Origin of the sequence: Morganella psychrotolerans (genome assembly GCF_001676055.1) — a bacterium.
In the GTDB taxonomy this organism is placed as follows: domain Bacteria; phylum Pseudomonadota; class Gammaproteobacteria; order Enterobacterales; family Enterobacteriaceae; genus Morganella; species Morganella psychrotolerans_B.
In genome coordinates this window covers 115,343-230,685 of record NZ_LZEX01000012.1, presented here as the reverse complement: position 1 = coordinate 230,685, position 115,343 = coordinate 115,343, and the positions used below count along the sequence as shown (strand labels likewise).

108 protein-coding genes, 2 pseudogenes, 1 riboswitch and 1 other annotated feature (2 of these 112 running past the window's edge) are annotated in these 115,343 nt (G+C 48.7%); of the genes and pseudogenes, 59 read left to right on the top strand and 51 right to left on the bottom strand.

All coding sequences use genetic code 11. From position 1 onward, the window contains the following. The 3 genes in view from artJ to artM are tightly spaced (at most 16 nt apart) and all read left to right on the top strand, a layout consistent with a single transcriptional unit that may run on beyond the window. Nucleotides 1-42, top strand: the final stretch of a protein-coding gene (gene artJ / locus AYY17_RS09590; protein ID WP_067423275.1) for an arginine ABC transporter substrate-binding protein. Its footprint begins 693 nt before the window's first position; only the last 42 of its 735 coding nucleotides appear in the window; its start codon lies beyond the left edge, outside the window; its stop codon occupies nt 40-42. 16 nt (nt 43-58) lie between these two features. Continuing rightward, nucleotides 59-763: an arginine ABC transporter permease ArtQ gene (gene artQ / locus AYY17_RS09585; RefSeq protein WP_067423273.1), complete on the top strand. Its 705-nt coding sequence runs from the start codon at nt 59-61 to the stop codon at nt 761-763. A 2-nt stretch (nt 764-765) separates the two neighbouring features. After that, nucleotides 766-1,434 (top strand): arginine ABC transporter permease ArtM, encoded by a 669-nt coding sequence (gene artM, locus AYY17_RS09580; RefSeq protein WP_067423539.1) that lies wholly within the window; start codon nt 766-768, stop codon nt 1,432-1,434. A gap of 74 nt (nt 1,435-1,508) precedes the next feature. On the opposite strand, the gene rlmC is transcribed toward artM, so the two are convergent. The 3 genes from rlmC to AYY17_RS09565 form a co-directional block, all read right to left on the bottom strand. Beyond that, nucleotides 1,509-2,633, bottom strand: coding sequence for a 23S rRNA (uracil(747)-C(5))-methyltransferase RlmC (gene rlmC, locus AYY17_RS09575; RefSeq protein ID WP_067423271.1), 1,125 nt, complete (start codon nt 2,631-2,633; stop codon nt 1,509-1,511). 36 nt (nt 2,634-2,669) lie between these two features. Next, complete coding sequence (locus AYY17_RS09570) at nt 2,670-3,182, bottom strand: type III secretion system chaperone family protein (protein ID WP_067423269.1); 513 nt, start codon at nt 3,180-3,182, stop codon at nt 2,670-2,672. A 108-nt stretch (nt 3,183-3,290) separates the two neighbouring features. Continuing rightward, nucleotides 3,291-3,602, bottom strand: coding sequence for a YbjC family protein (locus AYY17_RS09565; RefSeq protein WP_067423267.1), 312 nt, complete (start codon nt 3,600-3,602; stop codon nt 3,291-3,293). A gap of 92 nt (nt 3,603-3,694) precedes the next feature. Between AYY17_RS09565 and AYY17_RS22535 the strand changes: the two genes are divergently transcribed. The 6 genes from AYY17_RS22535 (at nt 3,695) to AYY17_RS09535 (ending at nt 11,399) form a co-directional block, all read left to right on the top strand. Continuing rightward, nucleotides 3,695-3,826 (top strand): hypothetical protein, encoded by a 132-nt coding sequence (locus AYY17_RS22535; RefSeq protein WP_268873020.1) that lies wholly within the window; start codon nt 3,695-3,697, stop codon nt 3,824-3,826. Between the two features lie 11 nt (nt 3,827-3,837). Beyond that, a complete protein-coding gene (locus tag AYY17_RS09560) occupies nt 3,838-4,101 on the top strand; it encodes a GrxA family glutaredoxin (RefSeq protein WP_067423265.1) in 264 nt (87 codons plus the stop codon). 517 nt (nt 4,102-4,618) lie between these two features. Continuing rightward, nucleotides 4,619-5,227 (top strand): undecaprenyl-diphosphate phosphatase, encoded by a 609-nt coding sequence (gene ybjG / locus AYY17_RS09555; protein WP_067423537.1) that lies wholly within the window; start codon nt 4,619-4,621, stop codon nt 5,225-5,227. Nucleotides 5,228-6,111: 884 nt separating this feature from the next. Continuing rightward, nucleotides 6,112-7,431, top strand: coding sequence for an HAAAP family serine/threonine permease (locus AYY17_RS09550; RefSeq protein WP_067423263.1), 1,320 nt, complete (start codon nt 6,112-6,114; stop codon nt 7,429-7,431). A gap of 1,139 nt (nt 7,432-8,570) precedes the next feature. Continuing rightward, the gene (locus AYY17_RS09540; RefSeq protein ID WP_067423260.1) at nt 8,571-9,890 is read left to right on the top strand and encodes an HAAAP family serine/threonine permease; all 1,320 of its coding nucleotides are present in this window, start codon (nt 8,571-8,573) and stop codon (nt 9,888-9,890) included. Nucleotides 9,891-10,034: 144 nt separating this feature from the next. Continuing rightward, nucleotides 10,035-11,399: an L-serine ammonia-lyase gene (locus AYY17_RS09535; RefSeq protein ID WP_067423258.1), complete on the top strand. Its 1,365-nt coding sequence runs from the start codon at nt 10,035-10,037 to the stop codon at nt 11,397-11,399. Nucleotides 11,400-11,492: 93 nt separating this feature from the next. Here AYY17_RS09535 and AYY17_RS09530 read toward each other — a convergent pair whose 3' ends face one another. From AYY17_RS09530 to AYY17_RS09515, 4 genes are all read right to left on the bottom strand, one after another. Continuing rightward, nucleotides 11,493-12,014 carry a LemA family protein gene (locus tag AYY17_RS09530; RefSeq protein WP_067423256.1) on the bottom strand — a complete coding sequence of 174 codons (522 nt, stop codon included), beginning with the start codon at nt 12,012-12,014 and terminating at the stop codon, nt 11,493-11,495. 280 nt (nt 12,015-12,294) lie between these two features. Then, nucleotides 12,295-13,062 carry an alpha/beta fold hydrolase gene (locus AYY17_RS09525; protein ID WP_067423254.1) on the bottom strand — a complete coding sequence of 256 codons (768 nt, stop codon included), beginning with the start codon at nt 13,060-13,062 and terminating at the stop codon, nt 12,295-12,297. Nucleotides 13,063-13,106: 44 nt separating this feature from the next. After that, nucleotides 13,107-14,072: a 23S rRNA (adenine(1618)-N(6))-methyltransferase RlmF gene (rlmF, locus tag AYY17_RS09520; RefSeq protein WP_202906399.1), complete on the bottom strand. Its 966-nt coding sequence runs from the start codon at nt 14,070-14,072 to the stop codon at nt 13,107-13,109. Nucleotides 14,073-14,207: 135 nt separating this feature from the next. After that, entirely contained in the window at nt 14,208-15,410 is a 1,203-nt protein-coding gene (locus AYY17_RS09515) for a serine hydrolase (RefSeq protein WP_067423249.1), read from the bottom strand. 318 nt (nt 15,411-15,728) lie between these two features. Here AYY17_RS09515 and AYY17_RS09510 point away from each other — a divergent pair, with 318 nt between their 5' ends. After that, nucleotides 15,729-16,304, top strand: a complete 576-nt coding sequence (locus AYY17_RS09510; protein ID WP_328585538.1) for a glutathione S-transferase family protein — start codon at nt 15,729-15,731, stop codon at nt 16,302-16,304. A 3-nt stretch (nt 16,305-16,307) separates the two neighbouring features. On the opposite strand, the gene AYY17_RS09505 is transcribed toward AYY17_RS09510, so the two are convergent. Continuing rightward, nucleotides 16,308-17,135, bottom strand: coding sequence for an SDR family oxidoreductase (locus AYY17_RS09505; RefSeq protein WP_067405245.1), 828 nt, complete (start codon nt 17,133-17,135; stop codon nt 16,308-16,310). A gap of 160 nt (nt 17,136-17,295) precedes the next feature. On the opposite strand from AYY17_RS09505, the gene hisL reads away from it, so the two are divergent. The 11 genes from hisL (at nt 17,296) to AYY17_RS09455 (ending at nt 25,847) form a co-directional block, all read left to right on the top strand. Next, nucleotides 17,296-17,343 carry a his operon leader peptide gene (gene hisL, locus AYY17_RS21535; protein ID WP_101495319.1) on the top strand — a complete coding sequence of 16 codons (48 nt, stop codon included), beginning with the start codon at nt 17,296-17,298 and terminating at the stop codon, nt 17,341-17,343. Then, nucleotides 17,319-17,442, top strand: a sequence feature (His leader region). It overlaps the preceding gene by 25 nt. A 34-nt stretch (nt 17,443-17,476) precedes the next feature. Beyond that, nucleotides 17,477-18,376 carry an ATP phosphoribosyltransferase gene (hisG, locus tag AYY17_RS09500; RefSeq protein WP_067423247.1) on the top strand — a complete coding sequence of 300 codons (900 nt, stop codon included), beginning with the start codon at nt 17,477-17,479 and terminating at the stop codon, nt 18,374-18,376. 5 nt (nt 18,377-18,381) lie between these two features. Further along, a complete protein-coding gene (gene hisD, locus AYY17_RS09495; RefSeq protein ID WP_067423244.1) occupies nt 18,382-19,701 on the top strand; it encodes a histidinol dehydrogenase in 1,320 nt (439 codons plus the stop codon). Further along, nucleotides 19,701-20,777: a histidinol-phosphate transaminase gene (hisC, locus tag AYY17_RS09490; protein ID WP_067423242.1), complete on the top strand. Its 1,077-nt coding sequence runs from the start codon at nt 19,701-19,703 to the stop codon at nt 20,775-20,777. The genes hisD and hisC overlap by 1 nt, the downstream gene beginning before the upstream one ends. 19 nt (nt 20,778-20,796) lie before the next feature. Next, nucleotides 20,797-21,864 (top strand): bifunctional histidinol-phosphatase/imidazoleglycerol-phosphate dehydratase HisB, encoded by a 1,068-nt coding sequence (gene hisB, locus AYY17_RS09485; protein ID WP_067423240.1) that lies wholly within the window; start codon nt 20,797-20,799, stop codon nt 21,862-21,864. Continuing rightward, nucleotides 21,864-22,460 (top strand): imidazole glycerol phosphate synthase subunit HisH, encoded by a 597-nt coding sequence (hisH, locus tag AYY17_RS09480; RefSeq protein WP_067423238.1) that lies wholly within the window; start codon nt 21,864-21,866, stop codon nt 22,458-22,460. The genes hisB and hisH overlap by 1 nt, the downstream gene beginning before the upstream one ends. Continuing rightward, the gene (gene hisA, locus AYY17_RS09475; protein WP_067423236.1) at nt 22,457-23,194 is read left to right on the top strand and encodes a 1-(5-phosphoribosyl)-5-[(5-phosphoribosylamino)methylideneamino]imidazole-4-carboxamide isomerase; all 738 of its coding nucleotides are present in this window, start codon (nt 22,457-22,459) and stop codon (nt 23,192-23,194) included. The genes hisH and hisA overlap by 4 nt, the downstream gene beginning before the upstream one ends. Next, nucleotides 23,176-23,958 carry an imidazole glycerol phosphate synthase subunit HisF gene (hisF, locus tag AYY17_RS09470; protein ID WP_067423234.1) on the top strand — a complete coding sequence of 261 codons (783 nt, stop codon included), beginning with the start codon at nt 23,176-23,178 and terminating at the stop codon, nt 23,956-23,958. Before hisA ends, hisF begins: the two co-directional genes overlap by 19 nt. 3 nt (nt 23,959-23,961) lie before the next feature. Further along, a complete protein-coding gene (gene hisIE / locus AYY17_RS09465) occupies nt 23,962-24,573 on the top strand; it encodes a bifunctional phosphoribosyl-AMP cyclohydrolase/phosphoribosyl-ATP diphosphatase HisIE (RefSeq protein WP_067423232.1) in 612 nt (203 codons plus the stop codon). Between the two features lie 71 nt (nt 24,574-24,644). Next, nucleotides 24,645-25,157 carry a YbaK/prolyl-tRNA synthetase associated domain-containing protein gene (locus AYY17_RS09460; RefSeq protein WP_328585532.1) on the top strand — a complete coding sequence of 171 codons (513 nt, stop codon included), beginning with the start codon at nt 24,645-24,647 and terminating at the stop codon, nt 25,155-25,157. Nucleotides 25,158-25,178: 21 nt separating this feature from the next. Beyond that, nucleotides 25,179-25,847 carry a hypothetical protein gene (locus AYY17_RS09455; protein WP_067423230.1) on the top strand — a complete coding sequence of 223 codons (669 nt, stop codon included), beginning with the start codon at nt 25,179-25,181 and terminating at the stop codon, nt 25,845-25,847. Nucleotides 25,848-25,886: 39 nt separating this feature from the next. On the opposite strand, the gene AYY17_RS09450 is transcribed toward AYY17_RS09455, so the two are convergent. Next, nucleotides 25,887-26,327, bottom strand: coding sequence for a winged helix-turn-helix transcriptional regulator (locus tag AYY17_RS09450; protein ID WP_067423228.1), 441 nt, complete (start codon nt 26,325-26,327; stop codon nt 25,887-25,889). 99 nt (nt 26,328-26,426) lie between these two features. Between AYY17_RS09450 and AYY17_RS09445 the strand changes: the two genes are divergently transcribed. Beyond that, a complete protein-coding gene (locus AYY17_RS09445) occupies nt 26,427-27,623 on the top strand; it encodes an MFS transporter (RefSeq protein ID WP_067423227.1) in 1,197 nt (398 codons plus the stop codon). 68 nt (nt 27,624-27,691) lie between these two features. Here the strand turns inward: AYY17_RS09445 and AYY17_RS09440 are convergent, their stop codons facing one another. Continuing rightward, on the bottom strand, nt 27,692-29,260 hold the full coding sequence (locus AYY17_RS09440) for a TerC family protein (RefSeq protein ID WP_067423225.1): 1,569 nt from the start codon (nt 29,258-29,260) through the stop codon (nt 27,692-27,694). Nucleotides 29,261-29,485: 225 nt separating this feature from the next. On the opposite strand from AYY17_RS09440, the gene gndA reads away from it, so the two are divergent. After that, nucleotides 29,486-30,898, top strand: a complete 1,413-nt coding sequence (gndA, locus tag AYY17_RS09435) for an NADP-dependent phosphogluconate dehydrogenase (protein WP_067423223.1) — start codon at nt 29,486-29,488, stop codon at nt 30,896-30,898. Between the two features lie 224 nt (nt 30,899-31,122). Further along, nucleotides 31,123-31,311 carry a hypothetical protein gene (locus AYY17_RS09430; protein WP_235843795.1) on the top strand — a complete coding sequence of 63 codons (189 nt, stop codon included), beginning with the start codon at nt 31,123-31,125 and terminating at the stop codon, nt 31,309-31,311. 95 nt (nt 31,312-31,406) lie between these two features. Here the strand turns inward: AYY17_RS09430 and AYY17_RS09425 are convergent, their stop codons facing one another. From AYY17_RS09425 to apbC, 6 genes are all read right to left on the bottom strand, one after another. Beyond that, nucleotides 31,407-31,685 (bottom strand): riboflavin synthase, encoded by a 279-nt coding sequence (locus AYY17_RS09425; RefSeq protein ID WP_067364972.1) that lies wholly within the window; start codon nt 31,683-31,685, stop codon nt 31,407-31,409. A gap of 67 nt (nt 31,686-31,752) precedes the next feature. Beyond that, nucleotides 31,753-33,153 (bottom strand): anaerobic C4-dicarboxylate transporter DcuC, encoded by a 1,401-nt coding sequence (gene dcuC, locus AYY17_RS09420; RefSeq protein ID WP_067405283.1) that lies wholly within the window; start codon nt 33,151-33,153, stop codon nt 31,753-31,755. A 322-nt stretch (nt 33,154-33,475) separates the two neighbouring features. After that, on the bottom strand, nt 33,476-35,350 hold the full coding sequence (gene asmA, locus AYY17_RS09415; protein ID WP_067423221.1) for an outer membrane assembly protein AsmA: 1,875 nt from the start codon (nt 35,348-35,350) through the stop codon (nt 33,476-33,478). A 60-nt stretch (nt 35,351-35,410) separates the two neighbouring features. Beyond that, complete coding sequence (dcd, locus tag AYY17_RS09410) at nt 35,411-35,992, bottom strand: dCTP deaminase (protein WP_067405289.1); 582 nt, start codon at nt 35,990-35,992, stop codon at nt 35,411-35,413. A 66-nt stretch (nt 35,993-36,058) separates the two neighbouring features. Further along, nucleotides 36,059-36,703: a uridine kinase gene (gene udk, locus AYY17_RS09405; protein ID WP_067423220.1), complete on the bottom strand. Its 645-nt coding sequence runs from the start codon at nt 36,701-36,703 to the stop codon at nt 36,059-36,061. A 286-nt stretch (nt 36,704-36,989) separates the two neighbouring features. After that, a complete protein-coding gene (gene apbC / locus AYY17_RS09400) occupies nt 36,990-38,102 on the bottom strand; it encodes an iron-sulfur cluster carrier protein ApbC (RefSeq protein ID WP_067423219.1) in 1,113 nt (370 codons plus the stop codon). A 275-nt stretch (nt 38,103-38,377) separates the two neighbouring features. Between apbC and metG the strand changes: the two genes are divergently transcribed. From metG to sanA, 6 genes are all read left to right on the top strand, one after another. Then, nucleotides 38,378-40,411 (top strand): methionine--tRNA ligase, encoded by a 2,034-nt coding sequence (metG, locus tag AYY17_RS09395; RefSeq protein ID WP_067423217.1) that lies wholly within the window; start codon nt 38,378-38,380, stop codon nt 40,409-40,411. 125 nt (nt 40,412-40,536) lie between these two features. Further along, nucleotides 40,537-40,983 carry a CidA/LrgA family protein gene (locus AYY17_RS09390; RefSeq protein WP_067423215.1) on the top strand — a complete coding sequence of 149 codons (447 nt, stop codon included), beginning with the start codon at nt 40,537-40,539 and terminating at the stop codon, nt 40,981-40,983. Further along, nucleotides 40,977-41,672: a CidB/LrgB family autolysis modulator gene (locus tag AYY17_RS09385; protein WP_067423213.1), complete on the top strand. Its 696-nt coding sequence runs from the start codon at nt 40,977-40,979 to the stop codon at nt 41,670-41,672. The genes AYY17_RS09390 and AYY17_RS09385 overlap by 7 nt, the downstream gene beginning before the upstream one ends. Before the next feature lie 196 nt (nt 41,673-41,868). Then, nucleotides 41,869-42,753, top strand: coding sequence for a cytidine deaminase (gene cdd / locus AYY17_RS09380; protein ID WP_067423211.1), 885 nt, complete (start codon nt 41,869-41,871; stop codon nt 42,751-42,753). A 203-nt stretch (nt 42,754-42,956) separates the two neighbouring features. Next, entirely contained in the window at nt 42,957-44,654 is a 1,698-nt protein-coding gene (locus tag AYY17_RS09375) for an NAD-dependent malic enzyme (RefSeq protein WP_067405309.1), read from the top strand. A gap of 147 nt (nt 44,655-44,801) precedes the next feature. Then, nucleotides 44,802-45,560, top strand: a complete 759-nt coding sequence (sanA, locus tag AYY17_RS09370) for an outer membrane permeability protein SanA (protein ID WP_067423534.1) — start codon at nt 44,802-44,804, stop codon at nt 45,558-45,560. A gap of 6 nt (nt 45,561-45,566) precedes the next feature. Here sanA and yeiB read toward each other — a convergent pair whose 3' ends face one another. From yeiB to AYY17_RS09335, 6 genes are all read right to left on the bottom strand, one after another. Next, a complete protein-coding gene (gene yeiB / locus AYY17_RS09365) occupies nt 45,567-46,718 on the bottom strand; it encodes a DUF418 domain-containing protein YeiB (RefSeq protein WP_067423209.1) in 1,152 nt (383 codons plus the stop codon). A 3-nt stretch (nt 46,719-46,721) separates the two neighbouring features. Then, nucleotides 46,722-47,381: a GTP cyclohydrolase I FolE gene (folE, locus tag AYY17_RS09360; RefSeq protein ID WP_067364330.1), complete on the bottom strand. Its 660-nt coding sequence runs from the start codon at nt 47,379-47,381 to the stop codon at nt 46,722-46,724. Nucleotides 47,382-48,282: 901 nt separating this feature from the next. After that, the gene (locus AYY17_RS09350) at nt 48,283-48,852 is read right to left on the bottom strand and encodes a hypothetical protein (RefSeq protein ID WP_156656673.1); all 570 of its coding nucleotides are present in this window, start codon (nt 48,850-48,852) and stop codon (nt 48,283-48,285) included. Between the two features lie 13 nt (nt 48,853-48,865). Beyond that, nucleotides 48,866-49,597 (bottom strand): enterotoxin A family protein, encoded by a 732-nt coding sequence (locus AYY17_RS09345; RefSeq protein ID WP_067423203.1) that lies wholly within the window; start codon nt 49,595-49,597, stop codon nt 48,866-48,868. Beyond that, a complete protein-coding gene (locus AYY17_RS09340) occupies nt 49,594-49,929 on the bottom strand; it encodes a hypothetical protein (RefSeq protein WP_156656672.1) in 336 nt (111 codons plus the stop codon). Before AYY17_RS09340 ends, AYY17_RS09345 begins: the two co-directional genes overlap by 4 nt. Before the next feature lie 455 nt (nt 49,930-50,384). Continuing rightward, the gene (locus AYY17_RS09335; protein ID WP_067423199.1) at nt 50,385-51,551 is read right to left on the bottom strand and encodes a YbfB/YjiJ family MFS transporter; all 1,167 of its coding nucleotides are present in this window, start codon (nt 51,549-51,551) and stop codon (nt 50,385-50,387) included. A 327-nt stretch (nt 51,552-51,878) separates the two neighbouring features. Between AYY17_RS09335 and moeA the strand changes: the two genes are divergently transcribed. Both moeA and moeB read left to right on the top strand, forming a co-directional pair. Then, nucleotides 51,879-53,129, top strand: coding sequence for a molybdopterin molybdotransferase MoeA (moeA, locus tag AYY17_RS09330; protein ID WP_067423197.1), 1,251 nt, complete (start codon nt 51,879-51,881; stop codon nt 53,127-53,129). Continuing rightward, nucleotides 53,129-53,902 (top strand): molybdopterin-synthase adenylyltransferase MoeB, encoded by a 774-nt coding sequence (moeB, locus tag AYY17_RS09325; protein WP_067423196.1) that lies wholly within the window; start codon nt 53,129-53,131, stop codon nt 53,900-53,902. The genes moeA and moeB overlap by 1 nt, the downstream gene beginning before the upstream one ends. Here the strand turns inward: moeB and AYY17_RS09320 are convergent. Together AYY17_RS09320 and codB are read right to left on the bottom strand one after the other, a co-directional pair. Next, the gene (locus tag AYY17_RS09320; RefSeq protein ID WP_067423194.1) at nt 53,859-55,163 is read right to left on the bottom strand and encodes a cytosine deaminase; all 1,305 of its coding nucleotides are present in this window, start codon (nt 55,161-55,163) and stop codon (nt 53,859-53,861) included. The genes moeB and AYY17_RS09320 overlap by 44 nt on opposite strands. Further along, nucleotides 55,156-56,403 (bottom strand): cytosine permease, encoded by a 1,248-nt coding sequence (codB, locus tag AYY17_RS09315; protein ID WP_067423191.1) that lies wholly within the window; start codon nt 56,401-56,403, stop codon nt 55,156-55,158. The genes AYY17_RS09320 and codB overlap by 8 nt, the downstream gene beginning before the upstream one ends. A gap of 921 nt (nt 56,404-57,324) precedes the next feature. Here codB and AYY17_RS09310 point away from each other — a divergent pair. The 6 genes from AYY17_RS09310 to AYY17_RS09285 all read left to right on the top strand — a co-directional run bounded on the left by AYY17_RS09310 (nt 57,325) and on the right by AYY17_RS09285 (nt 66,172). After that, on the top strand, nt 57,325-58,491 hold the full coding sequence (locus tag AYY17_RS09310; protein ID WP_067423189.1) for an efflux RND transporter periplasmic adaptor subunit: 1,167 nt from the start codon (nt 57,325-57,327) through the stop codon (nt 58,489-58,491). Further along, nucleotides 58,488-60,413 carry a MacB family efflux pump subunit gene (locus tag AYY17_RS09305; RefSeq protein ID WP_067423187.1) on the top strand — a complete coding sequence of 642 codons (1,926 nt, stop codon included), beginning with the start codon at nt 58,488-58,490 and terminating at the stop codon, nt 60,411-60,413. Before AYY17_RS09310 ends, AYY17_RS09305 begins: the two co-directional genes overlap by 4 nt. An 18-nt stretch (nt 60,414-60,431) precedes the next feature. Continuing rightward, entirely contained in the window at nt 60,432-61,799 is a 1,368-nt protein-coding gene (locus AYY17_RS09300) for an efflux transporter outer membrane subunit (protein ID WP_067423185.1), read from the top strand. Nucleotides 61,800-62,108: 309 nt separating this feature from the next. After that, nucleotides 62,109-63,461 carry an APC family permease gene (locus AYY17_RS09295; protein WP_067423182.1) on the top strand — a complete coding sequence of 451 codons (1,353 nt, stop codon included), beginning with the start codon at nt 62,109-62,111 and terminating at the stop codon, nt 63,459-63,461. 30 nt (nt 63,462-63,491) lie between these two features. Next, nucleotides 63,492-65,213 (top strand): amidohydrolase, encoded by a 1,722-nt coding sequence (locus AYY17_RS09290; RefSeq protein ID WP_067423180.1) that lies wholly within the window; start codon nt 63,492-63,494, stop codon nt 65,211-65,213. 206 nt (nt 65,214-65,419) lie between these two features. Then, nucleotides 65,420-66,172, top strand: coding sequence for a tetratricopeptide repeat protein (locus AYY17_RS09285; RefSeq protein ID WP_067423179.1), 753 nt, complete (start codon nt 65,420-65,422; stop codon nt 66,170-66,172). Between the two features lie 83 nt (nt 66,173-66,255). Here the strand turns inward: AYY17_RS09285 and AYY17_RS09280 are convergent, their stop codons facing one another. The 3 genes from AYY17_RS09280 to AYY17_RS09270 form a co-directional block, all read right to left on the bottom strand. Next, the gene (locus tag AYY17_RS09280; protein ID WP_067423177.1) at nt 66,256-66,717 is read right to left on the bottom strand and encodes a GNAT family N-acetyltransferase; all 462 of its coding nucleotides are present in this window, start codon (nt 66,715-66,717) and stop codon (nt 66,256-66,258) included. Between the two features lie 14 nt (nt 66,718-66,731). Continuing rightward, the gene (locus tag AYY17_RS09275; RefSeq protein WP_067423175.1) at nt 66,732-67,307 is read right to left on the bottom strand and encodes an LOG family protein; all 576 of its coding nucleotides are present in this window, start codon (nt 67,305-67,307) and stop codon (nt 66,732-66,734) included. A 105-nt stretch (nt 67,308-67,412) separates the two neighbouring features. Next, nucleotides 67,413-68,330 carry an HPP family protein gene (locus AYY17_RS09270; RefSeq protein ID WP_067423173.1) on the bottom strand — a complete coding sequence of 306 codons (918 nt, stop codon included), beginning with the start codon at nt 68,328-68,330 and terminating at the stop codon, nt 67,413-67,415. Between the two features lie 241 nt (nt 68,331-68,571). On the opposite strand from AYY17_RS09270, the gene rhtA reads away from it, so the two are divergent. The 6 genes from rhtA to AYY17_RS09240 all read left to right on the top strand — a co-directional run bounded on the left by rhtA (nt 68,572) and on the right by AYY17_RS09240 (nt 75,973). Then, complete coding sequence (rhtA, locus tag AYY17_RS09265) at nt 68,572-69,471, top strand: threonine/homoserine exporter RhtA (protein WP_067423171.1); 900 nt, start codon at nt 68,572-68,574, stop codon at nt 69,469-69,471. Between the two features lie 169 nt (nt 69,472-69,640). Beyond that, nucleotides 69,641-70,144 carry a DNA starvation/stationary phase protection protein Dps gene (gene dps, locus AYY17_RS09260; RefSeq protein ID WP_067405378.1) on the top strand — a complete coding sequence of 168 codons (504 nt, stop codon included), beginning with the start codon at nt 69,641-69,643 and terminating at the stop codon, nt 70,142-70,144. Nucleotides 70,145-71,088: 944 nt separating this feature from the next. Continuing rightward, the gene (locus AYY17_RS09255; RefSeq protein WP_067423169.1) at nt 71,089-71,709 is read left to right on the top strand and encodes a fimbrial protein; all 621 of its coding nucleotides are present in this window, start codon (nt 71,089-71,091) and stop codon (nt 71,707-71,709) included. Between the two features lie 76 nt (nt 71,710-71,785). Further along, nucleotides 71,786-72,487, top strand: coding sequence for a fimbrial biogenesis chaperone (locus AYY17_RS09250; protein ID WP_067423167.1), 702 nt, complete (start codon nt 71,786-71,788; stop codon nt 72,485-72,487). An 82-nt stretch (nt 72,488-72,569) separates the two neighbouring features. Then, complete coding sequence (locus AYY17_RS09245; protein WP_162271107.1) at nt 72,570-74,975, top strand: fimbria/pilus outer membrane usher protein; 2,406 nt, start codon at nt 72,570-72,572, stop codon at nt 74,973-74,975. Then, nucleotides 74,966-75,973 (top strand): fimbrial protein, encoded by a 1,008-nt coding sequence (locus AYY17_RS09240; protein ID WP_067423165.1) that lies wholly within the window; start codon nt 74,966-74,968, stop codon nt 75,971-75,973. Before AYY17_RS09245 ends, AYY17_RS09240 begins: the two co-directional genes overlap by 10 nt. A 46-nt stretch (nt 75,974-76,019) precedes the next feature. Here AYY17_RS09240 and dinG read toward each other — a convergent pair whose 3' ends face one another. Beyond that, entirely contained in the window at nt 76,020-78,119 is a 2,100-nt protein-coding gene (dinG, locus tag AYY17_RS09235) for an ATP-dependent DNA helicase DinG (RefSeq protein ID WP_067423163.1), read from the bottom strand. Nucleotides 78,120-78,286: 167 nt separating this feature from the next. Here dinG and AYY17_RS21860 point away from each other — a divergent pair, with 167 nt between their 5' ends. After that, on the top strand, nt 78,287-78,436 hold the full coding sequence (locus tag AYY17_RS21860) for a hypothetical protein (protein ID WP_166417021.1): 150 nt from the start codon (nt 78,287-78,289) through the stop codon (nt 78,434-78,436). A 32-nt stretch (nt 78,437-78,468) separates the two neighbouring features. Then, a complete protein-coding gene (sseA, locus tag AYY17_RS09225; RefSeq protein ID WP_067423159.1) occupies nt 78,469-79,308 on the top strand; it encodes a 3-mercaptopyruvate sulfurtransferase in 840 nt (279 codons plus the stop codon). A gap of 138 nt (nt 79,309-79,446) precedes the next feature. On the opposite strand, the gene AYY17_RS09220 is transcribed toward sseA, so the two are convergent. From AYY17_RS09220 to rhlE, 3 genes are all read right to left on the bottom strand, one after another. Beyond that, on the bottom strand, nt 79,447-79,695 hold the full coding sequence (locus AYY17_RS09220; RefSeq protein ID WP_067423157.1) for a GlsB/YeaQ/YmgE family stress response membrane protein: 249 nt from the start codon (nt 79,693-79,695) through the stop codon (nt 79,447-79,449). A 198-nt stretch (nt 79,696-79,893) separates the two neighbouring features. Beyond that, nucleotides 79,894-80,880, bottom strand: a complete 987-nt coding sequence (gene dusC / locus AYY17_RS09215; RefSeq protein WP_067423155.1) for a tRNA dihydrouridine(16) synthase DusC — start codon at nt 80,878-80,880, stop codon at nt 79,894-79,896. Between the two features lie 15 nt (nt 80,881-80,895). After that, nucleotides 80,896-82,251 (bottom strand): ATP-dependent RNA helicase RhlE, encoded by a 1,356-nt coding sequence (gene rhlE / locus AYY17_RS09210; protein ID WP_067423153.1) that lies wholly within the window; start codon nt 82,249-82,251, stop codon nt 80,896-80,898. 215 nt (nt 82,252-82,466) lie between these two features. Between rhlE and AYY17_RS09205 the strand changes: the two genes are divergently transcribed. The 8 genes from AYY17_RS09205 (at nt 82,467) to AYY17_RS09170 (ending at nt 91,560) form a co-directional block, all read left to right on the top strand. After that, nucleotides 82,467-83,153 (top strand): CerR family C-terminal domain-containing protein, encoded by a 687-nt coding sequence (locus tag AYY17_RS09205; protein WP_067405405.1) that lies wholly within the window; start codon nt 82,467-82,469, stop codon nt 83,151-83,153. 47 nt (nt 83,154-83,200) lie between these two features. Next, on the top strand, nt 83,201-84,190 hold the full coding sequence (hlyD, locus tag AYY17_RS09200; RefSeq protein WP_235845349.1) for a secretion protein HlyD: 990 nt from the start codon (nt 83,201-83,203) through the stop codon (nt 84,188-84,190). A 3-nt stretch (nt 84,191-84,193) separates the two neighbouring features. Further along, nucleotides 84,194-85,939, top strand: a complete 1,746-nt coding sequence (locus tag AYY17_RS09195) for an ATP-binding cassette domain-containing protein (protein ID WP_067423149.1) — start codon at nt 84,194-84,196, stop codon at nt 85,937-85,939. After that, nucleotides 85,936-87,084: an ABC transporter permease gene (locus AYY17_RS09190; RefSeq protein WP_156656671.1), complete on the top strand. Its 1,149-nt coding sequence runs from the start codon at nt 85,936-85,938 to the stop codon at nt 87,082-87,084. Before AYY17_RS09195 ends, AYY17_RS09190 begins: the two co-directional genes overlap by 4 nt. Before the next feature lie 10 nt (nt 87,085-87,094). Continuing rightward, the gene (locus tag AYY17_RS09185) at nt 87,095-88,192 is read left to right on the top strand and encodes an ABC transporter permease (protein ID WP_067423145.1); all 1,098 of its coding nucleotides are present in this window, start codon (nt 87,095-87,097) and stop codon (nt 88,190-88,192) included. A 37-nt stretch (nt 88,193-88,229) separates the two neighbouring features. Beyond that, entirely contained in the window at nt 88,230-89,099 is an 870-nt protein-coding gene (locus AYY17_RS09180) for an aminoglycoside phosphotransferase family protein (RefSeq protein WP_202906398.1), read from the top strand. Between the two features lie 502 nt (nt 89,100-89,601). Further along, entirely contained in the window at nt 89,602-90,801 is a 1,200-nt protein-coding gene (locus tag AYY17_RS09175) for a hypothetical protein (protein WP_067423141.1), read from the top strand. Between the two features lie 333 nt (nt 90,802-91,134). Next, complete coding sequence (locus tag AYY17_RS09170; protein WP_067423139.1) at nt 91,135-91,560, top strand: SEL1-like repeat protein; 426 nt, start codon at nt 91,135-91,137, stop codon at nt 91,558-91,560. Nucleotides 91,561-91,693: 133 nt separating this feature from the next. Here the strand turns inward: AYY17_RS09170 and AYY17_RS09165 are convergent, their stop codons facing one another. The 6 genes from AYY17_RS09165 to AYY17_RS09140 all read right to left on the bottom strand — a co-directional run bounded on the left by AYY17_RS09165 (nt 91,694) and on the right by AYY17_RS09140 (nt 95,776). Then, nucleotides 91,694-92,404: a Bax inhibitor-1/YccA family protein gene (locus tag AYY17_RS09165; RefSeq protein WP_067364399.1), complete on the bottom strand. Its 711-nt coding sequence runs from the start codon at nt 92,402-92,404 to the stop codon at nt 91,694-91,696. A gap of 200 nt (nt 92,405-92,604) precedes the next feature. Then, entirely contained in the window at nt 92,605-93,060 is a 456-nt protein-coding gene (moaE, locus tag AYY17_RS09160) for a molybdopterin synthase catalytic subunit MoaE (protein ID WP_067423137.1), read from the bottom strand. 3 nt (nt 93,061-93,063) lie between these two features. Beyond that, entirely contained in the window at nt 93,064-93,309 is a 246-nt protein-coding gene (gene moaD, locus AYY17_RS09155; RefSeq protein WP_067423135.1) for a molybdopterin synthase sulfur carrier subunit, read from the bottom strand. Further along, the gene (gene moaC, locus AYY17_RS09150) at nt 93,306-93,785 is read right to left on the bottom strand and encodes a cyclic pyranopterin monophosphate synthase MoaC (protein WP_067405422.1); all 480 of its coding nucleotides are present in this window, start codon (nt 93,783-93,785) and stop codon (nt 93,306-93,308) included. Before moaC ends, moaD begins: the two co-directional genes overlap by 4 nt. A 25-nt stretch (nt 93,786-93,810) precedes the next feature. After that, on the bottom strand, nt 93,811-94,794 hold the full coding sequence (gene moaA, locus AYY17_RS09145) for a GTP 3',8-cyclase MoaA (RefSeq protein WP_067423133.1): 984 nt from the start codon (nt 94,792-94,794) through the stop codon (nt 93,811-93,813). Next, a riboswitch (molybdenum cofactor riboswitch) is annotated at nt 94,782-94,932 on the bottom strand. It overlaps the preceding gene by 13 nt. Nucleotides 94,933-95,233: 301 nt before the next feature. Further along, nucleotides 95,234-95,776, bottom strand: coding sequence for a GNAT family N-acetyltransferase (locus tag AYY17_RS09140; protein ID WP_067423131.1), 543 nt, complete (start codon nt 95,774-95,776; stop codon nt 95,234-95,236). A 151-nt stretch (nt 95,777-95,927) separates the two neighbouring features. Here AYY17_RS09140 and AYY17_RS09135 point away from each other — a divergent pair, with 151 nt between their 5' ends. Together AYY17_RS09135 and AYY17_RS09130 are read left to right on the top strand one after the other, a co-directional pair. Next, nucleotides 95,928-96,875, top strand: a complete 948-nt coding sequence (locus AYY17_RS09135; protein WP_067423129.1) for an AEC family transporter — start codon at nt 95,928-95,930, stop codon at nt 96,873-96,875. A gap of 131 nt (nt 96,876-97,006) precedes the next feature. Further along, nucleotides 97,007-97,915: a gluconeogenesis factor YvcK family protein gene (locus AYY17_RS09130; RefSeq protein WP_067423127.1), complete on the top strand. Its 909-nt coding sequence runs from the start codon at nt 97,007-97,009 to the stop codon at nt 97,913-97,915. Here AYY17_RS09130 and uvrB read toward each other — a convergent pair whose 3' ends face one another. The 5 genes from uvrB to bioB form a co-directional block, all read right to left on the bottom strand. Beyond that, nucleotides 97,916-99,931, bottom strand: a complete 2,016-nt coding sequence (uvrB, locus tag AYY17_RS09125) for an excinuclease ABC subunit UvrB (RefSeq protein ID WP_067405436.1) — start codon at nt 99,929-99,931, stop codon at nt 97,916-97,918. A 550-nt stretch (nt 99,932-100,481) separates the two neighbouring features. Beyond that, nucleotides 100,482-101,162: a dethiobiotin synthase gene (gene bioD, locus AYY17_RS09120; protein WP_235845348.1), complete on the bottom strand. Its 681-nt coding sequence runs from the start codon at nt 101,160-101,162 to the stop codon at nt 100,482-100,484. Then, nucleotides 101,152-101,946 (bottom strand): malonyl-ACP O-methyltransferase BioC, encoded by a 795-nt coding sequence (bioC, locus tag AYY17_RS09115; RefSeq protein ID WP_067423530.1) that lies wholly within the window; start codon nt 101,944-101,946, stop codon nt 101,152-101,154. The genes bioD and bioC overlap by 11 nt, the downstream gene beginning before the upstream one ends. After that, entirely contained in the window at nt 101,912-103,084 is a 1,173-nt protein-coding gene (gene bioF / locus AYY17_RS09110; RefSeq protein ID WP_067423123.1) for an 8-amino-7-oxononanoate synthase, read from the bottom strand. The genes bioC and bioF overlap by 35 nt, the downstream gene beginning before the upstream one ends. A 14-nt stretch (nt 103,085-103,098) precedes the next feature. Continuing rightward, nucleotides 103,099-104,136 (bottom strand): biotin synthase BioB, encoded by a 1,038-nt coding sequence (bioB, locus tag AYY17_RS09105; RefSeq protein ID WP_067423121.1) that lies wholly within the window; start codon nt 104,134-104,136, stop codon nt 103,099-103,101. Nucleotides 104,137-104,222: 86 nt separating this feature from the next. On the opposite strand from bioB, the gene bioA reads away from it, so the two are divergent. Further along, nucleotides 104,223-105,527, top strand: coding sequence for an adenosylmethionine--8-amino-7-oxononanoate transaminase (gene bioA / locus AYY17_RS09100; protein ID WP_067423119.1), 1,305 nt, complete (start codon nt 104,223-104,225; stop codon nt 105,525-105,527). A gap of 242 nt (nt 105,528-105,769) precedes the next feature. Here the strand turns inward: bioA and pgl are convergent, their stop codons facing one another. Beyond that, entirely contained in the window at nt 105,770-106,759 is a 990-nt protein-coding gene (gene pgl, locus AYY17_RS09095) for a 6-phosphogluconolactonase (RefSeq protein ID WP_067423117.1), read from the bottom strand. Nucleotides 106,760-107,008: 249 nt separating this feature from the next. Between pgl and AYY17_RS09090 the strand changes: the two genes are divergently transcribed. Continuing rightward, entirely contained in the window at nt 107,009-107,830 is an 822-nt protein-coding gene (locus AYY17_RS09090; RefSeq protein WP_067423115.1) for a pyridoxal phosphatase, read from the top strand. A gap of 127 nt (nt 107,831-107,957) precedes the next feature. On the opposite strand, the gene AYY17_RS09085 is transcribed toward AYY17_RS09090, so the two are convergent. From AYY17_RS09085 to AYY17_RS09065, 6 genes and pseudogenes are all read right to left on the bottom strand, one after another. Then, nucleotides 107,958-108,314 carry a hypothetical protein gene (locus AYY17_RS09085; RefSeq protein WP_067423113.1) on the bottom strand — a complete coding sequence of 119 codons (357 nt, stop codon included), beginning with the start codon at nt 108,312-108,314 and terminating at the stop codon, nt 107,958-107,960. A 215-nt stretch (nt 108,315-108,529) separates the two neighbouring features. Beyond that, a pseudogene (modC, locus tag AYY17_RS09080) lies at nt 108,530-109,596 on the bottom strand (molybdenum ABC transporter ATP-binding protein ModC). After that, nucleotides 109,590-110,286 (bottom strand): annotated as a pseudogene (modB, locus tag AYY17_RS09075) (molybdate ABC transporter permease subunit). The pseudogenes modC and modB overlap by 7 nt, the downstream one beginning before the upstream one ends. A gap of 22 nt (nt 110,287-110,308) precedes the next feature. Beyond that, on the bottom strand, nt 110,309-111,079 hold the full coding sequence (modA, locus tag AYY17_RS09070) for a molybdate ABC transporter substrate-binding protein (RefSeq protein ID WP_067423111.1): 771 nt from the start codon (nt 111,077-111,079) through the stop codon (nt 110,309-110,311). Nucleotides 111,080-111,274: 195 nt separating this feature from the next. Then, a complete protein-coding gene (locus AYY17_RS21190; RefSeq protein WP_082970642.1) occupies nt 111,275-111,415 on the bottom strand; it encodes an AcrZ family multidrug efflux pump-associated protein in 141 nt (46 codons plus the stop codon). Nucleotides 111,416-111,557: 142 nt separating this feature from the next. Further along, on the bottom strand, nt 111,558-112,142 hold the full coding sequence (locus AYY17_RS09065; protein ID WP_067423109.1) for a hypothetical protein: 585 nt from the start codon (nt 112,140-112,142) through the stop codon (nt 111,558-111,560). A 270-nt stretch (nt 112,143-112,412) separates the two neighbouring features. Between AYY17_RS09065 and modE the strand changes: the two genes are divergently transcribed. After that, nucleotides 112,413-113,198 carry a molybdenum-dependent transcriptional regulator gene (modE, locus tag AYY17_RS09060; RefSeq protein ID WP_067423107.1) on the top strand — a complete coding sequence of 262 codons (786 nt, stop codon included), beginning with the start codon at nt 112,413-112,415 and terminating at the stop codon, nt 113,196-113,198. Nucleotides 113,199-113,250: 52 nt separating this feature from the next. Here modE and AYY17_RS09055 read toward each other — a convergent pair whose 3' ends face one another. Then, a complete protein-coding gene (locus AYY17_RS09055) occupies nt 113,251-114,108 on the bottom strand; it encodes a hypothetical protein (RefSeq protein WP_067423105.1) in 858 nt (285 codons plus the stop codon). A gap of 97 nt (nt 114,109-114,205) precedes the next feature. Then, nucleotides 114,206-115,343 carry the 3' portion of a bifunctional 2',3'-cyclic-nucleotide 2'-phosphodiesterase/3'-nucleotidase gene (locus tag AYY17_RS09050; protein WP_067423103.1) on the bottom strand. 815 nt of this gene lie beyond the right edge of the window, so the window shows 1,138 of its 1,953 coding nt (coding positions 816-1,953); its start codon lies off the right edge, out of view — the gene reads right to left on this strand; it ends in the stop codon at nt 114,206-114,208.

The following is a 115,343-nucleotide window of genomic DNA, read 5'->3' as shown; positions in this document are numbered from 1 at the left end:
GACGGAACGTACGATACCCTCTACAAGAAATGGTTTGAGTAATTACATATAAGAACTAATGGCTGATTTTCTCTCTTTATCAAGTGCCGCCGGGATAACCGTCGGCCTTGCTGTTTCTGCGCTCATCCTGGGGCTTATCCTCGCTATGCTGTTTACGGCATGGGAAACTGCGCGCCTGAAACCACTCGCCTTTATTGGCACCTGTCTTGTCACCCTGATCCGTGGTCTTCCTGAGCTGCTGGTTGTGCTGTTTGTGTATTACGGCACACTGGAAGTGATAATGCGCCTCGGTGATGGTATTGACCTCGGTTTATTCACTTTACAGGCTGATATTGAAAATTTTGATTATATACCGCTGTTCAGCGGGGTAATCGCGCTCTCCCTGCTCTATGCCTCTTATGCTTCACAAACACTGCGCGGCGCACTGAAAGCGGTGCCGGACGGGCAGAGGGAAGCAGGACAGGCACTGGGGCTGAGCCGCCCGGCTATCTTTTTCCGCTTTATTATGCCGCAGATGTGGCGTCATGCACTGCCGGGGCTGGGAAATCAGTGGCTGGTGCTGCTCAAAGATACCGCGCTGGTCTCACTCATCAGTGTTAATGACCTGATGCTTCAGACAAAAAGTATTGCCACCCGTACCCAGGAGCCCTTTACCTGGTATTGCATCGTGGCACTGATTTACCTCGCCATTACGCTGGTAAGCCAGTTTATCCTCAAACGCATTGAGCTCCATACCACGCGTTTTGAACGGAGCGCCATGTAATGTTGATGGATTATATTCTCGATATCCTGCCCGGTCTGCCGGTCAGTCTGTCACTGACCTTTGCGGCACTGCTGGTGGCATTTATGCTGTCGGTGCTGTTTACATTAGTGCTGTCTCTTAAACCTAAGATACTGACACCGATAGTAAAAATTTATATCACCCTGTTTACCGGCACACCGCTGCTGGTACAGTTTTTCCTTATCTATTACGGACCGGGGCAGTTTCCTGCGCTGAAAGCCTGGCCGCTGCTGTGGGAACTGATGTCCTCACCGTGGCTGTGTGCGCTGGTAACCCTGGCGCTGAACAGTGCGGCATACTCGACATTATTATTCCATGGTGCGGTAAGAGCGATTCCGCAGGGACAGTGGCAGTCCTGTCAGTCGCTGGGGATGTCACGCGGACAAACGATGCGGATTATCCTGCCTTACGCTTTTAAACGCGCGCTCTCTTCGTACTCAAATGAAGTAGTGCTGATTTTCAAAAGTACCTCACTCGCCAGTACGATCACACTGCTGGAAGTGATGGGTTACAGTCAGCGCCTGTTTGGTCAGAATTATGATGTGATGGTGTTTGTGGCGGCAGGGATTATTTATCTCGGGGTCAATGGCTGTCTGACTCTTGCGATGCGCCTGATTGAGCACCGCGCGCTGGCATTTGAGCGGCGCAACTGATCCGCTGACCGTTGTTGTTAATCAAAAGAAATTACGCCCTGTAAACGGTGCCGCATTGCAAAATGCGGTGCCGTTTATTTTTTGGTCAGCAGAACCAACACTTCATAGTGCGCGGTGTGCGGGAACATATCAAAAAGCTGTACTCGTTCCGGCTGATAAAGCGGAAGATGCATCAGATCCTGCGCCAGGCTCTGTGCGTTACAACTGGAGTAGATGATAGTATCCGGCGCCATGGTATTGAGATAATCACACAGCGCTTTGCCAATGCCCCGGCGCGGCGGATTAACCAGCACCAGCTCAGGTACAGCCGATTTTCCGAGGGCAAACTGTGAGGAGTCCAGCGCCTGAAACGTGACATTCTCCAGTCCCATTTTTTCAGCTGAACGCGTGGCACAGGCAATCGCCTCCGGGCTTATCTCAATACCGGTCAGGTGTGTGGTTTTATCCGCACAATGCAGTCCGAAACCTCCTGCGCCGCAGAACAGATCCCATAAACGACTGATCTTGCGCTCGCGCACCCATTGCCCTGCGGTGTGATACAAGTGTGCGGCAACCACTGGGTTGGTCTGGAAAAAACTGTGCGGGCGGATATAGAGCGGAATACCGTTGAAAATTTCTTCCAGCGCCTGTTCAGGCGTAAAAATAATCTCCTGCTCCCCTTCCAGAATCGCCATATGCACCGGCTGAATATTGGCGGAAATAACGGTCAGTTTCGGGCACAGAGTCTGTAATTCGGGTAAAGCGGCCTGTAACTGAGCGATTTTCTTATCTGAGCGCAATACAAAGCGCAGCATCATGTCACCGGTGGCACGGCTTTGTGTCAGCAACAGAAACTTCAGTTCACCCCGGCGGCGCGTCACATTATAAGGCGTCAGCCCGGCGCGGGCGATAAAGGGTTTCAGTGCGGCGAAGACATCTGAAAATTGCGGCGGATAAAGCGGGCAATCTGATAAATCCACCGGCTCGTTATCGGTCACAATACCGAATACCGGGCGCTCAACGCTGCCGCTGACCACCATTTTGGCTTTGTTCCGGAATTGAGTTTCTTCACTGCGGGCAGGTGTTAACCAGCTCTGTACAGCAAACGGTGATAACAGCGCGTGCAGATCCTGCTGTTTATCATCAAGTTGCTGACTGTATGATTTATCAAGCCACTGACAGGAGCGACAGCGGCCGGCTGAATATTGAGGGCAATGCATGGTGATTTCCCGGGACAACAAATTCTGGGCAGGCAGTTAATGGATAACCGGAGAAGGCGCATCATCAGCGTGAAAACTCTCTTCACCTTCCTCTTCTGATTCATCTCCCGGCTCAGGCTCCGTGTCATTCGGGTCAAACAGCATGTTATTGCTGAATAACTCAAAAACAACCGCCCCGACCTGCTCTTCCATTTGCTGAAGATACAGAGAGAATTGCTCAAACGTCAGTCCGGCTGCCAGCGGCACGGAGTAACAAACGACCAGTTTCGGCATGGCAGAATCCTGGATATCCATAAATGTTTTCACCAGCAGAGAGCTGGCGTTGATCTGACTCAGGTTTGCCATCAGCGGGATAATCGCGGTCGGTCTGACCTCGGCAAGTGCCGAAAAAACCAGCGTGTCATCAAGAATGTCAATTTTCGCATCAAACACACCATCCACATTCTGCATGTGGGGTAAATGCAGCGCCTCGCAGGAGTCGCATTCAAAGCAGGTGTGTTGTAGCTGATCCAGCCATTTACGTAATACCGGAAGATCGGGAATGATCATGAATCTGAAGCCTTTTAACCAAAAAAACGAACAGCACGGCGCGCATGATACTCCAACCCGCCGACCAATGAACGATCTTAGCTGAAAAATGAGAAGGGGAATAACATTTTATTGCCTTTTTTCATTTTTATCCTGCGGTTCTTTTTTTTCTGTCTTTGTTTTACTGTCAATGCCAATCGCCGGAAGCGTACTTACTGCCCGCCAGACAATATTTACCGCCGCAGGGATAAGACACGCCAATCCGGTAAATGCCATCGCCATCAGTGCGTTTTTGCTGCGCAAAAATTCAGGCAGTGCAATATGATCATTGACCGCCAGATACACCAGGATCAGTAAAATAACACCAATAACTTCGCAGATAATCACCCCGCGCGGCATATCCCCGAGCGATCGCATCTGCCGTGGCTGTTTTTTTTCCATTTTACCCTCTGTCGTTATCTCATTATGCCTATACCCAACGTCATTCAGGATGCAGGCAGGCGGCAAGGGAAGCCAACGATCCTGCAGTTTGAATGAATAAGGATATAGCTGAACCATTGATGCTGCCGACCGCACAAATCGTCACAAGCTGCTTTCTTATCATTGATGATACAGGCATAATTTATCCCATCAAAGCACCGCTTGCGGTGATCACTAATGAATGAAGGAGCTTTTCATGTATACCGTTATTTTCGGCCGTCCTGGTTGTCCTTATTGCGTGCGTGCGAAAGAGATCGCAGAAAAACTGAAAACTGAGCGTGAAGACTTTGATTATCGCTACATTGATATTCAGGCCGAAGGCATCAGCAAAGCTGATTTATCCAAAACTGTGGGTAAACCGGTGGAAACCGTTCCTCAGATCTTCATCGACGAGCAGCACATCGGCGGTTGTACTGAGTTCGAAGCCTACGCAAAAGCTAACCTCGGTCTGTTCAACTAATATTTCCGGCCGTTTCTCTCCGGGAAACGGCTTTTTTACTCCCCGCATCCTGTTGATTTATCATATCAAAAAAATATTTTCATTTTTTTTAATAATATTTCGAACTTTCCCTCTCCCGCGCAGTCTGAATTAGTGCCACTGCTTTTCTTTGAATATCCTCAAGATTGAGATAGCCCGATAGTCACCAATTTGGTTTTACTATCGGGTTTTTTATTGCCTGCCATTTATACCCTTATTCATTCAAACCGCAGGTTCGTTGGCTGCGCTCAGCCAGCTGGGTCACATACCTATGTATGCTCCCCATCTATCTTCCCTTGCCGCCTTCCTGCAACTTGAATGACGTTGGGTATACCCCGCCACCAACTTGTTTCAGGTTTTGTCAGTTTTATGCAATTTTACGTAATAGCACGATTAACCAAGACATTTTTTCTTTACCTTACTGTGTAAGACGGATAACCTGACCCGTCATTTTATGTCAGGCTGTATATTTTCACAGGTGAGTATTAAGGAATTTATTGTGCTGGAAAATCTGAATCATTCATTGTTTCTTCTGATCAATGCCACGCCGGAAACCCCGCATTCCGCAATTGTGCTCGCCACACTGGCAGCAAAATATCTGGTTCTGCTGTTTCCGCTGGTGACCGCCGGGTTCTGGCTGTGCGGAGCGCCTGACAATATGCCGCGCCAGCGCCGCTTTGTATGTAAAAGTGCCGTGACCTTACTGATTGGCCTGACGCTTTCATGGATTATCGGAACACTGTATCCGCACGCCCGTCCGTTTGCCGAACCTTTCGGTTACAGTTTCCTTGAACATGCTCCGACACCATCGTTCCCGAGCAACCACGGCATTATTGTGTTTACCTTTACGCTGGGCTGCCTGTTCTGGGGCAATCTCCGGACAGGTCTTCTGCTGCTGATCCCGGCGCTGATTGTTGCCTGGTCGCGGGTTTTCCTCGGCGTTCACTGGCCGGTTGATATGTTGGGCGCACTAATTACTGTCCTTATCGCATGCGCACTGACCGAGCTTCTCTGGAGCCGGTTTGGTCAGCCACTGCAAAATCTGCTCCAGTCACTTTACCGGCGCTGTTTTGCCCTGCCTATCCGTAAAGGCTGGGTTCAGAGATAGTTGAACAAATATAACGCAGAGAATACCGGCAAATGTGCCGGTATTTTTTTATCTGCATTTAATTATTTCCGCTACCGGTGATCTTTTGACAGTATTATTTTTGTTCGCAAACTATTACTCTGCCATTTATTTAACATTTCTGTTCTGCCTGACGCCCGTATCACTCAGGTTACTTAATTCGCAATTAAAATAATTATTTTAATCATCCGGGATGCGTAATGTGACTATTATATAGTTCGCTATTGCATACTACCGGACCCCCTGTATACACCCTGTGTCACCACAAGCTCTATAGTGAAATTATTTTGTGTTTAAAAACAACAAGTAATACACTAAAACTCTATTGTTATAATGGTTTTTATCCGCTGACAATCCGGTTATCTCTATTTTGTAATAATACGATATTGTTCAGCACATATACTAATTAACATCTGAACAAATAAATTTGTTTAAATAAAAAACAGGCGAAAATGACATTATTGCAGAATATCTAATCCTCTATGCCATTTCGGCATCCCCCATTCCGCAAAAAAGGATTAACAACATTATTAAATGTTGCAACATGGCTATCTTTAATGCTATTTATAGCAATTGAGACGATGATCACAGTGTTTTGCACTGAAAAACTGTACATTTTCACTACAAAAACACAGTAACCAATCTCATATTCTTTTATATATGAATTAATGCAGAGACCTTATTTGTCCATTGCAGATATCAGGTAACTCTTGTTTATTATTTTTACCGGTAAGCAATTACAGGTAACTTTCCCGTTTTACTTATTTTTATCCGGTTGCGTACATAGACCCTGCCCCAGAGACACATTTCGTGCACAGGTAACCGTGCAATTTTTAGTTGTTATTGTTGTAAATTTGGAGACATCTATGGAAACAACACAACCGCAGGTCGTGGTCAGCAAGACTGACACCAGCAATGATTACCGCAAATGGCGTAAATCCGATACCGTCTGGATGCTCGGACTGTACGGTACGGCCATTGGTGCCGGTATACTGTTTCTGCCGATTAACGCCGGTATCGGCGGGCTGATCCCGCTTATCATTATGGCCGTGCTGGCCTTCCCGATGACCTTTTTCGCGCACCGCGGCATGTGCCGCTTTATATTATCCGGCAAAAATCCGGGTGACGATATTACCGAAGTGGTTGAAGAGCATTTCGGCGCCAGAGCAGGGAACCTTATCACCCTGCTCTATTTCTTTGCTATTTATCCAATCCTGCTGGTTTACAGTGTGGCTATCACCAATACGGTGGAAAGCTTTATTGTCAACCAGATGCATATGACAGCACCGCCGCGCATTATTCTGTCACTGGTACTGATCCTCGGGATTATGAGTATTATCCGCCTCGGTGAAGCCACGATTGTCAAAGCAATGAGTGTGCTGGTATTCCCGTTTGTGGCCGTTCTGATGGTATTGGCGCTTTATCTGATCCCGCACTGGAATACGGCAATATTTGATACGCTCTCTTTCAGCAGTCACTCTGCCGGTGAGACCGGCCGTGGTCTGATGGTGACGATGTGGCTGGCGATTCCGGTGATGGTATTCTCGTTCAACCATTCTCCGGTTATTTCAGCATTCAGTGTCGCAAAACGTCAGGAATATGGTGAAAATGCGGAGAAAAAATGCGCCCGCATTCTGGCATGCGCCCACATAATGATGGTACTGACAGTGATGTTCTTTGTGTTCAGTTGTGTACTGAGCCTGTCACCACTCAATTTACAGGAAGCGAAAGATCAGAATATATCCATTCTGTCTTACCTGGCGAACTACTTCCAAAACCCGATGATTGCGTATATCGCGCCATTAGTCGCATTTATTGCTATCACCAACGCATTCCTGGGACACTACATGGGTGCCCGTGAAGGCTTTAACGGCTTGGTTAACAAAGCATTACGCGCCAGAGGTAAAAGCATTGCACCGTCTAAGCTGAATAAACTGACGGCACTGTTTATGCTGGTAACGTCCTGGATTGTTGCCACACTGGATCCGAGCATTCTGGGAATGATTGAAACCCTGGGCGGCCCGGTTATCGCCATGCTGCTGTTTATCATGCCGATGTATGCTATCCGCAAAGTCCCTGCGATGCGTAAATATGCCGGTCACCTGAGTAATCTGTTTGTGGTTGTGATTGGCCTCATTGCCATTTCGGCTGTGTTTTACAATCTGTATCAGCTGTTTTTTGGTTAATAAATATATGACTGCTGCCCTCTCCGGCGGGTTCCCGCATGGTCGGTCCGGGACCGGGCTTTATCAGGGATGCTGAAGAGCGAACGCCTTTTACCGGTAAACCAACGCCATAAAGGATGAATCAGAGAATACCGGCAAATGTGCCGGTATTTTTTTGGACGGAGGTTTTAATATATACCTAACCGGTGTTTTATTTTCCTGCTGTTTTACACCAAAAATGATGCTGATTTCGTCAACAGAATATAATGCTGGTGTTTATTTAACATTTCAGCTTTGTACGGCACCAATATCACTCACGCCACTTAATTCGCGACAGAAATAATTATTTTAACCATCGGGTTATTATGCGAAAATCTGACGGTAAATTCACAATGGACCGGCAGAATCATTCACTCAGAAACGGACACAGAATGACACCGTTGACTGAATTTATTTTTCGCTGAAAAACAACAGATTATAGATAAAACCCCTACAATTAATCAGGTTTTTATACCCTAAAAACAGACCTGTTCTCTATTGAGAAACAGAGTCTGAATTTATTCTTTATATATTTATTAATATATAAATAAATTAATTTGATTAAATAAAAAGCAGAGGAAACTATCATTATCTGCCATTTTTTTTGCCTGCATGCCTTTTTGATATGCTCCATTCCGTAAATATGGATTAACAATTTTATCAAATTTTGCAACAGGTGCCGTTTCACTTGGATTTATAGCATTTGAGACTATGATCACGGTGTTTTCGACTGAAAAAAGGTACATTTTCGCTATCAGAAAGAGAGTTATCAATTTCTGGTTATTGTTAAATACGACATTAAAGCGGAGACCCTTTTTATCAATTTAAGATATCAGGTCACTGCTGTTTATTATTTTTTGCCGGTAAGCAATTACAGGCATATTTTTGCTTCACTATTTTTATACTCTAAATAATTCGGGATGCATGAAGGCGACAAACGAAGACTGACAGGGAGCATACATAAGTATGTGACCAGGCGGGCTGAGCGCAGTCAACACACAGGCATTCTGAAGTATGACGAGTATCTGGTTACGTACATAGACCCTATTTCAGAGACGCATTCCTGCACAGCTTATCGTGCAAAATTTTAGTTGTTATTGTTGTAAATTTTGGAGACTTCTATGGATACAACACAACCGCAGGTTGTGGTCAGCAAGACTGACACCAGCAATGATTACCGGAAATGGCGCAAATCCGATACTGTCTGGATGCTCGGACTGTACGGAACCGCTATCGGCGCAGGCGTACTTTTTCTGCCTATTAATGCCGGTATCGGCGGATTGATTCCGCTTATTATCATGGCGATTCTGGCCTTCCCGATGACGTTTTTCGCACACCGCGGCATGTGCCGCTTTGTGTTATCCGGTAAAAATCCGGGCGAAGATATCACGGAAGTCGTTGAAGAACATTTCGGCTCACGCGCCGGTGGTCTGATAACCCTGCTCTATTTTTTCGCTATTTACCCGATTCTGCTGGTGTACGCTGTAGCTATCACCAACACCGTCGACAGCTTTATCGTCAACCAGATGCACATGACGGCACCGCCGCGCATTATTTTGTCACTGGTACTGATTATCGGGATTATGTGTATTGTCCGTTTCGGTGAAGCCGCTATCGTCAAAGCGATGAGTGTGCTGGTATTCCCGTTTGTGGCGGTTCTGATGGTACTGGCGCTGTATCTGGTTCCGCACTGGAGCACCGATGTATTCAAAACGCTCACATTTGACAGCAATACCGTCAGTGTGACCGGCCATGGTCTGCTGGTGACATTGTGGCTGGCGATTCCGGTCATGGTGTTCTCTTTCAACCACTCACCTATCATCTCTGCATTTGCTGTCGCAAAACGTGAAGAATATGGTGAGAACGCAGAGAAAAAATGCTCACGCATCCTGGCGTATGCTCACATCATGATGGTGCTGACCGTCATGTTCTTTGTATTCAGTTGCGTACTAAGCCTGTCACCACAAAACCTGCAGGAAGCAAAAGATCAGAATATTTCCATTCTGTCTTATCTGGCGAACCACTTCCAAAACCCGATGATTGCGTATATCGCACCATTCATCGCATTTATTGCTATCACCAAATCATTCCTGGGTCACTACCTCGGCGCGCGTGAAGGCTTTAATGGTCTGGTTAATAAAGCATTACGTACCAAAGGCAAAAGCATTGCACCGTCTAAACTGAATAAACTGACGGCGCTGTTTATGTTAGTTACCACCTGGATTGTCGCGACGTTAGATCCGAGCATTCTGGGAATGATTGAAACTCTGGGCGGCCCGGTTATTGCTATGTTGCTGTTTATTATGCCGATGTATGCCATCAGCAAAGTACCGGCAATGCGCAAATATGCCGGTCACCTGAGTAATGTGTTTGTGGTCGGAATGGGTCTTATTGCCATTTCAGCTGTGTTCTACAATTTGTATCAGATGATTTTCGCATAATCGTTCGTATAACAGCAGGATTGCTGTTGCTCTCTCCGGCGGGCAACAGCAAACAAAAATAATTAGCCGGAACTGAAAAGTAACGGCTTCGTGAATCTTCACGACACTATTCATTTACGCCTTAACAAATAGGGGGCGAGCAATATGGTCAGTGTATTTGACATCTTCAAAATTGGTATTGGTCCATCAAGTTCTCACACTGTCGGTCCGATGAAAGCAGGTAAACAATTCGCTGATGATCTTATCGCAGCCGGATTGCTGGAAAAAACAACCCGTGTTCAGGTTGATGTATACGGCTCTTTGTCTCTGACCGGGAAAGGTCATGCGACAGACATTGCCATCATCATGGGACTCGCGGGGAACCTGCCGGATGCGGTTGATATTGACGCGATACCGGGCTTTATCAGGGATGTTGAAGAACGTGAACGCCTTTTGCTGGCAAACCTGCGCCACGAAGTGGATTTTCCGCGTGATAACGGGATGAACTTCCACAAAGAAAACCTGCCGCTGCATGAAAACGGCATGTCAATCAGTGCATTTAACGGTGATGAATTACTGTCGAAGAAAACCTATTACTCTGTCGGCGGTGGTTTTATCGTCGATGAAGAGCATTTCGGTCAGTCTGCGGACAACGCAACGCCGGTACCTTATCCGTATAAATTCGCTGCCGATTTACAAAAGTATTGCAATGAAACAGGGCTTTCTCTCTCAGCCCTGGTGATGAAAAACGAACTGGCACTGCACACTAAAGAAGAGTTATCCGCTCACCTGCTGGCAGTCTGGGATGTGATGAAAGCCGGTATCGAGCGCGGAGTGACCACTGAAGGCTTATTACCGGGTCCGTTGCGTGTACCGCGCCGTGCAGCTGCACTGCGTCGTCAGCTGGTCACCAGTGATAACACCACCACCGATCCGATGCAGGTTATTGACTGGATCAATATGTACGCGCTGGCTGTAAACGAAGAAAATGCTGCCGGTGGACGTGTGGTTACCGCTCCGACAAACGGCGCATGCGGGATAATCCCGGCTGTGCTGTCATATTATGATAAATTTATCCGTCCGGTGAATGAAAACGCGTATACCCGTTATTTCCTGGTATCCAGTGTGATTGGTTCACTGTATAAGATGAATGCCTCCATTTCCGGTGCGGAAGTCGGCTGTCAGGGCGAGGTGGGTGTTGCCTGTTCAATGGCGGCTGCGGGCCTGACTGAGCTGTTGGGCGGTAGCCCGATGCAGGTCTTTATTGCGGCTGAAATTGCGATGGAGCATAACCTCGGTCTGACTTGTGATCCGGTTGCCGGACAGGTTCAGGTGCCGTGTATTGAGCGTAATGCTATCGCTGCAGTACAGTCCGTCAATGCGGCCCGTATGGCGCTGCGTCGTACCAGTGAGCCGCGCGTCTGCCTCGATAAAGTTATCGAAACCATGTATGAAACCGGTAAAGATATGAATGCCAAATACCGCGAAACCTCTCAGGGCGGTCTGGCCATTAAAGTACAGTGTGACTGATTAGTACATTAATCTTCTCAGTCAGCTGAAAAAGCCCTGCAACTATCTGTGTTGCAGGGCTTTTTAATTTCAGAACTGTTTTCCGGTGGTGGCTCAGGAGAGTTCCAGCCATACTTTGGGACCGAAACCAAACAGGTGTGCTATCAGCACATCGGGGTAGCGCTGAACTGACTGATTATAATGAATAACTGCGTCATTGAATGCATCCACACCCGGACGCAATGCATCATCAATATCACATATAACCAACTGAAGCCGGACGAACTGCGGATCAGCAATTAATGCCGGATGTGTCTGCACCAGTGTCATAATATGATAAAACGTATTATTGATGTCATTAGCGGCGCTGACACTGTCATTGAGTGTCGCGGCTTGTGCATAGCGCGAATACACATCCTGCCATGTGATAAACAGCAGACCGTCCTGAATACCGTTTTTTTCGGTGACAGCCACCAGCTGTGCAATTTTATCTGCCCGCTGACGCAACTTACCGTCTATCTCTGCATACGACTCACTGAGCGGCTCCTGAAGACAGTTAATCCTGCACCAGACCCGGCGACACCATAACAGCACGCCCGCAGCAATAACCAGCGCAATAATAAATACAATCCCCATTTCCGTAATCCCTTATTAACCGGTACATATATCCTTATTCATTCAAACCGCAGGTTCGTTGGCTACGTAAAGATCGCCGGGTCACATAGTTTATCTATGCTCCCCGTCGATCTTCCCTTGCCGCCTGCCTGCAATTCGAATGACGTTGGGTATAAAATACCGGCTATTTTTCATAAAAAAAATCCGATATCAGGAGTAATATCGGATCTTATACGGATTTCAACAGGGTAATTTAACGGATACCGCGATAAATTACAGGTTAAAAACACAATGGCGGGGGTTATACCGCCAGAAATTGCGTAATAATGTCGCCGGTCACAGCCGGATATTCTTCATGTATTGCATGGCCGGCAAACGGCAGATTAAATAACACCGCAGACTCCACGCGCTCCGCAAGCGCAAACGCGTGTTCCCGCGACATAAGAAAATCCTCATCACCCCGGATAATCAACAGCGGAACAGACAGGTTATCAATGTCATTGCCCGGATACCCTTTTTCACTCATATCCGTCCAGAGTGAGACTAATTCACTGATCAGATGGCTTAAATCCGGCGCCGGGTTCAGTGCTTCATATTCAGCGACATTCTCAGGAAATTGCGCCTGCCATGCTTCGGCAGTCAGCGTGTCATAAATTTCAAGTGCCGGGTCATCCTCTGCCATATTCCACTGAGAACCGATACAAACAATTTTGCTGACCTTCACTACACCTGACAATGCCATTCTCAGTGCCGCTGTTCCGCCGTCACTATGACCAATAATAATGCACTCATCCACATTAAGGTGTTGCAAGACCGCTTCTGTATCCGTCTGAATATCAGCATAGCTCAGCGGACCATTCAGTGTGGAACGCCCGTGTCCGCGCGTATCTATTCCGATATACCGCAATCCTGACGACGGCAAATAATTGAGTAACGGATTAAATGACGCGATTGACTGCATACCGCCATGCAGGAAAACAACCGCTTTTCCTGTTTCATCACCGGTACTTTCAAAATAGATCTGATTACCGCTTTGGGTTAACAAAGCCCCTTTTTTATGATCAAACATAAATTACCCATCCGCATAATTTAAAAGAACCGGCACCGGGGGAATTAACGCCAGCGTTCTGCTGCCCAGGCCGCCTGCTGTTGTGCGTCGTGGAAAGTCCAGGCCACGAAGCGGCTGATTTTTTGCCCCTGCGCCATTTCGATGGTCCGGACTTCGGCCGCACCCGCCAGCTTCAGCGCGTGATAAACCGCAGGCAGGGTCGTGTTTTTAGAAATCAACGAGGTGAACCACAGGCAGTTTTGTGCCTTACTGACGCTCTCCTCTGCCATTTTACACACAAAGGCTTCTTCACCGCCTTCACACCACAGCTCTTTATTTTTGCCGCCAAAGTTCTGTACCGGTATGTCGGCTACGTCACCTTTACCCAGCTTGTGCAGTTTACGGCGGGTACTGGCCTGCGCTTCCTGTTCAGAGCTGTGGAACGGTGGATTACACAGTGTGGCATCAAATTTCTCCGCCACACCGATGATGCCGTTCAAAATAGATTCGGGTTGTTTTTGCAAACGCAGACGCACGCTGTTTCTCAGCGTCGGGTTCATCTCCACGATCATTTTGGCGGCATTGAGTGATACCGGATCAATCTCCGAACCGGTAAAACGCCAGCCGTATTCACGCAAACCGATAATCGGATAAATACAGTTGGCACCAACGCCGACATCAAGGATAGCCACGCTTTTACCACAGGGGATCTCACCGCCGTTGCTGGTTGCCAGCAGGTCGGCAAGATGGTGTAAATAATCGGCACGCCCCGGGATCGGCGGGCACAGATAATCGGCGGGAATATCCCAGTGTTCAATACCATAAAAATGTTGCAGCAACGCACGGTTGAGCATTTTAACCGCCGCAGGGTCGGCAAAATCTACCGAGATATCGCCCCAGGCGTTCGGCTTGACGAACGGCTCCAGTGCAGGGCAACTGGCAATCAGCGCCGGGAAATCATAGCGCGAGCGATGACGGTTACGCGGGTGCAAACCGCTTTTCTGCTGCGGGAAGGTTTTCTTTTTTTCCACCGTGACGGGCTCTCTTAACGATATTTTTGACGCGTACGATACCATATACCCTATAGCTTTCAAATTGCAGCGGACACAAACAATAAAGCCGGGCGAAGTAAGCTCCGTCCGGCTTTATTTTAATCAAAAATACGATTAACCAAAGATTGAGCTCCACAGCCCGGCAAAGAAGCGGACAATATAGTCCCAGATGCGGCCAAAGAAGCCGGCTTCCTCAACTTGCTGCTGAACCACTAACGGGCGCTGCTCAATTACCTGACCATCGAGGATAAAATTAATTTTCCCGACCACCTGGTTTTTCGCCAGCGGCGCTTCTAACGTTGTGCTGTCCAGCTCAAAAGAGGCTTTCAGATCTTTCAGTTTGCCTTTCGGGATAGTGACATAGATATCTTTTTCAGCGCCCAGCGGCACTTTTGAGATATCCCCGAACCAGACACGTTCAGTGGTCAGCGGTGTATCTGCTTTAACCGGGGTGACGGTTTCAAAGAAACGAAAGCCCCAGGTCAGCACTTTTTCACTCTCGGCAAACCGGACACGGTCACTCGGTGCGCCCAGAACCACAGAAATCAGGCGCATCGGGCCATCCGTTGCAGATGCCACCAGATTGTGTCCCGCGCCGTTGGTATGCCCGGTTTTCACGCCATCCACATTCAGATTGGTACTCCACAGCAGGCGGTTACGGTTCGGCTGGCGGATCTTATTAAAGGTATATTCTTTCTCTTTATGAATACTGTATTCATCCGGCACATCAGTTATCAGTGCCTGGGCCAGCAGCGCCATATCCCGCGCGGTACTGTACTGCCCTTCGGAATCCAGTCCGTGAACAGTTTTAAAGTAGGTATTTGTCAGGCCGATTTGTTTTGCATCGATATTCATCTGGGAAACAAATGTTTCCTGGCTGCCCGATACATATTCTGCCAGCGCAATGCTCGCATCATTACCCGACTGAATAACCATACCTCTGTTGAGATCGATTAATTTTACGCGGTCATCCGGTTTGAGGAACATCAGGGAGGAGCCTTTCAGTACCGGGTTGCCGGTCGCCCAGGCATTTTTGCCGACAGTGACAATGTCATCAGGGCTGATTTTCCCGGCTTTGATCGCCTGCCCGACCACATAACTGCTCATTATTTTTGTCAGTGACGCAGGATCCAGGCGCTCATCGGCATTATGTGATGCCAATATCTTTCCGCTGTTATAATCCATCAGGACATAAGCTTTTGCATCCACTTCCGGAGCCGCCGGTGTTTCAACCGCGAACGCATTACTGATACTTAAAAATCCGAAAGCCAGCCCGCTGAACAAACCGGTTACGCGTAAACTGCTTACTGTCTGCATTACTTCTCCCTCTTTTGACCCTGTACATCGTGACAAAATAGTATATACCCAACGTCATTCAAATTGCCGCCAACGAACCTGCGGTTTGAATGAATAAAGGGTATAGATAACTCAGTGATAATGAATACTATATTCATTTACTAAATAGTACACCACCGACAATTTAGCGCGATTCTTCCTATTAAGGTGATTTCATGTGAATATTTACATTTCATGACACAAAATCATCCGTATATATCCATGTCATTGCATTTTCATCAACAGGAGTCACTATGATAACCGTCTGGGGCAGAAAAAAACTCGTCTAACGTCAAGAAAATCTTATGGTGCCTGACTGAACTGAAGCTGACTTATCAGCAAAAAGATATCGGCGGGCCTTTCGGCGGTCTGGATACCCCGGAATACGCCGCGATGAACCCGAATAAAAGCATTCCGACCTATCAGGATGGTGAATTTATTCTGTGGGAATCGAATGCCATCCTCAGTTATCTTGCGGATAAATACGATGACGGCACACTGCTGACGCACAATGCAGAGTTCCGGGCCCGTGCGGCGCAATGGATGTACTGGGCAGACGGCAGTCTGTTTCCGTATATCAAAGCCATGATGGGATTGCTGGTGAGAACCCCGCCGGAGCAACGTGATCCTGTAAAAGCGGAGGAACTGAAGCAGGCACTGAATCACCTGATTGCCATGCTCGATAATGCATTGTCACAGCAAAACTATATCGCCGGGGATACCTTCAGTATTGCTGATATCGCCCTGGTGCCACTGCTTTATCCGTGGCGGGAAGTGTGTCAGGACAGACCGGACTTCCCGCATCTTGAACGCTGGTATGCGCAGATAATGAGCCGTCCGGCATACAAAGATATTGTTGCTCTGCCGGTCAGTTAAGGCTTACTCACTCATTGGCATCCGTCCGGGATCAGGGTACTGATACTCAAAACCCAGTTCCCGGCAGATCAGGCTGCCGTCAATAATTTTTCCCTCAGAGTGATCGTCTTCCCTGAAAGTCGGTGGCAGCAAATTAATCTGACGGGAGACATCCGGATAAAATTCTGCCCGCGACGGGTGCTGCGGCGCACACAGATTATAGGTATGCCCGCCCTGCGGACGCTGAATAAGCAGCCGGATAGCCGCGATCACATCATCCTGATGCACCAGGTTTACCGCCTGTTCCCCGCCTTTTACCTCTGTTTTTCCTGCCAGAAAGCGCCCTGCATGGCGAAATTCGCCCACCAGCCCCGCCAGCCGTAAAATATCCGCAGAGACACCCGGCAGTGCATTCAGCCAATATTCAATATCGACTATCGCTTTCGCTGATTCCGTTACCGGCTGCAACGGGCTTTTTTCTGTCAGCCGTCCGGTCTGATTGCCGTAAACCGCCGTTGAGCCGGTAAAGATAACCCGTGATACCCCCCGCGCCACAGCAGTATCCACCAGGTTTTGGACTGCACGCACATACTGATATCCGCCGCCCGCTGTTTTGGATGCCGGTAATGTGATAACCAGAATATCTGTCTCCAGAAAGGCATCCAGGTCGTCAGCATCACATTCCGGCTCCGGTGTTAAATTAAGCAGATAACACTCAATACCGCACATGGTTGCCGCTTCCACACCATCGGGTGTGGTTTTCGTCCCTTTGACATGAATACCGATATCTGTCAGTTGCTGTGCCAGCGGCATTCCGAGCCAGCCCAGCCCTGCAATTGAAACTGTTTTCATCGTGATTGACCTCTCAGTGGCTTATTTTTTAAGAAAAAAAGAAGTTGCAAAGTACGGACGAGTTCTATAGGTTGAAAGACAAGCAAATTAATAGCACCGTTATCATCATCGTGACAAATAGTATTCATGATGACAACTAAATCAATAGTGAGAGATTACCATGACACGCATTCAGTTCAGCCATCACCACCACCATCATCCTGACTAGTCTTTCAGGCAATTGGTGCTGGGAGACTATGTAAAGTCTTCCGGTGGCATGCGTGCAAAAGAGAACCCCCGGAAGCTTACCTTCCGGGGGTTTTTTTATACCCGGAGAATAATAAAATTAAAGGATAATCAAAATGTTAGATAAATCGCGCTTACGGATAGCCATTCAGAAGTCAGGTCGTTTAAGTGAAGACTCCCGCGAGTTGCTGTCACGCTGCGGCATAAAAATTAATTTACAACAGCAGCGCCTGATCGCTTTTGCCGAAAATATGCCAATCGATATTCTGCGTGTCCGCGATGACGATATCCCCGGGCTGGTGATGGATGGCGTGGTTGATCTCGGCATTATCGGGGAAAACGTACTGGAAGAGGAATTATTAAGCCGTCAGGCTCAGGGACAAAACCCGCGCTATTTCACACTGCGCCGCCTGGACTTCGGCACCTGCCGCCTCTCTCTCGCCGCACCTGTGGATTTTACTTACAGCGGTGTTGAATGCCTTCAGGACAGCCGCATCGCAACCTCTTACCCCTTCCTGCTCAAGCGCTATTTAGATCAGAAAGGCATCCGTTTCAAATCCTGCCTGCTGAACGGCTCTGTGGAAGTTGCCCCGCGCGCCGGGCTGGCTGATGCCATCTGTGACCTGGTCTCCACCGGTGCCACACTCGAAGCGAACGGTCTGCGTGAAGTGGAAGTGATTTACCGCTCCAAAGCCTGCCTTATCCAGCGTGACGGCGAAATGGCGGAAGAGAAACAACAGCTTATCGACAAGATGATGACCCGTATCTGCGGTGTTATCCAGGCGCGTGAGTCCAAATACATCATGATGCACGCCCCGGCAAACCGTCTGGATGATGTGATAGCCCTGCTGCCCGGTGCTGAGCGTCCGACTCTGTTACCGCTCGCCGGCGAGCCGGATCTGCTGGCAATGCACATGGTCAGCAGTGAAACCCTGTTCTGGGAAACCATGGAGAAACTGAAAGCACTCGGGTGCAGCTCCATTCTGGTTCTGCCGATTGAAAAAATGATGGAGTGACACTGATGCCTGCAACTATCTTTAACACCCTGATCCGCTGGGAAGACCTGAATACACAGCAACAGGCGGATGTTCTTCTGCGCCCGGCAATGGCGGCGTCCGCTGATATCAGCCGTGTGGTGACGGATATTATCAGTGATGTGCGCCAACAGGGTGATGCCGCACTGCGTGAACTGAGCGCCCGCTTTGATAAAACGCAGATAACGGAACTGCAAATCAGTGCCGCCGATATCGCCGCTGCCGCAGATCGGTTAACGGATGACCTGAAAATCGCCATGGCGACCGCGAAACGCAATATTACCCGTTTCCATGAAGCACAAATTCCACAGGTTATTGATGTGGAAACCCAGCCCGGCGTCAGTTGCCAGTTAGTTACACGTCCGGTGGACAGTGTCGGGCTGTATATCCCGGGCGGCAGCGCACCGCTTATATCAACGGTACTGATGCTGGCAATACCGGCAAAAATCGCCGGATGCCGCCGGATAATTCTGTGCTCTCCGCCGCCGGTTGCTGATGAAATTTTATATGCCGCGCAGTTATGCGGTGTGGAAACGATTTATCAGGTCGGTGGTGCGCAGGCCATTGCCGCTATGGCGTTCGGAACAGAAAGTATCACGAAAACAGATAAAATTTTCGGACCGGGCAATGCGTATGTCACAGAAGCAAAACGTCAGGTCAGCCAGGCTATCGGCGGCGCGGCTATTGATATGCCGGCAGGCCCTTCAGAAGTGCTGGTGATAGCAGACAGCGGTGCAAACCCGGCATTTGTGGCAGCCGATTTGCTTTCTCAGGCTGAGCATGGTCCGGATTCTCAGGTGGTGCTGGTCACACCGGATGAAACGCTGGCGCTGCGGGTGACAGAAGAAACGAACAAGCAACTGGCATTATTATCACGCAAAGAGATTGCCCGCCAGGCACTCGCCGCCAGCCGGATTATTATTGCCCGCGACCTCGATACCTGTGTGGCGATCAGCAATCAGTATGGTCCGGAGCACTTGATTATCCAGACCCGTGACCCGGATGCCCTGCTTCCTGCTATCGACAGCGCGGGGTCGGTTTTCCTCGGCGACTGGTCGCCGGAATCAGCGGGTGATTACGCCTCCGGCACCAATCACGTGTTACCGACCTACGGTTATACCTCAACCTATTCAAGCCTGGGTCTGGCTGATTTTATGAAACGCATGACAGTGCAGAAATTAACCCCTGCCGGGTTAGCCGGTCTGGCGCACGCCGTTGAAACCCTGGCGGCGGCTGAGTTACTCACCGCACACAAGAACGCCGTGACACTGCGCATGAACGCCCTGCGCTCTGAGGAGAAAAAATAATGAACAAACCATTCAGTGCAATGGATATGGCCCGCGAAAATGTGCAGTTACTGACCCCGTACATGTCGGCGCGTCGTCTGGGCGGCAACGGGGATGTCTGGCTGAACGCCAACGAATATCCTCAGGCGCCCGATTTTACCTTTACTGATCGCAATCTCAACCGCTATCCGGAGTGTCAGCCCGCCGATGTCATTAACCGCTATGCGGCTTATGCAGGGGTTAATCCTGATCAGGTGATAGCCGGGCGCGGTGCCGATGAAAGTATTGAACTGCTGATCCGTGCGTTTTGTGAGCCGGGTCAGGATGCGGTGATGTACTGCCCGCCGACCTACGGCATGTACAGTGTCAGCGCAGAAACCTTTGGTATTCCTCAGAAAATCGTCCCGACACTGGATGGCTGGCAGTTGGATTTAGACAGCATCGCTGCCAATCTGCACGGCGTAAAACTGCTGTATGTCTGTCACCCGAACAACCCGACCGGTAATCCTGTCCGCGAACAGGATCTACGCTATCTGTTTGAAATCGTCAATAACCGGGCACTGATTGTTATTGATGAAGCCTATATTGAGTTCTGTCCGCAGTTCAGTGTCGCGTCATGGCTGAAAGAGTATCCGAACCTGGTTATTCTGCGCACACTCTCCAAAGCCTTTGCACTGGCAGGGCTGCGCTGTGGTTTTACCCTCTCATCACCGGAGATTATTAATGTGCTGATGAAAGTGATCGCACCTTATCCGCTCTCTTCGCCGGTTGCCGCGATTGCAGCGCAGGCACTGCTGCCGGAAGGTATTGAGATGATGCGTGAGCGGGTGGCTGAGATCACCCGCAACCGGCAGATGCTGTGTGATGAGCTGAGAAAGCTGCCGCTGACAAAAACTGTTTTCCCGAGTGAAACCAATTACATCCTCGTACGGTTCCGTGATTGTGAGCGCGTGTTCCGCAGTCTGTGGAATGACGGGATCATTTTGCGTGACCAGCGCAAACAGCGCGGACTGGATGACTGCCTGCGTATTACCATCGGTACCCGTGCCGAATGTCTGCGGGTAATTGCCGCTATCGCCACCCTTGAAATGCCTTAATCTGAGGACGACGGATATCATGACACAGAAAGTCTTATTTATTGATCGCGACGGCACTCTGATCAGCGAACCACCGGTGGATTTTCAGGTAGACCGGCTTGATAAACTGGTTTTTGAGGAAAATGTTATCCCTGCACTGCTGAAACTGAAAGCCGCCGGATACCGCTTTGTGATGGTGACAAACCAGGACGGGCTGGGTACAGAGAGCTTCCCGCAGGCTGATTTCGACGCGCCGCACCAATTGATGATGCAGGTCTTTACCTCACAGGGCATTACCTTTGATGAAGTACTGATTTGTCCGCACAAACCGGCAGATAACTGCAACTGCCGCAAACCGAAAATCACCCTGGTGAAAAACTACCTGCTGCCGGACGTGATCGATCCGCAGAACAGTTATGTCATCGGCGATCGTGAAACCGATATTCAGCTCGCGGAAAATATGGGGATTACCGGTCTGCGTTATGGTCAGCCGGGTATGGACTGGAACAGTATCGCAGAGCAGCTTACACGCCGCGACCGTTACAGCCGCGTGGAGCGCAAAACAAAAGAGACGGATATTGTGACCGAAGTCTGGCTTGATCGTGAAGGCGGCAGCACTATCCGCACCGGTGTGGGTTTCTTTGACCACATGCTGGATCAGATTGCGACTCACGGCGGATTCCGGCTTAATATTCAGGTCAGCGGCGACCTGGTGATTGACGATCACCACTCGGTGGAAGATACCGGGCTGGCGCTCGGTGAAGCACTGAAACTGGCACTCGGTGATAAGCGCGGTATCACCCGTTTCGGATTCACCCTGCCAATGGATGAATGTCTCGCCCGCTGCGCACTGGATATCTCCGGGCGCCCGCACCTTGAATACAAAGCCGATTTTAAATTTCAGCGTGTCGGTGACCTGAGCACAGAGATGATAGAGCACTTCTTCAGCTCACTCTCCTACACTATGGGCTGCACATTACACCTGAAGACCAAAGGGAAAAACGATCACCACCGCGCCGAAAGCCTGTTTAAAGTGTTCGGACGGACACTGCGCCAGGCTATCCGCGTGGAAGGCGATGTCCTGCCGAGCTCGAAAGGAGTGTTGTGATGAACATTGTCATTACCGACACCGGCTGCGCCAATATCGCCTCTGTCCGCTATGCGATTGAGCGCCTGGGCTACAAGCCGGTGGTTACCGCAGACAGTAACCTTATCCGTCAGGCAGACAAAGTGTTTCTGCCGGGCGTCGGAACGGCTGGTGCGGCGATGGAAAATCTGGCTGAGCGCGGGCTTATCAGCACTGTCCGCGCACTGACACAACCGGTGCTCGGTATCTGTTTAGGCATGCAGCTTCTCGCCGCCACCAGCGAAGAAAATAATATTTCCCTGCTCGGATTGATTGATACCCCGGTCAGAAAAATGACCCCGCAGGGTCTGCCGGTGCCGCACATGGGCTGGAACACGGTAGATTTTACTGCTGATTCACCGCTGTTCCGCGATATCGCACCACAGAGTTATTTCTATTTTGTACACAGTTATGCCTGTCCGGTGAGTGACGCCACTATCGCCACCACCACTTACGGCGATACCTTCACCAGTATCCTGCGCCGCGATAACTTTTACGGGGTACAATTTCATCCTGAGCGTTCGGGCAAAACAGGGATCACACTGATTAAAAATTTTCTGGAGATGGATGCCTTATGATCATTCCGGCACTGGATTTAATCGACGGACAAGTCGTGCGCCTTCACCAGGGCGATTATGCAAAGCAGCGCGATTACGGCGCAGATCCGCTCAGCCGTTTACAGGCGTATGAGAATGAGGGTGCGACACTGCTGCACCTTGTGGATTTAACCGGTGCGAAAGACCCGGCAAAACGCCAGATCCCGTTACTGAAAACCCTGCTTGCAGGCGTCAGTGTACCGGTTCAGGTCGGCGGCGGAATTCGTACTGAAGAGGATGTTACCGCACTGTTTGATGCAGGTGCCGCCCGCGTGGTTATCGGCTCCACCGCCATCCGCTCTCCGGCAATGGTTAAAGCCTGGTTTGAGCGCTATGGTGCGGAGCGTATTGTGCTGGCGCTGGATGTGCGCATCAGTGCTGACGGGCAAAAACGTATTGCCATCAGCGGCTGGCAGGAAGATTCACAACAGACACTGGAAGAGGTTATCCGTGATTTTTCCTCTGTCGGTCTGCGTCACGTCTTGTGTACCGATATCTCAAAAGACGGCACCCTTGCAGGCTCCAATGTTGCGCTGTATCAGGAAATCTGCGCGACATTTCCGGATATTGCTTTTCAGGCATCCGGCGGCATCGGCGGACTGAGTGATATCGCGCCGCTGCCTGCAACCGGCGTTGCCGGTGTGATCGTCGGACGCGCTCTGCTCGACGGCAAAATGACTTTACCGGAGGCAATCTCATGCTGGCAAAACGCATAATTCCCTGCCTGGACGTCCGCGACGGACAAGTGGTTAAAGGGGTGCAGTTCCGTAATCACGAAATTATCGGCGATATTGTACCTCTCGCCCGGCGCTATGCGCAGGAAGGTGCGGACGAACTGGTGTTTTATGATATCACCGCCTCATCTGACGGGCGCGTGGTGGATAAAAGCTGGGTCGCCAAAGTAGCGGAAGTGATTGATATTCCGTTCTGTGTGGCAGGCGGGATCCGCAGTACAGAAGATGCTGCAGCTATCCTCAATTTCGGCGCAGACAAAATCTCGGTCAACTCCCCCGCGCTTGCCGATCCGTCACTTATCACACGTCTTGCCGATCGTTTCGGCGTACAGTGTATTGTAGTCGGTATTGATACCTGGCACGATGAAGAAACCGGAAATTATCATGTATATCAGTTTACCGGTGATGAAAAACGCACTGTCGCCACCACATGGAACACGCTTGACTGGGTGAAAGAAGCCCAGAAACGCGGCGCGGGTGAAATCGTTCTGAATATGATGAATCAGGACGGCGTGCGTAACGGTTACGATCTGGTGCAGCTCGCGAAAGTCCGTGAAGTGTGTCAGGTGCCTCTGATAGCCTCCGGCGGCGCCGGTCAGATTGACCATTTCCGTGATGCGTTTTTAAAAACCAATGTGGATGGCGCACTTGCTGCCTCCGTATTCCACAAACAGATTATTAATATCGGCGAACTCAAACGCGAACTCGCCCGTGCCGGTATTGTTGTCAGAACTCAGGAGTTATAAGCCATGCTTACGGAACAGGAAATCGCACAACTCGACTGGCAGAAAACCGGGGATTTAATGCCGGTTATCGTACAACACGCAGTCTCTGGTGATGTGCTGATGCTGGGCTATATGAACCGCGCCGCACTGGATAAAACCCTCAGTGAAAAACGTGTGACATTTTATTCACGCACCAAACAGCGGCTGTGGACCAAAGGTGAATCCTCAGGGAATTACCTCAATCTGGTTGATGTGTTTAAAGACTGTGACAACGACACTCTGCTTGCATTAGTTGATCCCATCGGTCCCACCTGCCATCAGGGCACAAACAGTTGTTTTGCCCCGGCTCAGACAGCACAGGGTTTCCTGTATGAACTGGAATCGGTGATTAAATCACGGAAAACCGCCGACCCGGATAGCTCTTATACGGCAAAACTGTACGCCAGCGGAACAAAACGGATCGCACAAAAAGTGGGTGAGGAAGGCGTGGAAACCGCACTGGCGGCAACCGTCAGAGACAAAACCGAACTGACCAGTGAATCTGCTGACCTTATCTATCACCTGCTGGTGCTGCTCCAGGATGCAGATCTCGATTTACAGACTGTTATTGAAAAACTCAAATCCCGCCACCGGTAATTCAGAACGCCGGACAAATCCTTTTTTGTCCGCTGTTTTTGTTGCCATAACCCTTTATACTGAACAAGAGTATGGCAACAGAGATAACCACTATGATCAACCCTGTTTTTGAGAAACTGACAGCCCGGCTGGATGAAAACCACGCCCGCTACCGTGTGGTTCAGCATGCATCCGCCGGGAAAACCGAAGAGGTTGCCAAAGTCCGCGGAACTCACCACGGACAAGGTGCAAAAGCCCTTGTGTGTCATGTCAAAGGAAACGGATTGCGTCAGTATGTTCTTGCCATTCTGCCGTCTGATCAACAGGCAGATTTACAGGCACTGGCAAAAAAAATCGGCGGCACCCGCGCCTCTCTCGCCAGTCCGAAAGAGACGACGGAGCTGACACACTGTGTTTTTGGTGCTATTCCGCCGTTCAGTTTTCATCCCGCTCTGCGTCTGGTTGCTGACCCGATGCTGTTTGAACGTTTCAGTGAGCTGGCGTTTAATGCCGGCAGCCTTGAATGCTCTGTCATTTTAAATACTCAGGATTATCAGCGGATTGCTGATCCTGATATTATGTCGTTTGTCCGTCGTGAACTGTAATTTTTGCTCAGGGAGGCGCTTATGCAGGATGAACTTTTAGACACCATTTACTATGTATTGTTACTTAGTTTACTTATCTATCTGTCGCGCCACCGCTGGCGCCGGTGGTTTAAAACACAGAAATTCCGTCCGCGTTTTGTCAGTTCGCCTGAAGAAGATGAGCAATCACTGCGCCAGCAGCTGAGCGCACCTTATCTGAACGGTAGTCAGTTTCATAAAACAGATCACTTTTTTGCAGTCAGCGCTCTGCTGCGCGAAGTGCTGATGCACTATGAAGAGCAACAGATCCGCCTTGATGGCGCGCTTTTTTCCCGTGAAGATACCTATAATTTCACCTGCCTCGGTACCCCGCTGCCTGAGCCGCTGACCGCCACACTGGCGGAGCGTCTGGCGCTGCGCGATGATTATCAGTACACCGGCAGTGAGCGGATGAACCGCTACTGCCTGACCTCTCCGGCAGGAAAACCGCTGAACCACCAGATTGGTTTGTGGATTGATATGATGCAATCCCTGCTGGATACTGAGCTGGTGCTGCTTCTGGAAGAGAATAACCAACAGGACAGAGACTGCCCGGCAATGCAACTCAGTACTGAACAAATCCATCACTGGCTTGATGAGGTCAATGACACTATGGTTCAGGTTGCCTCACGTGTATTACAGGCCCGTATTCACAGTACCTTTGAATCGTAAATAATGCCTGTTTTTCCGTTGCACCTGCGGGTGCAACTTTCACTGCGTGACTTTGCGCACCTGCGTTTCTGACGGTGACAAAATGTCGCCGTCCTCAGTCAGCAGTGCCACCGGCAGAACCGGTTTGCCGGTCTGTTTGTCAATCAGCACAGAGTGCGGTTCATCTTCCCGGAACAAATTATCTTCCCCCCACTGACGCAACGCCACAATCACCGTAAAAAGATGCTCACCTTTATCCGTCAGAACATATTCCTGATAGGCCGTACCGTCTGAGGCCGGTTTCATTGCCAGAATACCTGCATCGGTCAGTTTTTTCAGACGATCAGACAAGATATTGCGGGCAACCCCCAGGTTTTGCTGAAAGTCTTTAAACCGGCAGATACCATCAAACGTATCGCGGATAATCAGCAATGACCAGCGGTCACCTATCAGATTAAGTGTTCTGGCGACCGGGCAATATTCGGGAGCAACGGTTGTCATAGTTCGTCCTGTTATCAGTGGCTGAATAATCTGGTTGCATTTTAAAACCAGATTGATTAGGCTGCAACCAGTTTCATTTTAAAACTGGTTACTTACCCTATGGACATAACAGCCTGCTCAAATTCGTCGTCCCGCCTCTCTGCATCACTCACGCGGCTGTTTGCCGTTGCCGCCGGCCTGAGTGTTGCCAATGTGTATTATGCCCAGCCTCTGCTGGATATTTTATCGCGGGATTTTTCCGTCAGTCCGGCGGCAATCGGTGGTGTGATCACTGCCACGCAGCTCGGGTGTGCAGCGGCACTGTTATTTGTTGTTCCGCTGGGAGACAAACTTAACCGCCGTTTTTTAATGCAGATCCAGTTTGCCGGATTACTTGCCGCACTCTTGGTGGTAGGGCTGGCGCAATCCGCATTTATGCTGCTTGCCGGTATGCTGGCAACCGGACTGGCAGGAACCGCCATGACGCAGGGATTAATCGCTTATGCCGCAAGTGCGGCAGCGCCCGGCGAACAGGGGCGGGTTGTCGGGACAACACAGGGCGGTGTTTTTATCGGTTTATTACTGGCGCGCGTTTTTTCAGGCGGTGTCAGTGATATTGCGGGCTGGCGGGCTGTTTATATACTCCCGGCGATTGTGATGGTACTGATCGCCATTCCGCTTTTCCGGCGGTTGCCGGATGTGCCGCAATCCGCAGAAAAACTGAGCTATCCGCAACTGGTTGCATCCCTGTTCACACTGCTGCTGCGCGAAAAAGTATTGCAGATAAGAGGTATGCTGGCTTTTCTGATGTTTGCCTCATTCAGTATTTTCTGGAGTGCGCTGGTGTTACCACTGAGCGCTCCGCCTTATCAGCTTTCACATACCCTCACCGGGGCATTCGGACTTGCCGGTGTCGCTGGTGCGCTGATCGCCGCCCGGGCAGGAAAATGGGCTGATCAGGGATATGCCGGACGAACAAGTGCATATGCGCTGATCATCATGCTGCTTTCCTGGTGGCCGCTCTCGATGCCCGGTCATTCACTGATCGCACTTATCATCGGGATAATTTTGCTTGATGCGGGAGGTCAGGCAATGCATGTGACAAATCAGAGTCTGATTTTCCGCGCCCGCAGTGATGCACCCGCCAGGTTAACCGGCGCGTATATGCTGTTTTATGCCACCGGCAGTGGTCTGGGGGCAATCAGTGCCACCATGACATACAGCGCTGCCGGCTGGACGGGGATCTGCCTGCTGGGAGCAGGGGTAAGCAGTATTGCTCTGCTGTTCTGGTGGTTTACGCGCAATATTATCCGCTGATTCTTTTTAATCATATAAAAAACACCGCCGGGGCGGTGTTTTTTATGATTAACTAACTGAATAATAGCTTATTCATTATATCCCTGCTCACCTGCCAGGGTAATTTTTACCCGGCTGATGCGGTGATTCTGAATATCCAGCGGCTCAAATATGCAATCATCGATTTTAATCTGCTCGCCCACTTTCGGCAGGCGTTGCAGATGCTCCATCAGCAATCCGGCAACTGTTTCGTATTCACGTTTTTCATCCAGCGTCAGCGGCACATAGTTGATTAAATCTTCCAGCGGCATAAAGCCGTTGGTAATCCAGCTGTTATCATCCATACACTGAATATCATGGCGCGCATCATTCTCGACACCATTTACCGGCAGATTTCCGGCAATGGTTTCCATCACATCCGTTAAGGTAACCACCCCTTCAACATACCCGAACTCATCCACCACAAAGGCAAAGTGAGTTTGCGCCTGGCGGAACTGCTCCAGTGCTTTGAGCAATGAGAGTTGTTCCGGGAAGATAAGCGGCTGTTTCAGCAATGCACGTAAATCCAGGTGGTCCTGATGCAGACGCTGATGCAGTAAATCAATTACATGCACCACACCCAGCAGTTCGTCATCTTCATTTGTGCCTTTAATCACGACACGGGTGTGCGGATTTTTTGTCAGCAGCTCCGAGATTTCGTCTGTCGTCGCATCAATACTCAGCATCTCGACATCATGACGCGACGTCATAATACTGTTGATATTGCGCTGAGACAGCCCCAGAACACGGACAATCATCTGGCGCTCTTCCGGGTCAAAAATTTCCTGATTATCTGAGATAAGATCGGCGGTGCGGTTATCCAGTTCAGGTGATCCGCGCTTGCCGCTCAGAATACGTAAAACAGCTTCTGCCGTGCGCTGACGCAGAGAGTGTTTACCCCGCAGGTATTTGCGGCGGTTAAACATGGATACCTGATTGAGCATTTCAATCATGATAGAGAAACCAATCGCGGCATAAAGGTAGCCTTTCGGAATATGATAACCGAAACCTTCCGCCACCAGGCTGAAACCTATCATCAGTAAGAAACTGAGGCACAGAATAACAATAGTCGGGTGCTCATTGACAAAACGGGTCAGCGGACGGCTGCCCCAGATCATCAGCAGCATCGCAATAATTACGGCAGTTACCATTACGCCGATATGATCCACCATCCCGACCGCCGTAATCACGGAGTCGAGTGAGAAGACCGCATCCAGCACGATAATTTGTGCGACTACTGCCCAGAATTTTGAGGTTTTTCGCTGCTGACCATCATTATGATCCTCGCCCTCAAGCCGCTCATTGAGTTCCATTGTGGCTTTAAAGAGGAGGAATATCCCGCCAACCAGCATGATCAGATCACGCGCACTGAACGGATGCCCGAACATCGTAAACATCGGTTTGGTCAGTGTGATAAGCCAGGAGAGGCAGAACAACAGAATAACACGCATGACTAATGCGCACAGAAGACCCGTTATGCGGGCTTTGTCGCGTTGCGCAGGAGGAAGTTTATCCGCAAGAATGGCAATGAAAACGAGGTTATCGATGCCAAGAACAATTTCGAGTACGATTAATGTAGCCAGGCCGGCCCAAATCGACGGATCAGCGATCCATTCCATACAGTTGGTTTTACCTTTTAGTCACACAGCTTATGCTGCAAACGAATAATGCGGATTGTCAGCTGAAATAGCAACAGAAAATTCCCTGCTTTCCCTCTGTTCCGGGTGTGCGCTTTTGGCGTTATCGTTTGCATCAATCGCTACCACGCTGCTGCCACATGCGCTAAACTGTGATGCAATTAACACTCAGCTAACGAATCACTGAAAAATCCTGAAGGAGTCTTCATGTCCAAACAACAAATTGGTGTTGTCGGTATGGCCGTCATGGGCCGTAATCTCGCACTGAATATCGAAAGCCGCGGTTACTCTGTTTCCGTCTTCAACCGCTCTTCAGATAAAACCGATGAAGTGATTGCTGAAAACCCGGGGAAAAAACTGGTTCCCAACTACAGCATTGAAGAGTTTGTTGACTCCCTCGAAAAACCCCGCCGTATTTTACTGATGGTCAAAGCCGGTGAAGCGACGGATAAAACTATCGCCTCTCTCACCCCGCACCTTGATAAAGGCGATATTCTGATCGACGGTGGTAATACCTTCTTTCAGGACACTATCCGCCGTAATAAAGAGTTGTCTGCACAGGGCTTTAATTTTATCGGTACCGGCGTTTCCGGTGGCGAGGAAGGCGCGCTGAAAGGCCCTTCTATTATGCCGGGCGGACAAAAAGAAGCCTATGAACTGGTCGCACCGATTCTGAAACAGATTGCCGCACAGGTTGATGGTGAGCCGTGTGTGACCTATATCGGTGCAAACGGTGCGGGCCATTATGTGAAAATGGTCCATAACGGCATCGAATACGGCGATATGCAGCTTATTGCAGAAGCCTATTCAGTCATGAAAAATGCGCTGGGGATCAGTAATGATGAACTGGCAGCGGCGTTCACTGAGTGGAATAAAGGCGAACTGAGCAGCTACCTGATTGAAATCACCGCTGATATCTTCCGTAAAAAAGATGAAGACGGCAACTACCTGGTTGATGTGATCCTCGATGAAGCCGCCAATAAAGGCACCGGTAAATGGACCAGCCAGAGCGCGCTGGATCTGGGTGTTCCGCTGACACTTATTACTGAATCTGTTTTTGCCCGCTATATCTCTTTCCTGAAAGACCAGCGTGTTGCGGCATCGAAAGTGCTGAAAGGACCAAAAACAGCGGCATTCAGCGGTGATAAAGGCGAATTTATTGAGAAAGTACGCCGCGCACTGTATCTGGGTAAAATCGTGTCTTATGCACAGGGCTTTTCACAACTGCGTGTGGCATCAGATGAATATGACTGGGATCTGAACTACGGCGAAATTGCAAAAATCTTCCGTGCAGGGTGCATCATCCGCGCGCAGTTCCTGCAAAAAATCACTGATGCGTATGCTGAAAACCCGGCACTGGCTAATTTACTGCTGGCACCTTACTTCACACAGATTGCTGACGAGTACCAGCAGGCACTGCGTGATGTTGTCTGCTACGGCGTTCAGCACGGGATCCCGACGCCGACCTTCTCTGCCGCTATCGCGTATTATGACAGCTACCGCAGCGCAGTACTGCCGGCAAATCTTATCCAGGCACAGCGCGACTATTTCGGCGCACATACCTATAAGCGCACGGATAAAGATGGCGTGTTCCACACAGAATGGTTAGATAATAACTGATATTGTCAGTTCTCTTTCCGGCAAACCGCGCAGGCCTGAAACTTGCGCGGTTTTTTATTGATGCTGTTTTATTGTACTGACTTACCCGTTAAGAATTGTGAGCAATAAGAGAGAAAAAAAGATCTGCGGCAAGAAGAGAGTGAAATGGTTGATTTTGGTCACATTAATCGGTGTGGTAAATCGCTATGGTGATCAGACGATTAATTACAGAAGCAGGTGATGATATGGATTATTGGTTTGTGTCGTACAAAGTGCGTGCCCGTAACGGAGATACCTTGCAGGGGCATCAGATCACAGAAACTGCCGCAGGTGTTTCTCCCCTCGTTGCTTTAGAAGAAGCTACTCAGAAAATTGCTGATGAGTCACAGGCTGACCTGCGCTCAGTACGCGTTCTTGCCTTCAACCGCGTGTAATTAACAGTTATTCGTTATAAAAACCTCGTGAAAACGAGGTTTTTTTCTTTCTGAACTGCAACTCTTTCTGTACTGCCACACTTCCATACCGCCACTTATACCGCCACTCTTTCAATATTGACATAATCCCCGGTCACTAACCGGCCGAGTGCGGTTTTCAGCAACGTATCGGTAAAGAGATAAAAACCGACATGGCTGTTATCAATCGCGGCGACAGTCAGGCAACAGCCGTTATAAGACACGGAATCGCCGATGATTAAACCGGGCAGTAAATCCTCCGGAAACTGAACAATATGAATCAGATGATCATTGTTTTCTTCAATTTTTAAAATCAGCGCGGTGCCCGCTACAACTCCGGTAAATATCTTATCCAAAGCCAACCTCATAATCCGTATTGATAAAAAAAAGCCGCACGGGATAACCCTGCGCGGCTTTTGATGCTTACAGTACGACCGGTACCATTAATTCAGTCGCGATAATCACAACCAGCAAGCCGACCAGCACCGGAACGGAGGTGCGTTTGACGACTTCAAACGGTGAAATTTTCGCCATACCGGCAACCGCGACCACCACACCGGAAACCGGTGACATGGTACGGCCCAGGTTTGATGCCTGAAGCATCGGGATAACCAGGTACGCCGGGTTAATCCCCATTTGCTGTGCCAGACGCGGGATAAGCTCGACAAACGCATAGAATGGCGCATTACCAGAGCCGGTGGTCATTGCCGCCAGCATGGTAATAATCACCAGTGCAATCATCATGATGATCGCCCCGGAGCCAAAGGATTGCGCAAGATCGATAAGGCCGGAGATAAAACCGACTGTGCTCAGACCCTGGGCAAATACGCCTGCCGCAACCAACAGCATAACAACCGTGGCAAACGCGTCAGCCATACCGCGATAGCAGACATCCAGCCCGGCATAGACTTTCTTGCCGTCAAATCCGCGCACAAATTCAATAATGGCGGAAAGAATAATACAGCCGACAATAATCGTGACGATGTGTAACTCAGGCAGAACGATGCCCTTTAAGAAATCCATGCCGAAATAAGATCCGAATGGTTTTCCGTCAAACAACAGCACGCCGATAATCGGCAGGAACGGCAGAATGGCATAGAATTTCGGCGCATTTGTCGTGATTTCTTTCACATCGAGGATTTCAGATTTGATATCTTCTTTGCGATCGAGATAGCGCTGCCAGAAAAAGTGAGCAATCGCCATCGCAATAATGGCCACAATGGAGATAGGCAGAGTCAGACTGAACGCAAACTCTTTCAGCGCAATATTCGACGCTTCAGCCGCAATCACCACGTCACCGGATGTCGGTGCGAGAATAATCGCTGCCGGAGAAGCACAGATAGCAGCTGCCGCACCACGGCTGATACCGACGTTAACCATCACCGGGAACAGTGTTGCCATCAGTAACACGCCAAGACCGGTTGCAGATGACACCGCAAGTGACATCAGGCAGGCAATGAAATAGGCCACGATCATCAGGATATAAGGTGAATTCACCACCTGAAGCGGTTTGGACACCAGTTTGATAACCACATCGTTCGCGCCGATGTGAGTCATATAGGCGGCAAAACCACACAGCACCATAATCATCATACCGAGGTCGCCGCCACGGTTCATGAGCAGGTACTTAACGTATTCGATGATGTTTGTCGGGCCCCAGCCGGTTGTGGCAGCGGCGGCCGGCAGAATATTTTTGCCCATCAGGACACTCACGATCAGAAGCAGTAAACCCCCGACCATTAATACCCCTGTAGCTGAATACCCCTTAATAATATAGCGCCCGACGCCGACGGCGACGGCTGCACCAATGAGAAGATCTAACATTTATACTCCTGTCTGCATGTTTTTATTTATAAGAATAATTAAAGCACTCTGCCGAAAGTCAGAGACAGATTAAATGATGTACATCAATAAACAGGTGTTATTGCGTACACTATTTATACCCTTATTCATTCAAACTGCAGGTTCGTTGGCTGCGGGAAGCCAGCCGGGTCACATACTAATGTATGCTCTCCGTCTGACTTCCCTTGCCGCCTGCCTGCACCCTGAATGACGTTGGGTATACACCGCCCGGCTGTCAACATGAAAAAAGCAGTGACAATATAATTTATCGTCACTGCTCTGTTTTTATAAATTAACCGGAAATTTATAACCGGTTAATTAAAGACTCTACCGCATTAAGCTCTTTACCGGTTTTGTCATTAATGAGTCCCCCGATAGCCTGCTTGGCCCGCTGTTGTAACTGATTACGCAACAGCGTTTCAACCTCAAATTTATATTGCAGATTTTCCCAACTGCCAAACAATACAACCGGAATGCGGATAGATTGCAGCCAGGTCACAAAGTCGTTGGATTTTCCCCAGCCTTTTAATATCTGAACGCCGAGGTTTATATTCAGGTTCTGTTTTACCAGATTTGTCCGTCCGCTGCCGGTAATATTAAAGGCATCCGACACGGCAAGAATTTTACTGATTTTCACTTCACCGTTATTCAGCGTACCAATCACATCCAGCTTTTTCGCCTCGGTCAGGGCATCCATGGATTCCGGTGAACTGACTTTATCTGTTGTCTGGGAAAGTGACTGCTGAATAAGATACGGAATATTCAGCCCGAGCATTTTGACATCCACAATACTCAGCGCCACATCACCACGCCAGGCATTTAAAATAGCATCCTGGTCATAGCCGGTTCCGCGCAGATCGCCGTCAAAACTCAGACGTCCGGTAAATTTCTCCGGCATTTTAAACGCTGTCAGCATCGGGCGGACATCAATATTTTGCAGCAACGGTTTAATCCGTACCTTTGCCGGCGCTGTTTCAGAATAGATAGTCATCGGCAGAGAGAAACGTCCGCCGAACACATTGCCGGTCATTTTTGAAATTTCAGTCACGCTGCCGAGATTTTCAGCTTTCACTGTCAGCTGGCTTATCTCCATTCCCTGATAAATCAGTGAATCCACATTCAGCGCCAGTGTGGCATTGAAATAATTCATGATAGTCAGGTCATATTTATTCAGTGAATCACTGCCATTGGTGACAATCGCCGGCCTGGTTGCCACCGGGGCTGTTTTGTTCTCACCGTTTTCCGCTCCCGTCACCGCGCGTTCATAGCCCAGCAGGTTATCCAGATTCAGTTTTGGTGATGTCAGCTGGACATCATAACGGGGAGTATCACCCAGCGCGGCTTCAATCGTTCCGCTCAGCTGGCTTTCATTGGCGCTCAGTTTCAGGCTTTCCAGGATAAGTGACTGCGGTGCCTGGCCCACGGCTTCATGCCAGGTAAAGGCTGTCGTGCCATTGCCGTTAATACCGTTGGCATACAGACCCGCACCGGAAAGGCGATAATTCAGGCGGTTAATATTACCGCTGACCTGTACCGGGTACTGTGAGATATCAATATCAGAGCTGAGACTGAAAGAGAGTTCCTGCTGATTACGCAGAATATTGCTGCTGAGCGCCACAACATAACGTTCCGGCGTATTGCGTTCCAGAGAGAAATTAATATCACGCATATTAATTTGTGCGCCGTCATCTGTCTGCCAGACCAGTAAACTGTTGGCTATGCGGATGCGATCCACATCAAATGACCATTTATTTTCCTTCGACACCGCCACAGGTCTGGCTTTCTGATTGCCCGGCGCTATCGGTTCACTTTTTTGTACTCTGGACTCAGTTTCAGGCAGGATTTTCAGCAGTGCGCCATCGAGCATGACTTCTTTAACAGATAACTGATGGGAGAGAAGCGGCCACAATTCCACGTCCAGGCGCATATTGTCTGCGGTAACAACCGGTTCAGCGGCGTCCGGTGCGGTTAATGACATTTTGCCGGTGATGATGCTCAGTTTAGGCCAGACATGCCAGCGCATATCATCCTTCATCACCAGTTCGTAACCGGTATCTTCCTTTACCTTGTTAACGATATAATCGCGGAAGTCATTCGGGTTCACCATCAGGATTAACGTCGCCAGGCCCGCCGCTATCACGACAAGCAGAATAATCAGCGTGGTGAATAATCGTTTCATAATCCCTGCACCTTCCCCATTCTATGTTGAACCCGCAGACGGACATCTGCCGCCCGTCATTTAATCTTCGCTGATACGGCTGCCGACAGCTCCCTGCTGATTTTTGTACTTTGCATCCTGACGACGGTTATAAGGTCTGTCAGCAGAGCCGGATAACGGCTCAAAACTCAGCGCACCTATCACCATCCCCGGGCGCAGTGCCAGTGGCAGCTTACCCGAGTTATAAAATTCCAGCACGATTTGCCCGTGCCAGCCGGGATCGATCCGGTGTGCGGTCACATGCACCATCAGACCAAGACGCGCCAGGGATGAACGACCATCCAGCCAGCCCACCATGTTATCAGGCAGAGTGATTGATTCCAGCGTTGATGACAGCGCCAGCTCACCCGGATGCAGATAAAACACCTGGTCTTCTGACAGGTTAATCTCATCACTCATGACACTTTCCAGCGCGGCATTAACCTCATCTTTCGGGCCGCTGAGATCAATATACGCCGCGGTATGCCCCTGAAAAACACGGAATTGACTGCCGAGACGGACATCGGCGGTTGCCCCGTTTATCCGCTCAACCGGCGGGCGGGGAGAAATCACCAGTCTGCCGTCATCAAGCCACTGAATAATATCACGGTCACAGAGTCGCATGGTTCTATCCTCATAAAACACAGCGCTTATCCGCAGATAAGCGGGGATTAATTCGTTGCCGGCGGCTTACTCGCAGAACTGGCTTATTTTTGCTTTCAGAATATCAATGGCCACGCGGTTTTTACCGCCTCTCGGGACTATGATATCAGCATATTGTTTCGTTGGTTCAATAAATTGCAGGTACATCGGACGAACCGTTTTATTGTACTGTGCAATCACGGAGTCCAGTGTGCGCCCGCGTTCATTCACATCACGGCGGATACGGCGCATCAGGCAAATATCCAGTGGTGTATCAACGAAAATAGAGAAGTCCATCTGTTCGCGCAGTCGCTTGTCTGTCAGCAGAAGAATACCTTCCAGGATAATAACCCGTTTAGGGCGGAAAACGACAGATTCGGATTTACGGGTATGCTCGGCGTAATCATATTGAGGCAACTGAATATTTTCACCTGATTTCAGTGTTTTCAGGTGCTGTAACAGCAGTTCGTGATCCATGGAACCCGGATGGTCATAATTGACCTTAATACGCTCTTCCATCGATACATTGCTTTGATCTTTGTAATAGCAGTCTTCCGGAATAACCCCGATGTTATGATCACCCACCTGGGCGCGTAATTCATGGTAAAGCGTGTTGGCAATCAGACTTTTTCCTGACGCTGATGCGCCGGTGATGCCTATAATAATGCACTGTTGCTGTGCTGTCTCAGCCATAATAGAAATAACCCGGTTTGAAAATAATAGAAGAGAAAACTGAAACGGTTTGCTGCGCCACCCTTTGTTGCTGTTTATCCGGCCGTGAGTAACAAAACGTGTCTGCCGGCGTTGAATTATAGGGATTTACCGGTACAGATACCAGCAGAATCAGGCATCCGGGCTAATTATTTCGGAGTACACCGCGAGATAGCAGACAGAAAAAAGACCCGTACAAAAAAGTACCGGTCTTTGATTTCAGGATCCGTTGACCGTCCGGGTTTGCGGACGGATAAACGCGATACAGTTACACTGCGCGGAATGCTATTTCAGTCGGGATTTTATCCCCTTCCCAGAACATTTCAGCGGTCAGATTCACAGCAATTTCGCGGTAAATATCAGCAAATTCGCCCTGCGGATCGCGCATCACGGTCGGCTGACCACGGTCGAGATCTTCACGCAGCGAAATATGCAGCGGGATCTGTCCCAGCAATTTGGTGTGATAGCGCTCAGCAAGACGTTCTGCCCCGCCGGTTCCGAAGATAGGCTCTACATGACCGCAATTACTGCAGATGTGCGCACTCATGTTTTCCACAATACCCATCACCGGCACGTTCACTTTTTTGAACATCACGATGCCTTTCATGGCATCCACCAGCGCGATATCCTGCGGCGTTGTCACCACAATTGCACCCGTAACCGGGATGTTCTGCGAGAGTGTCAGCTGAATGTCACCGGTTCCCGGCGGCATATCGATAACCAGGTAATCCAGATCAGGCCACAGTGTATCCTGTAACATCTGCATCAGAGCTTTGCTCGCCATCGGACCACGCCAGACCATCGCATTATCATCTGTGACCAGATAACCGATAGAGTTTGAAGCCAGACCATACGCCATAACCGGCGACATGTGCTGTCCGTCCGGTGAGGCCGGACGCTCTGCTGTGGTGCCCAGCATGTTCGGAACGGACGGACCATAAATATCCGCATCCAGAATCCCGACTTTTGCGCCTTCTTCTATCAGCGCCAGAGCCAGGTTCACCGCAGTGCTGGACTTGCCGACACCGCCTTTACCGGAACTGACCGCCAGGATATTACGGACACCATTAATGCCCGGCAAATCATTGGCACGGCGCAGTGTCGCGATATCGTGGCGCAGTCTCCAGTCTACCGCTGACGCGCCGGTAACCTGACGTAATTCTTTGGTTTTTGCTTCAATCAATGCTTCAAACGGACGCTTCCAGACAAACGGCATCACCAGCTCAACATGCAGGACACCATCAAGCATGGCGCAGTGATGCAGTGCTTTGATGGCAACCAGGTTGCGTTTAAGTGTCGGATGCTCAAATGTCGCCAGTACCTGTGCGACCTGTTCGTTCAGCAGTTCAGGGTTGGTATCCCCGGGGGATTTCGCATTCATCCCGGCTCCTTAGATTTATTGTTTTTTATACCTGTATCGTCGCTCATGATAGCAGATGACGAATGATTAATTTAGTGATTCTGCGCAAACCTGCACAAAACAAAACCCCTGTAAAGACTAAGGTTATCACCTGATGCTCAGGATCCGGGAGTCCGGTTTAAAACACCGGATAAAACGTCTGATAAACCACACAGAAAGCCGGATTACTGCTGGCAGGGGTCGGCGGGATCAGGTAACATCGAAGTCCCTTTATAATTGAGGAAGTGAAATACTCTATGTCTCAGATCGCTAATAAAATAGTGGTAACCTGTGCGTTACCTTATGCAAACGGTTCAATCCATCTCGGTCATATGCTGGAACATATCCAGGCTGATATTTGGGTCCGTTTTCAGCGAATGCGCGGCAAAGAGGTTCACTTCATCTGCGCCGACGATGCTCACGGCACGCCTATCATGCTCAAAGCACAGCAGCAGGGGATCACCCCTGAAGCTATGATTGCTCAGATGAGTATTGAACATCAGAAAGATTTTGCGGATTTCGCTATCAGCTTTGATAACTACCACTCTACGCACAGCGAAGAGAACCGGGTATTATCTGAGCATATCTATCTGTCGCTGAAAAAAAATAACCATATTGAAACCCGGACCATTTCCCAGCTTTATGATCCGGAAAAAGGCATGTTCCTGCCGGATCGTTTCGTTAAAGGCACCTGCCCGAAATGTAAAGCAGAAGACCAGTATGGCGATAACTGCGAAGTGTGCAGCGCAACCTACAGCCCGACAGAGCTGATTAACCCGCGCTCTGTGGTATCCGGTGCCACGCCGGTACTGCGTGAAAGCGAGCACTATTTCTTTGATCTGCCTGCATTCGGTGACATGTTACAGACCTGGACCCGCAGCGGTGCGCTCCAGGAGCAGGTCGCAAACAAAATGCAGGAGTGGTTTGATTCCGGTCTGCAGCAGTGGGATATCAGCCGTGATTCACCGTATTTCGGGTTTGAAATCCCGGATGCACCGGGTAAATATTTCTATGTCTGGCTGGATGCGCCTATCGGCTACATGGGATCATTTAAAAACCTGTGTGACAAACGTGGTGACCTGGATTTTGACGAGTTCTGGAAAAAAGATTCCGAAACAGATCTCTACCACTTTATCGGTAAAGATATTGTTTACTTCCACAGCCTGTTCTGGCCGGCAATGCTGGAAGGCAGCGGCTACCGCAAACCGACTAACCTGTTTGTTCACGGCTATGTCACGGTTAACGGTGCGAAGATGTCAAAATCACGCGGCACCTTTATTCAGGCACGGACTTACCTCAATCACCTGGATGCAGACAGCCTGCGCTATTATTATGCGGCAAAACTCTCATCCCGCATCGATGACATTGACCTGAATCTGGAAGACTTTGTTCAGCGCGTCAACAGCGATATCGTTAATAAAGTGGTGAATCTGGCATCCCGTACCGCCGGGTTTATCAAAAAACGCTTTAACGGCCGCCTGAGTGCAACACTGTCTGAGCCGCAACTGTATCAGCAGTTTATTGATGCAGAAAAAACTATTACTGAAGAATATACCGGACGTGAATTCGGCAAAGCTATCCGCGAAATCATGGCGCTGGCTGATGTTGCCAACCGTTATATTGATGAAAAAGCACCGTGGGTTGTGGCGAAACAGGAAGGTAAAGACGCGGAATTACAGGCAATCTGCACCATGGGGATCAACCTGTTCCGCGCGCTGATGACCTACCTGAAGCCGGTTATGCCTGAGCTTGCTGCCCGCAGTGAAGCGTTCCTGAATCAGGAACTGACCCTGGACGGTATTGCAAAACCACTGCTGGATCATCAGATTGCTGATTTCAAAGCCCTGTTCAACCGCATTGAAATGGCAAAAGTGGATGCAATGACTGAAGCCTCCAAAGAAGATATCAAAGCCATGTCAGCCAAACCGGTTTCCGGGCCGCTGGCAGATGACCCGATTGCGGACACCATCAGTTTTGATGATTTTGCCAAAGTCGATATGCGTATTGCACTGATCCAGTCTGCAGATTTTGTTGACGGCTCTGACAAACTGCTGAAACTGGTCCTGGATCTCGGCGGCGAAACCCGTCAGGTATTCTCAGGGATCCGCCAGGCATATCAGGATCCGAAAGTGCTGGAAGGTCGTCTGACCGTCATGGTAGCAAACCTGGCACCACGCAAAATGCGCTTCGGTATTTCCGAAGGCATGGTGATGGCAGCGGGTCCCGGCGGGGAAGATATTTTCCTGCTCAGCCCGGACACCGGCGCACAACCAGGCCAGCAGGTGAAGTAATACGCCCTGTTCTGTACTCTGATATAAAAAACCTGCGCTGTTGCGCAGGTTTTTTTATGTGAGGTATAGCACGAATTAGAAGTTAATTGTATGATGAATGAGTTCAATCAAGAAGGAACACTACCATGAAACCAAAACAGATAGCGGGAACCGGCTGGCGCTATCTCCGGGCATTTATCATCCTGTATCTGTGCCTGTTTGCCGGTAATATCATCGTCGTATTACTGCCGTTTTCTGTGCCGGGAAGCATCGCCGGTATGTTGCTGCTCTTTGTATTACTCGCCCTGCAAATTCTTCCGGCGCACTGGGTTCAGCCCGGGTGTACCTTATTAATGAAAAACATGACCATGCTGTTTTTACCGATTGGTATTGGTGTGATGAATTATTACGACATCCTCAGCGCTCAGCTGCTGCCAATCCTTATCGCCTGTGTTGTCAGTACCTTTGTTGCCATGTGCGCCGTTGCGCTGAGTTCTGAATATATTCACCGCCGCCATGTTCCCGTAGCGGAACAACAGGAAGCCGATGCGGTTGCCGCCATAACAGAACAACAAGAGAAACCAAAATGTTAACCTACATCTGGTGGTCGCTCCCGTTAACCATCGGCGTCTATTTTCTTGCCCGCGCCATCTATATTAAATTTAAGCTGCCGGTATTAAACCCGCTGCTGATATCCATCGTTATTATTATTCCGCTGCTGATATTCACCGGAATCTCATACAACCACTATTTTGAAGGCAGCCGGATACTGAATGACCTGCTGCAACCTGCCGTCGTAGCGCTGGCCTTCCCGTTATATGAACAGTTGCACCAAATCCGTGCACAGTGGAAATCGATCATTGCCATCTGCTTTGCCGGCAGTCTGATTGCCATGGTAACCGGCACCTCGATTGCCTTTATGCTTGGCGCCACACCGGAAATCGCCGCATCCATTCTGCCGAAATCCGTCACCACCCCGATTGCGATTGCTGTTGCCAATTCTATCGGCGGCGTACCCGCGATCAGTGCCGTGTGTGTTATTTTTGCCGGGATATTAGGGGCGATTTTCGGGCACAGCCTGTTTAAGCGGATAAAAATCACCACCAAAGCCTCACGCGGGCTGGCGATGGGTACCGCATCACACGCACTCGGCACCGCCCGCTGTGCAGAAGAAGACTATGTTGAGGGCGCTTACAGCTCTCTGGCACTAATGACCTGCGGGATTATTACATCGCTGCTGGCGCCGTTCGTCTTCCCTGTTCTGTTGATGCTGTTTGGCTAACGTTGTTTGGCTAACGTTGTTTGGCTAACGTTGTTTGGCTGATAACAAAAAACATCAAAAAGAGACGTAATAATTTGCGTCTCATCTCTCAAATTTCATATTCGTTTCATTCGTTTCACACTGAACGTGATCTATATCACATTCAGTACACCTTATGCCCCGCTAGAATGATCTTATTGATAATGGAGATTATTTTATGCAAACCCGCTTTCATGAAGCCCTGAAAACATACTCTTCCCCGTTACAGACTCTGTTAACTGATGCCACCTGTTCTGATACCTTTCCCGGTTACTTTACAGCGAAACAGGTCAGTGCCCTGTGTGAAGCAGGCTGCTGTGACGAGGATGCGCTGGCTCTCGCGCTGCTGCCTCTTGCGGCAAGCTGTGCGGTAACACCGATATCTCATTTCAATGTCGGTGCCGTGGCTCACGGACTGAGTGGTAATCTGTATTTGGGTGCAAACATGGAATTTTGCCATGTGCCTTTGCAGCAAACTGTTCATGCGGAACAAAGTGCGGTGACTCACGCCTGGCTGCGCGGTGAAAAGGGATTGCGGAAAATCACGGTAAACTACACGCCGTGCGGGCACTGCCGCCAGTTTATGAATGAGATGAACAGCGGAACGCAATTGCTTATCCAACTACCGGAGCTTGCCGCAACACCATTGGGCATACTGCTGCCCCATGCTTTCGGCCCGGTGGATTTGGGAATTAAAACCCGCCTGTTTGACCAGGTGCATCACGGGTATCGCTTCCTCGCGACCAATGCGGTGGTGGCAAAAGCGCTGGAAGCGGCAAACCGCAGCCATGCCCCTTATTCACTGTCACACAGTGGTGTTGCATTACAGGACAGCCGCGGACGCATCTACAGCGGTGCGTATATTGAGAATGCCGCCTTTAACCCGGGTCTTCCGCCGTTGCAGGCCGCACTTATCTTTATGAATATGGCCGGCGGAGATCTGCATGACATCCACCGCGCTGTGCTGGTGGAAGGTAATAATGCCGCTATCTCTCAGTGGGACTGTACCTCTGCTACCCTGACAGCCCTGGGCTGCAGGGATATAGCCCTGTTCAGTTACTGATAATCGATACTGTATTCAGGTTGATACCCATCCTCCTCCGGGTATCAACCCTTTGCATGATTATTTGACATAAATCTATCCCGCGTCTCACTTTCACACATCAACCACATTAATCGCGTAACAATTACTGTACATATCGTTCAGATATCTTAGGATCAGGGCGTCCTGTCTTTAATATGTCAATTGGCGAAGAGTAGTCATACATGGAACTGGAATACGAAAGCAAACGTGCATTATATATCCCGTATGCGGGACCTATCCTGTTAGAGTTTCCGCTGCTGAATAAAGGAAGCGCTTTCTCCGAAGAAGAGCGCAGTAATTTTAACCTCCACGGCCTGCTGCCTGAAGCGGTGGAGACTATCGAAGAGCAGACTGAACGCGCTTATCGTCAGTATTCTGACTTTAAAAACGATACTGATAAACATATCTACCTGCGCAATATTCAGGATACGAATGAAACCCTGTTTTATCGTCTGCTGAATGCCCACCTGAAAGAAATGATGCCAATTATTTATACCCCGACGGTCGGGGCGGCATGCGAACATTTCTCTGACAGCTACCGCCGTGCGCGCGGGCTGTTTATCTCTTATCCGAACCGCGCTTATATCGATGACATGCTGCAAAATGCAACCAAGCAGAATGTAAAAGTGATCGTGGTGACAGATGGTGAGCGGATCCTGGGTCTGGGTGACCAGGGGATCGGCGGGATGGGTATCCCGATTGGTAAACTGTCTCTGTATACTGCCTGCGGCGGAATAAGCCCGGCGTATACTCTGCCTATCGTGCTGGATGTCGGTACCAATAACCAGCAGCGCCTGAATGACCCGCTCTATATGGGCTGGCGTCATCCGCGCATTACCGGTGAGGAATATGATGAATTTGTCGATGAATTTATCAATGCCGTAAAACGCCGCTGGCCGGACGTGCTGTTACAGTTTGAAGATTTCGCACAGAAAAACGCGATGCCGCTGCTGGAACGCTACCGCGATCAGCTCTGCTGTTTTAATGATGATATTCAGGGTACAGCATCCGTGACACTGGGCAGCCTGATCGCCGCCAGCCGTGCCGCCGGTGGTCAGTTAAAAGACCAGACGGTCACTTTCCTGGGAGCAGGCTCTGCCGGCTGCGGAATAGCCGAACAAATCATTGCACAGATGAAATCAGAAGGATTAAGTGAAGAGCAGGCGCGCGCCCGTATCTTTATGGTGGACAGATTCGGTCTGCTGACCGACAAACTGCCTAATCTGCTGAATTTCCAAAGCAAACTCATCACCAAAAGCGAGATTACCGCTGACTGGGATGTGCAGAGCGAAAGCATTTCGCTGGAAGATGTGGTGCGCAATGCCAAGCCGACTGTGCTTATCGGCGTATCCGGTCAGCCGGGGCTGTTCACCGAAGAAATTATCCGTGAGATGCACAAAAACTGTGCGCGCCCGGTGGTGATGCCGCTGTCTAACCCGACCTCACGCGTGGAAGCGCGTCCGGAAGATATTATTGCCTGGACCGACGGCCATGCGCTGGTCGCAACAGGAAGTCCGTTCAATCCGGTGATTTATAAAGATAAAGTCTATCCTATCTCCCAGTGCAATAACTCCTTTATCTTCCCGGGTATTGGTCTGGGTGTGCTGGCCGCCGGTGCAAAACGCGTGACTGACGGTATGATGATGACCGCCAGCCGTGTATTAGCGGAGTGCTCACCGATGGTTATCAATGGTGAAGGTGCGCTGCTGCCGGATATCGAGGATATCAAAGCAGTTTCCCGTATCATTGCCAAACAGGTCGCAAAAGAAGCGCAAATTCAGGGCGTGGCAACAGTCACCTCAGACGGCGCACTGGATGAAGCGATTGAACGCAATTTCTGGCATCCGGAATACCGCGTTTACCGCCGAACTTCTTTCTGATTAGTCTTCTGCTGTAAAAATAAAACCGGCTCCAATGCCGGTTTTATTCTTTCCCCCTCCCCTTGCCAGTCTGCAGCCGCTCAAGTAGTCTTATCTTAACTAACTGTATAAAGAACAAAGGTCTCAGTAATAATGGGAAAAGCCCGGATATTGAAACGGATCATTCTCTGGATGCTGGCAGGCATTATCTTGCTGGCTCTGATGGCTATTGCGGCAGATCGCTGGATTAGCTGGAAAACCGCGCCCTATATTTTTGAGAATATTAATGATTTGCCGGAAAGTGAAGTCGGTATGGTGCTGGGTACCGCAAAATACTATCGTAACGGAACCATTAACCAGTATTACTGGTATCGAATCCAGGGCGCGGTAAATGCCTACAACAGCGGCAAAATAAAATACCTGTTACTGAGCGGAGATAATGCACAGCACAGTTATAATGAGCCGAGCACCATGCGCAAAGACCTCGTCAATGCAGGCATTCCTGCCGGTAAAATTGTGCTGGATTTTGCCGGGTTCCGTACACTGGACTCGGTTGTACGCACCAGAAAAGTCTTTGATACTAACGGATTTACTATTATTACCCAGCGATTTCACTGTGAACGGGCGCTGTATATCGCGATGCAAAAAGGCATTGAAGCGCGCTGTTATGCTGTTTCGTCACCGAAAAATATGTTTACCGTCAGAGCGCGGGAAGTTGTGGCACGGTTAGGCGCACTGGCTGATCTGTATATTCTCAACCGCGAGCCGCGTTTCCTCGGGCCGCAGGAATCAATCCCTGCACCGCAACCCCTGCCGGAAAACGTCCCCTCTTACCCGGCCGTCACCCCGGAAGAGCTGAATACGCTCTACCCGGAGCCGGTGGCAACAGAGGAAAAACCGGTGAGCACCACTCAGCCGGTAAAGTAAATATATTCAGCGGGTGGCGAGCCGGTTTGCCGCCTGCCGCCACAACCACTCAACCGGTCCCTGAGAAAAATAACGCAGCCAGAGTGTGGAAAATACAATATTAATCAACCACATAACCGGGACAAATGCCAGCAGTGTCAGTCTGTCAAACTGATTAAAATACCCGAGATAATTAAACACAATCACCCCGCAGACAGATTGCAGCAGATAACTGCTGAGTGCGGTACGACCGACCCGTTGCAGATAAACAGAAACCGGCTTCAGTTGCGGGCGCAACCCGTAAAACAGTGCAATCAGCCCGACAGTCTGTACCGGTTGTAAAATCTCTGACAACGGATAACCGACACTGCCCAGCCAGAACACACTCCAGCCGCTGAGATACACCTGCCACACCACAACCGCCTGTAATAACAGTGTCGGGATAAGTATCCCTGCTGCCAGCCGCCGGTAATGCGCCAGTGAGTACTCACCTTTCAGCCAGCCGTTTTTCATCAGCAATGCACCCAGCAACATCAGTGCAAGCAACTGCCAGCCATACTGAATGACCAGCATCAGTAACATGCCGCTGATACTCTCCAGCCTGTCCGTCACACCGGCAAGCCCGCCGGTCTGAGCGATCAGCGTTTCATACGCAATCATCGTTTCCGATGGCTGCCAGTAAAGCAGTTTCAGTTCTCCGTTTTCTGCCAGCAGGAAAAACAGCAGAAACTGACCAATCAGAAGCAGACACGGGATCAACCATTTCCACCAGCGGGAAGAAACATGGCGGATAATCCCGCAGGCAACAATGCCGGTCAGACTGTAGGTCAGCAGGATATCGCCCTGCCAGAGCAGCGCGGTATGAAGTATGCCGATAATTCCCAGCACCAGCAGCCGGGCAGAATTCCACGGCTGACTGTAGCGGCTCAGCATCATTAATGTGGCACCGAACAGGACGGCAAACATGCCGAGAAACTTGCCCTGAACCAGCACATTTAAAAATGCCCAGGTGGTGATATCTGATGCGGATGCGGCCGGGTCATACAGCGGATTAAGATATGCCGCCGACGGCAGGGCAAAACCGGCAATATTAAGGATAAAGATCCCGAGGACAGCAAGCCCCCGGATCATATCGAGGGCGTCAATGCGTGATGTGGCAGAAGAGACGGATGTATTCATCAGTTAAATATGACGGGCTGCACGCAGGAATTCCTGACGGGTATTCTGGCTGGACTTAAACAGCCCGCCGAGAGAGGTTGTGGTGGTGGTGCTGGTTGCATCACGTATACCGCGCGCTTTTACACAATAATGCACTGCATCAATAGATACCGCGACATTTGTGGTGCCAAGCAGAGTTTGCAATGCCAGCAGAATTTGTTGGGTCAGACGCTCCTGCACCTGTGGGCGCTGAGCAAAAAACTGCACAATACGGTTAATTTTGGACAGCCCGATAACGGTATCTTTCGGAATATAAGCAACCGTTGCTTTGCCGTCGATAGTGACAAAATGGTGTTCACAAGTACTGGTCAGGGTAATATCCCGCACGGTAACCATTTCATCCACTTTCATTTTGTTTTCAATGAGCGTTATTTTCGGGAAATTATGGTAATCCAGCCCTGAAAAAATTTCATCCACATACATTTTTGCGATACGTTTCGGCGTATCTGACAGACTGTCGTCGCTTAAATCAAGATTGAGCAGCTTCATTACTTCTGTCATGTGCGCCTCAATCTGCACCTTGCGGGTTTCCGGCGCTAATGTCTGCTCCCGTAATGGTGTTTCCAGCCCGCGTGCGATCAGCGCTGCATGGACAAGTTCTGCTTCAAGGCTTAATGATGACATACCTTCTCCGACTATTTTTCAGGTGACTCCCGACGTGTATCTTCACGCCGTCCGGCAGGACAATACCAACCGCCCCGCTATTTTAGAGCAATACTGTCATTTGTTAATCCATTTTGTGTTTTTGGTGATGAAAAGTTTGCACTAAAAACCCTGTAATAAAGAGGGATATTGCTCAGGTTACCGGAAAACAGCAAACATCAGTGACACATAAAATAATTATTGTTTTAATTATATACTCTTTAGTGCGATTAAGAATATAGCCTTACCATAGCAACGCCTTTAAAAAAAAACATTATTTTCACAATGTGTAAATACTAAAAAATAAACAGAGGCTTTACTTTATTATTATACACAGAAAAATCAGCAGAGAAAATAATACCTCTGCTGATTTATTTATAATATTAACTACCTTGACAGTTACCGTATACGTGATATTCATAAACCGCCCTTTATTGTCATTGAAAGTCGCCATGATATCACCTATCTAAAATTTTTTCTGAATTGGTAGTCGCAAACCTCAAAAAGCCGCACACAGCTCTTGTATTAAGTAATAACGAGGTGATTGATACTGTAGCGGCTTATATATTACTGCATAAAAACAGTCTGTTAATCCTAATTATCAGACTTCAATAAATTGAACCTATAGTCAAACATTCATTATTTATGAATATATACACTCTGAATATTATTAGTATTTTGATACTGACAAATATCTATATACATTAATGAGTGATATGCGCTTGTTACCAGATCTAAAACCCCCTCAGAATCTTTATGCATATTAAATGTACGTCCATCCGCAAGTGTGACCTTATGTGGATATTCATCTTTATTATTAAAACGCGATACCGCCATTATTGATTTGATATATTGTTTTTCAAGTATATTTGTTTTATCAATGTTACATAATGATTTTTTTTAACTTCATTCCATCGTGAGCTTTTATAAAAACATCATAATCATGTTCCTGACTGTTGCTACTGCTCCATGTTTTAATAACCTTAATCTGAACTTGACCAAACGAAACCGTGGCATCTATTGATAATTTCCCAAGAACAGCACAACGTGATATAGAAGTCTCGTTTATTTTGTCACTCAAACAGGCCCTTAATGTTGGTTCTTTAGGATAGAAATGGTCAACATCAGTGTGAATACTCAAATATAACTCTTCGCCATGATTGCTTAGAAATATATACTGAACTTTTGCCTCCGGGCCTGAGAGCGAGTTACCTTTTGTATAATATTTAGCTTTGTTTGCCTGAGCTATTTCATTACTTGGTTCATCTCCCCAGCGACCATACATTAAATCTTTTGAATATAGATGTAATTTAGTTTCCGTATTATTTATCACATTTACAACCATGGCTTGCGTTGCCTGTCTGGTTTCACCTCCGTTACTTTCTGAAGCAAAAGATGACATAGAAAAAAGTAATGAACATGTAATTAATATCGATTTCTTTAATTTTAACATAATGGCAACGTCCTTATTTGCTTGAGATGAAATGAATAAGGCCATCAATACACCCCAGAGTCAATGATCTGGTATTATCAATTAATTGGTCTGGCAGTTGATATGTCGGAACCACTCTACGGTCAGAAGCTACGCCCACTGTAGTTAAGTGAACTTGAACATTAGTTATAGGTAGATCCATTTCTGCAGGAACAATAGGACTATCATATACTTCCGCATTTCCGTGAGTGTAATATGGGTTAACCCGAAATGGCTCAGTAACCAGCTGGCCTTGTTCATTAATATGATAAGCCGTAACACCATAAATTTGTGTTGACTCTATATGTCTCAGTGCAGAGTACTCAACCTCGCCACCAAATAAACTACGATGATAATTATTTAAGGTTAGATTCTCTCGTGCATAAAGCGTATTAATTAAATCACTTATATAATAAAAGTTACGGCTTGGTCTAATGTGATAAATATAGAAACGTCCACTTTCACTTGTGCGTATTCCGCGATCTAAAAAGCGTTCAGCAGAATTTATGTTAGTTGATGTTGAAATAAAGGCGGTCGTTCTATTTCCATTGGCTGCTGTTACATCAGAAACATGATCTATCATATTAGGGTTATTTCCCCATGATCTTAATCCAGATTTAAAAATCTCATCTGGCGATCTACCATCTGCCCGGTAAACCTTATCAATAGCCACTGCACTCATAGATACTGAAATAAGACCGATTAAAATTAATATTTTTTTAATCATTTGTATTCAATTCCTATTAAGTGGTCATAATAACCCATATTATTGAAGGTATTATCTACACAAATATTAACCTTACTTCTGATAAAATGAGCGCTCTTTGCTACATTAAATAAATAATAATCATCTTTACCCACGTGAAAATTCTTATTACTACCATTTAACCCGGTAATAGATATGCCACCTAGTACATCTTTATTTGCCACTCCAAAAATATCTGTAATTTCTCTATCAGGAATAAACTCCCTATTTTTTGAGTCACAGAACACTTTTAATGCCGTTGTTGTTTCAGAGGTTGCAGCATTACCCGTACCAGTAATCGAATTAAGTGTCAAAAAAAAAGCATGTTAAAATTAATAACTTTTTCATGTCAAATTCCTTTATATAAAATTAAGATTATTATACTGAAATAATAATCAACCAAAACTAAGAGTAACGAACGTTTATTATTTCTTGGAAAGACAACCAGAAGAACAAGCAACTTCATGCTTAAAAAAGAATAACACATGTAAAATTTAAAACGTAAAACGTAAAACGTAAAACGTAAAATATAAACACACAATTACATGAGAATAATATAGTTTTTCGCAGTTGAGCTCACACTTTCTAAATAATATTTCACTAAATAAAAAACTTACTTTTTTAAACTTACTTTTTTAAACTTATAAAAATAAAAAACCCCGCATTGCGAGGTCTTGAGTTTTTTAATTTGACTAGTTATAAAATGTCCATTATCAGAATGGTGATAAGCCAAATTTATGCAAAAATCAAATCTGCCTGCTTATATCAACTATGCTGACACTGAGCGATCACGGAAAATCACTATTCCGCCGGTGATCAGTGCCGCCAGTGCCACATACAGCGCCGGTTCCAGCCTGCCGGTAAAGTACGCTGAAACAGACGAAACCAGCGGCCCGCCGAGCTGCCCGGCGGCATACCAGGTGGTGAGCAATCCCGCCATATAGCGCCCGTGCTCCGGAGCCAGCTCGCGTCCGCACTGAAATGCCAGTTGCACCGCTGACATCAGCCCGCCGCCGACCAGAAATGCGCTGATCACCAGACCGCTGATACCCGGTACCACTTCTGCCGCTAAAATTCCCGCAGCCTGTCCCCAGAGTGTCATTGCCAGTCGTATTTGCGGCGTGAATAACCGGCGGGTTGCAATAGCGACCACAATACCGGACGCCGCGGCAATACCGAAAACCGGCCAGACAAACTGAGCAAACAAGCTTCCCGGAAAGCGCTCTGCTGCCATCTGTGACAGAAAGGTAGCGGGTAGAATGTAACCGAACCCCGCCAGCGCGTAAGTCCATAACAAGCGGCGGATCTGCGGGGTCATCGCCGGTTTGCTGTCCGGGGATGCACTGCTGTGCAATTCGCCCGGACGCGGTAAGTAACGACTCACATACAGGCTGAACAGCAGCGCCAGCCCGCCGTAAATCCACCAGCCCTGTGACGCGGTCAGCGACATCCCCTGTATTCCGATAGCAACCAGACCACACAGCAAGATACCGATACCGGTTCCGCCGTAAACCGCGACACTCAGTGTCGGGCGGCTCAGTTTTGCCAGGGCATCATTTGTCCAGGCGGCAGCCAGAACCAATGTCCAGCCACTCGCCCAGCCGATAAAAAACCGGGCAATACCATGCAATATGGCCCCGGAAATGACAGCAGACAGCAGTGTGATAATCACCGCGCCCCATAAGCCTGTCCATAAGCGCAGTTCGATGCCGCGCTTTGCCCGCATCGCATCAAAAGAGCCGGCAAAATACCCCAGATAATTACAGGCCGCGACAATACTGGCAGTTGCCAGGCTGAGCTGATGTTCATCAATCATCAGCGGCACCTGTGGTGTGAAAGCAAAGCGCCCGATCCCCATTGCCACAACCAAGGCGAGAAAGCCGCTGACAGCAATATGAAGAGCAGTTATTTGTCGGGATGCAGAGATTGTCGGCATGGGAAATACAGCATGTTAATGGATTGTGATCCTGTTATAGCAAAACATCCCTTTAAAATACAATAATTGCTTTTGAAACTAAGCCTGTTGCACACGCTTTTGCGCCAAATACTCTAAATAATTCGCGATACCCGTAGGCGACAAGTGAAGACTGCCGGGGAGCATAGGTACACTATGTGACCCGGCTGGCTGAGCGCAGTCAACAACCGGGTATCGTGAAGTATGACGAGTATATCATTCAACTTAAAACATAACTCTGCCATAATAGCACCCTCTTTATTATCCGTTTTATCTGTGCCCGGGCGGGCACCGGGAGTGAAAAGTATCATGGCGAATTCAACGGAAAGTCATACCTCTTCTTTAATTTCATTACAGGAAGCCCTGGATAAGCTGCTCGCGGCTCCTGCTGCGATCACCGGAACAGAAACAGTTGCACTGACAGATGCTGCCGGGCGGATAACCGCCGCACCTGTTATTTCCCCGATCAATGTCCCGCCATTTGATAACTCCGCCATGGATGGTTACGGACTGCGCCTGGCCGATTGGAACGGAAAAACCGCACTGCCGGTTGCCGGTCGCGCACTCGCGGGCGTGCCGTTTAAAGGTGAATTACCGGCAGGACACTGTGTCCGTATCATGACCGGCGCACCGGTTCCACCGGGTGTTGATACTGTCGTGATGCAGGAAGAAACCGTTGTTTCTGATGAAGGTATTACTTTTACCGCTGATATTACACGCGGGCAGAATATCCGCCTGACCGGGGAAGATATCACTCAGGGCAGTGAGGTTTTTCCGGCAGGTACTAAACTGGCTGCCGCACAATTGCCGATGATTGCCTCACTCGGTCTTGCTGAAGTGACAGTCATGCACAAACTGAAAGTCGCGGTATTTTCAACCGGTGACGAATTACAGGCTGTCGGTCAGCCGCTGGGCGAGGGTCAGATTTATGATACCAACCGTTTTGCCGTCAGCCTGATGCTGGAAAAACTCGGCTGTGATGTGATTGATTTGGGCGTGATCCCGGATGATCCTGCTGTGCTGCGCGGTATTTTTGAAAAAGCAGATGCACTGGCAGATTTAGTGATAAGCAGCGGCGGCGTGTCTGTCGGTGAAGCTGATTACACCAAACAGATCCTCGATGAGATCGGCAAAATCAATTTCTGGAAGCTGGCGATCAAACCGGGCAAACCTTTTGCATTCGGGAAGCTGGATAATGCCTGGTTCTGCGGGCTGCCGGGCAATCCGGTTTCCACAACCGTGACCTTCTATGAACTGGTGCAGCCGCTGATAGCCCGGCTCTCCGGTTTCAGTCAGTGGCAGCCGCCGATGCGTATGAAAGCTATCGCCACTACGCCACTGAAAAAATCCGCCGGTCGCCTGGATTTCCAGCGTGGTATCGCACAAGTCAATGAACAGGGGCAGTTAGTGGTGAAAACCACCGGCGACCAGGGCTCACATATCTTCAGCTCATTCAGCCTTGCAAACTGCTTTATTGTGCTGGAGCGTGAGCGCGGTGCAGTCAAAGCAGGCGAGATTGTCGACATTGAGTTTTTTAATCACTTAATGAAGAACGACTGATGACCGCTGAACTGAACCGCAACGAACTGAGTGACCAGGAAGCCCTGCGCTATAACCGGCAGATTGTGTTGCGCGGGTTTGATTTTGATGGTCAGGAGGCGCTGAAAGCCGGACGCGTGCTGATAACCGGGTTGGGCGGACTGGGTTGTGCTGCGGCGCAATACCTGGCTGCCGCCGGTGTCGGGCATCTGACATTGCTGGATTTTGATACGGTGTCGCTCTCCAATCTCCAGCGCCAGATTTTACATACCGATGCCCGCATCGGTATGGCAAAAACAGAGTCTGCCGCTATTGCGCTGAAAGCGGTTAATCCGCACTGTCAGACAGAAACCGTCACAAAGCAGTTAGATGATGATGAACTGATGCAACTTGTGCAGTCACATCAGGTGGTACTGGATTGCACCGATAATGTGGCAGTCCGCGAACAACTGAACCGGGTGTGTCATCAGCTGAAAGTGCCGCTGGTGTCCGGGGCGGCTATCCGCATGGAAGGTCAGATTGCCGTCTTTACCTGGCAGGAGGGAGAGCCTTGCTACCGCTGCCTGAGCCGGTTATTCGGGGAAAACAGTCTGACCTGCGTGGAAGCCGGGGTGATGGCGCCGCTGGTCGGCACCATCGGCACACTGGAAGCGATGGAATGCATAAAACTGCTCACCGGCTACGGGCAGGTGAGCCACGGAAAAGTGGTGCTGTTTGATGCTATGCGCATGCAATTTCGCACCATTAACCTTAAGCCTGATCCTCAGTGTGAGGTGTGTAGCCATAGCGGATAGTTTCCGGCTTATCCAGATGGATTTGTGTGACAGCAGGTTGTGTTTGCGCTATCACACGTCCGTCACGGACAGAGTAGTGCACCGGCACCTGGCGGCGCACGGCGTCGAACCCGTTTTCCGCAGGCAGGATAAGCAGACTGGCGCGTTTTCCTTCCGCTACGCCGTAATCCTGTAAATTCAGAGTGCGCGCACTGTATTGCGTGATAAGTTTCAGCCCGTCATTTATCTGACCATAGCCCATCAGCTGACAGACATGCAGCCCCATGTGCAGCACCTGAAGCATATTCGCCGTTCCCAGCGGATACCAGGGATCAAACACATCATCGTGCCCGAAACAGACATTAATATCCGCAGCCAGCATCTCTTTCACACGGGTAATACCGCGGCGTTTCGGATAAGTATCAAAACGGCCCTGTAAGTGAATGTTCACCAGCGGATTTGCCACAAAGTTAATACCGGACATTTTCAGCAGACGGAACAGGCGGGATGTGTAAGCCCCGTTATAAGAGTGCATTGCAGTGGTGTGGCTGGCGGTCACGCGTGCGCCCATGCCTTCACGGTGTGCGAGAGCGGCGACTGTTTCCACAAAGCGCGACTGTTCATCATCAATTTCATCACAATGCACATCGATTAAGCAGTCATATTTCTGTGCCAGCGCAAAGGTTTTATGCAGAGATTCCACACCGTATTCGCGGGTGAATTCAAAATGCGGAATAGCACCGGCGACATCAGCACCCAGGCGCAGCGCCTCTTCCAGCAGGGCTTCTCCGTTCGGATAGGACATAATGCCCTCCTGCGGGAAGGCCACAATCTGTAAATCAATCCACGGCGCGACTTCTTTTTTTACTTCCAGCATCGCTTTCAGTGCGGTCAGTGTGGCATCAGACACATCCACATGCGTACGGACATGCTGGATGCCATTGGCAATCTGCCATTTCAGCGTCTGCCACGCGCGGGTTTTTACATCTTCATGTGTCAGCAGCGCTTTGCGCTCAGCCCAGCGTTCAATACCTTCAAACAGGGTACCTGACTGGTTCCAGGAAGGTTGCCCCGCGGTTTGAGTGGTGTCCAGATGAATATGCGGCTCCACAAACGGCGCGGTGACCAGACCGCCCTCTCCGTCCAGGCTTTCCGGTAAAACTTCACCGGCAACCTGCGGGACAATCGCTTTAATTTTCTGATGTTCAATATCAATGCGCCATAAGCCATCACGCTCAGGCAGACGAATATTATGAATATGTTTTATAGTTTGATTAAGCACGGGTCATCTCCGGATGGGTTGTGCGACGACGATTCAGTAACGGATTAAGCACAGCATAACTTAATGCGCCGCCGATCACTGCATTTACCGGTACTATTCCCGGCAGCCAGTGTCCGGCAATAATCCCTGCCGCCATAGCCAGTAACGCACTGATATTCACATCACGCATTTTGCTGCAATCATAGGTCGCGTAACGGTGACGGTACATTAAGTAATCCGCGATAATAATCCCTCCGATTGGCGGGATCGCGGCAGAAAGGAATGTCAGCCAGCCGACAAAGTTATTATAGAGCCACAGTGCGCACAGTGTGCCGATAAGCCCGTTCACAATCGAGAGGGTCTTGCTGGAAAGCCCGGTAATATTGGCAAATCCCAGACCAGATGCATAAAGTGCGTTGTCGTTGGTCGTCCAGATATTCAGCCCCAGCACAATAATGGCCGGTAACAGTAATCCCTGGGCTATCATTACATCAGAGATATCCGCCATTCCCAGGGATGCCGCGCCTGCCGCACCAAAGATAAACATCAGGGAGTTACCGAGGAAAAACGCGACAATCGCGACCAGCACCGCAATTTTCGGTTTGCGCCCGAAGCGGACAAAATCAGCGGTTAACGTGCCTGCGCTGACAAATGAACCGACCACCATGGCAAGTGCGAGATTAAAATCCAGCGGCTGCGCCGGGATAATATCGCGCAGAACGCTCAGACCGCCCATGCCCGTTACCGCCAGGTAGACTGAGTAACTGCCGAGAGCTGCAATCGCCGGCACCGCAATCACCGAAAGTACAGTCAGTGCAGAAATGCCGAAGAATACGGTGATGGTCATCAGCACGCCGGAAATCCCGATAAGCCAGTTGATATCCCAGCCGGTTGCTTTACCGACCGGGATGGCAAACATCGCCACACCCACACCAAACCAGCCGATTTGTGTGCCGCCGAGTAAGAATGAAGGGAGCCAGGAGCCTTTAATACCGAAGGAGTAACGCGCGAGAAGATGAGTTGTCAGGCCGGTTTTGGAACCGATAAAACCAAGAAAAGCGGTGTAAATACCAAGAAGAAGATTACCGATAAGAACTGCGAGGAAGAAATCATTAAAACTGAGACCGGTACCGAGAGCACCTCCGGTCCACATACTGGCGGAAAAGAACGTTAATCCCAGCATTACAAAGGTTAATGCCAGTCCGCCTTTTCGCGCGGATATGGGCACAGGCCCATGACTGTAATTTTTATCCCCGGACACAATTGCCTCCTGTTGCTTTTCTCAGACAAAAAAATCGGACGGATATTATAGTAGTGAAAAACAAAAGCAAACGTTTTCGTGCACCCATTAAAATAATTAACGAATCATTGATGTAACATACAATTCCGTCACCTTACGTTCACATGAAAACCTTGTGTGCACGATTCCACCGGAAAATGACACATTTTATTTATTTAAATAATGATTTTTTTGGTTTTAAAGAATAAACACAAACTGATATCAGGGTGCAGTAATCCGTATCTGTTACTTTCTTAAGAAAAGTTTAATTAATTACTCTAAAATAAGCTGGTTATTTTTCATGACGCATTGTAAGTTCTTATATCATTAATCCGTAAACGACATTTTAATAACATTAACAGACATACCATAGCGTATTTTCGTAAACACTACTGATATTAAAAATACATCAGTTCATTCTTAAACAAACCGGTGCGTTTAATATATTCACTCACTCCGGCCGGAATAGTTATACCCTTATTCATTCAAACTGCAGGTTCGTTGCTGCGTTCGGCCAGCCGGGTCACATACTAATGTATGCTCCCCGTCTATCCTCTCTTGCCGCCTGCCTGCATCTTGAATGACGTTGGGTATATACCTGATACAGATACAAAAACCGTATTTAAAGCCATTACAATAAAAAGCTATCACACATGAAAACAGCGCCGAAATGCAACTCAATACATTGAATTTAAATCTATAATATCAATTCCGCAATCAAACACTTTAATTATCATCCGGGGAAAATACGTTGATACACATACTCTTTATATAAAATACAGAAATTAATTCATTCTCATTTTTTGTGCAATTTCATAATTACTGTCACAATGAATTATTACAATCTATCTGGTGTTTTACAAAACAGTAGGTTACTGAGAATTAATAACGGACATTATTAAAATGAAACTGACACTGCGTAAATTCACAGGGATTATTATCTGCGTACTGCTTATCGTCATTACCGTAATATGGTTTTTTTTACAACAACGCGCGGTGCCTGCGGCATTAATAACTGCACCGGTACGGACCGGTAATATTGAAAATACTGTTCTGGCGGCAGGCAAACTGGATGCCATTGAGCGGGTGAATGTGGGTGCGCAGGTTACCGGTCAGGTAAAAGATCTTAAAGTTAAAACAGGCGACCGGGTGACAAAAGATCAGTTGATTGCCGATATTGATGATCTACAACAGAAAAATAATCTGCGTATCGCAGAGGCAGAACTTGATCAGGCTAAAGCAGATAAAATAGCCAAAGACGCGCAGCTTCGCCAGGCAGAACTGAAATTTAAACGCCAGCGCAATATGTTGCGGGACGACAGCGGGTCACGGGAAGAGTTTGAGTCCGCTGAAACAACGCTTGCCACTACACGCGCAGATATATTGTCACTGCAATCCCGGATAGTGAAGGCTCAAATTGAAGTGGATAAGAAAAAACTGGAGCTGAGCTATACCCGCGTTACCGCTCCGATGGACGGTATGGTAATTGCCGTGGTTACCCGTCAGGGACAAACCGTTAATGCCGAGCAGAGCGCACCGACTATCGTCAAAATTGCCCAACTGGATACCATGACTGTCCACACACAGATATCCGAAGCCGATATCACCCGGGTTTATCCCGGTCAGAAAGCCTGGTTTACCATTTTTTCCGAGCCTGACCATCGCTATGAAGCAATATTGCGGATGGTCGAACCGGCGCCGGATTCGGTACTGAAAGAGGATAACAGTAACAGCGGCGGCACACCCGGCAATGCATCCGTGTATTACAGTGCGTTACTGGACGTACCCAATCCGGAAAACCGGTTACGTATCGCCATGACCGCACAGGTTTCCCTGCTGATCAGTGAGGCAAAAAATGTCCTGCTGATCCCCGCCGCTGCTGTCACCACAACGGCGGATAACCGGCAGGAAGTTCTGGTGATAAATGCATCCGGTATGCCGGAGCCACGGGAGATCGCCACAGGTATAACCAATAACATTGATATTCAGATCCTGTCCGGCTTACGGGAAGGTGAAGAGGTCGTGATACCACAGACAGTCATTCCGCAAACAGGAGATTCAAATCTGTGAGCGCACTGATTGAATTAAATAATGTCTCCCGCCGCTACACCAACGGCGGACAGACACTGACTGTATTGGATAATATTTCACTGACGATTTCTGCCGGCGAATTTGTGGCAATAACCGGTTCGTCAGGTTCGGGAAAATCCACGCTGATGAATATCCTGGGCTGCCTTGATACCCCGGACAGCGGAGATTACCGGCTCGGCGGACGTGATACCGCCCGCCTTTCCCCTGATGAGCTGGCAGCCCTGCGCCGTGAGCATATCGGGTTTATTTTCCAGCGCTATCATCTGATGAATGATCTCACCGCCGCCGCCAATACCGAAATCCCCGCTATTTATGCAGGCAGCAACCGCAGTGAACGACGTGCGCGGGCAATGGAATTACTCGCCCAGCTCGGATTAGCAGGGCGTGAACATCATAAACCGGGTGAATTATCCGGCGGTCAGCAACAGCGGGTCTGCATCGCCCGGGCACTGATGAACGGCGGTGAAATTATTCTGGCGGATGAACCGACCGGCGCACTGGACTCCGCCTCCGGTCGCGAAGTACTGGCTACCCTCTCAGAACTGAATCTGCTCGGTCATACCATTGTTATGGTGACACATGATCCGCTGGTGGCGAAGCATGCCCGGCGTATTATTGAACTGCGTGACGGCAGGATTTGCGCAGATAACGGGCCGGATACTACCGTCCATGCACCTTTTACTCAGCGGGTTGCACCGCGGTCAAGCCTGCGCCAGCGCATGGCAGACAGCATCCGCGAATCCTTTATGATGGCGCTGAAATCTATGAACGCGCACCGTCAGCGCACTGTTCTGACGATGACAGGGATTATTTTCGGTATCTCGGCTGTCGTAACAGTCGTTGCTATCGGTGAAGGTGCGAAACAGAAGACACTGGAAAATATCCGTGATTTGGGCTCAAATATTATTTCAGTCTATGCAGGTACTGATTACAACAAAGAGAGTAACAGCTATTTATTGCCTTCCGATATATCAAAACTGGCTGCATTGCCGGGGGTGGGAAGTATATCACCAGAGGTAAGCACGGATAATAACATGACATTTCGCGGACGCTCCGTGCCGGTCAGCATAACCGGTGTCAGCCGTGATTACTTTCAGATATGGAATTATCCTGTGTTGCAGGGCGGTGTCTTTCGTGATGACAGTAAAGCCTCACAGGACGTAGTTCTGGATGAAAATGCGGTTAATTCACTATTCACCCCGGCAGGTATTTCTCCCGTCGGGCAGGTTGTTTTTATCGGACCGGTTCCGGCCCGGGTCATCGGAGTCATCAAAAATACCAGGGATTACGGGTTCGGTGATGTCAACATCTGGTTACCTTATAACACGGTAATGCAGCGTATGACCGGTAAGTTAAATTTTTCCGATGTGGTTATCCGCGTCCGGGATGGCGCTGATACGGATGCCACGGCTGAGCGCATCCGGCAGACATTAATTTTACAGCACGGTAAAGAGGACTTCAGGATTTTCAATCTGGATAAATATCGCCGGAGTGAAGAAAAAAGCGCGATGATCCTCAACCTGCTTATTTTGTCTGTCGCTTCTGTGGCATTGATGATAGGCAGCCTGGGTGTAATGAATATCATGCTGGTCTCCGTCACTGAGCGTACCCACGAAATTGGTGTGCGCATGGCGGTGGGCGCCCGGCGGCACGATATTATGCAGCAATTTATGATTGAAGCCGTGCTGATGTGTCTGATTGGCGGGGTGCTGGGTATTGCCCTGTCACTCATCATCAGCGGGGTCTTTTCAAGACCGGGGGCCGAACTGACGGCTATTTATTCCTGGCAGGCTGCTGCGTCGGCATTTCTCTGCTCGACCATCATAGGTATGATTTTCGGCTGGTTACCGGCACGCAAAGCCGCCGCCATGGATCCTGTTACCGCCCTGGCGGGCGAATAAACAGTAAGGACGACTCCCGTGAAAAAAACCGTTCTGTATATCAGTATATTACTTACATCCGGCTGCGGATCTCTGCTTAACAGTAAATTCGAACCACCGTCGGTAACGTACCCGGAATACTGGCAACAACAAACAGAAGAGATCCGCAACGCAGCAATATTTGACTGGCGTGAGTTTGCTGATCCGCAACTGGACCTGTGGTTACAACAAGTGACTGCCGCCAACAGTGATATCGCACTTGCCGTATTGCGGTTATACCGTACACAGCTGGAAGCGGAACAGGCGGGACTGAATCGTTATCCTTCCCTGTCAACGTCCGCGTCAACAGATATTTCGCGGAATAAATCACTGTCCGGTACGCCTGAACTGACAAAAACGGAATCCGCCAAAGTCTCACTCACTGTCAGTTATGAGGTGGATTTGTGGGGGAAATTAGCCCGTCAGCGTGATGTGGCCGGATGGATGCAGCAAGTTTCAGAAGAGGATTTACGGGCAGCACGGCTGATGCTTACCCGCAGGGCAGCTGAAAATTACTGGCGCATTGCCCTGATTAATCAAAAAATTACTGTCAGTGAACAGAGCCTGACGTATAGCAGGGAAACATTGCGCCTGACTCAGTCCCGCCACCGGGCCGGGAGCATTGCCGGGCTGGATGTTATTAACGCTCAGCAAAGTGTCCTGAATCAGGAAAACAGCCTGCAGGTACTGCATCAGCAATACCAGTCTGTACTGAACGAACAATCCGTGTTGCTTAACGCACCGCCGGGAAAAATACTCACCAATCCGCAGCATCTGCCGGACTCGCCGCTGCCGGTTGTCAGCCCGGATGTGCCGGTTTCGGTACTGAGCCGCCGTCCGGATATCCGATCGGCAGAACTAAATCTGCGGGCAGCACTCGCCCGCGTCGACATTAAGCGGGCTGAATATTATCCGTCATTCAGCCTGACCGGATCACTGGGCGGCAGCAGCACCCGGCTTTTAGAATTTTTAAGTAATCCGCTGGCAATAATAAATGCCGTTCTGGATCTCCCGCTGACGGATTGGCAGCAACGGGAGCTCGAAATAAGCCTCGCGCACAACAGCTATGACCAGCAGGTCGTACAGTTCCGCCAGTCGCTGTATAAGGCGATGGCCTCTGTGGATGACGCGCTTTCTCAGCGCCAATTACTGATAGCACAGGAAACCCGGTTGCGTGAGCTGCTGCATCTGGCTCAGAAATCTGAGCGGCTTAATGAAATGCGCTACCGCCACGGATCTGTGGCAATCACCGACTGGCTCGCGGCACAAGACACCCGTCGTCAGGCCGAGCTGATGCTGGATCAAAACCGTTTCGATCAATTGAGTAATCTGATGGTGCTTTGGCTGGAAACAGGAGGAGCGGTCTGACGTTATATGTCATGCGGATTATTGGTATTTTTGTCAAAAACAACTATTTTCATTGTTATTATTCCGTTCAACTTTTATTGCCAAATACAGGTAACTCAGATACTGTACGCCGCCTGCATTTACCCCAGCGTGTGGTGATGGTCCGTTTATCACTGACGTTTCAATAAAGTGCGCACGATGCAAACGCAAGGTGCGAGGTTTATTGAAAATAAATGCAGCCTGAGAGTCACCCGCTGACTGTCAGAAATCAGTTTGTGCCCGGGCCGTGTTCCCGTGGCATGTTTCAGGCTATTGGGAAGGGCTGTAAAAATGCAACAGACAACTGTGCAGATGAAGCGCGTATTAACAACTCCCGCGCTGGTTTTTTTCGGGCTCGCCTATATGGTGCCCCTTGGTATTTTCACAACCTACGGTCAGGTGACTGTACTCAGTGAAGGTCATTTACCGGTTGCTTATCTGGTAACATTGACAGCCGTTCTTTTTACCGCACTCAGCTATTGTAAAATGACCAGTACGCTGCCGCTGGCCGGCTCCGCGTATTCGTATGTCCAGAAAATATTCGGCGGCAATACCGGATTTCTGGTGGGTTGGGCGCAATTGCTCGACTATCTGTTCTTACCCATTATCAACTACATCGCCATCGGCATCTTTGTTCATGAAGCCCTGCCCTCCGTCCCGATGGAATTGATCATTGTCTCAACCATCATTGTTGTTTCTGTTCTCAATATTCTCGGGATCAAACTGGTTACTTCGATGAACATGCTGATTATTATTATGCAGCTGCTGTTTATCGCTCTGTTCCTGTATCTCAGTTTAAGCACAACCTTTACGCTGGATAAAGAGGCATTGCTCACCCCGCTGACCGTAATGTCAGATCAGGTATCCGGTCTGTTCGCCGGTGCAGCAGTATTGTGTCTGGCGTTCCTCGGCTTTGATGCAATCTCCACCATGGCAGAAGAGACAAAAGATGCCAGACGTGCCCTGCCGAAAGCGATTCTTTACACCGTTTTTATTGCCGGAACACTGTTTGTGATTATCTCTTACTGCGCCCACCTGAGTTACCCGGCGTGGCGCGATTTCCTGCCGGATACAGATGTGGCCAGCATTCAGGTGATGGAAAAAGTAGGGGGCGCGCTGATGGCTTCCGCCTTTATTATCGCCTATGTGGTGGGTGTGTTTGCCTCGGCAATGACATCCCAGGCCAGTATTGTGCGGATTTTCTATGCGATGGGACGCGAGGGGGTTCTGCCGCGTTCAGTCTTTGCCCGCCTTCATGCAAAATTTAACACGCCGGTGCTGTCTATCCTGTTTGTTGCCCTCGCCTCACTGATGGCACTGGTGCTCTCGCTGAGCCTGGTGGCATCCATGATAAGTTTCGGCGCACTGATTGCATTTACCTTTGTAAACCTGTGTGTTATCAAACACTTTATTATTGACAGGCAAGCCCCGCTGACCGCCGCGACTATCCTGCGCTGCCTGGTCGCCCCGGGTATCGGGGTAATGCTGACATTATGGTTATGGACCAGCCTGGATGCTCAGGCACTGACTGTCGGCATTATCTGGCTGAGTATCGGCGTGGTTTACCTTGGTTTTATTACCCGCTTCTTTACGCGCCGCCCGCCGTCAATTACGGAAGAAGAAACACACTTAATTATCAGCTGACCTGCTGATAGGCGTTGGAGATAATAAATAATGAAAATAACTGCCGCTGATACTATTTATCACAACGGTTATATTTATACCGCGGATGCACAAAACCGAGTCGTTGAGGCCGTTGCGATTGCTGACGGGCGTATTCTTGCCTGCGGTGATAATAATGAGATGGCAGCCTTTCGCGGTGAACATACTCAGTTTACCGATCTTGACGGCAAAATGATGATGCCGGGTATTATTGATGGTCACATGCATCCGTTCTGGGGCGGCATCCAACTGTTTGGCTGCCACCTTAATTATGAATCGCTGACCATTGATGAGATCCTGACCCGCGTTCAGGCACATCTGGATAATGATCCGCGCACCGGTGACAATGACTGGCTGAAAATCACCGCCTGGTTGCGGCAGGGCATGTTACCGGCGGGTATCGATATGTTCCGTGAAGATATGGATACGCTCAAAACTAACCGCCCTGTCGTGCTTTTTTCCAATGACTGTCACACCCTGCTGGCAAACAGCCGCGCGCTGGAATTATTCGGTATAACCAAAGATACCCCTGTTCCGGGTGACGGCAAAATCGGTAAGCATGCCAATGGTGAACTCAACGGGATCCTCGAAGATGCTCCTGCAATGCGTGCAGCAGACAGTATTCCGTCAATTCAGGCAGACCGCGCCGTTGATGTTGCCCGTCTGGTACAAAAAGTCCTGAATGAACAGGGTGTTACCATGGTGATGGACGCCCGCGTTGCAGAAATGCAGCTCGATGCCTTTCTGGCTCTGCAACAACAGGGTGAACTGACGCTGCGTGTTCAGGCCGCCCGTGAAATCACCCCGGATGACGCGCCTGATGTCGCCTCTGTCCCGCAGGCAGTAGATAATGCCGTCGCATTTGCAAAGCATTATCATCAGGCAGAATGGGGACCGGAGCCCGGAATTGCGGTCAATAATATCAAAATGTTTGTTGACGGCGTATTACAGTTCCCGACCATGACCGCCTCCTTGCTGAAACCTTACCGCATCAATCATGGTACGGCGGCACAGCCTGACTGGCGTGAAACAGATAACTACGGTGACCTTTATTTCACCGCGGATATTATTGATGCCCTGCTCGAACGCATTGCGGCGGCAGGCTATGATCCGCATCTGCACACTGTCGGTGAAGGTGCGGTCAATATGGTGCTCAACGGTATCGAAAAAATGCGTGCCGCGCATCCTTGTAAAGATATCCGTCCGGGACTGGCACATAATGAGCTGGTGGATGCAGGGGATTATGCGCGTTTTGCAAAACTCAACACTATCGCCTGCCTCTCTTTCCAGTGGGCTGCACCCACCGCCGACCTGGCGGAATTCACCCGCAATATGATCGGTGATACCCGTTTTCAGCAACTGGAACCGATTGCAAAATTTATTGATGCCGGTGCGGTTGTTGCTTTCGGCAGTGACTGGCCGATTGATGATTTTAATGAATGGTTTGACCTGAAAGTTGCTGTCACCCGCCGTGGTCATCCGGTAAACGGTCAGCCCGCACAGCGTCTGGATACGGATCGCAATTTAACCGTCACTGAGGTCTTGCGCGCAGCAACCATTGATTCCGCGTATGCCCAGCACCGGGAAGATATCCTCGGCTCTCTGGAACCGGGTAAACTGGCGGATATGATTGTGCTGGATCGCAATGTTTTTCAGATACCGGCTGACGATATTGCCGATGTGAAAGTGCTGAGGACGATTGTCGGCGGTAAAACCGTTCACCTGACAAATTAATTACTCACAATTATTTTATGTAACAATACTTAATAGATAAAACCTTATGATAAGCATAAGGTTTTATTTTCTGTTTCTTTCAAAAATGCGATACCGCCCGAAAAAAAAGGATTCAAAGAAATATCCGCGTAATTAAAATTGCTATTGTTTTATCAATCCCTGATAATTTCACATAATAAGATAACAACGGATATAGCGGGGCTGTGATGCCATTATTAGCTGCAATACTTTATTTAATTCCTGCCATTTATTTTGCAATCCATGCAGTCAAAAATCAGCAAAACTATTACTGGTTATTCATTTTATTTGTATTTCCTGTGGTCGGCAGCATTACTTATGCATTCTCCGTCTGGCTCCCTGAATTTCGCCATAGCCGCCATGCCAACCGTCTGGAATCAAAAATAAAATCGGTTTTGAATCCGGATAAAGATATCAGGGAAGCGCAACGTCAGTATGATATTGCACCGACAACCGAACATTGTCTGATGCTGGCCGACGCCTATGCTGACAAAGAGCGCTATCAGGATGCAGCGCATTATTTTAATGAGTCATTACAAGGACATAATCAGTCTTCACCGGATATTTTGTTACGCTATGCAGATACATTGTTTCACATGGAAGACTATTCACGTTGTAAAGAAATACTGGACACATTAACAGAACATAACCCCGGATTTGTTTCTGCCTCCGGCCATTTATTATATGCCCGCACATTAGCAAAATCAGGCAAAAATAATGAAGCTGACGATGAATTTAACTCGCTGATGGCGTATCAGGATCGCATTGAAATAAAAATAAGCTATGCCTCTTTTCTTATTGATAATAACCGTAATCACGAAGCACTCCCGCTTCTTGAGCAGGTATTGACAACCTATAATCTAATGCCGAAATCAGCACAACGGTTTAACCGGCAATGGAAAGAGAGAGCCATTGTATTAAAGCAACAGATAAACCAATAATGTGTATACCCAACGTCATTCAAGTTACAGGCAGGCGGCAAGCGTAGCCAACGCACCTGTGGTTTGAATGAATAAGCGTATAATCAGAGTGTGATCGCCAGTCTGTGAAGCACCGGCTGATAACCTTCCTGCTCATAGAGACGCATTGCGCCTTTATTTTCCGGCAAAACAGATAATTCAAGATGCGTATGTTCCTGCGCTTTTGACCAGGCTTTTACCGCACTCAATAATTTTTTACCCGTGCCCTGCCCGCGAACAGCCGGATCAACAACAATATCAAATATATAGCCAAAACGACGGGGACGTATACCGCTGTAGGCCGGCGTTTCCTGAGTCTGTGCAATAACAAACCCGGCTATTTTCCCGCCCTGCTCCGCCACCAGCAAATGAAATTTTTCATCTGTTAGCGCATTTTCAATAAATTCACAGGTCTGCTCAGCCGGCAGCCAGCGCTCCGGCTGAAAGGCGGCCATCTCTGTAAATAATTGCTGATAAAGCTCAGCAATACGACCGGTATCATTCAACTGCGCAGAACGGATATTCATTATTTCGTCCCCGGTTAATCGTAGGTTTTGACTGATGGTGCTTCATAATCACGGAAACGGCGGATCAGATTTTCTGCATTAGTTTCCACAATCGCCATGTGGCGGTATTTTTCCTGCATAAACTGCTCATCAGCCATGGTATTCATCATGGTCAGCAGCGGATCATAATAGTGATTAATATTCATCAGCCCGACCGGTTTCTGATGCAGACCAATCTGGCTCCAGGTAAAGACCTCGGCAAACTCTTCCAGCGTACCGAACCCGCCCGGCAGGGCAACAAAACCATCTGCCAGCTCAATCATTTTGCTTTTTCGCTCATGCATTGTGCCGACCCGGTAAAGTTCAGTCAGATTTTTGTGCGCAATTTCCCGGCCTTCCAGTAATGATGGGATCACACCAATGGCTTTTCCGCCGGCACTCAGTACCGTGTCTGCAATCGTTCCCATGATCCCCACACTGGCACCGCCGTAAACCAGCGTAATTCCCTGCTCAACCAGAACTTCCGCAAATTTCACCGCTTCGCGGCGGTAAATATCCGTGGCACCGATACTTGATCCGCAATACACCGCTATTTGTTTTATCTCACGCATATTCACCCCGTCATACTCAATTTTAATAAAAAACAGGCATAATTATACGCAGACCTGCTGATGATAGCATCCGCCGAATCTGCGTATGTTACACAGCATTTTTTTCTATATTGTTAGTTTTTTCTTAATTAAAAATGTCACACCAAATGAAAAAACAGAGACCAGAAAACTCCCCACCGGTAAATACAGAACACTTTCAGCCGGGAAGACGAAGACCAGAAAAGGAAAAGCATAAACTGCCGGAATTTTTACAGAAAAAACAGCCTGAAGCAGATACATCAGAATAATAAAAATGAAAGAAAGTACCAGCAAATTGCTGATAAAAAGCCAGAGCAGTACCGCCATAGTAATTGATAAATTAAGTACAATTATCTGTTTGATCGCCATGTGAACCGGATACTGCTTCATTTTCAGTGATTCATACAGTACTACCGTCAGCGGCGGGATCACCGCAAACTGACTGATATCGAAAAATAGTGTCAGCCCTGTCCAGAGCAGCGTAATCCCGGTGTATATCCACAATGCAGCCTGATTAAATTCAGGTTTACGACCGGATGATTTATCAAACCCGTACAGCTTTACAGCCGCCATAAGTAATGCCGTTGTCACCACAACAGAAATCATAAAAGACCATTCATGGGCATTGGTCACCACGGGTAAAAAACCTGTCGCCAGCGCAGGCGGAAACACAAATTTCATCGCATTCATCATCAGTGCCATCGCTAATAAAACAAGGCCGATTTTTGCGGTATAAGAAATGGTCAGCATATTAATGCCAAAACCAATAAGCGCGGTAACGGACGGAACAATAAATATTTTATCTGCCTGTGCTACCCACTCAGGTGTTTTATAAACCCATAAAGCCACTGCCATTGCCGCTATTTCCGGCAGGATAATTTCATTATCCTCAAAGATAACCGCGGCACCGGCCATCAATAAAATAAACAGAAAAGCAAAAATATAGTTAATGACAGATGACTTATCTGCGGAAAAATCAGGAACGGATACATATTTATTTATCATAATTAACCTCTTACAACTGCTGACATATTTTTATTATACTGACTTACCGTACAGGCAAGCTGAGTGTAAAGGTTCCGGTCAGGGGAAGCTCAAGCAACTTCAGTCACTTTTATTTACTTAGCCTGAAAACTCTTTTTTTTGTCTCAGTTATCGTTTGCTATCCGTAATCAGCCCCGGTAAGATTGAATGACACTTTCTGTGTCATTATCCGTTTTTTTTTCTTATTGCTCCCGAGGTTTTCATGTCTGCGTCTCCCCGTCAGCACGGTGGTTCTCCGTGGTTACCCATTGGCTTATTGCTGCTGTCCATGGTGTCTATTCAAAGTGGTGCTTCGCTGGCAAAAACGCTCTTTCCGGTGATTGGTGCCCCGGGAGTTACCGCTCTGCGCCTGCTGCTGGGAACCGCTATCTTATTTATTATTTTTAAACCCTGGCGGCTCAGTTTTACGCGGGCTTCAATTCTGCCGATATTAGGTTACGGGATCTCTCTCGGCATAATGAATTATCTTTTTTACCTGGCGCTGACCACTATTCCGCTGGGTATTGCCGTCGCACTGGAATTTACCGGCCCCCTGGCTGTTGCGATGTTTGGCGCCCGCCGGCCTGCTGATTTTTTCTGGATTGTACTGGTGATAACCGGGCTGGCTTTTTTATTACCTATAGGTGATCAATTAGGGCAACTTGAGCAACTTGACCCAATCGGAATGCTTTACGCACTTGGCGCAGGTGCCGGCTGGGCGCTCTATATTATTTTCGGGCAACGCGCCGGAAAGTTCTATGGCGCTGCAACCGTTTCACTGGGCTCCCTTATCGCCGCACTTATTTTTTTCCCGCTCGGGGCATTTAACAGTGATATCAGTGTGATGTTCAGTTGGGCTGTGCTGCCGCTGGGACTGGCGATCGCCATTCTGTCGACCGCTTTTCCGTATTCTCTGGAGATGGTTGCCTTAACCCGGCTGCCGACACGGACATTCGGAACACTGATGAGCCTGGAGCCGGTAGTCGGAGCCATGGTCGGTATTACATTTTTACATGAGCACCTGACCTTTACACAATGGCTGGCGCTGACCTGCATCGTTATTGCCTCCATGGGGGCGGCGCTTACTATCAAACCAAAATCCAAAATCAAAAAAATAAAATAATAAGCTCTCCATATTATAAGACCGGCCTCCTGCCGGTTTTACTACACACAATCCCGCCTATTGATTCTATAGATTTAATCGATTTTAACTATTATCACTGCTGCTCTATAGTTACCCCATCGAAACAAATGAGCTTACTTATCTTAAATAAGAAATAAGGGGAACAATAATGAGCACCGCTAAATTAGTTAAAAACACTGCTTCTCACTTAGTGTATACCCGTAACGATATTGCTGATGATATAAAACAAGCCACTATTGATGAGCTGAATCATCAGGTTATTCAGTTTATTGACCTGTCGCTGATGACCAAACAAGCACACTGGAATCTGCGCGGCCGGAATTTTATTGCTGTCCATGAAATGCTGGACGATATGCGGGATACGCTGAACAGCCATCTTGATACCTTTGCAGAGCGCGCGGTACAACTCGGCGGCGTTGCACTGGGAACATCACAGGCGATCAGTCAGGCGGGAACATTACCGGCATATCCGACCAATATTCATTCGGTTCAGGATCATCTTAAAGCACTGGCTGACCGCTACGCTATCGTCGCCAATGATATCCGCCGTGCTGTCAGCCGGGTTGAAGATGAAAATACCGCTGATATGTTTACAGCCGCTTCGCGGGATCTCGATCAATATCTGTGGTTTATCGAAGCGAATATTGAATAACACAGGAAATATACTTATACAAACCCATTGATTTGTATAAATAATATGAAAATATAACGTGTGTATGTGTCGGAAATAATAAAAAAAGTAACACCTTGTGAGTCAATCCTACCCTTTATACCGCCTTCGGGCGGTTTTTTTTTATTTTCCTGCTGAATCGTTACAGAAATTATTTATCCAGCCAGATTCTTATCAGAAAGTGTCATTCTTCTCTTATGCTCTTTATTTACTTTCTCTAGTCAACCCTGTTTTAATGACAAAATGATAGAAAAACTCACCTGTCTGTATATAAAAAGAGCAAAAATTATCCGGAATGATTCTTTTTATACAAGAATAACTCCGCACTGAGTCAGCACTGATAATATGCTCAATCTATTATTTTTATATTTTGAGATCTCCGTCACTACCTATCTTCTTACTTTTCAATCTTACCAATAATCCATATTGTATTTATTATTTATTTCTTATTTTTATTCCCAATGCTGAATAATGAGGTAAATCAATATTCCGAAAAAACACAATATCAAAAATTATTAGATTAACTAATTTCCGTTATAAAATCATAGCAATAGGTTTATCACCCGGTTTTATAGTAAAACATAGGGTTATATATCGCGACCTAAATAATTTATGATAATGCGTAGATAAACGTATTCCAAAAAACAAAAAACACTCATAAACTCAAATAAGGTTCATGTTAGTGACGAGATATATTCAATGTCATATACATCAGCATGAATCACAATAAATTTAAATTAAAAAAACAAGAATCAACTTGGGTAATTAGCCAGATAAACAGCCTGAGACTTGTTTTATTTAAAAATAAAAATAATAAGCAATAATACCCGGTAATAGTGAGTCATTACATTAGTAAAAATACGTTAAACACAGGATCGTTTATATACTTGTTTTTATATAACCAACAATATTATAAGGAAGTAAGAATGAAAAAATTAATTATTGCATCTGCTGTTGTCGCTGCCTTTGGATTCTCAATGGCAAATGCTGCATCAACAAACGTCGGCGGCGGACAGGTTGATTTCTTTGGTAAAGTAACAGACGTGTCATGCACCATTTCGGTTGATGGTCAGCAAAGTGATGCTAATGTTCGTCTGGCACCGGTTTCACTGGCTGAAGTCAGAGCTGCGGGAGCGCATACTTACCTGAAAGCAAAACCGTTTATTATCGACGTATCAAACTGCCTGGCGGTAGATCAACCGGTTATTACCGCCGGTGGCCCATTAACTGCGGACAAACTGGGTATCAATTGGGTCGGTGGTAACCTGTTACAAAATGCTGCTCTCGCACAGGCTGGTTACCTGGCTAACACTGACGTTAGCGGAGCAAAAGATATTCAGCTGGCACTGTCTATTAATGGAAATGCAAGTCTTAACGGTAAAATAGTTCCCGGCGCCGCTTCACAACGAAAAGTCACACCTATTGTTGATTTAGTCAGAAACAGCGCACAATTTACTTACTACGTCGGCTATGCAACTGCAACACCTGCAACTGTAACAACAGGTGCGGTGCACAGTTATGCCACTTATGAAATTGTTTACAATTAATATTTAAGTCGTCTGGAATACTCTTTGTTTTTTTGTTCAGGTGGTGTGAACAGCACCACCTGATTCCGGAGCTAAAATGAAAAAATATTTATTTCTGACCTTATTCTTTATTAGTTTTTTTACTTCAGCCGATAATATTATTGTTAACGGCACGCGTTTTATTTATCCGGAAAGCGAGAAAGAGATTACCATACAGATAAGTAATTTAGCCGATCGCCCGGCGATTGCACAAATATGGCTTGATACCGGTGACTCAACCGTTCTTCCTGAAAACATCACCACACCATTCCAAATTACCCCGCCTATCTCCCGTGTCGATGCAAAAGGCGGGCAGACATTAAGAATAAAATTGATTGATAAAACGGGTATTGCGACCGACAGAGAAACCTTGTGGTGGCTTAATATATTAGATATCCCGCCCATTAATAAAGAAGCCATGAACGACGGGAAAAATTTATTACAGCTGGCGATACGGTCCAGATTTAAATTATTTTACCGGCCAGCAGGTCTTGGCAACCGTGATCTTGCAACGGAACAATTAACCTTTACAGCAAAAGGTAATTCACTGGAAATAAATAATGCATCACCATTTTATATTACAGTGACAGCAATCACTTTATCCGATAAAAAACAACTTATTCAAAAATCAGTTATGTTGTTACCCAAAAACCGGACAGAAATACCGCTGAACAAATCAGTAAAACGCGGAGACAAACTATTCATCAGTAACATTAATGATTACGGTTCCGATCTTACCTTTAACGCAACTTTAGAATAGACACTAATTCAACATGTTAAATATAAGTATAAAAACCATAATAATTGATTACTTTATAAAGCCTTCTGCCGGAATTTTACTTGTGTCTTTTACGGCCTGGTCTGAAGAAAATACAGACTATCAGTTTGAGAGTGGATTTATTGTCGGATCAAAAGAGAACGCTGACCTTAGCCGGTTCAGTGTTTCCGCTGTTTCTGAAGGAACCTATTCCATTGATGTTTACACCAATGACAAATGGCAGGGCCGCCATGATGTGCAGGTGAAAAAAATATCCGGAGAGCATCTCGGAATTTGTTATTCGGAAAAAATGCTCTATGCCTTCGGAATTAATGCAGAGAAACTGAATTCCGGTGCTGAATCAGATAAAAACAGCTGTCTGCCACTCAATGAATGGAACAGCTCTCCACTGGTTATTGACAATTTAAAAGCCAGTACTCTGCAATTATTTATCACTGTTCCGCAGATTTACCTGCTTAATACCGGCAGTTATATCTCTGCGGACAGTTGGGATCACGGTATTACCGCTCTTAATATTTCCTATATGAGCAACTATTATCACAGCAAACAAACCGACTATGGCAGCAGTAATGATGATACCTTTTATCTGACCACCAATGCAGGATTGTCGTTTAAAGGCTGGTTACTGAAACAGGAAGGTAACTACAGCTGGCAGCGCGACGGAAGAAAAGGCTGGAAAAGCAATCAGACTTATTTGCAGCGCCCTGTTGCAGCCATTAATTCTAAATTTACCGCCGGGCAATTTGCCACCGAAGGGGAGATTCTGGAAAGCGTGCGGTTGCGTGGCCTTAAATTAACCACCGACGGCAACATGTATCCTGACGGTACGACAAACTTTGCTCCGTTAATTCGCGGGATAGCGCAGAGTAATGCCCTGGTGACGGTTCGCCAGGTCGGACTTATTATTTATCAGACCTCAGTACCGGCCGGTCCGTTTGAATTAGCAGATATTAATCCATCCGGTTATGGTAATGATCTGGAAGTGACCATCAAAGAAGCCGATGGCAGTGAAAGTACATTTTCTGTTCCTTATACGTCATCCAATAAATTAGTCCGGCCCGGCTTCTTCCGCTATGACATCAATGCCGGTAAAGCGGATTATGACGGATTAAATTATCGCCCGAATATCATGCAGGGTTCGTTACAGTACGGGCTGAATAACTTCCTGACCCTCTATTCAGGTGCAAATATCTCTGAAGACTACTATGCCTGGCTTGCCGGAACCGGTCTTAATACCCCTGTCGGTACTTTTTCTCTCGATGCCACTCATGCGCGGACAGAATTTAAACACAACACCGCTCAGGGTGAAAACTATCAATTTTCATTCAGCCAGATTTATCCGGGTACAAATACCAACCTGTATTTATCTTATTACCGTCGATCCAGCCGCGATTATTACTCCGTCAATGATGCGATATACAGTATTAATGCTGAAAAACATAATGACTTTACCGGTAATTACCGCGAAAAGCAGGGATTCATTTATTCCGTCAACCAATCTTTTGCAGAAAATTTAGGTAGTTTGTATCTGACCGGACGAATATCTGATTATTGGGACAGTGACCGGCAGGATAAGCAATATCAGTTCAGTTATAACAACAATTTTGAAAAATTATCCTATTCCGTCGGTTTCATGCGCACCTATTCTGATGATCGTGAAAAAGGCTATAACGACAGTATTAACCTCAACTTAAACTATCCGCTGTCATTCGGTGACGGGTATCGCGCAACCATGTCATCGAATACATGGATTGATAATAAACGGTTCGGTTCATCACAAATCGGGGTCAACGGTGCCCTCGATGCCGGAAACACGCTGACTTATGGTGTCAGTGCCACAGCGATGAAAGACAGTAATTATGCGGCCTCTGTCAACGGAGGCTACCGTAATTCGATTTCTAATCTTAACGCCAACTACAGTTACGGAAGAAAATACAGTCAGTTCGGCATGGGAGCCAGCGGCTCAGTGGTGGCCCACTCCGGCGGAATAACGTTCACACCTGAAATATCCGGCACAATGGTTCTGGCTGAAGCTGAAAATGCACAGGGCGCATCATTACTGGGATTCCCTGCCAGCCGGTTTGATAAGAGCGGCTATGTCCTGATGCCGTATGTCAGGCCATACCGCGTCAATAAAATTGAAATTGATCCCAAAGGCAGTTCTGAAGATGTCGCATTCCGGAATACCTCTGCGGATATCGCCCCTTATGAGGGCGCTATCGTTAAAGTTAAATTTGGCACAAAAATCGAAAAAAACATTATGTATATTGTCCGGCGAACCGACGGACGACCGCTTCCCTTCGGCACAGAAGTTACTGATCCGAAAGGAAACACTATTGGCGTGGTCTCACAGGGAAGTACTGTTCTTATCAATGATGAAAAGGCAACGCAAGGGGTTGTCCGTCTGGAAAATGAAACCTGTACCTTCCCGCTGGATCTCAGCAAAAGGCAGAACACACTATGTCAATAAAACATCATAATATCCGCTGCGCCGCACTGGCGCTTCTGTTTACCGGCAGCAGTGCTTATGCCGAATGCATTCGTGACGACGCCGTTACGGCAGAAATGATTGATATGGTTTTTGGTCGCGTGGTTGTCCGCCCGGATCTTCCTGTCGGCTCAGTGATCAAAGAAAGAACATGGTCTATGCCGCAGACAGGGAAATATTGGGCGCGCTGCCGGGGAGGAACGATTCTGGATGCAATTATTATCTCCCCGGGATCTGAGGGAGCGAATAAGGTCTTTTCCACCAATATTTCCGGGATAGGACTCCGCTTTACCCGTAAAGGACAAGTCGGGATGACCTATCCGGATACTTACCGCGTGCCGGGAAGTACTGACAGCTTACAACCCGCCTATCTCGGCGGGTCAGACTTTACTGTCGAAATCATCAAAACAGCCCTGAAAACAGGCTCGGGAAGCATCGCTCAGGGAGAATATACCCGGTATGGTTATAAACCAAACAGCGGTATTCAACCCGCGATTATCAGTTTTCTGAGCGCTGAGGCTATTACGATTGTTTCTCCGTCATGTCTGGTGACCTCGGGAAATAATCAGGATGTTTATCTTCCGCCGGCCAAATACACCTCATTCTCGGGAAAAGGAACAACGGTTGGTGAAAAACCGTTTATGATTAAGTTGTTATGCAGCGGAGGTGTTGATGATAAAGGGTACAGTAATATTAATATCACATTTGACGCCGACCTTGCACCGGATACAGAAAACAACCGTGGTGTGCTGAAAAATAAGCTGACCGGCGATAATTCAGCAAAAGGAGTGGGTATCCAGGTACTGGACACCGGCAATGTCCCGCTGCTGATGAAACAGCCTTACCTTATCGGTAAACTGGCCAGCTTGCAGGAGGTTGAATACAACATGAATTATATTGCCCGATATTATCAGCATGGTAATTCCGTTTCCCCGGGGGATGTCCAGGCTAAAATGATCTTCAATATTACCTACGATTAGTACCGCACAGGATCTCACCGGACAACGGATGTCCGTTTTTCTTTCTCTAATCAATCTCCGGACGCACAATCGGAAAGACCGGCAAGGCATTGAGTAACCGGCTGCCATAGCGCTTCGTCAGCAGGCGTTTGTCATAAATCACCACATCACCATGACACTGATTACTGCGGATAAGCCGCCCGACCTGCTGGATCAGTGTGAAAGACGCACTCGGCAGACTCTGCACTTCAAACGGATAGCGGTTCAGTGACTTCAGCCACTCGTTTTCGGTAATAATAACGGGGTTGGTTACCGGCGGAAACGCAATTTTATGAATATGCACCTGTGTCAGGTAATCCCCTTTAAGATCCAGTCCTTCCGCAAAAGAGTGCAAACCAATCAGCACGCTGTTCTGCCCGTCCCTGATCCGCTGACAGTGCGTTTCCACCAGCCGGTAACGGGGCTGGTCACCCTGAACCAGCAATTGCAGCCGCAAATCTGTCACATGTGTCAGAAAAAGATCCATTGCCCGCTGGCTGTTAAACAGAACCAGCATGCCGCGATGTTCACCGGACTCAAGCTGGCTGCGGAAATAACGCGCCATTTCTTCAATATGCGCCGCTTCATCAGCCAGTGTCGGTTCATATTGCATCTGCGGAATAACCAGACGCCCCTGGCGGCAGTGATCAAACGGTGACCCGAGAGCAACAAAGCGGTCATCGGCTTTTTCACTCAGCCCGGTCATCTCCTGAAGGCGGCTGAAACTGTTGAGGGAGCGGAGTGTGGCAGATGTAACAACAATATGCGGTACATTACGCCACAGCAGATGCCCGAGCTGTTCACTGACACGGATCCCCGCGCAGTGAAACCACAGGTGAGACTGATTTTTTTCATAGCGGCGACTGAGCCATTTCGACACCGGTGCGTGAGAAATCTCCGACATTGCCGCCTGACGCCACAATTTGCGCATATTTTCCAGCGCACCCAGCATTTTACCGGCCGTCAGAATCGACCTGTGCAGGCGCACGATATCCTGTTTTGCCGTCTGTTCATTCAGATCACTGAGAATGGCTTCCACCATGGCGTGCAGGGCATCTGTCTGTTTTGACAGTTGCTGTGCGGCATTCATCAGCGGTTCGGGTAATTCACCGAGCGGGAAAAGATAGTGCGGATCCGCTGCGCGTTCCGGTAACAGCGCCTGTGTGTACATTGCCACATCGCGGTAAGTCTCCAGCATAACCTCAAGGTGCTTTTGCAGGCGCGCGTTGTCTGCCAGTTTCGGCGGTTTTACCGGGCGGAACTGCTGAATATACTGAGTAACAAACTTAGCCAGATTATCAAGCTGCGCCTGAAGTGAAACAAGGGTGATATCCGCTTCCACTTCCAGAGAATCACGGGCAACATCGGCAATATGGTGACCTTCATCGAGTACCAGCAGCAATTTTTTGCTTTCCGGCAGGACGGATTCATTCTCCATCGCCGCCATAACAAGTGCATGGTTGGCGACCACCACATCGACAGTATCGATTTCACGCCGCGCCAAAAAGAACGGGCAGCGGGTATAAAACTGGCAGTTACGTCCGAGGCAACTGAGTTTATCGGTGCTGATTTTGCGCCACAGACTGTCCGCAATAGATTTTTTATGATGATCCCGCAGGCCATCCCAGCCGAACGACGTAAAATCATTCTGTAACTGCCGCACCGTATCACGTTCAGACGCGGTTGCCACATCCGCTTTATCTTCCAGCAGCAGCATCAAATCAATCTGCTCACCTTCAGCCGCACCAATCACCGCCATATTACGCGGGCAGACATAGCGCCCGCGTCCGAAAGCACCGGTAAATTTCAGATCAGGAATAATTTTTGCCAGCAGCGGCAAGTCTTTACTGTAAATTTGATCCTGCAATGCCACGTTTGCGGTACTGATTACCAGCAATTTTTGCTGTTCACGCGCCACCGCAATGCCCGGGATAAGATACGACAATGTTTTTCCCACACCGGTCGGGGCTTCAATAACCAGATGACGCCCTTCATCGCCTGCCATCGTCCGCGCCACTTCCGCAATCATATCCCGCTGCGGTGCACGCGGAACAAAGCCGTCAATCTGCTCCGGCAGAGCTTTATACCAGGCGCTGATTTGTTGTTTGACAGTGGCGGAGAGGGACATCAGAAAACCTATGGATAAATAAACAGGGGGCTATTGTTTCACACTACAGCAAAAAAAACAGCCCGTTTTCAGCATACGGTTTGGTCAAAAGTTTGTTACAATTGTTCAACATACTGTCTGTATTCTGCCGGCTGACCGGCTCAGCCTGATAACTGTAAAAAACATCTATGAAGAAATTATTGATTATTTTCATTTTTATTTTTGCCTTCGGCTCCCTCGGCGGCGTTTTTCTTGCCGGGATGAACATGTATAATCGTTCAGTTGCCCCTGATTCTCCATCCACGGCGCAGGAAGCCGCCACCCGCGAAACACGGTAGCCGTCTGCGTCATGCTAACGAGGTTAATTCCGATGTACAGAGACTATTTTGTTACTCCGGACTGGCTGCACACACACCTGCATGACGACAATCTTGTCGTTCTCGATGTGAGCAAAGCGCCACCCGCACAACCCGCAGATTGTTATCAGCTATGGCTTGAACGTCATATTCCGGGTGCACACTATTTTGATCAGGATAAAGTGGCTGATACCTCGTCCCCGCTGCCGCATATGCTGCCGTCACCGGAAACATTCGCGCAGGCCGCAGGTGCTCTGGGGATTGATAACGATACCACGGTGATTATTTATGATCAGGGCAATCTGTTTTCCGCCCCGCGCGCCTGGTGGACACTGAAAACCTTTGGTGTCAGAAATTTACGTATTCTTCAGGGCGGCTTAAACGGCTGGATGAATGCCGGCTATGCCACAGAAAGTGGTGAAATCGCACATCCTGCGCCGAAAGTATTTACGCCTGAATTTCAGCGTCACAATGCGGTAAATAAAGATGATGTGCTGCTTGCCATTACCGATCCGGAAATTCAGATTGTCGATGCACGCTCAGTTGATCGCTTTCAGGCACTGACGCCGGATCCGCGTCCCGGTGTCAGAGCGGGTCATATCCCGGGCAGCTGTAATGTGCCGTGGAATACGCTGGTGGAAAACGGCGGCTACAAAACTCCGACACAAATTCAGCAATTATTCCGCGATGCCGGTGTGGATTTAAGCAAATACCTCGTCGTTTCCTGCGGCTCCGGCATGACTGCCGCTGTTCTGCTTCTCGCACTGACACTCATTGGCCATCAGAATGTCCGTCTGTATGATGGTTCATGGGCTGAATGGGGTGGTTCCGATACCCTGCCTATTGAGCCGTAATTGCGAAGCCAACGCATCTGCAGTTTGAATGAATAAGGGTATAAAAATGCCGGAGCAACTATCTGCCCCGGCATGTCTGACATTTTACTGCTTTTTGCTGTGGTATCAGCCCATAACTATGATTTAACCGGCTAACATTCAGCCGAAAATGGCACCAGCCAGAAATAACACCACCATCGCACCAATAACGGCTACAACAAAACTACCGAAATTAAACCCGTCTACGCGCCCTTTACCGAAAAAGACACTGATATATCCCCCGACCACGGAGCCGGCAACACCTAATATGATTGTCATAATAAAGCCGATATCATAGGTTCCGGGCATAACCCATTTCGCCAATATTCCGGCAATCAGACCGAAGATAATCCAGGACAGAAAATTCATTAATGCCTCCTGCTGCATATAGACGGATTCAGAAAAATTTGTGGTTCAGTTAATTGTAGCTTATCTGTTAATTAAAGTGCGATACACAGGAAAATGCAAATTTTATGCATTCTGATCGTAAATATACCAATGTCATTCAAGATGCAGGCAGGCGGCAAGGGAAGATAGACCGGGAGCATACATCAGTATGTGACCCGGCTAGCTGAGTGCGGCCAACGAACCTGCAGTTTGAATGAATAAGGGTATATTATCCCGCTCACGGGAAATAGCCTGTGCAATGGAGGGGCAATCTTTCAGTGTACGGATAACGGAAAAGAGTGATTCGGCCTCAGGATAGGCTTTGTGCAGATAACTGAACCACTGTTTGATCCGCGCCATATGATACAATCCGGTATCGCCCTGTTTTTCCAGCTGTGTGTAATGGTGCAGCAAGGCAACCACATCCGCCCACGGCATAAACGGACTGTTGTGTTTCACCACACGGCTGAGATTGGGCACATTCAGTGCACCACGCCCGAGCATCAGGGAATCACAGCCGGTGACGGCTGCGCAGTTTTGCGCACTCTGCCAATCCAGGATTTCACCATTGGCAGTCACCGGGATAGATAAACGCTGACGGATAGCGCCGATTGCCGGCCAGTCGATAAGCTCAGCGCGGTATCCGGCCTCTTTGGTTCGTCCGTGTACGGTGATTTCAGTCGCACCGCCCTGTTCAACCGCATCCGCTATCTCAAACTGATGCTCGCTGCTGCTCCAGCCGAGGCGGATTTTTACCGAGACAGGAAGATGTGCGGGAACTGCTGCGCGGATAGCCCGGGTGCCCTGATAAATCAGTTCCGGATCTTTAAGCAGGGTTGCCCCGCCGCCGCTGCCGTTGACCATTTTTGACGGACAACCACAGTTGAGATCAACTCCCTGCGAGCCGAGTTCTGCCGCACGCGCCGCATTTTCTGCCAGCCACTGCGGATACTGTCCCAGCAATTGCACCCGAACCGGTGTTCCGGATGCCGTTACACCGCCGTGCGCCAGTTCAGGACAGATGCGGAAAAAGACTTTTTCCGGCAGCAGCATATCCACCACACGAACAAACTCGGTGATACAAAGATCATAATCATTCACTTCAGTCAGCAAATGACGAACAAGGGGGTCTAAGACCCCCTGCATTGGTGCTAACAGTACACGCATCAGTAACCTGGTCCGTTATTTACCGCGGTTTCCCCAAGGGCTGCCGGAGTCGGATGAGGAGCTGCGTGGCTTTTGCTGACGCGGACGCGCCGGACGCTTGTCGCCGCTGTTTGAGTTGCCGCGCCCTTCTGCACCACGATCACGGCCTTGTCCGCCCTGACGGGGACCGGAAGAACGACCACCGCCGCCGCCGCGACCTTGTTTGGCTTTCTGAATCGGCTCAGCTTTGATAGACGGATCCGGCTCATAGCCCGGTTCTGCCATGCGCTCGATTGGTTTTTTCAGCAGGTTTTCGATGTCACGTAATAATTCGTGCTCATCAATACATACCAGTGATAATGCCATACCGGTGGCATCTGCACGCCCGGTACGCCCGATACGGTGGACATAATCTTCCGCCACATTCGGCAGTTCATAGTTCACCACATACGGCAGTTGTTCAATATCCAGTCCGCGGGCTGCGATATCCGTTGCCACCAGAGCACGAATGCCGCCGCTTTTAAAATCAGCCAGTGCGCGGGTTCTTGCACCCTGGGATTTATTACCGTGGATTGCCGCCGCTTTAATGCCGCTGTCACTCAGGAATTCAGCCAGACGGTTTGCACCGTGCTTGGTACGGGTGAAAATCAGTACCTGTTCCCAGTTATCACGGCCAATCAGGTGCGCCAGTAATTCAGCTTTACGCTTTTTATCCACCAGATGCACAAACTGTGTTATCTGCTGTGATGCGCTGTTACGCGGTGCAACTTCTACCGTGACCGGATTGTTCAGGATAGTGTTCGCCAGCGATTTAATACCGTTGGAGAAGGTCGCGGAGAACAGTAAATTCTGACGTTTTGCCGGTAATTTATTGATAACACGGCGAATATCATGAATAAAGCCCATGTCCAGCATGCGGTCGGCTTCATCCAGCACTAAAATTTCAACCTTTGACAGGTCAACTGCGTGCTGATGTTCCAGATCCAACAGACGACCCGGGGTCGCAATCAGAATATCCACGCCGCTGCGCAGTTTCATCATTTGCGGATTGATGCTCACACCGCCGAAAACCACCAGCGAACGTGTGCGCAGGTGACGGCTGTATTCACGGACATTTTCACCGATCTGCGCTGCCAGCTCACGGGTTGGCGATAAAATAAGCGCACGGACAGGGCGTCCGCCGCCTTTGCGCGGATTATCCTGTAAATATTGCAGGATAGGTAAGGTAAAACCGGCGGTTTTCCCTGTACCGGTTTGTGCGCTTGCTAATAAATCGTGACCGGCCAGTACTTTAGGAATGGCCTGTAACTGAATCGGGGTTGGCTGTTCGTAGCCCATCTCTTCGACGGCCTTCAGAATTTCCGGGCATAATGGTAAGGATGAAAAACTCATGAATTGTTAAGACTCCGCCCCGGTGATTTGTCTGCGGGGCCTGCTGATGATTGAATGTCGAAAATTAATCCGTCACTCCGGAAGAAATATCGATAAAATACGTACCTGATCAATCCGTTTGTTTCTGCTCATTTACAATACATACCGATGAGCATAAAGTTTAATCACATGATTGATCACTCGTTTATGCCGACACACCCATAAGGATATACGCTATGTCAGTCAACACGACTAATACGCCTCGCGGCGAACACGCCAAACAGGCTTTACTGGAAGCCGCTATTGAAATTTTCGGACTAAACGGCCCAAATAGTGCCACTACTCGCCAGATTGCACAACGTGCTGATCAAAATATCGCAGCTATTGCTTATTATTTCGGCTCTAAAGATGGCTTATATCTGGCAGTCGCGCAGTATATTGCAGACATTATCCGTGATGAATTCAGTCCTGTCATTGAAGAAATAGATATATTTCTGTCGCCGGACCACAATGAGCAGGATGAAACGCGCTGTCTGCAACTGATTGAACTAAGTTTTCTTGCGTATAACGACCTGGTACTGAAGAAAAATAATATTAATATCAGCCGGATAATGTCGCGCGAACAGCTGGTCCCGACAAAGGCGTATACGCTTATTCATGAAAACGCCCTCGCCCCGATTTTTTCACGCCAGGCCAGATTGGTGGCATTATATACCGGTTTGCCGGACGGGCATATAAATACTCTTATCCATACCCATGCCATTATGGGTGAGATTTTATCTTTCCGTCTGGCGCGGGAAACCCTTCTGCGTCAGGCGGGCTGGGATAATATCGGTGAAAAGGAATATGAAATGATAAACACCGTACTCAGCGAACATATCAGACTGATATTAAACGGATTAAAGGAACATTACCTAGTTTGATTCCTCACTATGACCAATAACGGACGGGAAACGAATTCATGACGCCAATGAAAAAAACAGGATCATTCATCATTATTCTGATTTTACTGCTCAGTGCCGCAGGCTGGTACTGGTGGCAGGCGCGGCCGTCCGGGCCGGTATTGCTGTACGGCAATGTGGATATCAGAACCGTCAGCCCCGGTTTTCGTGTGAGCGGCAAACTGCAATCCCTGAATGTTGATGAAGGTGCTGTGGTTAAAGCCGGTTACCTTCTGGGCACACTTGATGATGCGCCTTACCGTAACGCACTGCTGAAAGCGGAAGGCGTGCGTGACAGTGCACAGGCCGCGTTATCCATGATGGAAACCGGCTACCGCACAGAGGAAATTGCACAGGCAAAAGCCGATGTCGCCCGTAATACTGCTGCCGCACAGTTTGCCCGGCAATTTTATCAGCGTCAGTCCGGGCTGATGCAAAGCAAAGCCATTTCAGCCAATGATCTCGAAAATGCCCGCAACCAGCGGGATCAGACTGAGGCTGCACTGAAAGCCGCGCAGGATAAACTGACGCAACTGGAAAACGGATTTCGCAAAGAAGAGATAGAACAAGCCCGCGGACAACTGAAACAGGCAGAAGCCGCGGTTGCACAGGCAAAACTGGATCTGGCGGATACCAGGCTTACCGCACCGGCTGACGGCACTATTCTTACCCGCGCCGTTGAACCGGGAACCATTTTACCGGCAGGCAGCACTGTTTTCACCCTCTCACTGACCAATCCGGTGTGGGTGCGCGCTTATATCAGTGAAAGTGAGCTGGGACAGGCACAGCCCGGACGCGCGGTTCTGCTGGAGACTGACAGCCGCCCCGGTCAGCCGTATCACGGGCATGTCGGCTTTGTCTCCCCGACGGCTGAATTTACCCCGAAATCGGTTGAAACCCCGGCACTGCGCACTGATCTCGTTTATCGCCTGCGCATTGTGGTGACAGATGCCGATCCGCTGCTGCGTCAGGGAATGCCGGTAACTGTCCGTTTTGACAGTGAACAGCCGCAGGGATAAAGGATGTCTGACATCACTATCACCCTGAATGGCGTTGAAAAAAACTTCCCCGGACTGAACAGCCCGGCAGTTGATCGGCTGAGTACCACCATTTCCGGCGGCGGTGTTACCGGGCTGGCAGGGCCTGATGGTGCGGGAAAAACCACGCTTATCCGTATGCTCGCCGGACTGCTGAAACCGGACAGCGGCGAGATCCGCGTAGCCGGGTTTGACCCTATCACTGACAGCGTCGCGCTGCGCGCCCGACTGGGTTATATGCCGCAGAAATTCGGGCTGTATGAAGACCTGACGGTAATAGAAAATCTCCGTTTATATGCTGAACTGCGCGGTTTGCCGCAATCTGAACAGCAGAGTACCTTTGATCGTCTGCTCACCTTTACCTCTCTCACGCATTTTACCGGACGCATGGCCGGGAAGCTTTCCGGCGGTATGAAACAAAAACTGGGGCTCGCCTGTACTCTTCTCGGGCAGCCACAGGTATTACTGCTCGATGAGCCGGGTGTCGGGGTTGACCCAATAGCCCGCCGCGAGCTGTGGCGCATGGTTCACACGCTGGCAGATGACGGTATGCTGATCCTCTGGAGCACCTCTTATCTGGATGAAGCAGAACAGTGCCGCGATGTGCTGCTGCTTAATCAGGGCAAACTGCTCTATGAGGGCAAACCGGAAAAACTGACCGACACCATGAGCGGACGCTCATTTTTGCTGGCTGCACAGCCCGCAGAGCGGCGGAGTTTGTTGCAGGAAGCATTAGTTCAGCCTGATGTCACTGACGGGGTTATTCAGGGGCGTTATGTCCGCCTGATCGTAAAACCGCAAACCGATACCCGCGCCCTGCTCAGCACACTTAATTGCCCGGATGCCGAATTACAGACGGCAAAACCCCGTTTTGAGGATGCCTTTATTGATCTGCTCGGTGGCGGTCCCTCTCATCGCTCCGCACTGGCACAGATTATGCCGCAAATTCCTGCCGCACCGGATGAAACAGTTATTGAGGCGATCAGTCTGACCAAAAAGTTCGGCGATTTTGCCGCCACCGATCATGTGGATTTTCAGGTAAAACGCGGGGAGATTTTTGGTCTGCTCGGTCCGAATGGTGCAGGGAAATCCACCACCTTTAAAATGATGTGCGGGCTGATGATCCCGACATCCGGACGCGCACTTGTGCTGGGGCTGGATCTGAAAACCAGTTCTGCCAAAGCCCGCAGCCGTCTGGGGTATATGGCACAGAAATTCTCACTGTACGGTAACCTGACCGTCGCACAGAACCTGACATTTTTCTCCGGTGTATACGGGTTGCGCGGCAAAGCGCAGAAACAAAAAATTGCGGATATGGTCAGTACCTTTAATTTTGAGCCGATCCTGCGCCAGACCACAGAAGATCTGCCGCTTGGTTTTAAACAGCGGCTGGCACTGGCCTGCGCACTGATGCATGAACCGGATATCCTGTTTCTCGACGAACCGACCTCCGGGGTTGATCCGCTGACCCGCCGGGAATTCTGGCTGCATATCAACGGCATGGTGGATAAAGGCGTCACCGTCATGGTAACGACCCACTTTATGGATGAAGCGGAATATTGTGACCGTATCGGGCTGGTTTATCACGGTAAAATTATAGCTGCCGGAACACCCGATCAGCTGAAAGCCGGTGTGGCAAGTGACGCCCATCCGGATCCTTCAATGGAAGATGCGTTTATCGGGTTGGTCGAACAGTATGATAAAGAGCACACACCGGAGGAAGCATCATGAATACACAATCTGCCGCACCTTCCGGCTTTTCATGGCGCCGCCTGCGGGCGTTGTGCATTAAAGAGAGCAAACAGATTGTCCGTGACCCGTCCAGCGCCCTGATTGCGATTGTTATTCCTCTGATTTTACTGTTTATTTTTGGCTACGGTATTAATCTGGACTCCTCAAAACTGCGCATCGGTATTCTGGTTAATCAGCAGAGTGAACCGGCGCAGGAGCTTATCCACGCCTTTACCGGCTCACCCTTTATTGATGCCACGCTCAGTGATAACCGCCATGAATTGATTGATAAACTGCAGGCCGGGCATATCCGTGGCATTGTGGTGATCCCGGTGGATTTCGATAAACGCCTTGCCCGTCAGGATGATATCGCGCCGATTCAGATAATCACCGACGGCAGCGAACCGAATACCGCTAACTTTATGCAGGGCTATGCCACCGGGGTCTGGCAGATCTGGAAACAGCAACGCGCACAGGATGCGGGGATCAGCAGCCCGCCGCTGATAGATATCCGCCTGCGCTACTGGTTTAACCCCGCCGCCATCAGCCAGCATTTTATTATCCCGGGCGCTATCAGCATCATTATTACCGTGGTCGGCGCAATTCTGACCTCTCTGGTGATCGCCCGTGAGTGGGAGCGCGGCACCATGGAAGCGCTGCTCTCCACACAAGTAACAAAAACAGAGCTGTTGCTGTCGAAGCTGTTGCCGTATCAGGTACTCGGCAGCGGGGTGATGGTGCTTTGCATGCTGGTGACCGTGTATCTGCTCGGCGTGCCCTACCATGGCTCGTTGTGGCTGCTGGCGCTGGTGACCTCGCTTTATCTCGCCACCGCGCTCGGCATGGGACTGCTCATCTCCACCATTACACGCAACCAATTCAATGCGGCGATGATCTCCCTGAATGCTGCATTTTTACCCGCGATTATGTTGTCCGGCTTTGTGTTTGAAATCGACAGTATGCCGCTTGCCGTACAAGCCGTGACCCGGGTAATACCGGCGCGCTATTTTGTCGAAAGCCTGCAAACGCTGTTTCTGGCAGGCAATATCATGCCGGTGATTATTGCCAATCTAATCATGCTGATTTTGTCCGCCATTGTGTTTATCGGGCTGACAGCACTGAAAACCCGCCGCCGGCTGGATTAAGGAGAAAACAATGTTTCACCGGATTTTCACCTTAATTATTAAAGAATTACAGCTTCTTTTGCGCGAACGGCAGACCAGAACCATCCTGATAGTCCCGGTGATTTTTCAGATGATTTTGTTTCCGCTCGCCGCCACACTGGAAGTCACCAACGCGACAATCGCTATTTATGATGAAGACAAAGGCGCGGCATCCGTTGAACTGACTCAGCAGTTCGCCAAAGCGAGTGCGTTTTCACAGGTCTTGCTGCTGCAAAACAGGCAGGAAGTGCGCGAGGCAATAGATAACCGGCAGGCGCTGCTTTTAGTACATTTCCCGCAAAATTTCAGCGCACATCTGGCGGCAAAAAACCCCGCACAATTACAAATTTTGCTGGACGGGCGCAACTCAAACAGTGCGCAGATTGCCGCAAATTATGTACAACAGATAGTGTCAAATTATCAGCAGGAGCGCATGCCGCAAGCCGTCACCAGTGAGCTGGTAGTGCGCAACTGGTACAACCCGAATCTGGATTATAAATGGTTTATCGTGCCCTCGCTGGTGGCGCTGATAACCACTATCGGCGTGATGATTGTAACCTCTCTGTCTGTCGCCCGTGAGCGGGAACAGGGCACGCTGGATCAGTTACTGGTTTCCCCGCTTACCACGGGTGAGATTTTTGTCGGTAAAGCGGTTCCGGCGCTGATTGTGGCAACGGTACAGGCCAGTATCGTGCTGGTGATCGGCATTTTTGCCTATCAAATTCCCTTCTCCGGCTCACTGCTCCTGTTCTACTTCACCATGAGTCTGTACGGCTTATCACTGGTCGGCTTCGGGCTGCTTATCTCCGCCCTTTCCGCCACACAGCAACAGGCGTTTATCGGTGTATTTGTCTTTATGATGCCCGCCGTGCTGCTTTCCGGCTATATTGCGCCGGTGGAAAACATGCCGCAGTGGCTGCAATATATCACCTGGATAAATCCCATCCGTCATTTCAATGAAATCACCAAACAGATTTACCTGAAAGATGCCGGTTTCACTGTGATCTGGCAAAGCCTGTGGCCGCTGCTGGTGATCGCCGTTATTACCGGCACAGCCGCATATACCTTGTTCCGCCGCAAGGTTGCGTGAAAATTACGGATAAGAAATAAACAGGAGCACGATAACAGTGATTATTGATACAACGCTTGCCGGAAAACTTATCGCTGAGCAGTGTCCGCAGTGGGCTGACCTGCCGGTATCGCCGGTGGCAACCAGCGGCTGGGATAACCGGACATTTCACCTGGGTGATGAAATGCTGATCCGCCTGCCGTCATCTGCGGATTATGCAGGTCAGGTAAGCAAAGAGCAGCAATGGCTTACACATCTGGCGGCTGAATTGTCAGTCCTGATCCCCGCTCCGCTCGCAGCCGGAAAACCATCAGAAATCTATCCTTTTCCGTGGTCAGTTTACCGCTGGATCACGAGTGAAACAGCGGCAGCACACCCGCCGGAAGACAAAATACAATTTGCCCGTGATCTGGCTCATTTTCTTAATGAGTTTCAGAACATTGATGCCGACGGCGGTCCGTCTGCCGGACCACACAATTTTTACCGGGGCGGAGATTTAGCCGTTTATGACAGTGAAACCCGCCATGCACTGACACAACTAAGTTCTCAGACACACTGCGCGCGGCTTGAAAAAATATGGGAAAAGGGACTTGATTCTCATTGGACATCCCCGCCGGTCTGGGTTCACGGCGATATCAGTGCAGGTAATCTGCTCACGGCGGACAACCGCCTGCAGGCGGTGATTGATTTCGGGCAACTCGGCACCGGCGATCCTGCCTGCGACTTTGTGATGGCGTGGACATTCTTTGACGCGCAGAGCCGCAGAGTATTTTTTGACACACTGCAAACCGATGACGCCACCCGGGAAAGAGCCATGGCATGGGCGCTGTGGAAAGCGCTGATCGTCAGTATCAATCCGCACAATACCAATGTGACGGAGGCTCATCAGGCAGCCCGGACACTGGAACACATTATCGCGGATTCCTGACAACATCATTTTTAAACATAAAAAAACCGGTTCATCAGGAACAGGTTGATGAAGTCCAGATACAGTGACAACGCCCCCACGATCGCATAGCGACGCATGGTGTCTTTGTCATTACTGCCTGGCCGCTGCTGGTGATCGCCGTTATTACCGGTACTGCTGCATATACCTTGTTCCGCCGCAAAATTGCGTGAGTAACAATTAAAATTAATTACATTAAAATTAAATCTAAATAAAATACATCATATATTATATCATTTAATTAATTTATTTTGACAAGAAATAGAATCACATTTAACATCCTAAAAAATATCAGATAAATAATAAAATACCATTATTAATTAATGGCATTTTCTTTCATCAAAAAAAAACATTTAAAACTGATATGTTGAAAATACAAAAAAACGTCATTGAATACATAATTCGATAATATAGAAAATATATTAGTTTATAACTTCAGTGAAAAAAAAATTAACAGTATAATTATTTTCATTAAGGATAACAGATGACGAAAGAAACAAAGCACTATCAAACGTATAAAGTAGAAGATATGAATATACATAGAGATGTTACATCTTCATTTGACTACAATAAAAAAGGGCCTCCTGAAATAACGATATTTGTAGCCCCGAAAAATAGCACAATATATGACACACATGGGACAGAAGTTGGCGAATCAACTTTTGGGCATACTTTCATCGGTATAAAGGGAATTAATCCTGTCACGAAGAACTATGAAATAATAACGGTTGGGTTAAGTACAGGGGAAAGCCTTAAAACATCCACTGACAACCTATCATTTAAAGACCATATTTATTATAAAGACGCATCAACTATTTCTATAATGTCTCAAAACATGAAATTCTATAATGATTTTAATAATCTATTTACAGTATTACATAATTATAAGACAGGTAATACTGAGCCACCACCTTACAATTTATTATCTAATAATTGCGGGCAATTTGTCGAAGATATGTTATCAGAAGCAGATATAGATAATATTAACATTCCTTACTTCCCTGACAACCTGTATGAGAACTTAGAAAACGTTGCTGATAACTATTGTACGCCATTGATTATTGATTTAAATGGAGATGGTGTAAAAACAATAACAGATAACATGGGCGTTACTTTTGATTTCAATAATGATGGAGAATTAACACGAACAGGATGGGTTCATCCGGAAGATGGATTATTAGTTATGGACAGAGATAAAAATGGTATTATCAGTAATGGTAACGAATTATTCGGAGAACATAGTCCGGTTTTACCTTTTAACATTAATGATAAAAATGGTTTTTCATCTTTATCCTCTCTGGACAGTAACTGTGACGGATTAATAAATCAGGATGATATTTCCTGGTCAGAACTTCTGGTTTGGACCGATAAAAGCATGGATGGCATAAGCCAATCAGATGAACTATTTTCGCTTGAAACTATAGGAATATCATCAATTGGAATTGATGTTCAACGTTCTTTTTTCTACGATGAAAATGGTAATTTTCATAAATTGACAGCTAATGTTGACTGGGTTAACGGAAATAAAACAGATATTACTGATGTCTTATTTCATGAATATAATGAAAGCGATATTTTATTAAACAATAGTGCATCAAATATAAATGAAGCCACATCTGAATATAATCACAATCCGGAGCATCCTTCTTATGAAGACATATATCAGTCTGTATATTATATCTAACATCAATGGATAATAAATGAAAAAAAATATTACTATATGCATTACTATCCTTTAATATAAATAGTTACGCCACTTCTGGTTATCCATTTAATTATGAGATGTTACTTTATAGTTATAACTCCATAGAATTAAAATATGACTCTGACTTACCTGAACATGCACCATATCCGAAAACAAGAGCTGAACTTATATCACTGATAAAAAAAGCAGATAACAATGATTTAATTAGTAACTATACTCTGTTTTCTTTTTTTTTATAACCTATGTTATTTGTCAAAAAGGCCTAACGATAAAACAAATGTCACTGAAGCCTGTGGGCCGGCAAATTATTATTTGAACAAAACATTATCAATAGACTCTGAACATGTATTAGCATTATACCACCGAGGATATATTCTGGAAAATGGATATGGTATAGAAAGAGACAAACAAAAATCACTTCATTATTATGATAAAGCCTATCACATTGGAAAAAACAAAATACTGATTGCCTGTGATAAATTATTTTCAAAGTACCTGAATGGCGATGATGGTGTTGACCAAAATATCGCCAAAGCAAAAGAGTACGCAGTAATCGCAGCAAAAAATGGTAGTGATAAATATAAAAAATATATTGATAACTGGGACTATATTATATTTACAATTAACACACAAAAAGAAATTAGCCTCTGTATAAAACAGGGTGACAATATCTCTTCCTGCATTAAAAATGGGAATGATACTATCAAAAACTTCAAAAGTAATTATAACGAACGGTGATTGAATGAACGAACCAGATATTATTAATAAGGTGGTTGCTTATCAGTAATACCGCGCAGACAAATCTGTAAACATAAAAAAACCGGTTCATCAGAACCGGTTTTTTGTCATAACGCTATTTTCTGTATCCTGATTAGCGACGGTCGCCCATCAGGCGCAGCAGCATCAGGAACAGGTTGATGAAGTCCAGATACAGTGACAGCGCACCCACGATCGCATAGCGACGCATGGTGTCTTTGTCATTACTGTCAATCTGCTCACCCAGGTTACGCAGTTTCTGTGTGTCATATGCGGTCAGACCGGCAAACACGATCACACCGATATAGGTGATGATCAGGGTCATACCTTCGCTTTTCAGCCAGATATTCACCAGTGATGCGATGATAATACCAATCAGCCCCATGAACAGGAAGTTACCCATTCCGGACAGGCTGCGCTTGGTGGTGTAGCCGTAAATACTCAGCGCACCGAACATACCCGCCGTGATAAAGAAGGTGCTGACGATAGAGGCATCAGTATAAACGATAAAAATACTGGAGAGCGTCAGCCCGGTCAGTGCCGAATAGAGCATAAACAGCCCGGTCGCCGCAGACGCGCTCAGGCGCTCAACCATGCCGGAGATAACCCAGACCAGTGCCAGCTGTGCGATGATCAGCCCGAAAAAGGTGATTTTGCTTGAGAAAACGAAGCTCATAATGGCTTCAGAGCCGGATGAATACCAGGCAACAAATGCCGTCAGTACCAGACCCACAGCCATCCAGCCATAAACCTGAGCCATGTAAGCCTGAATACCGGCGCCCGCTTGTGAAACTATCGAGCCGTTAGAACGAGGAAATCGGTCCATGATGGATAACCCTTTCATCTGTATCAAATTGTTTATCGGATGATAAACGACCAAGGCTATAGATTATCACATAAAGAGGGCGTTGCCAGCAGGCAAACTGTCAGGAAACCGATCGGATTTCTTTACAAATTACGTTTTTTTTTAACGCAATGAGCAGCATCCGGTAAAAATACGGTAAACCGGCTGCTATCTGTATTAATTTACCAGCGATCTGCGGCTTTTTGGTCACTTTCTCTGGCATCAACCCAGCGCTCACCGCCTTGTGGTAAGGTCTCTTTTTTCCAGAAAGGTGCGCGGGTTTTTAAGTAATCCATCAGAAATTCTGCCGCCTCAAACGCCATGCCGCGGTGGGCGGCACTGACACCGACAAACACAATCTCATCATTAGGATAAAGACTGCCGACCCGGTGGATAAGCGTGACCCGCTGCAATTCCCAGCGCTCACGCGCCTGCAATACAATATCCGCCAGCGCTTTTTCCGTCATACCGGGATAGTGCTCCAGAGTCAGAGCCGCCACATTATCACCCAGGTTATGATTACGGACTTTACCGGTAAAGGTCACGACCGCACCATCATCAGCGCAACCTGCCAGCCACTGATACTCATCACCAACACTGAAATTGTCTGTCTGAACGGCAATCCGGGTATTGTTCATCACTCAGCCTCCGGTAACCGGCGGGAAAAACGCCACTTCATCACCATCCTGTAACGGATGAGACAAGGGCACAAATGACTGATTTACCGCACATAATAATTTACCGGACTCAAGAGCAAGCGCCCAGCGATCGCCGCGCTCACTCAATGCGCTGCGTAAATCCTCTGCTGTCGCGTACTCACACGCCAGGGACAGTTCATCTGTATTGATAAGCTCGCGCACCTGCGCGAAAAACAGCACTGTAATCATGCATCCGCCTTAAAGTGACCTGATTTTCCGCCGCTCTTTTCCAGTAACCGGACAGGGCCGATCACCATATCTTTCTGTACCGCTTTGCACATATCATAGATAGTCAGCGCTGCCACAGAGGCAGCGGTCAGAGCTTCCATTTCCACGCCGGTTTTACCGGTCAGACGGCAGCAGGATTCAATACGCACACGGGAAAATTCGGTTTGCGCACTTAACTGCACTTCCACTTTACTCAGCATCAGCGGATGGCACAGCGGGATTAAATCCCAGGTGCGTTTTGCCGCCTGAATACCGGCGATGCGGGCAGTTGCAAAGACATCACCTTTGTGATGGTTGCCGTCAATAATCATCTGTAAGGTAGCGGCATCCATGGTGATAAAAGCTTCGGCGCGCGCCTCGCGGACAGTTTCCTGTTTACCGGAGACATCCACCATGTTGGCTTCGCCCGCCGCATTGATATGGGTGAGTTGAGACATGTAAACTCCTGATGCTGCCGGCGGATCAGCCGCCGATGACAGATAAATTCGGGGTCATACCACTGTCTCCCTGATGGAGAAAATGGGTTTCGCGTTTGTGTTGCAGTGCACGCTGAAGGCGTGCTTTCAGCTCATCGCCGTATCCGTCTTCTGCCAGCAGGTCACGCAGCGTTACCCCCTGCTCACCGAACAGACACAAATGCAGATTGCCGATAGCGGAAACACGCAGGCGGTTGCAGCTCTGACAGAAATCTTTTTCATACGGCATAATCAGACCGATTTCGCCCTGATAATCCGGATGGCTGAAGACCTGTGCCGGGCCGTCGCTGCGCGAACGCGCCTGTTGCTGCCAGCCTGCCTGTAACAGGCGGGCGCGGATAACATTGCCGGAGATATGAAAACGGCGGAATGTGTCGCTGCCGTCGCCGGTTTCCATCAGTTCAATAAAACGCAGTTGGATCGGACGGTCTTTGATCCAGTTAAGAAACGCGGGCAGATGGATGTCATTGACATCTTTCATCAGCACCACATTCACTTTCACTTTCTCAAAACCGGCATCAAAAGCGGCATCGATGCCACTCATCACCTGCATGAATTTATCCTGCCCGGTGATAGCCTGAAACTGGCGGGGATCAAGACTGTCAACACTGACATTCACCGCAGTCAGCCCGGCGTCTTTCCACTCGCGGATATCACGTGCCATCCGGTAACCATTGGTGGTTACCGCAATAGTGCGGATATTGTCATTTTCATTGATGGCCGCGACTATCTCTGTGAAATCACGGCGCATGGTCGGCTCGCCGCCGGTCAGACGAATTTTTTCCGTCCCCAGTTCAGCAAAGGCACGGGTGACCCGGCGGATCTCGCCGAGAGAAAGAAAGGATTTGTGACCATCAGGTTTATAGCCATCAGGCAGACAATAGTTGCAACGGAAATTGCATACGTCTGTGACGGAGAGGCGCAGATAATAAAATTTCCGCGCAAAGGGATCGATCAGTTGTTCTGTCATAACACCTTTCCAAATACGGGAGATGCGGACATTTCTATCCTGCACCCTGGTGGCTCTGTAAACAGAGTCACGGCCAGCTCACCCTATTTCCGGTCTGACCTGAAACGTAGGTGTGAAGGCTAGGAGTTAATCGTTGTCATTAATAAAGTTAATAACCACGCTAAGTGAATTGATTCTAGCGTTGCCATTGGCGAATTGCCATGATAAATACGTTATATATTATATTATACAACGAGTTACTGGGTATTTGTTTCAGCGAAAAAATAAAATAACAATGGGCGGCATAACGAATTTTTTACAATATTTTTCATATAATTAGAAAATATATAGTGATAATAATTAACAAATGCAGACCGGTAAATGACCATAAACTGACCTGATTTACCGGCAAACTATTTGCTGATTTCTTGATCTGACGCAGTTATCCGCCGCACCCGGATTAATCGATGGTAAGGTGATATAAAATAACGGATTTATAGTCCATACCCAGTATTTCTTTTTGCCGGAAACCATGGCGTTCTGCCAGATTTACTGACGGCTGATTATCCGGAGAAATAATACACACGCACTCATTGATACCACGTACGTTTTTCAGCCAGCTCACAATCGCATCCAATGCTTCTCCTGCATAACCCTGTCCCTGCGCCCATGGCGCAAAGACCCAGCCCGCTTCCGGATACTGGCTGATGTCCGTATCCAATTCGCGGTAAAAATCCGCAAAACCGATATCCCCCATATAACGACCGGTTCTTTTATCTCTGACTGCCCAGTAACCATAGCCCAGCAACGGCCATAAGCCGAGATAAGACAGCATCCGCATCCAGCTGTCGCGCGACGTGGAGCGCTGTCCCGCCATAATATAGTGCGTCACGGTGCGATCTGCCCATAACGCCGCCACATCTTTATGATCCGTTTTGCGGTGCGCACTCAGGATAAGCCGCTCTGTTTCCAGAACCGGGATAGTACACGTCAGGTCATTCATGGTGTGTTTCCTGTTTTATGTCCGTTTTTATACACTCTTACCATGCAAACGGCTGTTATACCAGCGGGTGGCGTACTCATATTGAGCAGTTGATTTTTTGTTCATACCGGATTCTAATGAATTTCACTTAAGAAACACACCGGACTCTCTCATGACTGAAACCATTATTGCTGCCCTGTTGCCGATTGTCGTCACACTGCTGCTTGGTTTTTTTGCCGGCTGGCACCGGGATTTTGATGCCTCACAAGGTGCGACACTGAACCGGATGATCATGTTATATGCGCTCCCGCTGACACTGTTTGCCGGGATCATGGGGATTTCCCGTGATGTATTGATCAGTGACTGGGTGATGGGGGTGTTACTGCTCGCCGGGATGGCAGGCGCGTATTTCATCACATTTTTTATCGCGGCCATGGTCTTCCGTCGCCCGCCGGCGATTGCCGCATTACAGGCGCTTGCTATCAGCGCACCGGCAGCTCCCTTTGTCGGGATCCCGGTTCTGGGGCATCTGTTCGGTGAAGTCAGCACTATTCCTATCGCATTTACCGGGATTATCCTGAATCTTCTCTTAAGCCCGGTAACGCTGATTATTCTTGCCCGTCACAATCAGCCCGCTGCCGGCAATGCGCCTGCGGCAAAACCGGTTACGCTTGGTGCTAATTTATTATCCACGATTAAAGAGCCGATGGTCTGGGCGCCTGCCGCCGCATTTGTGCTGTTGCTGTGTGATGTACGCATCCCGGCTGCGATAAACGGCTCACTGCAATTGCTCGGTAACGCAACCGGCGGGGTTGCTCTGTTTGCGTGCGGGGTAATACTGTATTCATTTAAAGTAACATTTAATATGACTGTTGCGCTGTCAGTTATCAGCAAAAATATTCTGCTGCCGCTGGCAATTTTGCTGATTGGCTCTGCTTTTGCGGTCGACGCGCAGTCACTTAATATGACGGTGATAACCCTCGCTATCCCGAGCGCCTCTATCTGTATCATACTGGCCGTTCAATACAGGGTAGCGCAGCAGGAGATGGCATCGACATTATTTTTCAGTACGATTATGTCTGTCCTGACATTAGGCGGGTTTATCTACGTACTTCACTGATAATTTACCTTTATCATTAAGCTGAGTTTGACCTGAGTTTGATAAATAGCAGTATCGTGACGCGGAAAATCAGATTTTATGGTAGATTACCGCGCAAATAAATATGAAGACTCAGGGAATACATAAACACGATGGAAAACCGCACACTCACTTCGCTGGAACATGTTGTTGCTTTAGGCGGAGGTCATGGCCTGGGACGGGTAATGTCCTGCCTTAATGTTCTGGGCTCGCGGTTAACCGGTGTGGTGACAACAACAGACAACGGCGGCTCGACCGGACGTATCCGCCGTGCTGAAGGCGGAATTGCGTGGGGTGATATGCGTAACTGCCTGAATCAGATGATAACTGAGCCTTCTATTGCATCAACCATGTTTGAATACCGTTTCAGCGGTAACGGCGAGCTGTCAGGGCACAATCTCGGGAATCTTATCCTCAAAGCGCTTGATAACATGAGTGTGCGCCCGCTGGATGCTATTAATCTCATCCGTAATATGCTGAAAGTAAGAGCAAAATTGATTCCGATGTCAGAAACACCGGTTGATTTGATGGCTATTGATAACGAAGGTAATGAAGTTTACGGCGAAGTGAATGTTGATCAGTTGCGCTTTCCTCCACAGGAATTACAGCTTTTCCCGTCGGTCAAAGCCACGAAAGAAGCCCTGGATGCCATAAGCCGTGCTGATCTGATCATTATCGGGCCGGGCAGTTTTTTTACCAGCCTGATGCCGCTGATGCTGCTGCCCGATTTTACCAAAGCCATTAATTTCAATCAGGCACCGATGATCTATATTGAGAACCTGGGTAAAGAGCTCAGCCCGGCTGCGGCGTCACTCTCTCTCAGTGAAAAAATTGCTGTCATCGAGCGCCGTATCGGGCGCCCGCGTATTGATGCAGTTCTCTGTGCGCCACATATTGATACCAGTGATGTCCGCGACCGGCTGATAGTCAAAGAGGTACTGGAAGCGCAAGATGTGCCGTACCGCCATGACCGTCAGTTGCTGTCAGACGCACTGAACAAAACGATCAGCCTGCTGCCGTGATCAGGAATTGGCAATAAACTGCATACGCAGAGCCTGTAGCTGATCCCGCACCGCACCCGCCAGTTCAAACTCCAGATCCTGAGCATGGCGGTACATCTGAGCTTCCAGCTCCTGAATTTTAAGTTCCAGTTCTTTCGGTGACAGGCGCTGGTAATCCTGTGTATCCACCGCTTTGCCCTTCCCTTTTCCTTTGTTTTTCGCCCCCGCAGGACCCTGACCAATTTTAAGAATATCGCCGATCTTCTTATTCAGCCCGGTCGGCACAATGCCGTGCTCTTTATTAAACTCAATCTGTTTTTCACGGCGGCGCTCTGTTTCCTCTATCGCTTTCGCCATAGACGCCGTTATCTTATCGCCGTAGAGAATAGCTTTGCCGTGCAGGTTACGGGCCGCACGCCCGATGGTCTGAATGAGCGAGCGCTCAGAGCGCAGAAAACCTTCTTTATCAGCATCCAGAATCGCCACCAGCGAGACTTCCGGCATATCCAGGCCTTCACGCAGCAGGTTTATCCCCACCAGCACATCAAACTCACCCAGGCGCAGGTCACGGATGATTTCCACGCGCTCGACGGTATCAATGTCTGAGTGCAGATAACGCACCCGCTCGCCGTGCTCTTCCAGATATTCGGTCAGATCTTCCGCCATCCGTTTGGTCAGCGTCGTGACCAGCACCCGCTCGTTTTTCTCAGCCCGTATCCGGATTTCTGACAGTAAATCATCCACCTGAGTGGTTACCGGACGCACTTCGATTATCGGATCAAGCAACCCGGTCGGCCGGACAACCTGCTCCACCACATCGGTGCCGCATTTTTCTGCTTCGTATTTTCCGGGTGTCGCGGAGACATAAATACTCTGCGGCGCAAGCGCTTCAAATTCTTCAAAACGCATCGGGCGGTTATCCAGCGCCGACGGCAGGCGAAAACCGTACTCCACCAGCGTTTCTTTACGCGAGCGGTCACCTTTGTACATCCCGCCAATCTGCGGAATAGTAACGTGGGATTCATCAATCACCAGCAAACCGTCTGCCGGCAGATAATCAAACAGTGTCGGCGGGGATTCCCCCGGTTTTCGCCCGGAGAGGTAGCGTGAGTAGTTTTCAATACCTGAGCAGTAACCCAGCTCATTCATCATTTCCAGATCAAACTGTGTACGCTGCGACAGGCGCTGCTCTTCCACCAGCTTATGGTTTTCGATAAGGACTTTGCGCCGGTCTGCCAGTTCAACTTTAATGCCTTCCATTGCATCAATAATCCGTTCGCGCGGGGTCACATAGTGGGTTTTCGGGTACACGGTATAGCGCGGTACGCCGTAATGAATGTGCCCGGTGAGCGGATCAAACAGGGAGAGGCGCTCAACTTCATCATCAAACAGCTCCACACGCAGCGCATAATCATCCGATTCCGCCGGGAAGATGTCGATCACTTCACCGCGCACACGGAATGTCCCGCGCTGAAAAGCCTGATCGTTGCGGGTGTACTGAATATCAGACAAGCGGTGCAGGATCGTACGCTGATCGATAATCATCCCTTCCGAGAGATGCAGCATCATTTTCAGATAGCTGTCAGGATCCCCCAGCCCGTAAATCGCGGAAACAGATGCGACCACGACAACATCACGGCGCTCAAGCAGGGCTTTGGTTGCAGAAAGGCGCATTTGCTCGATGTGTTCATTGACCGAGGCATCTTTCTCGATAAAGGTGTCCGAGCTGGGTACATAGGCTTCCGGCTGATAATAATCGTAGTAGGAAACAAAATACTCCACGGCATTCTCAGGGAAAAAATCTTTGATTTCGCTGTAAAGCTGCGCCGCAAGGGTTTTGTTCGGCGCCATAATCATGGTCGGGCGGTTGAGTGTGGCAATCACATTGGCAATAGTGAACGTTTTCCCGGAACCGGTCACACCCAGCAGAGTCTGATGCGCCAGCCCGTCTTCCAGACCTTCCACCAGCTTTGCAATTGCCTCCGGCTGGTCACCGGCCGGCTTAAAGTCAGAATGCAGTTTAAATTGTTTGCTCATGAGCTCCCCTGCCCGAATCCTGCGCGAATAGGGAGACTATAATACTGGATAAAAAACCAGCTTCAAGCCCCGGTATAAAAAATCCGTAATTTTGTTATTTTTTGCTTGCAAAACCCCGGAAAATTATATTGCTCAGACACAGTTATCCCCAAAAAAAACCTCTTGCAATTTTAAAATATGCTGAATTCTGGTGTACCATTAACCAGTCGCTATTTTTCCCGCCGGACCACTCTTGCTTTTATTTATCTTATTGTAATTTAACAATAAATTGCAAAAGCCCGATTTTACAACAATGTCAGTGAAAGCCGCGTATTTGCAAGGTCGGCGTGAGTTTTCTAAAGTTAATGCACAGGGTTATCCACAGAAATGGTGGATAACTTAATAAAGTCGTTTGGGAATGGGTGCTTGCGTGACATAGTGCCTTCATAAAACTGTCACTTTCAGCACAATCTGAAAATATATTTCAGGATTTTTTCCTGATTAAAAACCGCCCGGCGGAAGATTAACCGTGATCCCGGCAGGATCCGCCCGGCGGCAGCAGAACCGGGAATTATGCCTGCAACAGACAAATATTCATGTAACCCGATAAATCATACTGCAACGGATCCGGAAGATGCGGCAGCAAACCTATACAAGGAGCAGGGATAAGCCGCGTGAGTGTCTCCAGATATTGTGCCTGATAAGCCCCCGGTGGTGTAACTTCATTTGCCACCCAGCCCGCCAGCCGCAGCCCTGCCTGCTGTATCGCCTGTACTGTCAGCAGGGCGTGGTTAATACAGCCGAGCTTCACGCCCACCACTAAAATAACCGGCATCTGCATCTGTATTACCCAGTCTGCAAACGTCTGTGTCTGCGAAAGCGGCGTAAACCAGCCCCCCGCGCCTTCTGTTAACACCCAGTCAGCCTGTTGATTGAGATTATGCAGCCCGGCGGTCATCACAAAAAAATCAACCGGTGTCTGTGTCAGCTCACTGACAATGTGCGGTGACGTCGGCTCTGCAAAGGTGTACGGGTTTATCTCTTCATACCTGACCTGTACCGCACTGTTGCGCCACAACGCCAGCGCATCACTGTTACGCAGCCCGTCAGGCGTTATTTCGCTGCCTGATGCAACCGGTTTATATCCCGCACAGCGGAACCCCTGTTTCTTTGCCGCCTGTAACAGCGCACAACTGACCACGGTTTTTCCGGCATCCGTATCGGTGCCGGTTAAAAACCAATTATTTTTCAACATGAATAACTCCGTACTGAATACTGTAACTGAGCGGGTATTCCCCGTTTTCTGCCGGATAATGTGCCGCCAGCTGCGCCAGCTTATTGCGTGTCATCAGCCCGGCAGTACGCCCCTGATGCACATGCGTCGCACCAATTCCCTTGAGGGAGTGCAACAGCGCAGGCAGAGATGAAAAAGTAAGCCGGTATTGCACTTCGGACAACGTATAACGATATGGCTGGCAGGCAGCGCGGATAGCCTCTCTGCTCAGAAAGCCGTTGGCGTGACGTGCGCTGTCGACACAGGCAAATGCCTGATTAAGCTCTGCCAGTGATCCGGTGCTCAGGGTGGAAAAAGCCACTGTGCCGCCCGCACGCGTAACACGAAACAGCCCGGCCAGTGCCGCACTCAGGGAATCACACCACTGCACTGCAAGGTTACTGAAACAGAAATCAAACTGATTATCCGCAAACGGTAACTGCTCAATGTCGCCCTGAACATAACAGCTTGCCCGTTGCTGCGCGCGGGCATGCGCCAACATTGCCGGTGATAAATCAAGCGCCGTGATTGATCCGCACTCAGCCTGCCATTGTTCACTGAAAAACCCGGTGCCGCACCCTGCATCCAGCCCGTGTAACTGAGTCAGTTGCTGCGGGAAGAGAGAGGATGTTGTCAGTTCCCGCAAATGTTGCCCGGTCTGTTGCTGGAGATGTGCGACCGCATCATATTGCCCCGCAGCACGCCCGAATGCGGCGGCAACCGCCGCTTTATTCACCGAGACGATATTGATAGCAGAATGCATCCAGCGCCTCCGTAAGTAAGGTGATATCTGCTTTCTGATGAGCGCTGGTGATTGTGATACGCAGGCGCGCCGTGCCGGGCGGCACGGTTGGCGGGCGGATCGCTTTCACCCACAAACCACGCGCCTGCAAATAGTGAGAAAGTGCCAGTGCTGTGGCATTGTCCCCGGCGATCAGCGGCTGGATGGCAGAAGATGACGGCAACAGTTGCAAAGGCAGATGCGCCGCCTGCTGACGGAAAGTATGGATATTATCGGCAAGCTGTTCGCGCAGATGGTCACCGCGCTGAATCTCCTGTATTGCCGCATGCAGCGCACAGGCCTGGGCGGCAGGAAATGTCGTGCTGTAGATAAGATGGCGGGCATATTGTGTCAGGTAATCCGCCGTCTGTGCATTGCACAACACAGCGGCACCGCTGACACCAACAGCTTTGCCGAAGGTGACAATCAGGATGTCCGGGTGAATCCCGGCTGCATCACAGGATCCTCTGCCCTCTGCGCCGCAGACACCGATCCCGTGTGCATCATCCACCATCAGCCAGCTGTTATGCTGCCGCGTGAGTGTGCAGATCTCACGCAGTGGTGCGGTGTCGCCGTCCATGCTGAAGATCCCTTCCGTGATCACCAGCGTTTTGCCGCTGTCGTGCTGAGCCCGGCGTAACCGGGTGCTCAGATGGGCAGTGTCGTTATGATGAAACCGGGTGAATTCAGCCGGTGAATGCATCGCGGCTTCCATAATTGATGCGTGCGCGAGTTTGTCACAGATCAGATGATCGCCTGCCTGCATCAGTGCGGTGATCACCGCCTGGTTTGCACTGAACCCGGAGACAAACAGAATTGCCCGGTCAAATCCCAGCCAGTCTGCCAGCATCTGTTCCAGTGACTGATGTGCGGTGGTGTAGCCGGTGACGTGTCCGGAGCCGCCGGAGCCGACACCAAATTGCGCCGTGCCGTCACACCAGGCACGGATCACCGCCGGATGGCGGCTCATCCCGAGATAATCATTGCCGGAAAAATTAATCACCCGCCGGTCATTAATGAGGACTGTCCGCCCGTCTGCGCCGCCGTTGGCTTCGCGCACGCGCACGGCGTCCTGCCCGCGCGCCTGTTGCAGGCGCTCAGAAAGAAAAGTGTGCCACATAATTATTGTGCCGTTCAGAGTGCTGCGTTGTAAAACTGCGGTTCGTCACTGTGGCTGATAGCGTCCAGCAGGCTTGCGCTCTGCTCCTGATCGCCCTGCTCAACATGAATCGCTTCGCGTTTGATCCCCAGTTTGCGGAATAACTGAATATCGGTATTTTCTTCGGGATTGGTGGTGGTGAGCAATTTACAGCCGTAAAAAATGGAATTTGCACCGGCCATAAAACAGAGCGCCTGAGTCTGTTCATTCATCAGTTCACGTCCGGCGGACAAACGGACGTGAGATTGCGGCATCATTATCCTTGCGGCGGCAATGGTGCGGACAAAATCAAACGGATCAACCTCTTCGTTATCTTCAAACGGCGTTCCTTTGATTTTTGCCAGCATGTTGATCGGCACACTTTCCGGTGCTTTCGGCAGATTTGCCAGTTGAACCAGCATTGCCGCGCGGTCGCGTACATCTTCACCCAGCCCTAAAATACCGCCGGAGCAGACTTTGATCCCGGCATCACGCACATTGTCCAGGGTATCCAGGCGATCCTGATACGTACGGGTGGTGACAATCGAGCCGTAAAACTCCGGCGAGGTATCGAGATTATGATTGTAATAATCCAGCCCGGCCTGCGCCAGACGTGCAGCCTGTGAGTCATTGAGCATTCCGAGTGTCATGCAGGTTTCCATTCCCAGCGCACGGACTTCCCGCACCATGGTTTCCAGATACGGCATATCGCGCTCATGCGGGTTTTTCCACGCCGCTCCCATGCAAAACCGCGTTGAACCGGCAGCTCTGGCTTTACGCGCAGTTTCCACCACCTGCTGCACTTCCATCAAACGCTCTTTTTCCAGCCCGGTTTTGTACCGTGCGCTCTGCGCACAGTATTTACAATCTTCCGGACAGGCACCGGTTTTAATCGAAAGCAAGGTGCTTATCTGTACTTTCTGTGGATCAAAATGCTGACGATGGATTGTCTGCGCCTCAAATAATAATTCAAAAAAAGGCTTTTCAAACAAGTCTTTGGCTTCTTTTAATGTCCACTGACGACGATGACTCATAACGGCAACTCCCAATAAAAAAGTGTTGCCAGTTTAAATATCATCACTATCATGTCAACTATATTTGAATTGATATGGTTTACATAATGGCTTTATTTACTTCTTTCCCGGAGAGCGGCTGGTCAGCCGATGATGCTGATTTTGACCGGAAACATATCTGGCATCCTTATACATCAATGAGTAATCCGCTACCGGTCTATCCTGTCGCATCCGCACAAGGTGCAATACTGACCCTTGAAGACGGGCGAGAACTGGTTGACGGTATGTCCTCCTGGTGGGCGGCAATCCACGGTTATAATCATCCGGTACTTAATGAGGCGGTCACCGCGCAGTTGTCACAGATGTCACATGTGATGTTCGGCGGGATCACGCATGCGCCCGCCGTTGCATTGTGCCGCCGCCTGGTGGCACTCACACCTGCACCGCTGGAGTGTGTGTTTTTAGCCGACTCCGGCTCTGTCGCCGTGGAAGTGGCACTGAAAATGGCACTGCAATACTGGCAGGCACGCGGTGAAAAACGTCACCGCTTTGTGACCCCGCGCCACGGCTATCACGGCGACACGTTCGGCGCGATGTCGGTGTGCGACCCCGAAAATTCGATGCACGACCTCTGGCAGGGCTATCTGCCAAATCATCTGTTTGCTGATGCACCGCAGTGCGGATTTTACGATGAGTGGGACAGTGACGATCTTATCTCCATGGAAACGCTGCTGGCAGAACATCATAAGGATGTGGCGGCGGTTATTCTGGAGCCGGTTGTCCAGGGGGCGGGCGGAATGCGTTTTTACCATCCGCAATACCTAAAAGGAGTGAGAACACTGTGTGATCGCTACAATATCCTGCTGATTGCCGACGAAATTGCCACCGGTTTTGGTCGCACCGGAAAATTATTCGCCTGCGAACATGCCGGAATATCACCGGACATTATGTGTCTGGGCAAAGCGATTACCGGGGGTTATATGACCCTCTCCGCCACACTCACCACCCGTCATATCGCCGATACCATCAGTCAGGGTGATGCGGGCTGCTTTATGCATGGCCCGACCTTTATGGGCAACCCGCTGGCCTGTGCCACGGCGGTCGCGGCTATTGATCTGCTGCTGTCGGGGAATTGGGCTGAACGCGTTGCAGAGATTGAAACACAGCTGAAAGCCGCACTTATGCCGCTGAAAACACGCAGCGCTGTTCGTGATGTGCGGGTTCTGGGAGCAATCGGCGTCATTGAAACAGAAAAACCGGTCAATATGGGGGAATTACAGCGCCGTTTTGTGGATGCCGGGGTGTGGATCCGCCCGTTCGGGCGTCTTATCTATCTTATGCCGCCCTATATCATCACCGGTGAACAACTGCAAAAACTCACTCAGGCGATTGATTTGGTGACAAATGAGTAAAAATCTATACCCAACGTCATTCAAGATGCAGCCAACGAACCTGTAGTTTAAATGAATAAAGGTATATCCGTTTATTGGCTGCTCTGCGATCAATGTATAAGGCGATAACGGGCAAAAGAAACGAAAAGCATCTGCGCCATGGATGGCGCAGTTGAGCTTACACGGATGTATTTACAGCGTCTTTTCGTTTTTGCCCGTTATCAGCCCCGCCCCGGAAATATTGTCCGGCCGGAGTCAAGACCTTACTTCAGTGCCAGTACAGTGACCCACATCGGTCCCTGTCCCGCCGGATAGCGTGCCTGCAGATGTAATTTACCGGTGATCGCATCAATCCGTGAAACTGACACATGATGAGAAAGCTGACCGGTTGAAATCAGGAACTTCCCGCTCTTATCCACCGCAAAACCGCGCGGCTGTGTTTCTGTCGGATAGACACCCGCCAGTTGCAGATGCCCGCCATCATCAGAAACGTGATAGTGATTAATCACACTCGTGGTACGCTCACAGGTATACAGATGACGTCCATCCGGGGTGATGTGGATATCAGCCGCCCAGCGACGTCCCTGATATTCATCCGTCATCAGATCAACAGACTGAATTTCACGCACCTTTATCCATTCACGATAGACATTCACAGTGGCATTCAATTCATTAAGGCAATACGCCACATGTTTTTCCGGATGAAACGCCATATGGCGCGGACCGGCACCGGCGGCGACCGTCAGCATATCCGCGCGGCGCTCTGTTAAACGACCGTCATCCTCAATCGTGTAAGTGCGGATGTGATCCTCACCCAGACACGGAACAAACAGCGTGCGCCCGTCCTGTGCAATATTGGCGGAGTGCGGGTTTTTCAGCCCTTCAATTATCTGCACCGGTACAGCCGGGATGCCGTCAGTACCAACAGGCAGCACAGCCAGTGTTCCCTGATGGTAAGAAGCCGCATACAGCATGCGCCCGGTATTATCCGTTGTAATATAAGCGGCTGTGCCGGGAAGTGGTGTCAGCCCGGTTTGTGTCAGCTGACCATCTGCTGCAATCGTGTAAGTCACCACCGCATTCGCGGGTTTGACTGCCGCATAAAGGTAACGGCCATCAGGGCTGGTTATCAGCGGCTGCACCTGATCGGGGGTTACTACCGTCTGCAACAGTGATAAATCACCGTTTTCATTCATCTGCCAGACATGAATGTGATGACTCTCCGTGCTGGCAACATAAACCACCTGCTTCATTCGCGCTCCTTAATTCTCATGACTTACTTATTTGGTTTTTAATAACCTGATATTTAACAACCTGATTTTTAACAAAAAACATAAGCCTATCTGTATAATAATACCGCACTTAGCGTTTATCACGAAACAATTAACATGCTATATTACAGTTATCTCCGCCCGGACGCATTCGGGATACCGTCAGGAGGCTGCCAGGCCGCCTGCGCTGTCATGATCCGGTTCTGATAATCACACAAGGGGCACCCTGCTATGTCTTATCGCGTCATTGCTTTTGATCTCGATGGTACACTTCTCGATCCGGATAAACACATTTTACAGGAATCCCTGGATGCTATCACTGAGGCACGCCGTGCCGGTGTGCAGGTGCTGATCGTCACCGGTCGTCACCATGTGGCTATCCATCCGTTTTACCAGACATTGCAGCTCGATACCCCGGCAATCTGTTGTAACGGCACCTATCTTTATGATTATCATGCCCGCCGGGTGTTAGCCTCCGACCCGATGAGTGTCAGTGAATCCCGCCTGTTGCTGGAGCGCCTGGCCAAAACAGATATTGAGCATCTGATGTATGTGTCTGATGCCATGTTATATCACACTGACAGCAGCACCATTGAGCGCACACTGAACTGGTCTGCGACGCTGCCCGAACATCAGCGCCCGGTCATGCGTAAAGTGGATAACTTTATAGATGAGCTGACCCGTACTGATACCATCTGGAAATTCGCCACCTGCTCTGATGATCTGAACAAGCTGCGCGATTTTACCGATAGCGTGGAAGCAGAATTAGGATTGTCCTGTGAATGGTCGTGGATCAATCAGGTGGATATCGCCCGGCGCGGTAACAGTAAAGGCCGCCGTTTGCAGGAGTGGGTTGAATCACAGGGGCTGTCCATGAGTGATGTGATGGCATTTGGTGATAACCATAATGATATCAGTATGCTGGAAAGCGCCGGACTGGGTGTGGCGATGGGAAATGCCGGTGATGATGTAAAAGCGCATGCAGATCTTGTTACACTGGATAATACCCGCCCGGGCATTGCACAGGTTATCCGCCAGCATATTCTGAGCTGATACTGTTTGTTTCCGGGAATGGTTTATTTCCGGAAACACGTTATTATCTGATTATTATTTCCGAAACAAAACGCCTTCTGACAGAAGGCGTTATTATTTTATGTTCATTTAATAACAGATAATCCTGCTATTTATATTTATCAAACTTCCAGTTTGCCGGTTTCTTCGCAGCCGGATCCTGATTAGGGAATTTAGTATCCTCAAGGATCAACAGAAGTTTTGCGCCGTCATAGGTATAACCGCCTTCGGAATATTCATACGGGAAATTCTGCATTGAAACCACGTTATAGCCCATACTCAGCAGTTCCGGTATTTTCATCCCGCTTTGTGACCCGTCCGTTGTGCCGAGGCACCAGACTTTTAAGCTTTCGATTTCAACATCTTTCACTTTTTTCAGATAGGTGTAACACATGACCTGATTCGCTGCCAGCGCCTGGCCGCCGGTAAAAATACCCAGTAATAACACAAGAAGCGCTTTTTTCATTTAATCCCTCTGATTCAGTGATAATTCCATTTTATGAGAATATAGTTAGCTTATTTTATCCGGTAATATATATCGCTGACAGGAAGTTAATTCAATAAGAATAAGATGAATGAATCTATTATTAATTAAACATACGTATTTACATTAACAGAAATAAAAATGCGGAAAATTATTCCGCTATTTTAATTTTAATCAATTCATTTGCGGTAAACGGATTATAACCGGCGGCTCAGAGAGACACTTTTTATCTGCGCAAAAACCCATTGACCGGGTTTCAGTTGTAAATCATCTTTCGCCCAGCCGGTGATCCGCGCCCAGATAAAGTGATTCCCCACGCCAGACGCACATCCGTCTGCCCGTTATCGTCATCATACATTTCTGTGATTTTTGCACGCAATATATTACGGATACTGCTGCTTTTAGGTTTTTCCAGCGCAACAGAGACATCATCAGCACTGATCCGCACACGCACGGCTGTATCCTGCCCGCCATCAATATGCGGCACCCACAGAACCTGGTCACCGATGGCGGTTGCGGTCATTGCATAGCGATCGTGATGCTCAAGGATCGTCACATTTATGACACTGGAAAGACTCTCCTCACGGAGCCACGGACGCAGCGCAGAGCCTGCCCATACCTCTTCCAGCGGGCCTTGTGCCAGAATCCGGCCTTTATCCAGGATAACCACATCTTCTGCCAGACGCAGAATTTCATCCAGACTGTGGCTGACATATAAAATCGGAATACGGATATCCTGCGCCAGCTTTTCCAGAAAAGGCAGTAACTCGCGCTTGCGGGGCAAATCAAGCGAGGCAAGCGGTTCATCCATCAGCAGGATATCCGGGGCGGTCAGTAATGCGCGGCCTATCGCCACCCGTTGTTTTTCCCCGCCGGACAGTGTCATCGGCAGGCGATTTAATAAATGCCCGATACCCAGCAGCGCAACGATGCTGTCAAACTGATCTGCCATTTCCGGCGCCATGCCGTAACGCAGATTACCCTTTATCCGGTAATGCGGAAACAGGCGGGCATCCTGAAAGACATAACCAATTTTGCGTTTTTCCGGCGGCAGACAAATGCGTTTTTCAATATCCACCAGCGTGTGGCCATTCAGCTCAATCCGCCCTTTTTGTGGTCGGGTCAGCCCGCCTATCACATTGATAAACGAGGTTTTACCGGCACCCGAAAGCCCGAAAATTGCAGTTATCCGATCGCTTGCCAGTTGCGTATTGATAACCATAGATAAATCGCCGAGCTGCTGCTCGAAATCCAGAATTAACATGCTGCCATCCCCAGACGTTTACGCCCCCACCGGGTCAGCCACTCAGATGCCATCAGAGACGCCATTGCCAGGATAATCGCGATAATACACAGCCTTGCTGCATCCATTTCCGCACCCGGCGTTTCAAGCAAAGAATACATCGCCAGCGGAATAGTGCGGGTTTCTCCCGGAATATTGGATACAAACGTAATCGTTGCGCCAAACTCGCCGAGCGAGCGGGCAAACGCCAGTACCGTTCCGACAATAATTCCCGGCAGCGACAGCGGTATGGTAATGGTAAAAAAAGACACGCAATGGTGAAGCGCCCAATGTCCGTGCCGCCTGTTCGAGGCGCATATCCACCGCCTCCAGCGCGAGACGGATAGCCCGGACCATCAGCGGAAAAGCAACCACGGCAGAGGCCAGTGCAGCACCGCGCCAACTGAAAGTGAAACTGAAACCAAACCAGTTATAGAGCCATTCGCCGATAAACCCTTTGCGCCCCATACTGATTAACAACAGATAACCCACTACCACCGGCGGCAACACCAGTGGTAAGTGGATAAGACTGTCTAACAGCGATTTGCCGGGAAAACGGCAGCGCACCAGCACCCATGCCATCAAAATACCGAGCGGCAAACTAACCGCCACAGCAACCGCTGACACTTTCAGGCTGAGGATGACCGCCTGCCATTCATACTCATTCAACATCGCTGTCTGTTAGTCCTTACTTTTACAGAGGGCTGAAACCGTAACGTTTGAAAATTTCTTTTGCCTGCGGTGTTTGCAGATAATCATAGAAACCTTTCGCATCGGCATTTTTACTTTCTTTCAAAATAGCAATCGGGTATTCAACAGGCTTATGGCTGTCTGCCGGGAAAATAGCGACTACTTTTACTTTATCACTTGCAACAGCGTCAGAGCCGTAAACGATTCCCAGCGGTGCTTCACCGCGCTCAACCAGCGCCATGCCGCTGCGTACATTATTAGTACGCGCCAGCAGCGGATCAACCACTTTCCAGGCACCTAAGTTTTCCAGTGCTTCCTGTGCATAAATGCCGACCGGCACATGATCCGGATCACCGACCGCCAAACGCCCGCCATCCAGTAATTTAACCCAGTCAGTCTGTTTATTAATATCGATTTTATCAATTTTACTGTCTTTCGCGGCAATCAGTACCAGCTCATTACCCAGCAGTGTTTTGCGGGTGTCATTGACGATAAGATTTTTTTCCTGAGCGTAATCCATCCACTTTTGATCCGCAGAAATGAAAATATCTGCCGGTGCACCATTCTCAATCTGACGCGCCAGGGTCGATGAAGAGGCATAAGAGGCAACAACCTCCGCATTTTTCTCCTGCTTATATTTTGCCGAGATCTCATCAACCGCATTGGTCAGTGACGCTGCAGCAAAAACAACCACTTTTTCAGCCGCCCATGCCTGACTCATCATTGCCGCAGAGATAACAACACCGGCAAGTAACTTACTGAACTGTTTTTTCATTTTTTCCACCAGGGTAAATTAGGATTAACCCGTTGTATATAACAAGATACAGCGAAAAATGAAAGGGTGCTTATCGCACTATCGTCAGTTAAGCCGGAAACTTTACGGAAAATGGGGGGTTACGCAAAAAATGAGAGGAATGACAGACTAAAAACGGACTACCCGCGAGCGCAGGTAATCCTGAATACGATATGATCAGTGCTGCTTTCCGTGGCGATCGCCTTTTGAAATCAGGTTGAAAACTTCACCTAATCCCCAAATTAAAGCACCCAGCCCTACCATGACAACAGGCACCATTAACAGTGCGAAACCTAAACTTTTAATCAACTCAAACATAGTGATAAATCTCTTTGCATCGGGCGAAAAGGCTATTCAACAGCATACTGAAGTATGACAAGTATATAATAGCGTCATAATCGTTATCATTCTATACAAATCATCCCTGCGGCGGCATAGCGATTCGTGCGATCAGCCGGGTCTATGATTGTGTAAAATACACAACAGCTACAATAACTACCGCCACAAGCAGCATACCTATCACTTTTCCGGCACCACTTTTTGGTTTTGCCACAATGTCACTGATATTACCGGCAGGCTGCGCAATAGTTTTCGCCTCATTAACAGGCGCCTGCGCCGGTTCGTCCTCTTCCTGATATAACGCCTGCATATAAAGGAAAAGCATCTTAACAAAACGGCTGTTCAGCGATAATGATTGCCCGTCACCGCCGACCACACAGAGCGTATAATCGATTTTTCCGGATAGTCCCAGTAAGAAAGCGCCCGGCAGCCAGGTGTAATCCCGCTCTCCCGATGCCATCTCTTTTTCAATTTCCTCCGGGGCATCATCACTGCCGTCATCGCGCATATAGGCGAATAAACGCGGCTCTTCATCATCGTCTCCCTGAGAAAATGCCAGCCCGACCTGCCCGCCTGACTCCGATCCCTGAGATTCAACCCAGAATGTCTGCTCTGCCAACGCCCGCGCAAATGCTTCGGTGCTGTCACCATCACCTTCCGGGGAATCTTTTGCCGCCTGGTGGAGACTGAATAAGATATTCTGCATGATGATACCGCCCTGAATAATAGATAATAGCCATACCCTTATTCATTCAAACTGCAGGTTCGTTGACTGCATCTTAAATGACGTCGGATATATACCATATCTGCTTTCATCCGACTTATACATTCTTATCTGAAATGAGCCGTCATAATAACGACCATAATCACTAATGAAAAAAACAGGTGATTTGCTAGAATAGAAAAATATCAATGCCGCACCGGACGGATATTCTGCCCGGATTTCCTGCCTGAATAATATACAAGGTAATTTACATTGGATATTTTACTAACGCTGAAATTACAGGGTAATCTGTTTGCCGATCCACGGCGGATTTCATTACTCAAACAGGTCAGAGCTACCGGCTCCATCAGTCAGGGAGCAAAACTTGCCGGTATCAGCTATAAAAGTGCGTGGGATGCTATCAATGAAATGAATCAGTTATCTGAGGAAACCATTGTTGACCGCGCGACAGGCGGGAAAGGCGGCGGCGGAGCAACACTTACCCGCTATGGTGAGCGCTTACTTCAGTTATATGATCTGCTGGCACAAATTCAGCAAAAAGCCTTTGATGTGCTGAAAGAGGATAATCTTCCTCTCGACAGCCTGCTGGCGGCTATCTCCCGTTTTTCATTACAGACCAGTGCGCGCAACCAGTTCTTCGGTACCATTGTGTCGCGCAATCACTCCCACGTTCAGCAACATGTTAATGTTCTGCTGGCGGATAAAAAAACCGAGCTGGCGGTTGCACTGACAGAGCAGAGCGCCAACCGGCTGGGGCTTTCCGTGGGTAAGGAAGTACTTACACTTATTAAAGCACCGTGGGTAAAAATCAGTAAGTCCGGCGATATCAGTGCGGAGTTTGATAACCGGCTCACCGGCAAAATAGACTCTATCGCCCACGGGGCGGATAACAGTGAAATCATGGTCACACTGACCGGCGGCGCACAACTGTGCTCAACGCTGGATAACCCGGAAATCAGCCGTCAGCAGCTCAAAGTCGGTGATGACATAACCGCCCTGTTTAATGCAGATCAGGTCATTATCGCGACACTTTGCTGATTTTACCGTTAATACATCTGAGCCACCATAATGGTGGCTTAGTCAATTAATATCAGTAATCCCCGAAATATTCAGCCACTTTTTCTTCGTCTATTTTAAGAATACCTTTCCAGCCTGCCCACGGCATTTCCATGTCAGAGCGCCCCTTTGTATTATTGAGCAAGGACTCTGCCGAAGTAATATCACCAAAATCAACCCAACTATCAAATGACAGCGGCATAAACTGATTCGCAATAACACCAACCAGCGATAATGACTGCAATATTCCCCTGTGCGTGTATTTATTTCCCGCTATCAGTTTTGATTGCGCCAACCGCTTTTCAAATTTCCCCGGTGTTTCATCATCCGGTGCTGAACGTAATAAATTCAGTAATCCGTGAAAGGCGTCTTTATCCTGATCGGTAGGTACTACCGGTTCAGTCGTTAATAAATGGCGAAGATTTAAGTATGCATAGGACGCATTACCGCAATATGAATTACCGTAATACAAGCAATACTGAACATAACTGTCATTAATATGCATCAGGTTATCTTTATCGCTGCATACCCAACAACAGGCATATTGTGGTTTTTCCTGATAAAGGTGTAACGGCAAATTATGTAACTTATGAAAAGCACTTAATACAGAGCGCCCGCGAAGATAACTGCCGCCGACACCCGAAATAAACGCATCAATGCAGCGTCGGCGGGTTAAATCTGTTTCTTTTTTTAAGCTGTGTAATTTATCAATAATATCGGCGTGGCTGCTGAAACACTCGATTGTATTCGCCTGCCAGCCTGCCTGCGATAATACCGCCTGTTCTTTCTCAGACAGTGTTTCAGGATTATAAACAGACACACAGCGATCACCATCGTACCGGCTGTTTTCATGTTTATATAACTTACCTAATACCCGCATTATTTTCTGCATTAATAATGACCTTTTCTACGCCGCTGCTATCAGATAAAAGCCCTGACCTGTTGGCCGGGGCTTTGGTGTAAGTATAACGAGTATAGTCAGTGAAGACTTACTTCGCTTTCAAATCAACCTGATAAACAGCAAAACCTACATCATCGGTGCCGGTGCGGGTCATCGGATAATGGGCATTCTCTTTAATAAATTGAGTCGCTTTATCCCCCGGGGAGGTTTCAAAACGAATATTTAATGTCTTATCCGTTTTGATGGGTGCAAATGTCCAGTTTTGCTCTGCCTGCGCCGATACCGCGCCTTTTGCTTTGGTCTCAGCAGCAATATACGCCGCCAGCACACTGCGGTTTTCATCAGGTGATGCGAACGCGATATGATCATCACCGGTGCCCGCAAATTTGCCGCTGTATGCACGGTAATTATTGGTCGCTACCAGGAAAACCGCTTTTGGATCAATCGGTTTACCCTGATATGTCACATTTTTAATACGATTTGACTGCGGGTTAACTGACTGACAATCCACATCATATTTAGCCGGCTGTGTCAGGTCTATCTGGTAATTTACCCCGGAAAGAGTATCGAAATTATAGGTCCTGAAACCATCCCAGTTAACCAGGCTCTGAGGCGCTTCTGACTGCGGATCAATCTGGTTGAACATACCTGCGGAGCACTCCAGCCACTCAGTGACTTCCGCACCCGTTGCTTTCACCACCACCAGCGTGTTGGGATAAAGATAGAGATCTGCCGCATTACGGAAGGTCATATCCCCTTTTTCTACTTCAACAAAATCGGCCGGCGCATTTTTACGACCGCCCACTTTAAATGGTGCGGCGGCAGAAAGTACCGGTAAGTCAGCCAGATCCGGGTCACCCTGAATAAAGCGGCGGGTATAATCAGTCTGTGCATTATTGACAATCTGTACTGTCGGATCACTCTGTAACAGCGCAAGATAGCTGTACATATTATCCGGTGATTTGCCGATTAGTTTGCCGACAAATTCACGCGTCGCATTATGTTGATCATCAATAACGGATGCCAGTTTGTCATCACGCGCGACCAGCGGTTTTTTATTTATTTTATCAAAAATAGGGCGTGCCTGTGCTTTAGCCTGTGTGACTTTCCAGTTGCCGTCATCATTATTCAGCACCATGTCCACGACACCCAGATGATCCCCCCACTGACCGGGCATCACTGCCGGAATGCCATTGACCGTACCCTCGGTTATATTCACGCCTTTA

Excerpts from the sequence above, each read along its gene's own strand:
- hisG (WP_067423247.1), top strand. The coding sequence starts at position 17,477 with ATGTTAGATAAATCGCGCTTACGGATAGCCATTCAGAAGTCAGGTCGT.
- hisD (WP_067423244.1), top strand. The coding sequence starts at position 18,382 with ATGCCTGCAACTATCTTTAACACCCTGATCCGCTGGGAAGACCTGAAT.
- AYY17_RS21190 (WP_082970642.1), bottom strand. The coding sequence starts at position 111,415 with ATGTTTGAGTTGATTAAAAGTTTAGGTTTCGCACTGTTAATGGTGCCT.
- AYY17_RS09250 (WP_067423167.1), top strand. The coding sequence starts at position 71,786 with ATGAAAAAATATTTATTTCTGACCTTATTCTTTATTAGTTTTTTTACT.
- AYY17_RS09065 (WP_067423109.1), bottom strand. The coding sequence starts at position 112,142 with ATGCAGAATATCTTATTCAGTCTCCACCAGGCGGCAAAAGATTCCCCG.
- AYY17_RS09295 (WP_067423182.1), top strand. The coding sequence starts at position 62,109 with ATGCAACAGACAACTGTGCAGATGAAGCGCGTATTAACAACTCCCGCG.
- AYY17_RS09205 (WP_067405405.1), top strand. The coding sequence starts at position 82,467 with ATGTCAGTCAACACGACTAATACGCCTCGCGGCGAACACGCCAAACAG.
- AYY17_RS22535 (WP_268873020.1), top strand. The coding sequence starts at position 3,695 with ATGAATAAGGATATAGCTGAACCATTGATGCTGCCGACCGCACAAATC.
- AYY17_RS09140 (WP_067423131.1), bottom strand. The coding sequence starts at position 95,776 with ATGAATGACCTGACGTGTACTATCCCGGTTCTGGAAACAGAGCGGCTT.
- asmA (WP_067423221.1), bottom strand. The coding sequence starts at position 35,350 with ATGAAACGATTATTCACCACGCTGATTATTCTGCTTGTCGTGATAGCG.
- AYY17_RS09550 (WP_067423263.1), top strand. The coding sequence starts at position 6,112 with ATGGAAACAACACAACCGCAGGTCGTGGTCAGCAAGACTGACACCAGC.
- AYY17_RS09280 (WP_067423177.1), bottom strand. The coding sequence starts at position 66,717 with ATGAATATCCGTTCTGCGCAGTTGAATGATACCGGTCGTATTGCTGAG.
- AYY17_RS09345 (WP_067423203.1), bottom strand. The coding sequence starts at position 49,597 with ATGATTAAAAAAATATTAATTTTAATCGGTCTTATTTCAGTATCTATG.
- AYY17_RS09390 (WP_067423215.1), top strand. The coding sequence starts at position 40,537 with ATGAAACCAAAACAGATAGCGGGAACCGGCTGGCGCTATCTCCGGGCA.
- AYY17_RS09525 (WP_067423254.1), bottom strand. The coding sequence starts at position 13,062 with ATGTTTGATCATAAAAAAGGGGCTTTGTTAACCCAAAGCGGTAATCAG.
- AYY17_RS09255 (WP_067423169.1), top strand. The coding sequence starts at position 71,089 with ATGAAAAAATTAATTATTGCATCTGCTGTTGTCGCTGCCTTTGGATTC.
- AYY17_RS09290 (WP_067423180.1), top strand. The coding sequence starts at position 63,492 with ATGAAAATAACTGCCGCTGATACTATTTATCACAACGGTTATATTTAT.
- AYY17_RS09130 (WP_067423127.1), top strand. The coding sequence starts at position 97,007 with ATGGAAAACCGCACACTCACTTCGCTGGAACATGTTGTTGCTTTAGGC.
- dinG (WP_067423163.1), bottom strand. The coding sequence starts at position 78,119 with ATGTCCCTCTCCGCCACTGTCAAACAACAAATCAGCGCCTGGTATAAA.
- AYY17_RS09165 (WP_067364399.1), bottom strand. The coding sequence starts at position 92,404 with ATGGACCGATTTCCTCGTTCTAACGGCTCGATAGTTTCACAAGCGGGC.
- hlyD (WP_235845349.1), top strand. The coding sequence starts at position 83,201 with ATGAAAAAAACAGGATCATTCATCATTATTCTGATTTTACTGCTCAGT.
- AYY17_RS09195 (WP_067423149.1), top strand. The coding sequence starts at position 84,194 with ATGTCTGACATCACTATCACCCTGAATGGCGTTGAAAAAAACTTCCCC.
- rlmC (WP_067423271.1), bottom strand. The coding sequence starts at position 2,633 with ATGCATTGCCCTCAATATTCAGCCGGCCGCTGTCGCTCCTGTCAGTGG.
- AYY17_RS09445 (WP_067423227.1), top strand. The coding sequence starts at position 26,427 with ATGGACATAACAGCCTGCTCAAATTCGTCGTCCCGCCTCTCTGCATCA.
- AYY17_RS09310 (WP_067423189.1), top strand. The coding sequence starts at position 57,325 with ATGAAACTGACACTGCGTAAATTCACAGGGATTATTATCTGCGTACTG.
- gndA (WP_067423223.1), top strand. The coding sequence starts at position 29,486 with ATGTCCAAACAACAAATTGGTGTTGTCGGTATGGCCGTCATGGGCCGT.
- pgl (WP_067423117.1), bottom strand. The coding sequence starts at position 106,759 with ATGAAGCAGGTGGTTTATGTTGCCAGCACGGAGAGTCATCACATTCAT.
- uvrB (WP_067405436.1), bottom strand. The coding sequence starts at position 99,931 with ATGAGCAAACAATTTAAACTGCATTCTGACTTTAAGCCGGCCGGTGAC.
- apbC (WP_067423219.1), bottom strand. The coding sequence starts at position 38,102 with ATGAATGCGAAATCCCCCGGGGATACCAACCCTGAACTGCTGAACGAA.
- moaE (WP_067423137.1), bottom strand. The coding sequence starts at position 93,060 with ATGAACAATACCCGGATTGCCGTTCAGACAGACAATTTCAGTGTTGGT.
- AYY17_RS09185 (WP_067423145.1), top strand. The coding sequence starts at position 87,095 with ATGTTTCACCGGATTTTCACCTTAATTATTAAAGAATTACAGCTTCTT.
- AYY17_RS09055 (WP_067423105.1), bottom strand. The coding sequence starts at position 114,108 with ATGCAGAAAATAATGCGGGTATTAGGTAAGTTATATAAACATGAAAAC.
- AYY17_RS09335 (WP_067423199.1), bottom strand. The coding sequence starts at position 51,551 with ATGCCGACAATCTCTGCATCCCGACAAATAACTGCTCTTCATATTGCT.
- udk (WP_067423220.1), bottom strand. The coding sequence starts at position 36,703 with ATGGCTGAGACAGCACAGCAACAGTGCATTATTATAGGCATCACCGGC.
- yeiB (WP_067423209.1), bottom strand. The coding sequence starts at position 46,718 with ATGAATACATCCGTCTCTTCTGCCACATCACGCATTGACGCCCTCGAT.
- AYY17_RS09505 (WP_067405245.1), bottom strand. The coding sequence starts at position 17,135 with ATGAAAACAGTTTCAATTGCAGGGCTGGGCTGGCTCGGAATGCCGCTG.
- metG (WP_067423217.1), top strand. The coding sequence starts at position 38,378 with ATGTCTCAGATCGCTAATAAAATAGTGGTAACCTGTGCGTTACCTTAT.
- AYY17_RS09565 (WP_067423267.1), bottom strand. The coding sequence starts at position 3,602 with ATGGAAAAAAAACAGCCACGGCAGATGCGATCGCTCGGGGATATGCCG.
- AYY17_RS09530 (WP_067423256.1), bottom strand. The coding sequence starts at position 12,014 with ATGGGGATTGTATTTATTATTGCGCTGGTTATTGCTGCGGGCGTGCTG.
- bioF (WP_067423123.1), bottom strand. The coding sequence starts at position 103,084 with ATGTGGCACACTTTTCTTTCTGAGCGCCTGCAACAGGCGCGCGGGCAG.
- moaA (WP_067423133.1), bottom strand. The coding sequence starts at position 94,794 with ATGACAGAACAACTGATCGATCCCTTTGCGCGGAAATTTTATTATCTG.
- dcd (WP_067405289.1), bottom strand. The coding sequence starts at position 35,992 with ATGCGACTCTGTGACCGTGATATTATTCAGTGGCTTGATGACGGCAGA.
- AYY17_RS09515 (WP_067423249.1), bottom strand. The coding sequence starts at position 15,410 with ATGCAGACAGTAAGCAGTTTACGCGTAACCGGTTTGTTCAGCGGGCTG.
- AYY17_RS09220 (WP_067423157.1), bottom strand. The coding sequence starts at position 79,695 with ATGAATTTTCTGTCCTGGATTATCTTCGGTCTGATTGCCGGAATATTG.
- AYY17_RS09090 (WP_067423115.1), top strand. The coding sequence starts at position 107,009 with ATGTCTTATCGCGTCATTGCTTTTGATCTCGATGGTACACTTCTCGAT.
- bioC (WP_067423530.1), bottom strand. The coding sequence starts at position 101,946 with ATGCATTCTGCTATCAATATCGTCTCGGTGAATAAAGCGGCGGTTGCC.
- moeA (WP_067423197.1), top strand. The coding sequence starts at position 51,879 with ATGGCGAATTCAACGGAAAGTCATACCTCTTCTTTAATTTCATTACAG.
- AYY17_RS09190 (WP_156656671.1), top strand. The coding sequence starts at position 85,936 with ATGAATACACAATCTGCCGCACCTTCCGGCTTTTCATGGCGCCGCCTG.
- AYY17_RS09270 (WP_067423173.1), bottom strand. The coding sequence starts at position 68,330 with ATGATAAATAAATATGTATCCGTTCCTGATTTTTCCGCAGATAAGTCA.
- AYY17_RS09375 (WP_067405309.1), top strand. The coding sequence starts at position 42,957 with ATGGAACTGGAATACGAAAGCAAACGTGCATTATATATCCCGTATGCG.
- hisH (WP_067423238.1), top strand. The coding sequence starts at position 21,864 with ATGAACATTGTCATTACCGACACCGGCTGCGCCAATATCGCCTCTGTC.
- rhtA (WP_067423171.1), top strand. The coding sequence starts at position 68,572 with ATGTCTGCGTCTCCCCGTCAGCACGGTGGTTCTCCGTGGTTACCCATT.
- AYY17_RS09560 (WP_067423265.1), top strand. The coding sequence starts at position 3,838 with ATGTATACCGTTATTTTCGGCCGTCCTGGTTGTCCTTATTGCGTGCGT.
- AYY17_RS09135 (WP_067423129.1), top strand. The coding sequence starts at position 95,928 with ATGACTGAAACCATTATTGCTGCCCTGTTGCCGATTGTCGTCACACTG.
- sseA (WP_067423159.1), top strand. The coding sequence starts at position 78,469 with ATGTACAGAGACTATTTTGTTACTCCGGACTGGCTGCACACACACCTG.
- hisF (WP_067423234.1), top strand. The coding sequence starts at position 23,176 with ATGCTGGCAAAACGCATAATTCCCTGCCTGGACGTCCGCGACGGACAA.
- AYY17_RS09540 (WP_067423260.1), top strand. The coding sequence starts at position 8,571 with ATGGATACAACACAACCGCAGGTTGTGGTCAGCAAGACTGACACCAGC.
- moeB (WP_067423196.1), top strand. The coding sequence starts at position 53,129 with ATGACCGCTGAACTGAACCGCAACGAACTGAGTGACCAGGAAGCCCTG.
- AYY17_RS09240 (WP_067423165.1), top strand. The coding sequence starts at position 74,966 with ATGTCAATAAAACATCATAATATCCGCTGCGCCGCACTGGCGCTTCTG.
- hisIE (WP_067423232.1), top strand. The coding sequence starts at position 23,962 with ATGCTTACGGAACAGGAAATCGCACAACTCGACTGGCAGAAAACCGGG.
- AYY17_RS09385 (WP_067423213.1), top strand. The coding sequence starts at position 40,977 with ATGTTAACCTACATCTGGTGGTCGCTCCCGTTAACCATCGGCGTCTAT.
- dusC (WP_067423155.1), bottom strand. The coding sequence starts at position 80,880 with ATGCGTGTACTGTTAGCACCAATGCAGGGGGTCTTAGACCCCCTTGTT.
- AYY17_RS09275 (WP_067423175.1), bottom strand. The coding sequence starts at position 67,307 with ATGCGTGAGATAAAACAAATAGCGGTGTATTGCGGATCAAGTATCGGT.
- folE (WP_067364330.1), bottom strand. The coding sequence starts at position 47,381 with ATGTCATCATTAAGCCTTGAAGCAGAACTTGTCCATGCAGCGCTGATC.
- AYY17_RS09350 (WP_156656673.1), bottom strand. The coding sequence starts at position 48,852 with ATGTTAAAATTAAAGAAATCGATATTAATTACATGTTCATTACTTTTT.
- dcuC (WP_067405283.1), bottom strand. The coding sequence starts at position 33,153 with ATGTTAGATCTTCTCATTGGTGCAGCCGTCGCCGTCGGCGTCGGGCGC.
- artQ (WP_067423273.1), top strand. The coding sequence starts at position 59 with ATGGCTGATTTTCTCTCTTTATCAAGTGCCGCCGGGATAACCGTCGGC.
- moaC (WP_067405422.1), bottom strand. The coding sequence starts at position 93,785 with ATGTCTCAACTCACCCATATCAATGCGGCGGGCGAAGCCAACATGGTG.
- AYY17_RS09440 (WP_067423225.1), bottom strand. The coding sequence starts at position 29,260 with ATGGAATGGATCGCTGATCCGTCGATTTGGGCCGGCCTGGCTACATTA.
- AYY17_RS09455 (WP_067423230.1), top strand. The coding sequence starts at position 25,179 with ATGCAGGATGAACTTTTAGACACCATTTACTATGTATTGTTACTTAGT.
- hisC (WP_067423242.1), top strand. The coding sequence starts at position 19,701 with ATGAACAAACCATTCAGTGCAATGGATATGGCCCGCGAAAATGTGCAG.
- AYY17_RS09450 (WP_067423228.1), bottom strand. The coding sequence starts at position 26,327 with ATGACAACCGTTGCTCCCGAATATTGCCCGGTCGCCAGAACACTTAAT.
- modA (WP_067423111.1), bottom strand. The coding sequence starts at position 111,079 with ATGAAAAAACAGTTCAGTAAGTTACTTGCCGGTGTTGTTATCTCTGCG.
- AYY17_RS09085 (WP_067423113.1), bottom strand. The coding sequence starts at position 108,314 with ATGAAAAAAGCGCTTCTTGTGTTATTACTGGGTATTTTTACCGGCGGC.
- AYY17_RS09430 (WP_235843795.1), top strand. The coding sequence starts at position 31,123 with ATGGATTATTGGTTTGTGTCGTACAAAGTGCGTGCCCGTAACGGAGAT.
- bioB (WP_067423121.1), bottom strand. The coding sequence starts at position 104,136 with ATGAGTCATCGTCGTCAGTGGACATTAAAAGAAGCCAAAGACTTGTTT.
- hisB (WP_067423240.1), top strand. The coding sequence starts at position 20,797 with ATGACACAGAAAGTCTTATTTATTGATCGCGACGGCACTCTGATCAGC.
- bioA (WP_067423119.1), top strand. The coding sequence starts at position 104,223 with ATGGCTTTATTTACTTCTTTCCCGGAGAGCGGCTGGTCAGCCGATGAT.
- AYY17_RS09460 (WP_328585532.1), top strand. The coding sequence starts at position 24,645 with ATGGCAACAGAGATAACCACTATGATCAACCCTGTTTTTGAGAAACTG.
- AYY17_RS09570 (WP_067423269.1), bottom strand. The coding sequence starts at position 3,182 with ATGATCATTCCCGATCTTCCGGTATTACGTAAATGGCTGGATCAGCTA.
- moaD (WP_067423135.1), bottom strand. The coding sequence starts at position 93,309 with ATGATTACAGTGCTGTTTTTCGCGCAGGTGCGCGAGCTTATCAATACA.
- AYY17_RS09175 (WP_067423141.1), top strand. The coding sequence starts at position 89,602 with ATGACGAAAGAAACAAAGCACTATCAAACGTATAAAGTAGAAGATATG.
- cdd (WP_067423211.1), top strand. The coding sequence starts at position 41,869 with ATGCAAACCCGCTTTCATGAAGCCCTGAAAACATACTCTTCCCCGTTA.
- rhlE (WP_067423153.1), bottom strand. The coding sequence starts at position 82,251 with ATGAGTTTTTCATCCTTACCATTATGCCCGGAAATTCTGAAGGCCGTC.
- AYY17_RS09285 (WP_067423179.1), top strand. The coding sequence starts at position 65,420 with ATGCCATTATTAGCTGCAATACTTTATTTAATTCCTGCCATTTATTTT.
- hisA (WP_067423236.1), top strand. The coding sequence starts at position 22,457 with ATGATCATTCCGGCACTGGATTTAATCGACGGACAAGTCGTGCGCCTT.
- dps (WP_067405378.1), top strand. The coding sequence starts at position 69,641 with ATGAGCACCGCTAAATTAGTTAAAAACACTGCTTCTCACTTAGTGTAT.
- AYY17_RS09535 (WP_067423258.1), top strand. The coding sequence starts at position 10,035 with ATGGTCAGTGTATTTGACATCTTCAAAATTGGTATTGGTCCATCAAGT.
- AYY17_RS21860 (WP_166417021.1), top strand. The coding sequence starts at position 78,287 with ATGAAGAAATTATTGATTATTTTCATTTTTATTTTTGCCTTCGGCTCC.